Genomic DNA, 112,910 nt, shown 5'->3' on the forward strand with positions numbered 1-112,910 from the left:
TGGCGACCGTCCTCGGCCTCGGTGGTGGCCTGGCGCGAAGCCTCCGAGGTCGATACGGCGTTGCTCGCCACTTCGTCCACCGCAGCGGTCATCTGGTTCACCGCCGTAGCGGCCTGTTGGATTTCATCATTCTGACGGGTCAGACCACGGCTGCTTTCATCGGTGACCGCACTCAATTCTTCGGCGGCTGAAGCGAGCTGGTCGGAAGCGTTGGCGATTTCCACCAGGGTGCTCTTCAAACCGCCCTGCATATCCGCCAGTGCCATCAGCAATTGCCCGGCTTCGTCGGTGCGTTCGGTGAGGATGGCCTGGGTCAGGTCGCCCTTGGCAATGCGTTGTGCGCTTTCCACAGCCTGGGCGATAGGGCGGGTGATCAGGCGGGTGATCAACACGCCAATGGTGAGGGCAATGATGAAGGCCAGGACAATGCCACTGATCATCCACGCCAACGCACTGCCGCGCAGCTCATCGGCGGCGACGGCGCCTTCCTTGATCTGGCGGCTATTGGATTCGATCATCACGCGGATCAACTCGCGCGCCTGACGGAAGAGTTCGTTGTTGGCGGTGTTGAGCTGGGTGCGGGCCTGTTCGACCTGGCCGCTGTCGAGCAGCGCCATGATGCGTTCGGAGCTGCTGGTATAAGCGGGCCAAATCTGGTCGAGTTTGTCTCCCGCCGCCCGTTCGTCATCTTCCAGCGGTGTTGCGCGGTAGGTAGCGTAAGCCGCCTGGCTGCGCTTAAGTTCGTTGGCGATGTCCTGGCGCACGCGATCGCGGTCCTGGGCGGAGACGTCGCCTTTGCTTGCATCCATCAATCGGTACAGGCCCCGGTTATGCGCGACCAAGCCATTGAGGGTGGCCGCCGTGTTGCTGACGGACACCAGATTGTTGGAGAACGTCTGCTCCAATGCCGTGGCGAGGCGCACCACCCCTTTGATCCCCAGCAGGCCGACCCCGAGGGTGACCAGCGCACATAGAAGGAATGAAAGCAGCAGTTTGGTAGATATTTTCATGAGTCGAGTCCGGCCATAGTCGCGAAGGGCGCACGGTAGAGCCTGTCTGGTCTCGTGCGATGCCATAGTGACATCATCGCAATTGGCAAAGTTTCGGGCTAGCTAAATTTACTGAAACGTTAAAGTGCGCGCAGATGTATCAAGCTATTGCGGAAACGCACCAGATTCGGTTTTTGATGTCAGATATTTCGTCATTCAGTGAAAGCTGAATGCCGCCCTTCAGCGTCGCTGGAGGTGCTCTTCCGCGGTCCAGGAGGCCGCCATGTATCGACGACTGCTGCTCAGTGCTTTACTCGGTCTGACCCTTTCTGCCTGTGTGCCCTATTACGATGGAGGCCAGAGCTACTACCGATCCGAGGTCTACACCTCACCGGCGCCGGTGTACTACTACGGCGGTGGCGCGGCGTACCCTTACCGCCGTGACTACTACCCTTCGCCGCGTTATTACGCGCCACAACCGCGTTATTACTCGGCACCGCGTTATTACCAGCCAGCGCCGCGCTACTACGGGCCGCGTGCTGGCTACCGGCCTTATCCGAACCAGGGGTGGGGCGGCGATCGGTGGGGCAATGGCGGGCATGGACGCGGCTCCGACCATGGAGGTGGCCGCGGCGGTCACCGTTGACAGGCCAGTATTGCAAGCGGCGCATGAAGCGCCGCTTTTTTTTGGGCGCCAATAATCAGTAATCAGACAAGTCCGCCAACGGATGGCGGCCGTCCCACGCCTTGTTGAAATGCGCCTGCACCACCTTTTCTGGGACGGTATTGATATCGGGCCAATGCCAATGGGGCGTCTGGTCCTTGTCGATCAACCGTGCGCGTACCCCTTCGCTGAATTCGGGGTGACGGCAGCAATTGAGGCTCATGGTGTATTCCATCTGGAACACCTGGGCCAGCGACAGATGCCGGGCGCGCTCGATCTGTTCCCACACCAGGTGCGCGGTCAGTGGGCAGCCCTCGCTTAGCGTCTTGCCGGCACGGCTGAACAGTGGATCGGCGTGCTCACGCAGTTGGCTCAAGGCACGCCAGGCACACCGCACATCGCCTACGTCCAACCATTCGTCGATCTGCGCCCGCCGTGGCAGCCATTGCGCTTCGGGTTGTTGATCGACGGCTTCCTGGGCGAGCGACTTGAGCAGGCTATTGAGCTGCATCGAGGTCTGTTCCTGCCAGTTCAGTTGCAGCAGGCCATCGAGCAGTTCGTCTTGTTGATCATCGCGCAGGAAACGGTCGGCCAGGCCAAGGTCCAGGGCGTCGCGACCGTTGATATGTGCGCCGGTAAGGCCCAGGAACACACCGAGCTTGCCCGGCAGGCGCGACAGGAACCCGCTGGCGCCTACGTCCGGATACAAGCCGATACTGATCTCCGGCATCGCCAACCGGCTGCTCGGGGTGACGATACGCACCGACGCGCTTTGCAGCAGGCCCATGCCGCCACCCAGCACATAGCCGTGGCCCCAGCAAATAAGCGGTTTGGGGTAGGTGTGCAGGCGGTAGTCGAGGCGGTATTCCGCGGCGAAAAACTGCGCAGCCAGTGGCGGCACCTCGCCGGGATGTTCACGGCAGGCCTGGGCCAGGCTGCGTACTTCGCCTCCAGCGCAAAAGGCTTTGGGCCCATTGCCGCGCAACAGTACGCAGACGATATTCGGATCCTTGGCCCAGGCATCCAGGCGTTCGCCCAAGGCCAAAATCATCGACAGGGAGAGGGCATTAAGGGACTTTTCAGCATCGAGGCTGGCGATGCCAATGCGGGCACCGTCGCTGCCGGTCAGCTCTTCGAAGTGCAGGTTCATCGTGACCTCAATCGAGAAGGTGAAGGATCAGTATGATCGCTTCGCAGGAAAGTGCCGGTGGTGTGTCAGATCAATTGACAAGCGGAGTCGGCTTTCCTAGGGTTCGCCTCATTCTTTTATACAAGACCATTCAACATGACCGAAGACGACCGTATCAAACTCGAACCCAGCTGGAAACACGCCCTGCGCGAGGAATTTGAGCAGCCGTATATGGCTCAGTTGCGTGAGTTCCTGCGTCAGGAACATGCCGCCGGCAAGGAGATCTACCCGCCCGGCCCGCTGATTTTCAACGCACTCAATTCCACGCCGCTGGACAAGGTAAAAGTGGTGATCCTCGGCCAGGACCCGTACCACGGCCCCGGCCAGGCTCATGGTTTGTGTTTCTCGGTGCAACCGGGCGTGCCGGCGCCGCCGTCGCTGGTGAATATCTATAAAGAGCTCAAGCGCGATCTGAACATCGACATCCCCAACCATGGCTACTTGCAAAGCTGGGCTGACCAGGGCGTGCTGATGCTCAACACCACCATGACCGTGGAGCGCGCCAACGCCAATGCGCATGCGGGCAAGGGCTGGCAGTTCTTTACTGACCGCATTATCGAAGTGGTCAGTGAGCATCAGCCGCACTTGGTGTTCCTGCTATGGGGGGCACATGCCCAGGGCAAGCAGAAGCTGATTGATGCCACCAAGCACCTGGTGCTGACCTCGGTGCACCCGTCGCCATTGTCGGCGTATCGCGGGTTTCTGGGTTGCGGGCATTTCAGCCGCACCAACAAGTTTCTTGAGCAGAATGGCGAGACGCCGATCAATTGGGTGTTGCCACCGCTCTGAGTCTCTTGGGGCGGCGGACTGCCGTTCATCGGTCACGGCTCGGACCTGTTATTTCTGACAGTATCCGGGCACTTTTTTTGCGCATTCAATAAGTATCCGGACCTGAGCGCGCTGATCGCCCGGGTCGATCCTCGATTGATTGCTCAAGGAGTGTGACCATGTCTGATTCGAACGAGCCCTCAGGCCGGCGGCGCCCTCATTGGCCACGACCGGCCCCGAAGTGCAGATGCCCCTCGGTGCGCGATGACCCTGTGATACTTGAGCTGGACGCGCCTAACCCTACCCAGGCACTGGATTTAGAGTGGGACGAAGCGGCTCGGACCTTGCCGCTTGTACTCCATGATCAGGATCTGGAAGTCACGATTGCACGGGTCTGGCCGTTCAACCTCCATGAGGAGGACATGGTGACAACGGTGGAGTACCGTTGGGATGACGTACCTGTGCTTTCCTATCCTATTCAAGGTCCGTACAACCCTGACGACTACTTTCCGTTAGTGCAGTATTTATCCAAGTCGATCTTGTCGCCCGAGGGCATCCACCGGCTGACTTACAATGTCAGCGCGAGGTTGATTGGGCCGACCGACTCATTTCCAACTTTCGTTAATGTCGACAAAACCGCTCCGAATGGCGGCAACCCTGGCCCGGATGTGCAGGTGGATGACGAGGCTCGCCACAAGGTGACAGATGAGTATCTAGTGACGCACGCTGGCATACCTTTTTGGCTCGCGCGTTGGTTTGATATGCGTATTGGCGATTTGATCCACGTCTATTACGGAACACTTCCCGATGTAAGCCAGGCTGCCACCTTTTGCATTACGAGAGCGCACGTGCAAGGCGCCCCCATCGCGTTCACCGTTCCCGAGGCGCACGTGCGTGCCAGCGGTCGCGGTGACAGGTTCGTGTCCTGCCGGCTTGAGGATCGAGGCGGCAATGTGGGGCAGTTTTCTGATGCACTCAAGCTCGAGGTCTTCCCGGTTGTATTGCCGGACCTGCCTCGTCCTTTCATTGAGTTGGCTGAGCTGACAGGTGTAGTCCTCTTTGAAGATACCTGGCCGCCGAAGGCGCTGGCGGTCACCATCCCTCGGGTAGATGACGCAGAAGCAGGGGACAAGATTTATACCTATTGGAACACTCATGCTCTTGAAGTCAAGACAGTTGGCGAAGTGCAGACATGGCCCATCCCCGTGCGTGTGCCGTGGGCCATTTTTGCTGCCGGTGGCTTCTTGGCGCGCTACCCAGTGCGTGTGCGTTATGTGTATGAGCGAGGTTCAGCCTCCAAGCCATCACCCGACAGCTTTTACGAAGTTGATGGAAGGGTAGCCGGTCCGGACCCCAGCGGGCCTGATCCAATCAATCGCAAGCTAGCCGTCCCCACTGTAAAGGGCAAGACCGGCGACAATGTGCTGACTTCCGTTGATAGCCCCGGGCCGGTGCCTGTTGAAGTGCGATTGTTTGAAAACCCGAAAGAAGGTGAAAGCCTTGAACTGTGTTGGAACAGCGACGACGTTATCGTCGCGGCCTATGACGTTCAGCCGGGTGACGTGGCCGGGAAGTTGATCACCCTTTGGGTGCTCTGGGCAGTGGCGTCGTCCGTCAACTTCGCTGAAGTCTATTACTGGACTGACAACGGCATAAACCGGCAGCGCAGCCCTTCGACACCTGTACGGGTGAACCTCGATACCCTGACCGGCCTGAAAAGTCCGGTATTATTGAATGACAGCGACGAGTTCTTTATTGCGTGCGGGACCAAGCCGGCACCTTATGAGGGGGTATTCATTGGCGTAGGCTGGGATTTTAATCATTTCGCCATCGATGATTACCTACATTTATATTGGACAAGTTACCCGTCGAAAAATGGCAGTGGTGAGCCTTTCAGTGGCACCGATGTGTTTTTTGAGCACCGCCTGACATTGGATGATCGTGACAGAGGCCAAGTCGAGATCCGCATCCAGCCATTCAGCCTGATCACATTGCCGGGCTTGGTGACGGATTTCGGCTCGGCGGTTGTGCGGTATCGTTTGTTCAAGGCAACAGGGGAGACCGGGTTGTCCTCCAGGAAACTTATATACGTCAATTTGAAAATACCGGGTGGTGGAACGTGCCTGGGACCGCATAGTGACGGCAATTAAAACGTTGACTCAATAAAAGAGGGCGAAAGCCCTCTTGTTTTTTTTTGTGTGGAAACGGTGACACGATTTTTGCAGCGAAACGATTCTAAAATTTAAGGCGGTGTTTAGATTAACTGGCGTTAAAAGGATCTATTTTTCCACGGGTTTGCTATTAAGGAAGGTGTTTGTGCGCAGTGTTAGTTAGAAGCATACTTTGTGCGTTTGTGCAGCTGTCAAAGTTAACAGGCTGTGCATTCAGGGTGAACGAGGTCTAATTAAGCTGTCATTCGTCTCGCGTCTCGGGCGATGAACGCGAACAGTCCCTCATTCATTGGAGTATAAAAACATGGCTAAGTCGAACAACACGCAAAAAGCCTCAGCCGAGAAAACAAAGAAGTCAAAAGCCGAGGGCGGTACCAAAGCGTACGTCGACCCCTTGGTGAGTCCTGTTCCCCATGGTCTTGCGCCCCCCGGACCTCGGGCTTTGGATGATCCGGAAGTTATCAATGCCCTTCCTCCAGTGGACGGTTTGCCGCCTAATCTGATGAAAACTATCGTTGCGCAAACGGAAGGCGTCAACCTTGAAGTTGGTATGTGGGAAGATGCCTTTCCGCTTCCTCAAAGCATTCCTGATGTGTTTCGGATGTATGTGAATGATGTCCCTTATGGCAAGCCTATTGAGCGAGCCAAGCCATTGGCGGATCTGGAGTGGCCATTGAAATTAACCATCAATGCCGTCGATGTTTCGAGTCATGGAGAGTATCGTGTACGTTCTGAGGTTGCTTTGGGGTCGGGTGGTAATGAGCAATCCGGTACTACCCTGGTGAACGTCGATACTATTGGCCCTGCCGGTGGGATTTTATTGGATGCTGTGACCCTGAAGGGCGGTGCGGTGGGTGGGAAAGTCACGCTGGAGTCGTTGGCCGCGAATGGGGACAAACTTGATGTTTCTGTTCCAGGGCGTTTGATTGCACGTCTTAAGGATGAACTGTGGTTGTATGCGGATTTAACCGATGAGCAACCAATAAAAGTTGTTACCGATCTGCCAGTTAATAATTTGCCTGTCGTTATTTCTCTCAGTAAGGATGAGATTATCGGTAAAGGCTCACGTGTAGAACACATGTCGTTTCGCTACTTTGACTACTCCGAGAACTCAACGATTTATCCGACAAAGTTGAGAGAGGTTGAGTATGTGTTAACGCCCCAGCCGATGAACTTGACTGACCCCGCGGCACCGGCGGCACCGTGGGACCTTCGAGAAGCGCAGTTGAAATTGGTGGAAGTGCATATTTTTGGTTGGGACAATTATAGACCTGGCCAAACCCTGAACATCGACCTGGGTGGTCACGTGTTCTCGGTTGCATTGTCATCCGAGCCGACGCTTGCAAACCCCGAAAAAATTGAAATTCCATGGCTCATTCTCTTCATGGCCTATGGAATCACCGCTGCAGGTACAGCCAACCTTCGTTACCAAGTGGTGGATGGCGGCACTCCTTCAGCATGGTCCAACGCTATTTCGGTGGCTGCAGACTTCAGTTCAGCCGCTGGAGAACCTGGAGGTCCCGGCCCCATCCGGGATTACCTACCGCTGATTACGGTAACTTCTTCCGAAGGACTCACCAACGAAATTGGACCGGGTGATGACGGCGACGCTACTGCAGAATTTGATGTATATACGGGAGCGGTGGCGGGGCACGAGCTTCAGCTCTACTGGGCCGGAATACCGATTTTCACCCCCACTCCTCATATCGTGACACAGGCGGAGATTGACTCAGGGACGTTTACGTTCCCTATTGCTGCGGCAATCATCGCCGCAGGCCTTAACGGAGTGGACAAGCCCGTCTGGTACAGCCTGACGAACGGTGTGAACCCCAACATGGACACCTCCCTGTCTACGCTGGTTGATGTGTTTGCCAGTGAACTGAAAAACCTGGCACTGGCGGAATTCCCTAAATCCGTAAGTGCGGGCGGCACCTTGCGCTCGATCAGTTGCAAGCAGTTTGTTGAGCTTGGCATCGACACCAGAATCAAGGATGTGGTGAATCTGAAAACAGGCGACACGATCAGGCGTTTCTGGACCCTGTATGGAGAGGGCTTGACGTCCACCAACAAATTGGTCGAAGCAGAAATTCTGCCTCCGATTGTGGTCGCAAATGATCACAGCCTACCGGGCCACGATGGCGAAGAATTCGTCGCGGATTTCGCCACGTATGTCCAGCCAGCGGTTTTGGGGCGAGTTGAGTTCTATTACACCGTACTCAAAGCCGATGGGGTGACGATGGGCCAAGCCCTACCGACGATTCTTTATGTCAGCCGTCGTAACGCCGATAACACCGTTTGCGGTGCTCTGCCTACGCCTTGAAAGCGTCGCCAGGTATGAACCGTCATGGGTAGCCGTGACGGTTTGTACCGTTCTTTTTTCGCGAGCCATTGCCGGCTCAAACATCACGACCTGCCGTGATTAAGGAAAGTCCTACTCCGCCCCTGGACTATCCCTACATGGGCTTCCCTGCCTGATACGTACCCTTGCCGCTTCTGAAAGCCAGAGTCGATGGTCCTTTAAATCGCTTGGCTTGTTCAGTCACCGACTAGAGGTACTAAACATGTCTACTGAAAAAACATTTTGTCTTTCTCGTTTATCACGTGCTATCAAATTACTGGCCGTCATGCCTGTGGCCTTGGCGGCGACACAGGCCCATGCGTTGAACATCTACCCTGGGCAGAACGTGGTCATTGACGCTGACACGTTGGTTGACCGCTACGACGTGAACGAGGCCACCCTGACCTCGAATGGGGCCAGGATGCTGGGCGTTAAAGCCTATGATTCGACCTTTACGATGAACGGTGGCACGGTCAAGAACACCGCCGGTACTGAAGTGGGCGTGGCGCTTTATGGCAGTAAAGCCACCCTGCGCGATGCTTCGATCTACAGCGGCGGTGCCGAAGGCATGATTGTCGGCACCAATTCGGACCGCGGCTCTGCCGTCGAAGTGTTCGATAGCGAGGTGACGGGCGCCACAGATGGCATCGTGCTTAGCGGCTCTAGCACCTTGGCCTTGCACAACACCCAGGTCAGCGGTGCAAACGCTGGTTTGCGAGCGTACGACGGACAGTTGACCACCCAGGGCGGCCGAATTTACGGCGGCACCAACGGCATTGTGGCGTATCGCCTGCCTACGGTGGATAACCCCTCCGTGCTTAACCTCAACCAGACTGAAGTGGTGGGCGGAACAGGGGCTGCCATCCTGGTGGACTACCCCGGTGGCACCGAGATCAACATCAACAATGGCACGACCTTGGTCGGCGGCAACGGCAACATGCTTGAGCTCGCCCACGGCGGCGCGGCCGATGTCAATGTCTACAACAGTTCCTTGAACGGCAATATCCAAGTCGGCAAAGACAGCGCCCTGGATCTGAACATGGATTTCGCCTTCATGAACGGCGATATCATCAACAGCGGCGGCATCGCCAACGTTGGTCTGAACAACGGTTCAGTGCTGACCGGGCGCCTGGACAATGTCGACAAACTGTCGGTCAACAGCGACGCCACCTGGGTAATGGTGGACGGTCAACAGGCACTCAATGAGTTGTCGATGAATGGCGGTAACGTGAAGTTTGGCGACTCGGCCGCCTTTTATAAGTTGGACGTGGCCAACCTGTCCGGCACCGGCGGTACGTTCATCATGAAGGCAGATTTCGGCTCGCTGACCGGCGACTTCCTGAACGTGACGGGCACCTCAGCAGGTAACCATCAGTTGCTGCTCGCCGCCACGGGTGCCGACCCGTTGAACGAGCGCCTGCACATGGTGCACACCGCCGATGGTGTGGCGAATTTCAGCCTGGTGGGCGGTCGTGTCGATCGCGGCACCTATTCTTACGACCTGGCAGCGGATAACCAGAACCACGATTGGTACCTGGACCCGGACAGCAAGGTCATCAGTCCGAGCACCAACTCGGTGTTGGCGTTGTTCAATGCGGCGCCGAGTGTGTTGTTGGGGGAAATGACCAACCTGCGTACGCGCATGGGCGAACTGCGTTTCAATGGCGGCCAGACCGCCGGCTTGTGGACCCGCGCCTATGGCAATAAGTATGAAGTGTCCAACAACAAGACGGGCTTGGATTATAACCAGAGTCAACGCGGTTTCACCCTGGGTGCCGATGCGCCGCTGGAAGCCGGTGACGGGCAGTGGCTGATCGGCGCGATGGCCGGCCACAGCCAATCGGACCTGGACCTGAACCTGGGCAGCAAAGCCACCATCAACAGTTACTACATGGGCGGCTATGCAACGTGGCTGGACAGCGAAAGCGGCTTCTACTTCGACGGTGTGCTCAAGTTCAACCGCTTGCACAATGAGTCCAACGTGGCCATGAGCGACGGCAAGAAGAGTAAAGGCAACTACACGCAAAACGCCATGGGCGCCTCGGCGGAGTTCGGCCGCCATATTACGCTGGATGACGGTTACTTCGTCGAACCCTATGGCCAGTTGGCGGCGGTGATTACTCAAGCCCAAAGCTATACGCTGGACAATGGCCTGCAAGCCAAAGGTGATCGTTCGAGTTCGGTCATTGGTGAGCTGGGTGTGACTGCCGGTAATAATATCCAGCTCGACAACGGCGGCGTGCTGCAGCCTTACTTGAAAGCCGCGGTCGCCCATGAGTTTGATCAGAGCAACAAAGTGTTCGTCAACGATAACTCGTTCAACAACGACCTGTCGGGTTCACGATTGAAACTGGGGGCGGGTGTGGCGATGTCGGTGTCGCAGGCGTTGAGCCTGCATGCAGACGTGGAGCGCAGCGTGGGCAAGAATATCAAGCAACCCATGGGAGTGAATGTGGGGCTTCGCTACGCGTTCTAAGTGTCGTCGGGGCTGATTTCCGTTCGTCAGGCAAACCGCTAACCTGTCAAATCTGACAGTAGGCGGTTTGTGTTTTTGGGGGCTAACTGGATGGGCATTCCTTATCAGGAGATTCCCATGCCTCATTTTATTAGTAAAAAAACTATGCGTACCGTCCCCAAGGTCTTACTGGCAGCAGGCATGGCTGTACTGCTTGCCGCTTGTTCCAGTGGACCTTCCGAGACGGTCTCAAGTGAGTACCCCGGACTTGATCCTGCCTGCACTAGCGCAGGTTATTTCAAAAGCATATCGCCCGGTTGGTATTATCGGTGTGTGTGGAACGGCAGTATCAATCGATGGATAAAATACCCAAACCAATGCCCGGCTGGGCAAGAGTTTGATGAGGCTCTTAAACGTTGTAGATAAGAAGTAATACATTAATAGGCCTCTCTACCTGACGGTAAAGAGGCCTTTTTAATGCCTGGAGAATTGCGGCGTGGGGTGGCAATATCACCACCCTGCGTCGGTGTTCAGGAATGAGTCTATGGCCGCTCCACAACCAAAATATCATCCAGTGAAAATTCTGCCCCTGAGTAGGTACTCTTGAAGTAGATGCGCATAGGCAAGAACTGAGAGGGAACTCCGGCAGGCAATGAAAAGGTCCTCGAATGTGAGGTCCACACACCTGGGTTAACATGGACGAACGTCTGTGACTGAGTGCCGAACTCTATGAAAACCTGGGGTTGATAGGGGCTCAGGTCCACCTTCATCTTGAAGCTCAAGTCGTAGGCTTTACCGCTCTCGATATAGAAAGTTTTAATGACGCCGGGAGCGACAGGGCTGCCGTTATTCAGTTTTACATACCAGAAGTTATTGTTATTTACATTTCTGATTACGCCCGTGCCGTTGATGATATTGACCCATCCGTTCCAGGACAATAATTCAAAGTCTGTCAAATCATGGAGCCGAAGCGCTCTTATGATGTAAGTGCTCAACGGAAAGGACGTGGCGTTCAGTTCATTTGAACTACCATCGAAAGTGACGGCTGCCTTTGCCGTAACCTGGCTGTCATTTGCGAGTGGGGTAAACCAACTGCGTATTGCCTTTTCATTCACTATCCCGTTGTCGGCTTGGGTTTGGTCGATCGGATGGCCGTCCAACAGTGTTAAGGGTATTGCACCAACACTATGGAGCCTGAGCCAGATCCGTTGGCCTTTTCTGCTCAACAGCCACCGCGCCAAGTCCACCCAGCAGTCGGTGTTGAATGTGTTCAAGTCCACGATTGAGCCGGGTTTCAGGCCATTGAGTCTTGGCCGCGGCAGTGGATTGCCGCCGGGTAGTTCATCGAAGTCCAGTACGCGCAGATTCAGCACCCTTGAGTCATCGGTGGCGCCGTTGGTGGTGACGTGATACTGAAGACGCAGGACGCTCCCAACGTAGTCGCCGATCACACTGTTGGAGAACTTGAAATCGACGAAACCTGTGGTTGGGTTGCCGTATTGGGGCGTTATGGACGGCAGCGTCGCACCGGGTTTGCCCAGCAGTTCGAGTTTAATGAGATCGTTCGAAGACACCGGTGCAAACTGCACGCGCACCGTCACCTCGGGAGTGTTGTCAGCAATGACCGGGTTGATGGTCGCGTTTTCGTCGTCCACCGGCGTGCTGTTGTAAACGAAAGGCGTAGGTAGATGGCGCCCTGCGAGGATTTTCATGGGCACGCTGTTCGAAAAGCGCGTTACAACGCCTGGGCGGGACCGGTCGTAGAAAATATTCATGAAGTGATTGAGCAGGATGTACTTGCGCTCGAGCGTGAAAGGCAGCGGCCTGTCTTCCCAAGTGTCTGAGACAAAGAAGGGTTGCGGCGGAGCGCTTCCTCCATTGCCTTCAGCATGCAGGGTGACCGTATCCCCCACTTTGATATCGTTGTTGGGGTCGACCTCAATGGTGGCATCGCCGGGGGATTGGCTCGTATCAAACACGTAATCAGGCGGCGGCGCATCATACACCCTCGGTTCGGGCAGTGCGGCCGCAGAGGCACCGACATAAACTGTTGTTTCCGGGGATGGCCGTGTTCCCTCGCTATTCTCACTGGTATAAGAGGCTGTCAGGCTGCCCCCTGCCAATTTGGCAATATCACCCTCGGGGCCATTGATAATCGAGAACACCACATTGCCTGCGCCTGCATTTTTGGATTCTTCGTGGTAGTAATACTTGCCGTTAGGGTAGCGGCCCAGCAGCTTCAGCGTGATGCGGTCAAAGAAATCCTGTCCGTGAGATTTACGGATGTCAATGTTAACGATGGGGGTATCAGCAGGCAGTGTTTCACCGACAGCCTCCCGAAATATCGGGGCGTAGAGCCCGACGGGAAGGGCGGTGCCGATCACTCTGACCTGGGTAAGCTGTGAGCCTCTATTCGGCGCGCCAAAGCGAATGCGCTCATAGCGAAGTCGAGCCTGCCCTCTGATCAACGGGACCAGGTCGCTTACCGGGCATGGAATTCTAAGCTGGCGCGTCGTGGTGGATGTCAGGGGGGCGGAACTGTAGGTTTTCTTCACCGTTTGCCCATCCACCGTCCTGCCAGTGAGGGTCACCTTGATCACGTCGCCCAACAGGTAGGCGTTACCCGCGATTGGAATGATGATCGTCACGAAGGCACCAACGACCTCGTCGAGGTTGAGGATGTCTTCCGGAGCCTCATCGAAGAAGCAGTGGGGCAACAATGGCTCTGAACCATCGTTCAGGAACACCTGGATGAATTCGGGGAGCGACCAGCCTTCCGAATAGTTTCCGCATTCATCAATCACGTTGTACTCGGCGAGGTGAGAGCCGCTGCCGATCTGGCGCCACTGTTCAATGCACAGCCTGAATACAATGTCCTCAAAACCATCCGCTTCTGGCTCAGATACCTTATGTTCGAATAATGCGTCGCCGATTTTCAGGCGAACAACATCACGCTCCGCCCGGTAGGTGCGTGGTGACAATGAGGTATCGGCGGGGTAGAAGGGGACGCGAATCTCTATGCAGTTTTGGGCGTCGTCTTCTGAAACGCCAAAGTCGAGAAATTCTTGGGGAATGATTGGCTTGAGCATATTCGTATTTACAAAACTGTGGCCGTTCGGGTTTTGTCCGGCGGGTACCACCTTATCGACCTTCAGCGTGAATTTTCTGGTTTCTCCTACGGCCTGGCCGAGGCTTGTGACCCTGATGTACGCGATTGCAAAGCCATCGGTGATCGTATCCGAGGGTACGAACAGCACAATCAACTCTGCGTTATCCACTTCATGCTGGTGGATGGTGGTGGACGCGACGGGCTTGGTCAGGTCGCCAAAGAACAGTTCCACGAGCTGCAGCGCTGCCATTTCCAGAAATGGCAGCAAGGCGATCAGTAGCCCCTCCTCGTGGGTCGTTATCGCGACGAGATTGATACCTGCATCGACGCCTTGCACCGGCTGGGTATTTGCGGGGATATACAGTACCAAGTCTTCGAGGCGAACCTTTTTGAAGGCTTGCGTCGAGTTGAGAGATACGTCGGAGGGGCGTGGCACCAGGTAACGAGGATCAATGAACGTACGCCGTGCAGCCTGTTTCTTTTTTTGTTGTTGCTTGGCGGCGTACGGCGCAAGCAGTGATCGCCCCTGTGCAAGCTTGATCAAGCGTTGGCCGGGTGGCGTGGAAGATTCTTCTGCGTTATCCATGGTGGAACCCTCTGCAGTCAGTGAGGAACTCAATGTCTACGGCCCATTTACTGAGTGGGAGTAGCTGCGAGAGGTGTAACGCGGAACTCGGGGGGCAACCAGCTGTGAGAATTGACAGTGCCGACAAACGGTAACGGTTGTCAGGGTTGACGATTCCAATACCGGAACAATGGCTCCGCCAGAAACAGTACAAATAACAATCGCATCACCTGCATGGCCGTGACCAGTGGCACCGACAATTGCAGGGTTTCGGCGGTGAGGCTCATCTCGGCAATGCCGCCGGGCATCATGCCAAGCGTCAGCGAGCGCAGGTCCAGGTGAGTCAGGGCACTCAAGCCAACGGCTGCCAATGTCGCCAGCGCCATGGTCAAGGCGGTGCCAATCAAGGTGCGCCCCATGAACGAAGGTGCCCGGCGGAAGAACTGGCGATTGAAGTGGCAGCCCAAGCCGCTGCCGATCAGCCATTGGCCAATCTGGCTACCGCCATTAGGCAGGCCGATATGCAGGTCCCAGACAACACTGGCCGTGGCGCTCACCAGCAAGGGACCGAACAACCACGGGTTTGGCTGACGCAAACGCTGCCATCCCCAGGCCGCCAGCGCACCCATCGGAAACAGGGCTAACAACCAAGGCCAACTCACCGGCGCCGGATGAAACTGCGGCGTACCGCCTTCCAGCAGATATTTGAAGATCGCCGGCACACACAGCACGACTACCAGCACCCGCAGACTTTGCCCCGCCGCGACCCGGCTGAGCACCGCGCCGTTACGTGCACCGAGGTTGACCATCTCACCGGAGCCGCCCGGCATGCTGGAGAAAAACGCCGTCGCGCGGTCTTCACCGCTACGGCGCATCAGCCACACGCCGACCACGCTCGACAGGCTGGTGACCAGTGCGCCAAAAAAAATCAGCCCGAAGTGGCTCATCACCTGCTCGATCACCACCGGGGTGAAGTGCAGGCCAATGCCGATGCCCACCACCCATTGGCCGCATTTGCGCCCGCCGGGAATCTCGCCCAACTGCCAAGGCGTGAGGCAACGCACCAGGATGATCGCCAGCAACGAGCCGACCATGTACGGCAAAGGCCAGCCGACCAGGCTGGCCAGGTAACCGCCGGCCAGGCCGACCAGCGGTGTTCCCCACCATTGTCTAAAGGTGACTTCAGACATCGGCCACGGCACGACGCTGCAGGGCACGTTTGCGGTAGATGCGCACCAGCGGGAAGGCCAGCATCAGAGCAGTCAGCACCCACACACCAAAGGTGATCGGGCTCGACCAGAGGATTTGCAGGTCACCGTTGGAGATCGACAGCGCACGGCGCAGGTTCTGCTCCATCAAACCGCCAAGGATAAAGCCCAGCAGTACCGGCGACAGCGGGAAGTCGAGCTTGCGCAGGATGTAACCGAAGATGCCGATACCGACCATCAGGAACAGGTCGAAGGTGGTGGCGTGAACGGCGTAGACACCAATCGCCGTGATGATGGCGATCACCGGCACCAGCGCCCAGTTCGGCACGGCGAGGATACGGGTGAAGATGCGGATCATCGGGATGTTGAGGATCACCAGCATGATGTTGGCGATAAACAGCGAGGCGATCAGGCCCCAGACGATATCCGGTTGCTGTTGAAACAGCAGCGGGCCAGGGGTGATGTTGTACAGCGACAACGCGCCGATCATCACCGCCGTGGTGCCCGAGCCGGGTACGCCAAGCGTCAGCATCGGCACCAGCGCACCGCAGGCGGACGCGCCGATCGCGGTTTCCGGAGCGGCGAGGCCACGCATGTCGCCTTGGCCGAATTTACCGCTGGCACCGGCCAGGCGTTTTTCGGTCATGTAGGCAACCGCCGAGGCCAGGGTTGCACCGGCACCCGGCAAAACGCCCATGATGAAACCCAGCAGGCCGCAACGGATGTTTACTACAAAGACAGAAGACGCTTCCTTCAGGTTGAACATCATCCGTCCGGTGGCTTTCACGGCTTCCTGGCCACGATGGGTTTTTTCCAGCAGCAACAGGATCTCGCTGATGGAGAACAGGCCCAGCACCAACACCACAAACTGGATGCCGTCGGTGAGGTGAATGTTATCGCCGGTAAAACGGTACACACCGCTGTTGGCGTCGATGCCTACCGCCGAGAGGAACAGGCCGATCAGTGCCGCCACAAACGTCTTCAGGGGTTTATCACCCGCCATGCCGCCGAGACAGACAATCGCGAATACCATCAGTACGAAGTATTCCGCCGGGCCGAAGGCAATCGCCCATTTGGCCAGCAGCGGCGCAAACAGCACCATGCCGCAGGTAGCGATAAACGCACCGATAAATGAGCTCCAGGCCGACAACGACAGCGCTACACCCGCCAGGCCTTTGCGGGCCATCGGGTAGCCGTCGAGGGTGGTCATCACGGTGGACGCTTCGCCCGGAATGTTGAGCAGGATCGAGCTGATCCGGCCGCCGTACTCGCAGCCCAGGTACACGGCGGCCAGCAGGATCAACGCCGATTCCGGCGGCAGGCCGAGGGCGAAGGCGATGGGGATCAACAGCGCCACACCATTGATGGGGCCCAGGCCCGGCAACAGGCCGACCACAGTGCCGATCAGGGTGCCGCACAGCGCGGTTATCAGGTTGTAGGGGGACAGTGCAACGCCGAAGCCCTGGCCCAAGTAGCCGAAAGTATCCATATCAGTTCTCCAGAACGGCGAGCAGGCCAAGGGGCAGCGGCACATCCATGACTTTATCGAACAGCAGGTAAAGACCAATCGCCATCAGGCTGACGATCACCACACTGGGCAACCAGCGGCCGCCGTACAGGCGTGCCATCGGGATGCCGATCAGCATGCTGCTGAGGATGAAGCCCAGGGGTTCGAAGGTGCCGGCGAACACGATCAACAGCGCGACGCATACGCCGATCTTGATCAAGGTGTCGCGGTCCAGAGCCGGTTCTTCTTCGGTGTGTTTGGTTGGCTGCGGGCGAATCAGCATATAGACCAGCGCCAGGCTCATCAGCCCGAGCATCAGCAGCGGGAAGGCGCGAGGCCCGACTGGCTCGTAGGAAAATGCTGCTTGATACGGCCAGGCCATCAGCGCGAGGCCAGCGCAGACCAGCAGCAACACGGCGGCGAAAATGCGTTGTAAGAGCATAGGAAACTCCAGAGCCACCTTTTGCAGGAGCGAGCTTGCTCGCGAAGAACGTCAACGATAACGCGTGCTGTCTGGATGCACGGGGTGTCTTTGAGTTCTTCGCGAGCGAGCTCGCTCCTACAGTTACAGTGGCATTGTGTGGCGGGGCGATTACTGGATCAGGCCAAACTCTTTGGCCAGCACTTTGTAGTCAGCCACCTGTTTCTTCACGTAGGTGTCCAGTTCCGGGCCGGTCATGGCAAACGGGAACAGCTCGCGCTGGTCACGCAGCTTGGCGAACTCGTCGGAGGCCAGCAGCTTGTCGAAGGCGTCTTTCCACCAGGCGTAGTCGGCATCGCTGACTTTTGGCCCCAGGTAGAAACCGCGAACCACCGGCCAGACGATGTCGTAGCCTTGCTCTTTGGCGGTCGGAATATTCTTCATTTCCGGCTCATCCAGGCGCTGTTCGGAGAACACCGCCAGCAGGCGCATGTCGCCGCTCAAGATGTGCGGCATGGAGTCGGAGATGTCGGTACTGCCCACTTGGATGTGGCCGCCGAGCAGGGCGGTGGCGATTTCACCGCCGCCTTCCAAGGCCACATACCGCAGTTCGCGCGGGTTGATTCCGGCGGCTTTGGCGATCAGCGCGGTTTGCATCCAGTCCTGGCTGCCCACGGTACCGCCGGAACCGATCACTACGCTGCCTGGATCTTTCTTCAAGGCTTTGACGAGATCGTCGAGGTTCTTGTAGGGCGAATCGGCTTTCACCGCGATGGCGCCGTAGCTGGTGCCGACCGCTGCCAACCAACGCACGGCGCTTTCATCGAAGCGACCGAACTTGCCTTGGGCCAGGTTCAACAGCGAACCGCTGGACCACGCAACCAGGGTGCCGCCGTCCGCAGGGCGTTGGGCGACCACCGCGTTATAGGCCACGGCACCCACGCCGCCAGGCATGTAGGTGACGCGCATCGGCTTGCTCAGCAGCTTCTGGTTGACCAGCGCGCTTTGCGCCAGTTTGCAAGTAAGGTCAAAGCCGCCGCCAGGCGATGCTGGGGCGATACATTCCGGGCGCTTGGGTTCATCAGCGGCTAACAGTTGGCCGGCAAACAGCATGCAGCCAGCGGCGAGCGCGAATTTACGAAGGGAAGGGGTCATGCCTGTCTCCATTATTGTTCTTATTGGGACGAAAACGCTTCGAGGCGTTTTTCGGCTGCTATCACTCAAATAGCTTGGCAGGCGTAACCTGCCGTAGCCGAATGCTAAAGCGCGAAGCTTTCACTAACCTTTCAGTCACCTTTCAATGTCTTCGGGCTTCACAGGGCAGGCGGCGCCTGTAAACTGCCCGGCAATGCGTGGTGCCGACCACGCCTGAATGAGGTAGAAATCCATGCGTGTCTTGCTGGTTGAAGACCATCTGCAACTCGCCGAAAGTGTTGCGCAAGCGCTCAAGAGCACGGGTTTGACCGTTGACGTGCTGCACGACGGCGTGGCGGCGGACCTGGCCCTGAGCAGCGAGGAATACGCGGCGGCGATACTCGATGTGGGGCTGCCACGCATGGATGGTTTCGAGGTGCTCGCGCGTTTGCGCGCCCGTGGAAAAAACCTGCCGGTGCTGATGTTGACGGCACGCAGTGATGTGAAGGACCGCGTACATGGCCTGAACCTGGGGGCTGACGACTACCTCGCCAAACCTTTCGAATTGACGGAGCTGGAGGCGCGGGTCAAGGCGTTGCTGCGGCGCAGCGTGTTGGGTGGCGAGCGTCAGCAGGCCTGCGGTGTGCTGGTCTACGACCTCGACACCCGGCGTTTCACCGCGGGTGGCGAGCTGATGACGCTCACGTCCCGTGAGCAAGCAGTGCTCGAAGCGCTGATCGCTCGCCCGGGTCGGGTGATGAGCAAGGAGCAGTTAGCCTCCCAGGTGTTCGGCCTAGATGAGGAGGCTAGCCCGGATGCCATCGAAATCTACGTGCACCGCCTGCGCAAGAAACTCGACGGCCAGCCCATCGCTATCGTGACCTTTCGTGGCCTTGGGTACTTGCTGGAAGCTCGCGATGCATAAGCCCAGCAGCCTGCGCTGGCGCCTGCTGTGGAACCTGGCGCTGCTGCTGGTGTTGTTGATGTTCGCCAGCGGCATGAGCGCCTACTGGAATGGCCGCGAGGCCGCTGATACCGCCTACGACCGCACACTGCTGGCGTCGGCGCGCACTATCGCCGCTGGCTTGACCCAAGTGGATGGCACCTTGAGCGCCAATGTGCCCTACGTCGCCCTGGACACTTTTGCCTACGACAGTGCCGGGCGGATTTATTACCAGGTCAATGACATCCACCAGCAGTTGATCTCCGGCTACGAAAACCTTCCCGGCCCGCCGCCGGGCACGCCGCGCACCGATGACTATCCGGCACTGGCACGTTTCTATGACGCCGTGTATCAGGGCCAGGAAGTGCGTGTGGTGAGCCTGCTAAAGGCTGTCTCTGAACCCAACATGAATGGCATGGCGGAAATCCGCGTCGCCGAAACCGATGAAGCGCGCGTAAGCATGGCTCGCAGCCTGATGGCCGACACCTTGCTGCGCCTGGGCATGCTCGGCATCGGCGCGTTGTTGCTGGTGTGGTTTGCCGTGAGTGCGGCGTTGCGCCCATTGGAGCGTTTGCGCACGGCGGTGGAGGAGCGCCAGCCCGACGACTTGCGGCCTTTGCCGTTGGTGGAGGTGCAGCACGAGTTCGGCCCGTTAGTGCGCTCCCTCAACCACTTCACCGAGCGCCTGCGTGGCCAGTTCGAGCGCCAGGCGCAGTTTATTGCCGATGCGGCCCATGAGTTGCGCACGCCGCTGGCAGCGCTGAAGGCCCGCTTGGAACTGGGCTTGCGCGCCGAAGATCCCGCCACCTGGCGCAGTACTCTGGAAACCGCAGCCCAGGGCACTGACCGTCTGACTCATCTGGCCAATCAACTGTTGTCTCTGGCACGCATCGAAAACGGTGCCCGGGCGATTGCCGAAGGCGGCGCGCAGCTGCTTGACCTCAGCCAATTGGCTCGGGAGCTGGGCATGGCCATGGCGCCGTTGGCCCACGCACGCGGCGTGGCGCTGGCGTTGGAAGCCGACGAGCCGGTGTGGCTGCGCGGTGAGCCAACGCTGTTGAATGAGCTGCTGAGCAATCTAGTGGACAATGCCTTGGCTCACACGCCGCCGGGTGGCAACGTGATCCTGCGCGTAACGGCACCAGCGGTGCTGGAAGTGGAGGATGACGGCCCCGGTATTCCGCAGGATGAGCGGGACCGGGTGTTCGAACGTTTCTACCGCCGCAGCCAACAAGGCATGGGGTCAGGCCTTGGGTTGGCGATTGTCGGTGAAATCTGCCGGGCGCATCTGGCGCAGATCAGCCTGCATGATGGCGAGCAGGCCGGGTTGAAGGTGCGGGTGAGTTTTATCGCGGGCTGATCAGTAGAACATCGAGCGGGCTTCATCCAGCTCGGCGCGCAAGGATTCGCTGTAGGGGTCGATGCGCAGTTTCTTGGTCGCCGGCAGGGTAGAGGCCGATACGCTTGCCAGGGGGTGATCGGTGCCGCGATGGCAATACAGTACGGCGACTTGCACCACATCGATGTAGTCGAGGTTGGCCGAATCGCGTTCCAGGTCCAGGTACTGGCCGGGCAGTTTCGCCAGCATTTCCGGAAAGTCCCAGCCGCTTAGCAGTTTGTCGCCCAGTAACGGGTGGATGCTCTCGATTACATGGTTGAGGCTGACCGAGTCCGACAGCAGCTCATAGTGGTCTTCTGCGTACGTCAGGATCGGCAGCACGCCGATCTGGTGCACCAGGCCGCCGAGGGCCGCCTGATCGGGCTTGAGCTGGCTGTGACGGCGGCATAAGGCATAGCTGACGCCCGCCACTTCGAGGCTGCGACGCCACACATCACGCATTTTCTGATCAACCACATCGGAGCGGGCGTGAAAAATCTGCTCCATCACCAGGCCGATTGCGAGGTTGCTGCTGTAGTTGGTGCCCAGCCGGGTGATGGCGGTGTGCAGGTCGGTGACTTCCTGGGTCGCACGCAACAACGGGCTGTTGACCACTTTTATCAGGCGAGCCGACAGCGCGGTATCGCGAGCGATCACTTTGCTCAAGTGGCTGATGCTGATTTCCGGGTCTTCAGCGGCCTGACGAATATTCAGGGCCACTTCCGGCAATGTCGGCAGAACCAGGTCATCGTTGTCGATGGCCGTCACTAAAGCCTGTTGGACTTTTTCCGCCAGCTCGTTCATTCATGCTCTCTAGGGTGTTGCAAAAAGGTATGGCGACTAACGCTGGATCTCTCGATCACGGTCGAGTGTGTAAGGCAGGTCAAGCAGCTGTAAGGCGGGACCTTCTAGCGTGCCTAAATGCACATCGCCACTATCGGCAGCTTCGGCTTGCAATACGGCCAGAAGTTCAACGCTTTGGTCAGCTTTTGCTGCAATGACCACTTCGCCGATCGAGCTGTTATGGCTGGGAGAGAACAGCGGGGTGCCTGGCTCGGGCATTTCAACGGTCTTGAGGCTCAAGCGGTACAGCCGGCGTTTGAGTTTTCCCAGGTACTGCATGCGCGCGACGATTTCCTGGCCGGTGTAGCAGCCCTTCTTGAAGCTGACGGCGCCCACGGCTTGCAGGTTGAGCATCTGCGGGATGAACAGTTCGCGCGTCTGCGGCATGACCTGGCCAATGCCTGCGCGGATTTGACCCAGAAGCCAATCATTCAAATCTGTTTCTTTTAATTGCTTGACTAGTTGCTCGTGCACGGCCTCGGCTTGTTCGGTGGGTACCCAGAGTTCGGCGCGCTCAGGGGACACGCGGATGGCAATCAATGCATCGCTGCGGGCGACGCTATCGGTCTCGGCCGGCAGTTCCAGGCCAAGGCTGGCCAGCGCCTGATTCGCGTTCACGAGGCCGAAACGCACCCAGGCGGCAGTTTCGTCGGTGAGCTTGGATTTGGAGAACACGGCGTACTTTTTCAGGTCTGCCAGTTGCGGTTCCAGCAGCTCAGTGGCCATTGCCAGTAATACGCCGTCACCTTGCAGCAGGATGCGAAAGCTCGACTGCATACGCCCTTTTTGTGTGCAGCGCGCGCCGAGGCTGGCCTGGGTCTCGCTCAGGTAATTGAGGTTGCAGGTCAGTTGGCCCTGAAGGAATTTGGCAGCGTCGGCGCCGCGGACGGCGAGAACGCCTTCGTGGGACAAGGGGCAGAAGAAAGCAAAGTCGGCCATGGGTCATCGCAGGTCAAAAAGTCATAGGTGCATCATAGAGGGGCGCCCGGCAAATGGATAGTTTCCGTATGGGGCGACCAAAGCCGACTGTTCCGGTGCCGTCGGGCCTGTATACTTGCGCTCTATTTGAGGAGCGCTCCATGGTCGAAGATGTAGAAATCAATCGTCTCTACTGGCACAGCCGTCGTGGCATGCTGGAGTTGGACGTGTTGCTGGTGCCTTTCACCAAGGAAGTGTATGCGACGCTCAATAAGGTGGATCGCGACCTCTACGTCAGGCTGCTGGAATGCGAAGACCAGGACATGTTCGGCTGGTTCATGGAGCGTGCCGAATCGGAAGACCCGGAACTGCAGCGTATGGTCCGGATGATTCTGGACCGTGTTCAGCCCAAGTAATACGTTTGAATGCCGCTGGCAGGCCTCACGGCTGATGCTGGCGGCGTATCTCCTCGCCCAGCTGTTCGCGTTGGGTGCGCTTTTGTTTCTTGATCTGTCTTGTTCAAGCCTGGGCATGTTGCTGTGCCTGGCGCATGCCGCCTGGGTTTTACCGCGTCATATCCTGCTCACACACCGCTCGTCGATTCGTGGCCTGCGCCGCGACGCCGATGGCTGGCAGTTGCTCAGTGCTGAGCGCGGTTGGCATAGCGTGCAGTTGCGTCCCGACAGCTTGGCGCTGCCGCTGATCGTGGTGCTGCGCTATCGGGTGCCTGGGACGTGGTGGGTGCGTTCTATCTGTGTGCCGGCGGATGCGCAGGTCGCCGATGTGCATCGGCGCCTGCGGGTGCGCTTGAAGTTCAGCCGCCGTAGGTGGTTGGCACCAGAATAGTGTCCCGGGCTTCGGGCAGCATCTGCGGGTAGTCCAGGGTGTAATGCAGGCCGCGGCTTTCTTTGCGCTCCATGGCCGAGCGGATCATCAACTCTGCTACCTGGGCCAGGTTGCGCAGCTCGATTAGGTCGCGGCTGACTTTGTAGTTGCTGTAGAACTCGTCAATTTCATCCAGCAGCAAGCGCACCCGGTGCTGCGCGCGTTGCAGGCGTTTGTTGGTGCGCACGATTCCCACGTAGTCCCACATGAAGCGGCGCAGTTCGTCCCAGTTGTGCGCGATGATTACGTCTTCGTCCGAGTCGGTGACCTGGCTGGCGTCCCAGCGGGGCAGGGCGGCAGGCACCGGGATGCGTGGCAGCTGTTCGAGGATGTCCGCCGCCGCAGAGCGCGCATAGACAAAACATTCGAGCAACGAATTGCTGGCCATGCGGTTGGCGCCATGCAGGCCGGTGAAGCTGGTTTCGCCAATCGCATACAGGCCGGGTACGTCAGTGCGGCCGTGCTTGTCGACCATCACGCCGCCGCAGGTGTAGTGGGCGGCCGGCACCACAGGGATCGGGCCCTTGGTGATGTCGATGTTGAACGCCAGGCAGCGCTCATAAACCGTGGGGAAGTGGGTCTTGATGAAGGCTTCGGGCTTGTGGCTGATATCCAGGTAGACGCAGTCGATGCCCAGGCGCTTCATTTCATGGTCGATGGCACGGGCGACGATATCGCGCGGGGCCAGCTCGGCGCGTGGGTCGAAGCGCTGCATGAAGCGTTCGCCGTTAGGCAGTTTCAAGTGTGCGCCTTCCCCGCGCAGGGCTTCGGTAATCAGGAAGCTCTTGGCCTGTGGGTGATACAGGCAGGTGGGGTGGAACTGGTTGAATTCCAGGTTGGCCACCCGGCAGCCCGAGCGCCAGGCCATGGCAATACCGTCGCCGCACGCGCCGTCCGGGTTACTGGTATAGAGGTAGACCTTGGCTGCGCCGCCTGAGGCCAGGATGGTGAAGCGCGCGCCGTAAGTGTCGACTTCACCACTGCCACGGTTGAGCACGTAGGCGCCGAGGCAGCGTTCGCCGTCCAGGCCCAAGCGTTTCTCTGTGATCAGATCGACGGCGACGCGTTGCTCAAGCAGCTCGATATTGGGGCGCTGGCGTGCCTGGTCGAGCAGCGTCCTGAAAATGGCTGCGCCGGTGGCGTCGGCAGCGTGGATGATTCGGCGATGGCTGTGGCCGCCTTCGCGGGTCAAGTGGAATTCAAAGCCGCCGTCGTCGCTGCCAGCGTGTTCGTCACGGGTGAACGGCACGCCTTGGTCAATCAGCCATTGGATCGCCTCACGGCTGTGCTCGACGGTGAAGCGCACCGCCTCTTCATTGCACAGGCCGCCGCCGGCATTGAGGGTGTCTTCGACGTGGGATTGCACGGTGTCGGTGTCGTCCAACACGGCGGCAACACCGCCCTGGGCCCAGAACGTCGAGCCGTTTGCCAGGTCGCCTTTGCTCAGTACCGCAATACGCAGGTGGCTGGGGAGGGTCAGCGCAAGGCTCAAGCCGGCCGCGCCGCTACCGATCACCAAGACATCGTGTTGAAACTGTTGGCTCATTTAAAGGATTCCGCAAAAAGCGATCCGGGGTGGCGCAAACAGGACGCCTGGATCGGCGAATCAAAGGGTCACACGGACTACTAGTATATAGAGGGGTGGAGCGGCACAATAGTCGGGCATTCGTGGCAATATGAGATTACGGTGCACGGCTTCGGTAAAATCGGCTGGTTATTGAGACGGGAACTTTTTGCATAAGCCTCGACTCAATAGCAGGTTGCCCGGAAGCTGGGAAACGTTGAGTTTATTGGCCCGTCGGGAGCATTGGACGCGTCATAAAACCGGCGACAAGATTATTCGCGCAGCCGGCGTTGCCCGTGCTGCGTTTTTCGTGTGTGCCAAATCAGTGCATGCCGGAAACTTGCTTTGAGGGGGAGAACTTTTGCGAAAAGTCCGAGTCTATGTTTGCAAGCCTGATCGTTTAGTTATGCAAGCCTCCTTCAAGTACAACGAGGAGTGTTCATGCTAACCCAGGAAGAGGATCAGCAGCTGGTCGAGCGCGTTCAACGCGGTGACAAGCGGGCTTTTGATCTGCTAGTGCTGAAATACCAGCACAAAATTCTCGGGTTGATCGTGCGGTTTGTGCACGACACCCATGAAGCGCAGGACGTTGCACAGGAGGCCTTTATCAAGGCTTACCGTGCACTTGGTAATTTTCGCGGTGATAGTGCGTTTTACACGTGGCTATACCGAATCGCCATTAACACGGCGAAGAACTATCTGGTGTCTCGCGGACGCCGCCCACCGGATAGCGATGTAAGTTCAGAAGATGCAGAATTTTACGACGGTGATCACGGCCTCAAAGATCTCGAGTCGCCGGAGCGTGCGTTGCTGCGCGACGAGATCGAAGGCACCGTTCATCGCACAATTCAGCAACTGCCAGAAGATTTGCGTACGGCGTTAACTTTACGTGAATTCGATGGTCTGAGTTACGAAGACATTGCGAGCGTCATGCAGTGTCCGGTGGGGACTGTAAGGTCACGGATTTTCCGGGCCCGGGAAGCCATCGATAAAGCCTTGCAACCGCTGTTGCAAGAGAACTAAAGACAGCGGCTACAGCCAAGAGAGGAACCGCCATGAGTCGTGATGCCCTGCAGGAATCGCTGTCCGCAGTGATGGATAACGAAGCGGATGAACTGGAACTTCGTCGAGTGCTCAATGCATTTGATGATGCCGAAACCCGTGATACCTGGTCTCGTTACCAAGTCGCTCGGGCGGTAATGCACAAGGATCTTCTAATCCCTCGTCTGGATATTGCTGCGGCGGTTTCTGCTGCGCTTGCTGATGAAGCCGTTCCGGCAAAGGCTGCTCGTGGTCCATGGCGTAGCCTGGGTCGCCTCGCAGTGGCTGCCTCGGTGACTGTCGCAGTGTTGGCCGGTGTTCGCCTGTATAATCAGGACGAAATCGCCGGTGCCGAACTGGCCCAGCAGACTCAGCAACCGGTCATGGCCGGTCCGCAAGTCAAAGGCCCAGCGGTGCTGGCTGGCTACAAGGAAAGCTCTGACTCAACCGGCCCTATGGCCAACGGTGTGTTGCAAGGGCAATCCGGCTGGCAAGATCAGCGTCTTCCTGGTTACCTGCGCCAACACGCACAGGAATCCGCTTTGAAAGGCACTGAAAGCGCTCTGCCATACGCTCGCGCAGCAAGCCTGGAAAACCGCTAATCCGTAAGGAGCTCTATGCGAGCCATACCGCTCCTTACGCTTTTGCTCAGTGGTTGTTTTGCACTCCCCGCCCATGCCGATGAAGCCGAAGACTGGTTGACTCGACTTGGGCGTGCAGAACAGCAGCAGAGCTTTCAAGGTACGTTTGTCTACGAACGTAACGGCAGTTTTTCTACTCATGACATCTGGCATCGCGTCCAGAATGGTCAGGTCCGTGAGCGGCTCTTGCAGCTTGATGGTTCTGCCCAGGAAGTCGTGCGGTTGGATGGTCGAACGCAATGTGTCAGCGGCACTCTTGTCGCAGGCCTTGGCAATTCGCGTGATGCACCATCACGTGCACTTGATCCGCAAAAACTCAATCAATTCTACGAACTCGCCGTTATTGGCAAGTCCCGCGTGGCCGGTCGCAATGCGGTGATCGTGTCAATCACTCCCCGTGACCAATACCGCTACGGTTTTGAGCTGCACTTGGACCGTGAAACCGCGCTGCCACTCAAATCACTGTTACTGAATGATCAGGGGCAGTTGCTCGAGCGTTTCCAGTTCACGCGGTTGAATACTTCGGTCGTCCCTGAAGACCGCGATCTGCAGCCTAGCAGTGAATGCACACCTATCACGGTCGCCAAAGATAAAGCCCCAGAGGTGCAGTCTACCGAGATCTGGCATCTGGAATGGTTGCCGCCGGGGTTTCAGCTGACCAATAGCGGTGCTCGCAAAGACACCCAGACGAAAGCGACCGTCGACAGCCTGATGTATGAGGACGGGCTGGCGCGTTTCTCGGTGTTCCTCGAGCCAATCAGCGATGTGAGCGTCACGGAAACCCGCACTCAACTGGGCCCCACCGTTGCAGTGTCGCGCCGCCTGAATACGGTGGACGGCGAAATGATGGTGACAGTGGTGGGTGAGATTCCAATCGGCACCGCAGAACGTATCGCGTTGTCGGTACGCGGTGAAAAAAAGCCAGTCGCTCAGCCGTGAGTCGTTAATCCTATGTTCATCCTGACGTTTCACTGTATTTGCATGCCAGGTTGGCTGCCGAGAGCATGAAATGTCTGGATCAGCATTTTCACTTGCAAAAATCCCTCATGTTTTTTATAGGTCAGGGCTTGTCGGCTCTGGCCTTGTCTTGTTCGCGGAACAAAGATGTCGGTCGCAGTTTTCGGCGTTTCTTGAACCCTGTCGCTCAACCCTGCTCGTCGTAACGGGAGCTGTATGTCGATACCACGTTTGAAATCTTACCTATCCATAGTCGCCACGGTATTGGTGCTGGGTCAGGCCTTACCTGCGCAAGCGGTCGAGTTGCCTGACTTCACCCAATTGGTTGAGCAGGCATCGCCTGCCGTGGTGAACATCAGTACCACGCAAAAACTGCCTGATCGCAAAGTCTCCAATCAGCAGATGCCGGACCTGGAAGGCCTGCCGCCGATGCTGCGCGAGTTCTTCGAGCGCGGCATGCCGCAACAGCGCGCGCCCCGTGGTGGCGGTGGCGGCCAGCGTGAGGCTCAGTCCCTGGGCTCGGGCTTTATCATCTCGCCGGATGGCTACATCCTCACTAACAACCACGTGATTGCCGATGCCGACGAGATTCTCGTGCGCCTGGCTGATCGTAGTGAGCTGAAAGCCAAGCTGGTAGGCACCGATCCAAGATCCGATGTGGCCTTGCTGAAGATTGAAGGCAAAGACTTGCCAGTGCTGAAACTGGGTAAATCCCAGGACCTGAAAGCCGGGCAGTGGGTAGTCGCTATCGGTTCGCCGTTTGGCTTTGACCATACCGTGACTCAAGGCATTGTCAGCGCCATTGGCCGCAGCCTGCCGAACGAAAACTACGTGCCGTTCATCCAGACCGACGTGCCGATCAACCCGGGCAACTCCGGTGGCCCGCTGTTCAACCTGGCCGGTGAAGTAGTGGGGATCAACTCGCAGATCTACACCCGTTCCGGTGGCTTCATGGGGGTGTCGTTCGCCATTCCGATCGATGTAGCCATGGACGTTTCCAACCAACTGAAAAGCGGTGGCAAGGTCAGCCGTGGCTGGTTGGGCGTGGTGATTCAGGAAGTGAACAAAGACCTGGCTGAATCCTTCGGCCTCGACAAGCCGGCCGGTGCACTGGTCGCGCAGATCCAGGACGATGGTCCGGCTGCCAAAGGTGGCCTGCAAGTCGGCGACGTGATCCTCAGCATGAACGGCCAGCCAATCGTCATGTCGGCCGACCTGCCGCATCTGGTAGGCGCGCTCAAGGCAGGCAGCAAGGCCAAGCTTGAAGTGATCCGCGAGGGCAAGCGCCAGAACGTTGAGCTGACTGTTGGTGCAATCCCTGAAGAAGGGGCAACACTGGATGCCTTGGGCAACGCTAAGCCGGGTGCCGAACGCAGCAGCAATCGTCTGGGCATTGCTGTCGCCGAACTGACCGCTGAGCAGAAGAAGACATACGACCTCAAGAGCGGCGTCGTGATCAAGGAAGTGCAGGATGGCCCTGCGTCCCTGATTGGCCTGCAGCCAGGTGACGTGATCACCCACCTGAACAATCAGGCAATCGACAACACCAAGCAGTTCACTGACATCGCCAAGGCGCTGCCGAAGAACCGCTCGGTATCGATGCGAGTGCTGCGTCAGGGGCGTGCCAGCTTCATAACCTTCAAGTTGGCCGAGTAACCCGGTAAAAAGAAAAAGCCCCGCCTTCGTTTAACGAGGGCGGGGCTTTTTTGTGGCCGCTGGATCTAGCTCATCATCCCTTTGACCAGGCGCTCCTGTTCGATCAGTTCACGCTGACGCGCGTCGATACGCGACGACAGCGGGAAATTGCTGCCAGCGCGACGCTTTGCAAAATCCAACTGTTGGATGGCCTGCTGGAAGTCACCTACCAATGCGAAGTATTCGGCGCGGGCCTGGTGCAGGCCAATGATGTTACCGGACAAGCCGCGGGTCTCGGCGACCTGATACCAAACGTCCGGGTCATCCGGACGAGACTTGAGCAAACTATCCAAGGCCTTTTCCGCATCAGCAGTGCGGTTCTGTTTGAGCAGCAGGTCGACCCGGATCTGATTCAGCGGATAGTTGCCGGGGTACTGGGTCAGCATTCGATCAGTACGTTGCTGGGCATCAGGCAGATGATTGTTGTCGATCTCAAGCTGGATCAATGCCAGGTTATAGGTAATGTCATTCGGTGCCTTGGCCAATAACATCGTCAGGTTTTCCCGCGCTTGCTTGAACTGAGAACCTTTGATCTGGGCAATGGCCAATCCGTAGCGCGCCACATCATTCTTCGGGTTCTCGTCCAGTTGTGCCTGGAAGCGTTTGGCGGCGAGTCCTGAGGTGTCTTCGTATTGCAATTGCACCCGTGCGCGGATCAGTTGATAGCGCAAGCTGTCTTCCTTGCCGCCAGGCTTGGACTGCTCGGCACGGTTGCGGGTGTCGGCGATTCGCGATTCGGTGACCGGGTGTGTCAGCAGGAATTCCGGAGGCTTGGCATCGAAGCGGTACTGGCGCATCAAACGCTCGAACATGGTTGGCATGGAGCGCGGGTCGTAACCGGCTTTTTCCAGGTTGAGGATGCCGATACGGTCCGCCTCTTGTTCGTTTTGCCGCGAGAACCGGCGCTGCTCCTGGATTGCAGCAGCCTGGGTGCCGGCAATCGCAGCAATACCGGCGTCACCCGCACCAGCGGCTGCGGCAATGATGCCGCCAAGCAACGCGGCCATCATCGGAAGCTGCATGCGCTGTTGCGCTTCCACGCCACGGGCGAAGTGGCGTTGGGACAAGTGCGCCAACTCATGCGCCAGCACCGAAGCGTATTCCCCTTCGGTCTGAGCGTTGAGGAACAGGCCGCCGTTGACCCCCACAATACCGCCGGGTGCGGCAAAGGCGTTCAGTTGCGGGCTGTTGATCAGGATGAACTCCAGCCGACGGTCGTTGACCTGGCTGGTCTCCACCAGTTTGTAAACGCTGGTTTCGACGTAATCCTTGAGCTGCGGATCGTTGAGTTGCGAGACCTGGCCTCGCAGATAGGCCAGCCAGGCGCGGCCCAGCTGGTATTCCTGTTGTGGCGAGACAATGGCAGAACTGGCGTCGCCAAGTGACGGCAGGTCGTCAGCGAAGCCTGGGGAGGCCAGCAGGCAAGCCAGCGTCAGCAGGGTAGGGCGCAAAAAAGTCATGCACAGAGCCTTTCGACAAAGAGCTTACTGTAGCCGGACACTGAGCTTCGGACCAGATATTCTAAGCAGCCCAAACGCGTGCCCGGAGTAAAACCATGACCGACGCTGTAGCTTTTGATGCCGAACTTGATGCCAGCGGCCTCAATTGCCCGTTGCCCTTGCTCAAGGCCAAGCTGGAACTCAATCGTCTGGCCAGTGGCGCCGTACTTAAGGTGATCGCCACGGACGCAGGCTCCCAGCGTGATTTTCGTACGTTTGCCAAGCTGGCCGGCCACACCCTGTTGCACGAAGAAGACGCCGCCGGTGTTTACCGTTACTGGTTGCGCAAGGCCTGAACTGTTTGCCCCCACCACCGAGGTTGATTGATGTTCAAAGTGTTACGAGACTGGATCCAGCGCTACTTCTCCGATGAGGAGGCCGTGGTGCTGGCGGTCCTATTGTTTCTGGCGTTTACGGCTGTGCTCACCTTGGGTGGCATGTTGGCACCGGTGTTGGCGGGGATGGTGCTGGCCTACCTGATGCAAGGCCTGGTCACCGCGCTGGAACGGTTGCGCCTGCCGGGCGGGGTGGCGGTGGGGCTGGTGTTCGCCTTGTTCATGGGCGTGTTGGTGCTGTTTATCGTGGTCGTGCTGCCGTTGCTATGGCATCAACTCATCACCCTGTTCAATGAACTGCCGGGCATGCTTGCCAAATGGCAGTCGTTGTTGCTGCTGTTACCGGAACGCTACCCGCACCTGGTGTCGGACGAGCAGGTGTTGCAGGCTATAGAAGTGGCCCGCGGCGAGATCGGAAAGTTCGGCCAATGGGCGCTGACCTTTTCCCTGTCCAGCTTGCCGCTGCTGGTCAACATCATGATCTACCTGGTGCTGGTGCCGATCCTGGTGTTCTTCTTCCTCAAGGACCGCGCCATGATCGGCCGTTGGGTAAGTGGCTACCTGCCGCGCGAGCGAGCGCTGATTACCCGTGTTGCCGAAGAAATGAACCGGCAGATTGCCAACTACATACGCGGCAAGGTGATCGAAATCATTATCTGCGGGGGCGTGACCTACATTGCCTTTATTGCCCTGGACCTGAACTACGCGGCCTTGCTGGCATTGCTGGTCGGGATTTCAGTGGTGGTGCCTTACGTAGGCGCGGTGGTGGTGACAGTGCCGGTTACATTGATTGCCTTGTTCCAGTGGGGCTGGAGCGACCAATTCATCTACTTGATGGCGGTGTATGGGATTATCCAAACCTTGGACGGCAACGTGCTGGTGCCACTGCTGTTCTCGGAGGCTGTCAACCTGCACCCGGTAGCGATCATCTGCGCAGTGTTGTTGTTTGGTGGGCTGTGGGGTTTCTGGGGCGTCTTCTTTGCGATCCCCCTGGCGACGCTGTTCAAGGCCGTTCTGGATGCATGGCCGCGTCAAGAACCGGTGGTTGCGCCGCTATTGTAACGGCGTAACAACTTGTAGTGAGCGGGCTTGCCCCGCGCTTGGGTGCGAAGCAGCCCTAAAACCTGCAACCGCGTTTCATCTGAAAGAACGCGGAGACTGTACTGTATTGGGGTCGCTTCGCAACCCTGCGCGGGACAAGTCCGCTCACTACAGACTCACGCCTTGTTCAGTGCCTGCGCCGCCGCCAAAACCGCATCCACATGCCCCGGCACCTTCACACCACGCCATTCCTGACGCAACACACCGTTCTTGTCGATGAGGAACGTGCTGCGATCCACGCCGAGGTATTCCTTGCCGTACAGTTTCTTCAGCTTGATCACGTCAAACAGCTGGCAAACCGCTTCGTCCTTGTCGCTGATCAGCTCGAAGGGGAATTCCTGCTTGCCTTTGAAGTTTTCGTGAGACTTCACGCTGTCGCGCGAAACGCCAAACACTTCAGTGTTGGCCGCCTTGAACGCTGCGTACTGGTCACGAAAACCCTGGCCTTCAGTGGTGCAGCCCGGCGTACTGTCCTTCGGGTAGAAGTAGAGCACCACTTGCTTGCCCTTGAGGGCTGCGAGGCTGAAGGTCTGACCGCTGGTGGCCTGGGCTTCGAAATCGGCTATGGGTTGGTCGATGACTACGGCCATGAAAACTTCCTTACATTGGGTTCTGTGGGCGCCACGGTTCGATCAGTGCGTCGAGGTTCAGGGCATCGGCGAAATCCAGGAACTGATCGCGCAGCCAACTGATCTGCACGCCCGCCGGCAGGGTCACGGTAAACGTGGCGTTCAACATGGTGCCGCCGGTTTGCGGGGCCTGATAGGTGTCGCAGGTCAGGTTCTCCAGCTCGACATTGTGGTCGATGAAGAACTGGCACAGCTCGTTGACGATGTCCGAGCGATAGGCCGAACTGACATACGCCACATAAGGCAGAGCCTGCGGACGATTTTCCAGGGCGGCGCTGCGTACCACATTGACAGTGAAGTCGTGCTTCTTTGCCAGGCCCGGCAGGCCAGTTTCGAGGCGAGCCAGAGCATCCCAGGTGCCGGAGATCTGCAGGACCAGCGCACTGCACTCGCCATGACGGGTCAGGCGGGATGTCACGACGGCGCAGCGGTTTTCATGGCTGGCGCGGCACAGGACGTTAGTCAGCTCCATGGGGTTGGCGCCGAGGGCACTGATAACAAGGAATTGTTCGCGAACTGTGGGGGTGGACATGCAGCCTTCCTAAAACGATGAGCGGTCAATACTGTAAGGGCGGTATCGATCAAAGGATGAAGGGTAGCGAAAAGCATCGCCAAGGGATAGGAGGTGGCGTTTTCATTGCGTGATCGGTCCTATTTCATCGTGCTTCAGGGGGGGGCTTTGGCCCGATGATGGCATTGTCCGTCGTTTAGTTACGTCAGAACGCATCCTCAGGCAGTACTTTGCTTGTGCAAGCATCTTGGCGCCAGTACCATTACGGCTCTCTTTTTCCGGCAGGAGCGGTTGCATGATTGCGGGCAGTATGGTGGCACTGGTCACACCCATGGATGCACAAGGTCGTCTCGACTGGGACAGCCTGGGCAAACTGGTGGACTTCCACCTGCAAGAAGGCACCAACGCCATCGTGGCGGTCGGCACCACCGGTGAATCGGCCACTCTCGATGTGGAAGAACACATCCAGGTGATCGAGTTCGTGGTCAAGCGTGTTGCGGGCCGTATTACCGTGATCGCCGGCACGGGCGCCAACTCGACACGCGAAGCAATCGAGCTGACCAAAAACGCCAAGAAGGCCGGCGCCAATGCGTGCCTGCTGGTGACCCCGTACTACAACAAGCCGACCCAGGAAGGCCTGTACCAGCACTTCCGCGCCATTGCCGAAGCGGTCGATATCCCGCAGATCCTCTATAACGTACCGGGTCGTACCGCGTGCGATATGAAGGCCGAGACCGTAATCCGCCTGTCCGCCGTGCCGAACATCATCGGTATCAAGGAAGCCACGGGCGACCTGCAGCGCGCCAAGGATATCCTGGCCGGCGTGAGCGGCGATTTCCTGGTGTATTCCGGTGACGACGCCACGGCGGTCGAGCTGATCCTGCTCGGCGGCAAAGGCAACATCTCTGTGACCGCCAACGTGGCCCCGCGTGCCATGAGCGAAATGTGCGCTGCCGCCATCGCCGGCGACGCCGTGACCGCCCGCGCGATCCACGAGAAGCTGATGCCGCTCAACAAGACACTGTTTATCGAATCCAACCCTATTCCCGTGAAATGGGCGCTGACTGAAATGGGCATGATGCCGGACGGTATCCGTCTGCCGCTCACTCGTCTTAGTGAAGCCTGTCACGAACCGCTGCGACAGGCCCTGCGCCAGTCCGGCGTCCTGGTTTAATTGAGGAAGCATTACGCATGAAGCGATTGGCCGGACTTTCCGCACTTGCCTTGATTATCTCCAGCACCAGTGGCTGCGGTTGGATCTGGGGCCCGGAAGGCTACTTCCGTGACCGCGGTAGCGATTACCTGGAAGCCCAACCCACCAAGCCGATGGAATTGCCGCCGGGCGTCAACGTCGCCAAGCGCCTTGACCCCTTGCTGCCGATCCCGCGCAACGTTGCCGACGACACCACTAAGGGTGAGTACGTAGTGCCGCGTCCACAGCCCATATCGGCCGTGGCGGATGCCAGCGACTACAGCCTGCAGAAAAGCGGTGACTCCCGCTGGATCGTGGCTCAGCGCCCGCCCGCCGAAGTCTGGCCGGTGGCGGTGCAGTTCTTCCAGGACAACGGTTTCCGCATTGATGAGCAACGCCCGCAGACCGGTGAATTCACCACTGCATGGCAGCAGGGCAGCGAGCTCTCCGCCACCATGGCCAAGCGCCTGCAGGCCGGTGGTGTAGCCGCCGACAGCGAAGCCCGAGTGCGCGTGCGCATCGAGCCAGGTGTGCAACGCAATACCAGTGAAGTCTACGTGGTCAGCGCTGAGCGTCCTGCCGGCAGCACCGCCAACGTTGATTTCACCAATCGCTCAGTTAACTCCGGTGTCGACTCGGCACTGGTCGACGAGATGTTGGCCAGCATGAGCCGTATCTCCGAGAAGGGCGGTTCCGTTTCGCTGCTCGCCGCACGTGATTACGACACCCCGAGCCGCGTCAGCCTCACTGAAGACGGCAGCGGCAACGTGGTGCTGAACCTGGGTGAAGACCTCGACCGTGCCTGGGCCAGTGTTGGCCGCGCGTTGGAGCAAGGTCCTTGGCGTGTTGAAGACATCAACCGCAGCCTGGGCCTGTACTACATCAACGTGGCTGAAAAGGCCGAGCGTAAAGACGACGAGCCAGGTTTCTTCGGCAAGCTGTTCGGCAGCAAGCCGACCAAGGAAGAAGTCGAAACCCGCGCCGAGCGTTACCAGGTTCGTTTGAGCAAGGTGGGCGAAAGCGTGCAAGTCACCGTCGAGAAAAACATCAATACCGTTGCGCCCGCTGAAACAGCGCGCAAAGTGTTGGGCGTGATTCAGGACAACCTGGGCTGATCCGATGCGTTTTGCCGTTCTCGGCAGCGGTAGCCAAGGGAACGGCACGCTGGTCGCCCACGACGACACGTACGTGCTGGTGGATTGTGGTTTCTCGTTACGGGAAACCGAGCGACGCCTGCTGCGCCTGGGGGTTCACCCCGCGCAGCTGAGCGCGATTCTGGTGACCCACGAACATGCCGACCATGTGCATGGCGTGGGTTTACTGTCTCGGCGCTACAATCTTCCGGTGTACCTCAGTCGCGGTACCTTGCGCGGGATGCGCAAACCCATTGAACCCGCGGGTTTCCTGGCCGGTGGCGAGCAACTGCAAATCGGTGCCCTGAGCATTGATGTGATTGCCGTGGCGCACGACGCCCAGGAACCGACGCAGTATGTGTTCAGCGATGGTGAGCGGCGCTTCGGCGTGCTCACCGACCTGGGTTCCTACTGCGCCAAGGTGCTGGACGGTTACCGGAACCTCGATGCGTTGATGATCGAGTCCAACCACTGCAGAGACCTGCTGGCTCGCGGTCACTACCCCTACTTTCTCAAACAGCGGGTGGGCGGCGAACTGGGACATTTGAACAACCACCAGGCCGCGTACCTGGTGTATGAGTTGGGCTGGCAAGACCTGCAACACTTGGTCCTGGCCCACTTGAGCAGCAAGAACAACCTGCCGACGCTTGCCCGGCAATGTTTTGTCGACACCCTTGGGTGCGACCCGGACTGGCTGCAACTGGCCGATCAAGATTCAGGGCTCGACTGGCGCCACATCGCCTAGCCCACCTCACTCAAAGCGGAGCCCATCATGGAAAAACGTGAAGAACTCTACCGCGGCAAAGCCAAGTCGGTGTACAAGACCGACGACGCCAACCGCCTGATCCTGCTGTTTCGCAACGACACCTCGGCGTTCGACGGCAAGCGCATCGAACAGCTTGATCGCAAAGGCATGGTGAACAACAAGTTCAACGCCTTCATCATGCAGAAACTCGAAGAGGCCGGCATTCCGACCCAATTCGACAAACTGCTGGGCGACAACGAGTGCCTGGTCAAGAAGCTCGACATGATCCCGGTCGAATGCGTCGTGCGTAACTACGCCGCCGGCAGCCTGGTCAAGCGCCTGGGCGTGGAAGAGGGCCTCAAGCTCAATCCATACACCTTCGAACTGTTCCTGAAGGACGACGCCAAGGGCGACCCGTTCATCAACGAATCCCACGTCGTGGCGTTCGGCTGGGGCACCGCTGAGCAACTGGCGCGCATGAAGGAGTTGTCCCTCAAGGTCAACGACGTGCTGAGCAAGCTGTTCGACGACGCCGGGCTGCTGCTGGTCGACTTCAAGCTCGAATTCGGTGTGTTCCACGACGGCTCCATCGTCCTGGGCGACGAATTCAGCCCGGACGGCTGCCGCTTGTGGGACAAGGACACCAAGAAGAAGATGGACAAAGACCGCTTTCGCCAGGGCCTCGGTGACGTGATCGAAGCCTACGAAGAAGTCGCCAATCGTCTCGGCGTACCGCTTTAATTGACGCAAGCATCTGATAGCACGGAAAAAAATCGCTTCGGCGCTTTGCTTTCCTGATTCACGCTGTTATGATGCGCGCCGTTGGAGAGATGCCAGAGTGGCCGAATGGGACGGATTCGAAATCCGTTGTACCTTCACCGGTACCTAGGGTTCGAATCCCTATCTCTCCGCCATTATTCAGAAAGCCTCGTAAATCTATGATTTACGGGGCTTTTTTGTGTCTGAGTGTTTTTCGATTCTACTACTCAGTTCTACTAGTCAATCGCCGCCAAAATACATTGGCAATCGGTGGTTCACTGCCCACTGAATCGCCCCGGATTCTCTAGACACCTTGCAAGCTCAAATGCCTGAAACGTGACCTGTCAGGCCAATACGAAAGCCGGTCATCAAAAGGAACCGGGCATTCATACGCGTCAGGTGGATTATCTGATTGTCGACCTCTACGTTTAGACCGCTCACATGCGGATTTAGGTACGAATCGAGGTCGTCCATCATCGTGAGAAGCGGAGAGCCCGCCCCTAGGATCTCATCTAGGTTCTCTGTCCCAGCAGCAAGGTAAGCACGGAAGGAATCATCAACATTGTTTCTGAACATCCAATCCAACTCTTCTGTCTTGGAACCACACAGTTCGGATTGGTATTTTTGCGCTTCTGCCTCGATTCGTTCAATCGTCCAACCGTTCTCGAACCCTGCTGACGTTCCTAACTAATCCCGGCAGTGACACATTGGTTACTTTGGACTGGTCAGACCGTCGAAAGAGCAATCGCTTTTTCTAAGACTGCCTGCAACATATGCTCCGGTGATTGTTCCTTGTTGAAGAAGCTCGTTGACAATTTCTCAGAGTCGTTTTCAGTCGATTGCCTGAGAAGGGCGAGCGGCCCCGATTGTCCTAACTGCTCTTGGTAAAGACTTTTTATACTGTCCCTAAAGCCATCAGGGTATGCCGCTTTCTCGACCCCTGGAAGATCATCGAAATAGTCCATGATGCCTTTGAAGATTTCACTGTTGTCACCGCCGTTCGTTATAGTGGCGTACAACTTGGAAAAATATGTTTCATCCTGCTTACTAAGTTCCCCATAAGCGGCATATCGTTCTGCAACCGTATAGGTTCCTGAATCATCATAAACAATATTGCTTAGCCCGTTTCGGGCCATGCCTTCAAATGGGTTTGGAAGTTTTTCGGGGGGGCGCTTAGAAAGCCCAACTGCGTAATCCAGTGACTGCTGACCTAACGCCAAACGGGCAGGGTTATCTGTTTTGGGAAGTAGATCCTCATTATTAAGATTTCCGCCAGCAATCCGCTGCCCGAAATTGTACATATCGCTCTGACCTTTTGCATATTGTCCTTTTAAATCCCTATTGGACATAGAGGCTTGTTTATCATCAGCGCTACTTAATGCGTACAGTGCCCGTGCGGAATCGGAGATTGTGACGGTCTCCGTCGTCTTGATTGCGGCATTCCCTGAAGGCAAATTTACAGGGTTGGACGAAGGAAGCTTCTCTTGTGTAGAAACCTTTGCCTGTGTACTTGCTTGATACGATTTAATCGAAAAATCCATGGTGATACTCCAGATGCTGAAGATAGCTCGAGCGCTATCTACTCCCTGAAAAGTACTCGAAAGTGTACGCGGCTGGACCGGTCGTAGAGTTCTTCACCTTCACGGTGACGATTGTGCCAGCTTGGGCAGATGCAATCATAGAGGCGAGTAGAGTGGCTGCCCCGAACAGTTTAGCGAATCTCATAAATATCCCTTTATTTTGATAATCACTATAACGCTTGTCCTTCCGCGTTTCGGTAAGCACCTTAACTACACGTACCTTTTTGATGAAGAAGGATAGTAGCTTTAGGTCATATATCCATGACGCGAAAGCATTTTTCCTCTTCTTGTATAGAAAAGACAGCAAGACTCAACCTCTATAGCGGCAGGTAACCAAAATTCTTTAAGCCAAGGGTTATTTCCAACTTAAACCCAAGCCAATTCGCGGCAGTTCTCTACACCTCCAGCCAACCCTTCGAACGAACCGAGCGCCTTCGTACGGCGTCGTCGCGTCCGGAATTCGCGCGTCCGCTCGTCAGCGCATCAGCCCAGCTTTTTCGCATTCACAAAAAATAGGTTGAATAGTCACAGAAAATGTTATTTAAATAACAAAAATAATAACGCTGTGGTGCCTGCCACATCGTGCACAAGGTAAAGATATCCATGAATAAGATCGCGGTCATCGGTAGCAACATGGTGGATTTGGTCACCTATATCGACCGAATGCCCCGGCAGGGCGAGACCCTTGAGGCTCCGGGCTTTGCCATGGGGTGCGGCGGCAAGGGGGCGAACCAGGCAGTGGCGGCGGCCAAGCTTGGCAGCGAAGTGTTGATGCTGACCAAGTTGGGCGATGACATGTTTGCCGATAACACCCTGGCCAATTTTCAACGCCATGCCATCGACTCGCGCTACGTCACGCGGGTGCCGGGGGTGTCCAGCGGCGTGGCGCCAATCTTTGTGCAGAGCGATTCCCACAACAGCATCCTGATCGTCAAAGGCGCCAACGCGCATTTGAAGCCGGCTGATATCGACGCCGCGGACGCGGCTTTACGCGAATGCAGCCTGATCGTCCTGCAGTTGGAAATCGACTTGGCAACCGTCTACTACGCCATCGAGTTTGCCAAACGCCACGGCATTCCGGTGTTGCTCAATCCGGCCCCTGCGGTCGCTGGTTTGAGCCGCGAGCATCTGGCGCAGCTGGATTTTTTCATTCCCAATGAAAGCGAACTGTCACTGATCACCGGCAAGTCGGTCGAGGGGCCTGAGAGTGCGTTGCTCGCCGCGCGGGTGTTGGTCGCCCAGGGTATTCGCCACGTGATCGTCACCCTCGGCGAGCAAGGCGCGCTGTATGTGGGCGAGGAGGGTGAGTTTCATGTGCCTGGGCGCGAGGTCGAGGCCCGGGACACCACCGGCGCCGGTGATGCCTTTATCGGTTGCTTCGCCCATTACTGGACCCAGCAGGGCGATATGCGTGCGGCCATGACCCGGGCGGTGGCGTATTCCGCCTGTTCGGTCACCGGCCTCGGCACCCAGAGCTCCTACCCCGATGCTGCCCGGTTCGCCGAGTTTTTTGACCCGTCCTGAGTCGTCTATCACCGATGTCGGCCATCCCTGTATGGCTGACGCGCCGTATACCCCACGGAGAATAACAATGACAAAAGTCCCGCTCCAACAAACTGCCGATGGTTTTTACCTGAATCGCACGCCCTGGTTCGCGTTTTTGCTGCTGTGCAGTATTTTCGCCCTGTGGGCGGCGGCGGCCAGCATGAATGACGTGCTGATCGCGCATTTCAAGAAGGCCTTTTTGCTCAGCGATTTCCAAACCGCATTTGTGCAGTCGGCGTTTTACCTGGGCTACTTTTTCGTCGCGATTCCGGCGGCCTTGGTGGTCCGTCGCTTCGGCTATAAAAGCACGATACTCGTGGGTTTGATGCTCTACATGGCAGGCTGCGCGCTGTTCTTTCCTGCGGCATCCAGCGCCACCTACGGCATGTTCCTGATGGCGCTGTTTGTGATCGCGTGCGGGCTTTCGTTTCTCGAAACCGCCTGCAACACCTACTCGACCTTGATGGGCCCGCGGGAGACCGGCACCCGCCGCCTGAACATCTCGCAGACCTTCCACCCGTTCGGCGCCATGGCCGGCGTGTATGTCGGCAGCTTCGTGATGTTCAAGGACACCGACGCCACCCACGAACAACTGACCCAAATGAGCGCCTCTGAGGCGGCTATCCAACAGTTGGAAATGATCCAGTCGACCCTGCTGCCGTACAAATGGATGATCGCGGTGCTGGTGCTGATGTTTATCCTCATTGCCATCACCCGCTTCCCCGCGTGCCGGGGCAACGTCAAGGCTGAGGTGAAAAAGCCCAGCCTTGGCCAGAGCCTGGCGCGCCTGTCGCGTAATCCGCGCTTTACCTTCGGCGTGCTGGCGCAGTTTCTGTATGTGGGGGCCCAGGTCGGTGTTTGGAGCTTCACCATTCGCCTGGCGATGCAGATGGGCGGGATGAACGAGCGCAGCGCGTCATGGTTCCTGCTGACGACCTTTGCCGCTTATTTCGTCGGCAAGATGATCGCCAATCTGTTGATGCGCAAGCTGCACCCTGCCAAGGTCCTGGCCATCTACGGCGTGCTGACCATTGCCTTGCTCGCCTACACCATCCTGGTACCGAATATCAGCGCGGTGTACGCAGCGGTCGCGGTGAGCATTTTCCTCGGGCCGTGCTGGCCGACCATTTATGGCCTGACGATTGAAGGGCTGGGCGAAGACACCAGTGTCGGCGGTTCTCTGCTGGTGATGAGCATCGTCGGCGGCGGGGTGATTCCAGTGTTCCAAGGCCTGCTGTCAGATGCCACTCACGGCAATATGCAGCTGGCGTACAGCGTGCCCCTGCTGTGTTTTGTGGTGATTGTGGCCTACGCCTATTCCTGCATGCGTCACAGCCGTGCCGCGCAGCCTGGGGCTGACGCTGTGGTGGCCTCATGAAAACCTTCACGCTGGCCTTGTCTCCCGAGCAGTTCAGCGGCGTCGAAAAGACCCTGCTGCAATCGGACGATTTTCGCGTGCTGGCCTGGACCTACCCCAGTGGGGTCAAGGCGCTGGCGTTGGAAAATGCCCGCGGCCGCGTGGTGGCCTTGCCTTACCAGGGGCAGATGATCTGGTCCGCGACCTTCGACGGTTGCGAGCTGACGATGCGCAACATGTTTCGCCAGCCCAAGCCCAGTTCGACGGTGATCGGCACCTACGGCTGTTTTATGTTCCACGCCGGGCTGCTGCGCAACGGTTGCCCGGCCCCGGCCGACGACCACCCGCTGCACGGCGAAATGCCCTGCGCGCCGATGGACGCCGCCTGGCTGGAAGTGGGGGAAGACGCCGCTGGCCTGTATCTGCGCCTGGGTGGGGACTACGAGTATGTGCAGGGGTTTGGTGACCACTATCGGGCCACACCCACGCTGACCCTGCGTGTCGGCTCGGGGGTATTTGATATCGGCATGGCGGTCACCAATCTTGCGGGCAAGGCCATGGAGCTGATGTATATGGCCCACATGAACTACGCCTACATTCCCGGCGCCAGCCTGGTCGAGCCCTTGGCCGGCGCCCGGGTCCGGGTTCGCAGCAGCGTGCCGGCCCACGTCAAGCCAACTCCCGAGTGGTCGGCCTATATGGCTGAGTTGGGCCAGGACCCCTCGCGCTTGAGCACCCTGGACAGCCCCGCGCTGCATGATCCGGAAATCGTCTGTTTCTTCGAAGAGGTGCCCGCCGATGCTGCAGGCCATGCGCATTTTCTACTGGACCATCTCGAAGGTTCGGCGTTTTACACCCGCTATCGGCCCGATCAGTTCTCCCATGCCACCCGCTGGATCCTGCATAACGCCGACCAAGGTGTCGCCGCATTCGTCTTGCCTTCTACCTGCGAACCCGAGGGCTACCTGGCGGAAAAAGCCAAAGGCAATGTGCGCTCGTTGGCCGGCGGGCAACGTGCACTGTTCAGCGTGAGCACCGGTTATTTGTCGGCCGAAGAGCGTTGCCGCCTACGGGATGAGTTGGGCGGCTGATGAGGCGTGGCGAGGGAGGTTCACACCACCCATTGCGCGCCGTATTGCGTGATCAGCTCACGGTAAGGTTTGGGCAGCTTCTTATCGGAGACCACCACGTTGAATTGTTCCAGGGTGGCAAAATGCGCGGTGCGCACGACGTCGAACTTGCTGTGGTCGGCCAGCAGCATGCGGTGCTGGGCCTGGCGCAAGACCTTCTGTTTGACCGCCACTTCATTGAAGTTGAAGCAGGTCACGCCGAAGGTTTCGCTGACGCCTGCGGCCGAGATGAATGCCCAGGTCAAGCGCACGTTGTCGAGGATGCTGCTCTCGTCGGCATGGTCGAACACCTGGTTCTTGCGATGGAAGGTGCCGCCACACAGGACGATCGTGCAGTTGGGTTTTTGCTGCAGTTTGAGCAACACGTTGAGCGAGTTGCAGACCGCGGTGAACTCCAGTTCATCGGGGATGAAATCAATCACAAAGGGCACCGTGGTACCGCAGTCGAAGAAGACCGTGTCGCCGCGCTTGATAACCGCGGCCGCGAGCTTGCCGATGCGGCGTTTCTCTTCCACATGCCGAGTGCCTTGCTCCGTGACTTTGTAGTCGGGCGCACCTTCTGGGTCGAATGCGAGCGTGATATGCCCGCCAAGTAGATGGAACTTGTCCGGGTAGCGGTTGAGATCCCGGCGCAGGGTCATTTCCGAGACTTCCAGCAACGCGGCCATCTCCCGCAGATGGATCGCCTTTTGGTCCTGCAGGGCTTGCTGGATCAGTTTGATGCGTTCTGATTGTTTGCTTTCCACAGGTATTCCGATCGGCCAGTTATGTTGTAATTACATCATTTATTGGTATTATATTAACATCTGTTGGGCGCGCTTTCTAATACGTTACGTCCATCGTGCTCCTTCATCAGGAACGGATTTCATGACCTCAATCACACCCGCAGCACTTGCACAATTTATCGATCACACCTTACTGGCGCCCGACGCGACGCGGGAGCAAATCGCAGAGTTATGCAAAGAAGCGCAGGAATATGGGTTCTATTCCGTGTGCGTGAACTCGGGCCAGGTGCCTTTTGCCGCTCAATTGCTTGCAGGGCAGAAGGTCAAAGTCTGCGCAGTGATCGGGTTCCCACTGGGTGCGGGGCTGAGCGAGAGTAAAGCCTTCGAAGCCCAACAGGCAATCGCCGTGGGCGCGGGAGAGATCGACATGGTGCTCAATATCGGCGCCCTGCGCGAAGGGCGGCTGGATACAGTGCGCGACGATATCGCCGCAGTGCATCAAGCCTGTGGCGCGGTGCCGCTGAAAGTGATTCTCGAAACCTGCCTGTTGGACGAGGCGCAAAAGATCCGGGCCTGCGAAATCTGCCGTGAACTGGGCGTGGCTTTCGTCAAGACTTCGACGGGCTTCAGCCGCAGTGGTGCCACCGCGGAAGACATCGCTCTGATGCGCCGCGTCGTCGGCCCGCAGATGGGGGTCAAGGCGTCGGGTGGGGTGCGCGACTATGCGACTGCAGTGCGAATGATCGAAGCCGGCGCTACCCGCCTGGGCACAAGCTCGGGGGTGAGCATTGTCAGTGGCAAGCTGGAGGATGCGGCGGGGTACTGAATTCGCTTTGTACCCGGCCATTGAAAAAGCCTGCTGAACTCAAGGCTCAGCAGGCTTTTTAGTGGGTACTGGTCTGATCAGGCAGGTTGGGCCGCCAGGCTGTTACTCACATTACGCCCCAGCACCAACACCGTGACAAACCCACACCCCACCAACGCCGTGGCCAGGCTCAGCAATACCGAACTGCCCATCTGGTCGACGATCCGCCCGCCAAAGAACGAGCCCAACGCAATGATCACCTGGAACAAGGCGACGAACAGTGGCATGCCGCGTTCCACATCCTTGGGCGCGACCACAAACATCCAGATACTGGCGCAGGCCGGGAAGGCGCCAAAGGCGAAACCCCAGAGCGCAATGAGCATGGCTGCGCCGGTCAAACCGGTGGCGAAGTGGGGGAACAGAGCGGTGCTGGTGCCGATCATCAGCGCGACCAGCAGAAGGGTGTAGCGCACGCTGCGGTTGGCGGCGAAGCCGGCGAAAATGTTACCCGCTACCCCGGCCACGCCAAACATCAGCAGCAACGAGCCAATCGTCGGGCCATCGAAGCCGGAGCTGTTTTTGAAGAACGGTGCGACATAGGTATACGCGGCAAAGTGCGCCAGGCCGATCAGCAATACGGCGATCAGTCCGACCCGCGCCCGTGGGTTGATAAACAACGCCGGCAGGTCACTGACGTGAATGGCTTTTTCCGGGTTGAGCCGGGGCAGCAGGAAGACCTGCGCGAGGACTACCGGTATGCCCAACAGCGCGGTGACCAGGAAGGTCATGCGCCAGCCCATCAGGCCGCTGAGCCAGGTCCCTACGGGCACGCCCAGTACGGTGGCCAGGGTCACCCCCATCATGATGATCGATGTGGCCTTCGCTACGCCCACGCCCTTGGGGGCCAGGCGGCCGCTGAGGGCAATGGCCGTCGCCCAGAAACCACCGATGCTGATACCCAGCAAGACGCGGCCGAACAGCAGCAGGCTGAAGTCACTGGCGAAGGCCACGACTGAGTTGGCGATAATCATGACCAGCGTCAGGCCGACCAGCAGATAGCGCCGGTCCATGGTGCCAATGATCACCGACAGCAGGGGGGCGGCGAGGGCGGCCATGATGCCAGGCAGGGTGACCATCAGGCCTGCGTGGCCGGCGGTGATGCCGAGGTCGCTGGCGACGTCGTTGAGCACGCCCACGGGCAGAAACTCACTGGTGACCAAGGCAAACGCGCCCACGGCAACCGAGAGAATGGCCAACCACTGCTGTTTGACACTTTGTTGATTATGTTCGGGAAGGCCGCGAGGGGCCTGGCTGGCACTTGGCATGGTTGGGTTCCAGGATGAGCGTCGCCTGAAGCCAGGCGAGGGGGAGGGAATTTGGAGGCGATTATAGGAAACAGTGTTGAAAATCGGGCAGGCGCTCGTTTCGATAGTAATCATCAGTGCAATCGATGCGACGCTCTAGCACGCACTACATGTTCAATGCACCTTTCGTACAGGCTTTCAAAACGCTGCCTACGAGCAGCGCATTGCGGTACACCTGGCACCTTATTACTTTGTGGTAGCGCTCGACATTGGGCGCCTCCAACCGCAAAGGAACTGCATCATGAGCAAAAATACCAAAGAAACCTCCGGCAAGATCGCGACGTTGGCGGCGGAAACGCTCAACAGCCAAAGCGCCTCACCCATTGCCAAAAGCCTCGCCGCTTCAGCTTTAGCCCAGAAAGGCACCGACAAGCAGACGAGTGCAGAGATGGAGCAGAAAGCTGGAAAGGTGCTGGGCAGCGATAAATACAGCGAAGATACCAAGGCGCTTGCCGCCTCGGTTCTGTCTCAAGCCAATAAGGAGCGCGGAAGCTAAGTCACCTCCGCTGGATAGAAAAGGCCTTGTAGTCGAACCGACTACAAGGCCTGCGTCATCGCCCAAGCCGTTCTGACAGGCTCTCGATAAACACCGTTTCCGCCCGACTCATCTTCTGTTCCCGATTCCACAGCAAATGAATATCCACGTCCGCGATCCCCTCATCCGGCGGCAGCCGCCACAGCAGCCCGTTCTTCACATCCTCCGCCACCACATGAATCGGCAAACAGCCCAAGCCAAACCCGGCAATCACCAACCGACGCACTTCTTCAAGGCTTGAGGAGGACGCCACGATCCGTCCGCTAAACCCTTGTTGATCACGGAAAATCGTCAACGGCGACAGCATCCCGCCAATCTGGTCGCTGGTAAAACTCACGAAGTTCTCCGACTGCAAATCCCCCTCCGCCAAACCGGTGCGCCCGAAAAGCGGGTGGTGCCGGCCGCAGAAAAATGCATAGCGCTGGCGCAGGAACAGATGCTGCTCCAGGCGTGGCTGCGGCCGACGGTTGAGGCTCAAACCCAGGGTTGCAGTTTTTTCCAGAAGTGCGGCGACGATGTCCGAGCTGCGCATCACCTCGACCTCCAGGTCTACCCGAGGGTGTTCGCGGTGAAAGCCCGCGAGAAATTCATCGAAGGTGTCCGAGTTGATCCGGCTGATCATCAGCAAACGCACCTTGCCGATCACTTCATCGCCGGGTTTTTGCAGGGCGTTGCTCATCTGCGACACCTGGCCGTACATCTCGCCGGCAATGGCGAAGATCTGTTCACCGGCCTCGGTCAACACAAAACGTGGACCACGGCGAACGATGAGTTGGCAGTCGAGTTGTTCTTCCAGGCGCTTGAGGGCTTGGCTGATCGCCGGCTGGGTCAGGTGCAGGCGTGCGGCGGCGCGGCTGATGCTCAGCTCCTGGCCGATCACGCGAAAAGTGCGCAGCAGGTTCCAGTCCAGGCGGTCGTTGAGCAGGGGGTGAATGTCGCGGCGGGTTTCGGACATGGTGCGGCTCAATAATAAGCAGGATTTATAATTGGAATAATAAATAGAAAATTGACTAATCATAGCCTCGAGACGAAAACTCACGCTCAACAAGCGCCATCAGAGCGCATGTGTTCGACCTTTCTCCTGCCAAAAAAATAACCAAAGGAGCCAGCCCCATGAAGCCTTCCGCTTCGCCTCAGCCTCGCCGTGCTGCGGCCGCCGCTTTTATCGGCACCATGATCGAGTGGTACGACTTTTACATCTACGCCACTGCCGCCGCGCTGGTGTTCGGCCAATTGTTTTTCCCCTCCGAAGACAAACTGTTCAGCACCATGGCCGCCTTCGGCACCTTCGCCGTGGGCTTCTTTGCACGGCCATTGGGCGGCATTGTGTTTGGCCATATCGGCGACCGGATCGGGCGCAAGAAGTCCCTCGTCATCACGTTGGTGATGATGGGCGTGGTCACCGTATGTATCGGCCTGTTGCCTACTTACGCCCAGATCGGCGCCGCTGCACCGGTGATGCTGGTTCTGCTGCGCGTTGTGCAAGGTATTGCCGTCGGCGGTGAGTGGGGCGGGGCGGTGTTGATGGCGGGCGAGCATGCGCCGAAAGGTCGGCGTAACTTCTTTGCTTCCTTCGCGCAGTTGGGCAGCCCGGCGGGATTGATCCTGTCGTTGCTGGCGTTCAGCGCGGTCACCCGTTTGCCGGAAGAAGACTTGCTCAGTTGGGGCTGGCGCGTGCCGTTTCTCGCCAGCGCGTTGCTGCTGGTTGTCGGCCTGGCGATTCGCCTGGGCGTGAATGAGTCGCCTGAATTCCTCGAAGACAAAGCCTTGGCCGAAAAAGCGCGAGCCATCAAGAAAGACCAGGCGCCTGTCGTTGAAGTGCTGCGAACCGCCTGGCGCCCGCTGCTGCTGTGCATCGGCGCCAACACCCTGGGTATTGCCGGGGTGTATTTCACCAACACCTTCATGATTGCCTACAGCACTCAGCAACTGGGCCTGCCGCGCTCGCTGATTCTGGAGTGCCTGTTCTTCGTTGCCATCATTCAGTTCTGCGTCCAGCCCCTGGCCGCCTGGGTGGCGGAGAAGGTTGGCGCTACGCGCTTCCTGTGCGCGATGAGCGTATTGGCAATGGCTTCGCCCTACCCGATGTTCGTACTGGTGAGCAGCGGTCAGGCACCGTTGATCATCCTCGGCATCGCCCTGGCGGTGGTGTGCATGGCTTCGTTTTATGCGGTGATCGCAGGCTTTGTCAGCGGCCTGTTTGAAACCCGCGTGCGCTACACCGCGATCTCCCTGGCATACCAGGTGTGCGGTGCGCTGGCCGGTGGGCTCACCCCGTTGATTGGCACTTGGCTGGCCCATCAATACCAAGGCCAATGGTGGCCCATGGCTGTGTTTTATAGCCTGATCGCGGCGGTGTCGCTGGTGTGTGTACTGGCGTTGTCGCGCCGCCATGCCACCGCTCACCGTCATGAAATGGCTCATAGCGTTTGAGGGAGAATGTGTCATGTTGAAGATTAATGGCGAGCGTCTGTGGGCCAGCCTGATGGCCATGGCCGAGATCGGCGCCACAGCCCGCGGCGGCAGTTGCAGATTGGCCTTGAGTGCCGAAGACAAAGCCGGTCGTGAGTTGTTCAGCCACTGGTGCACAGCCGCCGGGTTGACCCTGAGCGTGGATGCCATCGGCAATCTGTTCGCCCGTCGTGCCGGTACGGATAAGGAGGCGGCACCGGTCATGATGGGAAGCCACCTCGACACCCAGCCGGAAGGCGGGCGCTTTGATGGCGTCTATGGTGTATTGGCGGGCCTGGAGGTGATCCGCAGCCTTGATGATCACGCTATCCAGACGCGCAAACCGTTGGAAATCGCCGTGTGGACCAACGAAGAGGGCGCCCGTTTTACGCCGGCCATGCTCGGCTCGGCGGTGTTCACCGGCACCCTGGCGCTGGATAAGGCGCGGGCCACCGCAGACGTTGATGGTATTAGCGTGGCCGAGGCCCTGTGTGCCACCGGCTACAGCGGTTCACGCCCATTGGGTGGCGCGGTGGATGCGTATTTCGAGGCGCATATCGAGCAGGGCCCGATCCTTGAAGACAACGCCAAGAGCATCGGCGTGGTCACCGGTGGCCAGGCGATTCGCTGGCTGGATGTGCGGGTCGAAGGCATGGCCGCCCATGCCGGCACTACACCGATGCCGCTGCGTAAAGATGCGTTGTACGGCGCTGCGCAAATGATCCAGGCGTTGGAGCAACTGGCGGCCGATTTCGCCCCGGAAGGCCTGACCACCGTGGGCGAATTGAGCCTCGCTAAATCGTCACGCAATACCATCCCTGGCCTGCTGAATTTCACCGTCGACCTGCGCCATCACCGCGACAGCGAGATAGACGCCATGGAGCAACAGGTGCGCCAACAGTTGCAGGCCATTGCCGCGCAACGCGGCCTGACCGTCACCGTGAGCCCCCACTGGATCAGCCCGGCCACGCCTTTCGATGCCGAGTGCGTCGCCTGCGTACAAACCTCGGTGGACGCCTTGGGCTACAGCCAGCAACGTATCGTCAGCGGCGCCGGACATGATGCCATCCACCTGGCACGCTATTGCCCGACCGCGATGATCTTCATCCCGTGTATCGGCGGCCTCAGCCATAACGAAGCCGAAGATGTGCTGCCCGATGACGTGCGCCAGGGCACCGACGTATTGCTCAACGCCGTGTTGAAACGCGCCGGCCAAGCCAACTGATCACTCATATTTCAAGGCTGACCGGATTCACCTGTGGGCGCCAGCTCCCACAGGTTCCGTGTTCACCCAGGAGCATCTGATGCGTACATTTTTCCATCCTGAACAACTTCTGCACTCACCGCGCAGCTACTACTCCCGCGGCCAGATGCGCACGCCGCAGGAAGTCCCCGAGCGTGCCCGCAACCTGTTGCAGGCTGCGCAAACCTTGGGTTTCGACATCCAGCAGCCGCAGGATTACGGCCTCGATCCATTGCTGGCCGTGCACGGTGCTCCTTACCTGGCGTTCCTTCAGGAAGCCCACCAACGCTGGAAGGAAGTCCCCGAAGACTGGGGCGACGAAGTCATGTCCAACATCTTCGTACGCGAGCCCAACGCCTTGCGCGGCATCCTTGCCCAGGCTGCGCGCTACCTGGCGGATGGCAGTTGCCCCATCGGTGAACTCACCTGGCGTTCGGCCTACTGGTCGGCCCAGAGCGCCGTTGCAGCGGCCAAGGCTATTCTCGATGGTGCGCCTGCTACCTACGCGTTATGCCGGCCACCGGGCCATCACGCGCGCTTCGATGCGGCGGGTGGTTTTTGCTACATCAACAATGCGGCAGTCGCTGCGCAAGCCCTGCGCCAAGGTTTCCAGCGTGTCGCCGTGCTCGACACCGACATGCATCACGGGCAGGGCATTCAGGAGATTTTCTACGAACGCGACGACGTGCTGTACGTCTCGATCCATGGCGATCCCACCAACTTCTACCCTGGCGTTGCTGGCTTCGCCGAAGAACGCGGCAGCGCACAGGGCGAAGGCTTCAACCTCAACCTGCCAATGCCTCACGGTGCCAGCGAGGCGGTGTTCTTCGAGAAACTGGAACGTGCGTTGGCAGCAGTGAAAGACTTCTCGGCAGATGTGCTGGTGCTGTCGCTGGGTTTTGATATCTACGAGCTGGACCCGCAGAGCAAAGTCGCGGTGACGCGCGAAGGGTTTGCGCGGTTGGGGGAGCGCATTCGAGGGCTGGGATTGCCGTGTGTAATTGTGCAGGAAGGCGGGTATCACTTGGAGACGCTGAACAGTAATGCGCGGGCATTTTTCAGCGAGCCAGAAGTGTGGGGGAAGTAATCAGGCAGGTGTTAACGGGCGTCTGACACCGAAAAAGCCTGCTGACCTCAAGGGTGGGCAGGCTTTTTAGTCACCCGTGCGTTCATCCTTTTCGAAAAGTGGCTGAAATATTCAGTAGTACTTTCGTGGACATCCCTAAAGTCCCGCCATTGCGAGCCGAAACTCTCTCATACGACATCGTATCCCTCAAAAGAGAGCTTCCCGAAAATGTCCCTTCGCAGCCTGTCCATCGCCCGCCGTGCGGGTCTGGGTTTTGTCCTGATTGCCTTGCTCGTGGCCCTGCTGGGTTTTTTTGCGCTGTCGAACATGGCAAGCATCCGTGCCAGTGCGGTGCAGGTTGAGAGCGGGCTGGTGCCCAAGATGCGGCTGGTGGCGGACATTCGCGAAATCATGCTGCGCATTCGTACGATCTCTTTGCGCATGGCGTTGGATCCGAATCCCGCAAGCCTTCCACAATACCGCAGCCAGATGGACACCCGCAGCCAGGACCTGGTCAAAAGGCTGGCTGACCTCGATGCGGTGATCGACACCCCAGAAGTACGCTCGCTTTATGACCAGTTCCAGGTTTCGCTGCGCCAGTACCAGCAAGGCCTGGCCCAATCTTTCGTCCTTGCCGACAAGCAGCAAGGCGCCGAACTCAACAAGCTGCTGCTGGTGGACATGAAAACGGTGATTGATGGCTCCGGTGCGCAGCTCAATGCCCTGGCCGACTACTACAACGCGCAGATCAACCAGCAGGGGCAGGTGGCCGAGGCGCAATACAGCCGTTCGCGCACGATGGTGTTCGGCTTCGTGCTCCTGGCGGCGTTGAGCACAGTGGCGCTGGCGTGGTTGCTGACGCGCAGTATTGTCGGCCCGCTGAGCCATGCGGTGCGCGCTGCAGAAAACGTGGCCCATGGCGACCTGACCCAAACGGTGGCTGTTACCGGTGACGACGAAGTGACCCGCCTGCTTGTAGCACTCAAGACCATGCAAGCCAACCTGCGCGGGACCTTACAACTGATCCGCCAGTCGGCGGGGCAGATGGCATCGTCCGCCACCGACCTGAATGGCATCACTGATCAAAGCAGCCGCAGCCTGCAAAAGCAGACCGCTGAAATAGAGCAAGCCGCCACCGCCGTCAACGAGATGACCTCGGCGGCGGATGAAGTAGCGCGCAATGCGGTTTCCACCTCAGAGTCCACCCGCCTCTCCAATGAAACGGCGCGCGAAGGCCAACACCGTGTCGGCGAAACCGTCAGCGCCATTCAGGCCCTGAGCACAAACATTGGTGAAACCTCGACGCTGGTGCAGACCCTCGCCGAACAATCGCGTGATATCGGCAAAGTGCTCGACGTGATTCGCTCCATTGCCGAACAGACCAACCTATTGGCCCTCAATGCCGCCATCGAGGCTGCGCGGGCCGGTGAGTCCGGACGTGGCTTTGCGGTCGTGGCGGACGAAGTGCGCGCACTGGCACACCGTACGCAGCAATCGACGCTGGAAATCGATCAGATGGTGACCGCGATGCGCACGGGGTCTGACCACGCGTTGACATCAATGCAGTCCAGTACCCAGCGCGCTACCGCTACCTTGACCTTGGCTGAAGGTGCGGGAGGCGCGTTGAGTCAGATCACCGACTCCATCGACCAGATTCACCAACGTAACCTAGTCATTGCCAGCGCCGCAGAAGAGCAGGCTCAGGTTGCCAAGGAAGTCGACCGCAACATCGTCAACATTCGCGACTTGTCTGCGCAGTCCTCATCCGGCGCCGGGCAGATCAATGGGGCGAGTCGCGAGCTGGCGCAGTTGGCGGTCTCGCTGAGCGAGGCGGTGGCGCGGTTCCAGCTATAGCGCTAGCAAGGTGATGACGGCAACGTGGTCCCGCCACCCATGGCGCCCATCGGTGCCCCTGCAACGTCGCGCCCACGCGCCCACGATGGTCGGGCTGGTATTGCCGCAGGTGATGCGTAATGTGGGCTTGGTAAAACGCCGCGGGCGGACATTGCCGCCAGCGGCGCTGGAGTTGGAGCGGTGGGTGCGGGAAATGCCGTTTCGGTCAGCGTGACACTGAGTCCAGTCCGGTCGATTGCACCACGGGTTGCGCCTGAGGCGATGACAAAAATTGCAGCAACGCCTTGGCCTGGGCCGGGTGTTCGGCGTTCACCGGGATGCCGGCGGCAAAACGCGTCACCGATTGCACATCTTCCGGGATCTTGCCGACGTACGTCACGCCCGGTACTGGCAACAATTCCGCGACCTGTTGCAAGCCTACTTCGTAGTCACCTTTGGCAACCTGCTCGGCTACCGGGATGCGTTCGATCATGGTGCCCTTGGCGGGCATGCCGAGTTTTTTGAACAGCTCTTTCTCGACATACACACCGCTGGCGCTGTCCGAATACGCCACGGACTTGGCTTTACTCAGCACGGCTTTCAGTTCGGCATCAGTACCGATTGCAGGTTTTGCTGCGCCTTCCTTCACCACCAGGCCGATGCGCGAGTCTGCCAGTTCTACGCGGGAGGCCTTGTCGACCTTGCCTTGCTTGATCAAATCATCCAGGGCATAGCCGACCATGATCACCACGTCGGCGTGTTCGCCGCGGGCCAAGCGGTTGGGAATGGCTTCCGGCGCTTTGCCCATCGATGGGCCAAGGAGGGTGTCGAGGGTGTCGCCGCTCTGCTCGGCGTATTGCGGGCCGAGCAATTTATAGGCGGCGGTGAAGCCGCCAGACGTCATCACCTTAAGCGCTTCGGCCTGGGCCGTCAGCGCCATTGTGCCGAGAGCCACCGCCGCCAAGGTGTTGAGCAGTGGCTTCATTGTGCAGCCTCTTGCATCACCTGCCCACGGGCGTTGGCATGGCGATACAGCGCCAGGGTCGAGCACAGCGCACACGCCGCAGCAAACATCATCCAGTAGGCGGGCGAGGCTTTATCACCAGTGATGTGAATGAACCACGTGGAGATCGCCGGGGTGAACCCACCAAAAATCGCCGTCGCCAGGCTATAGGCCAGGGAGAAACCCGCCACGCGCACTTCCACCGGCATGATTTCAGTGAGGGCCGGGATCATGGCGCCGTTGTACATGCCGTAGAGGAAGGAGAACCACAGCAGGGTTTCCAGCATGTGCGCGAAGCTGGGTGCGTTCACGACGTAGGACAATGCTGGATATGCCGTCAGAACGGTCAATACAGTCATGGCGATCAGCACCGGCTTGCGGCCGAAACGGTCGCTCAAGGTGCCGCCGATCGGCAGCCAGATAAAGTTCGACACCGCCACCAACAGGGTCACCAGCAGGGCGTCGGAGGTGCTCAGTTGCAGCACTGTCTTGCCGAACGTCGGCGCGTACACGGTGATCAGGTAGAACGCCGTCGTGGTCATGGCCACCATCAACATGCCACCGATCACCACGGTCCAGTTCTTCACCAGGGTCGCCAGTACTTCGCGCATGGTTGGACGGTGCTTGCGATTGGCGAACTCTTCAGTTTCCTGCAGGTTGCGACGCAGGATGAAGATGAACGGGATGATCACGCAGCCGATGGCGAACGGAATACGCCAGCCCCAATCGGCGACCACAGCGGGTTCCATCCACACGTTCAGGCCATAACCCAATGCGGCGGCGACCACGATGGAGATCTGTTGGCTGCCCGACTGCCAGCTGGTGTAGAACCCCTTGCGTCCTGGCGTTGCCATTTCGGACAGGTACACCGACACGCCGCCCAGTTCCGCACCGGCCGAGAAGCCTTGCAGCAAACGGCCCAGCAATACCAGCAAAGGTGCCCACAGGCCAATGGTGTGATAACCGGGCACCAACACGATCAGCAGCGTGCCGCTGGCCATGATCGACAGGGTCACGATCAGTCCTTTGCGGCGACCGACGTCATCGATGTAGGCGCCCAGGATGATTGCGCCCAACGGACGCATCAGGAAGCCTGCGCCGAATACGGCGAAGGTCATCATCAATGACGCAAACTCATTAGCGGCAGGGAAGAACGCGGCAGCAATGTAAGTGGCGTAGAAACCGAACAGAAAGAAGTCGAACTGTTCGAGGAAGTTACCCGAAGTAACGCGGAAAACCGCGCCAATTTTAGATTGGGCAGATTCGGGCCGGTTAGGGCTAGTCATGGTTTTGTGTCTCCAGCGTTCTTTTTAAAGTGCTTGATTCGCCTATGACCGAGAATAGTGGCTGACACATTTAGAAATGAAAAGTGACAAATTTGGATGGATTGATGTTTGTTGGCTATCAATCCGCAGCGCAGTCCAAATGTCGCGGCGCACCTATCAACGGGAAACTATTTGACATATTTGATTTGTGATCACATATTGAGGCCATAAGAACGACAACACAGGTTTTGCCTCATGACAGATGGTCCGCTCCTCCTGCCCACCCTGCGCCAGGTATCCCGCGATACCTTGCAAGACCAGGTCTATCGCCAGATCCGCGAAGCGCTGATGAGTGGCCGTTTCCAGCCTGGCCAGAAACTCACCATCCGCGGCCTCGCCGAAGCCCTCGGTTCCAGCCCGATGCCGGTGCGCGAAGCCCTGCAACGCCTCAGCGCCGAAAACGCCTTTGAAGTCACCGAAACCTCCCGTTTGCGCGTCCGCCTGATGACGGTGGAACGTCTGCGTGAAATTCGTGATGCACGGGTCGCCCTTGAAGGTTTACTGGCCGAAAAGGCCGTGCTGCTCCTGCAAAAAGCCGACCTCGACGAAATCACCGACCTCTGCCAACAGATGCAGCACGCCGCCGACGAAGTCGATGTGTCCCGCTACCTGTGGACCAACTTCGCTTTTCACCGGCGTATCTATGCCGTGGCCCAGGCCGAGTTGACCATGGCCGCCGTGGAAAACTTCTGGCTGCACATGGGCCCGTGCTTTGCGTTGGTCGCCCCGGATAAAGCTCACCTGCAACGCTCGATGGAGGCGCACACGCGCATCGTTGAAGCTCTGGCTGCCCGGGATGGCGCCGGCGCGCGCGCGGCGGTGACCGATGACATCATGCAGGCCGCCGATTCCCTGGCGCGCCTGCTCGTCAAGAACGACCGTTCGCGGTCGTCTGTTTCAGGAGGTAAACGTGCATGAGTGTCCTACAACGGCTGCAGCCCTATCCTGGGTTACGTGTGTTGATTTCCGGCGGGGCTGCCGGCATTGGTGAAGTGCTGGCGGCGGCTTATCTCGAAGCCGGTGCCCAGGTGCATGTGTGTGATGTGAGCGAGCCCGCCCTGGCAGCGTTTCGCGACAAATACCCTGGCACGGTCGCCACCCGTGCCGACGTCAGCGATGCCGCGCAGATCGAGGCGGTGTTCAAGGTGCAGCACGAGCATTTCGGCGGCCTCGATGTGCTGGTCAACAACGCCGGGATCGCCGGGCCTACTGGCGGGATCGATGCGATCAGCGACGCCGAGTGGCAAGCCACCATCAACATCAACCTCACCGCGCAATACCGTTTTGCCCACCACGCGGTACCGATGCTCAAGGAATCGTCCCACGGCCATCTGCTGCATATCGCCTCGGTGGCAGGGCGCTTGGGCTACGCGTGGCGCACGCCGTATGCGGCGACTAAATGGGCCATCGTCGGCTTGATGAAATCCCTGGCCTCGGAGTTGGGCGAGAGTGACATCCGCGTCAACGCCTTGCTGCCCGGCATCGTCGAAGGCCCGCGCATGGACGGCGTGATCCGCGCCCGTGCCGAGCAGGTCGGCGTGCCCGAAGCCGAGATGCGTCAGGAATACCTCAACAAGATTTCCCTCAAGCGCATGGTCACCGCCGAAGACGTGGCCGCCATGGCGTTGTTTCTCTGTTCGCCCGCCGCGCGCAACGTGACCGGCCAGGCGATCAGCGTCGACGGTAACGTCGAATACCTGTAAGTCACGGAAGAACACCTCGCGCTGTACCCAGGATTTTTTTCATAAGAATAAAAGTCGGAGAATCGTCATGTCCAAAAAACGTCCTGTCATCATTACCTGCGCCGTCACCGGCGCGATTCATACGCCGTCGATGTCACCGCATTTGCCGATTACTGCGCAGGAAATTGCCGATGCCGCCATCGGCGCCGCTGAAGCCGGTGCTGCGATTGTTCATCTGCATGCCCGTGATCCCAACGACGGCCGCCCGAGCCAGGACCCCGCACTGTTCGCCGAATTCCTGCCGCACATCAAGGCCGCCAGCGACGTGGTGATCAACATCACCACCGGTGGCGCTCCAACCATGGGCGTAGAAGAACGACTACAGCCGGTGATGCAGTTCAAGCCGGAACTGGCCTCGCTGAACATGGGCTCGATGAACTTCGGGCTGTACGAAATGCTCAACCGCTTTACCGAGTTCAAGCACGATTGGGAACGGCCATACCTGGAAGAAAGTGACGACCGGATATTCCGCAATACCTTCCGCGACATCACCCACATCCTCAATTCGTGCGCCGAGAACCGCACGCGGTTTGAGATCGAGTGCTACGACATCGGTCACCTCTACACCGCTGCACACTTCCTGGAGCGCGGCCTGCTCAAGCCGCCGCTGTTTATCCAGTCGGTGTTCGGTCTGCGCGGTGGCATCGGTGGGCACCCGGAAGATTTGGCGCACATGCGGCGCACCGCCGACCGGCTGTTTGGTGACGACTACGTGTGGTCAATCCTCGGCGCCGGGCGTGGGCAAATTCCGTTGGCGACCATGGGCTTGTCCATGGGCAGCAATGCGCGGGTCGGCCTGGAAGATTCGCTGTGGGATGGCCCGGGAAAACTGGCGGCGTCGAATGCCGACCAGGTACGGCGCATTCGTACGGTGATCGAAGCCCTGGGGCATCGCGTCGCCACGCCGGACGAAGCGCGGGAAATCCTCGGGCTCAAAGGGCGTGACCAGGTCAACTTCTAAACACACAGGGCCGCGGCAAAGCGCGGCCTGTATCCCGCACAACAACAATAAGGGGATCACACCATGCGTATCGAAGTGCTTGTCGACGTCAAGACCACCCTGGGCGAAGGCCCGGTGTGGGACGTCGAGCAACAACGCTTGTATTGGATCGACAGCGCCGACGGCCGCATCCTGCGCTGCACCGATGACGGCCGCGAACTACGCGCCTGGGAGGTGGGCCAGAAGATTGGCTCCATGGCCCTGCGCCACAACGGTGAGAGTGCAATCGTCGCCCTGCAAAACGGCGTGCACACCCTCGACCTCAACAGCGGCGAGCTCAACCTGGTCATCGACCCGGAGCCGCAGCTGCCCAACAACCGCCTCAACGACGGCAAGGTCGACCGCCAGGGCCGCTTCATCTTCGGTTCGATGGACACGCTGGAAGACAGCGCCAGCGCCAAACTCTACCGCCTGGACGCCGACCTGAGCCTGCACACCCTGGACGAAGGCATCATCGTGTCCAACGGCCCGTGCTGGAGCCCGTCGGGTGAAACCTTCTACTTCTGTGATACGTGGTCCGGCGAGATCTGGGCCTACGACTGTGACCTCGCGACGGGCAACGTGAGCAACCGCCGCACCTTCGCAAAGGTCGACACCTCCGGCGGTGGCGCCGCTGACGGCTGCACCGTGGACGCCGAAGGGTGCCTGTGGCAAGCCCTGGTCTACGCCGGAAAACTGGTGCGCTACACCCCCGATGGCCAGGTCGACCGCATCATCCAGATGCCAGTGAAGAAGGTCACCAGCCTGACCTTCGGCGGGCCGAATCTCGACACCCTGTTTGTGACCTCCATGGCCAAGCCGCCGCTGCCGCGTTTCCCGGCAGACGGCCAGCAGCGCGGCGCGCTGTTCGCCATTACTGGGTTGGGCGTGCAAGGAATAGCCGAGCGACGGTTCGCCAGCTAGCGCGTTTTTTCAATAAGGCATATTCCTTCGCAACCTTGTGTCAGTGCGCGCCTTCGCGCGCCTGGAGAGGCCCATGGCAACTATAAAAAAAGCGTCGCTGCGCAGCATTCACCGGCACTCCTGGGTGTCGCTGCTGGTCTGTTGGATGATCTGGATCCTCAACGCTTACGACCGTGAGATCGTGTTGCGCCTGGGGCCGACCATCTCCAAGCATTTCGACTTGTCCGCCGACCAGTGGGGCACCGTGGCCACGGTGGTCATGCTCGCGCTGGCACTGTTGGATATCCCCGGCTCCATGTGGAGCGACCGTTATGGCGGCGGCTGGAAACGTGCGCGCTTCCAAGTGCCGTTGGTGCTGGGTTACACCGCGATTTCGTTTCTGTCCGGCTTCAAAGCCTTGAGCGGCAACCTCGCGACCTTTATTGCCCTGCGTGTCGGCGTCAACCTCGGCGCCGGTTGGGGCGAGCCGGTGGGCGTGAGCAACACCGCTGAATGGTGGCCGGTAGAGCGTCGCGGGTTTGCCCTGGGCGCGCACCACACCGGCTATCCGATTGGCGCGATGCTCAGCGGCATTGTCGCGAGTTTTGTCATCACCGTGTTTGGTGAGGAGAACTGGCGCTATGTGTTCTTCTTTGCCTTCGTGGTGGCGCTGCCGCTGATGATCTTCTGGGCGCGTTATTCGACGGCAGAGCGCATCACCGCGCTGTACGTCGACATCGCCGCCAAAGGCATGACCCCGCCGGACAACGCCCCCGCCAGCCAAGTCAAAGGCGAGGCCTGGCGTACGTTTATCGCCACCTTGCGCAACCGCAATATCGCCCTGACCGCCGGTAATACGATGCTCACGCAAGTGGTGTACATGGGCGTGAACATTGTGCTGCCGGCCTACCTTTACAACATCGCCGGGCTGTCGCTGGCGGAGTCGGCGGGGATGAGCGTGGTGTTCACCCTCACCGGGATTCTCGGGCAATTGGTGTGGCCGTCGCTGTCGGACATCATCGGCCGGCGCACCACTCTGATCATCTGCGGGCTGTGGATGGCGGCAAGTGTCGGCGCGTTCTACTTCGCCAATACGCTGACCTTGATCATCGTGGTGCAACTGCTGTTCGGCCTGGTAGCGAATGCGGTGTGGCCGATCTACTACGCCGTGGCCTGCGACTCTGCCGAGCCGTCGGCGACCTCCACCGCCAACGGCATCATCACCACCGCGATGTTTATCGGTGGCGGCCTGGCGCCGGTGCTGATGGGCAGCCTGATTGCCATGGGCGGCGGCTGGACCACGCTGCATGGCTACACCGTGTGCTTCTTCGTAATGGCCGGCTGCGCCCTCGGCGGTGCGCTGCTGCAGCTGTTTTCCCATCGCCCGCCGGCGTTGGCTGTGCAACTCGACTCCTAGAACAACACCGATGCGCCCCCCAGCCCGGCTGGCGGGGCGCCAAGAGGAATTGCCGATGACTATCGCCACCCCCGCCCGCGAGCCGCAGGCGTTGAACAAACTGATGTTCGTCAAGCTGATGCCCTTGCTGATCATCGCCTACATCCTGAGCTTTTTGGACCGCACTAACATCGCCCTGGCCAAGCATCACCTGGATGTCGACCTGGGTATTTCTGCCGCTGCATACGGATTGGGCGCGGGGCTGTTTTTCCTGACGTATGCGCTGTCGGAAATCCCCAGCAACCTGATCATGCACAAGGTCGGCGCGCGGTTCTGGATTGCCCGGATCATGGTGACCTGGGGCCTGATCTCGGCGGCCATGGCCTTTGTACAGGGCGAGACCTCGTTCTACGTGCTGCGCCTGTTGCTGGGCATTGCCGAAGCCGGTCTGTTTCCCGGTGTCATGCTCTACCTCACCTACTGGTTCAACCGTGAACAACGGGCGCGGGCCACCGGTTACTTCCTGCTCGGCGTGTGTTTTGCCAACATCATCGGCGGCCCGGTGGGCGCGGCGTTGATGCGCATGGACGGTCTGCTCGGCTGGCACGGCTGGCAGTGGATGTTCCTGCTCGAAGGTTTGCCGGCGGTGGCGTTTGCCTGGGTGGTCTGGCGCAAACTGCCGGATCGTCCGAGCAAGGCGCCGTGGCTGTCGGCCGAGGAAGCGCGCGGGATCGAACAGCGCATCGCCCTGGAAACCGAAGAAGGCGCGGGCGAGGGTGGTCACTCGTTGAAAAACTGGCTGACCCCGCAAATCCTGCTGGCGATCTTTGTGTACTTTTGCCATCAGATCACCATCTATACGGTGATCTTTTTCCTGCCGAGCATCATCAGCAAATACGGCGAACTGAGCACCATGAGCGTCGGCCTGTTGACCTCATTGCCCTGGATCGCGGCGGCGCTCGGCGCGGTATTGATTCCGCGTTTTGCCACCACGCCGGGGCGTTGCCGTCGCTTGTTGGTCACGGGGTTGCTGACCATGGCGTTGGGTCTGGGTATTGCTTCGATATCGGGGCCGGTGTTCAGTTTGCTGGGCTTTTGCCTGTCGGCGGTGATGTTCTTTGTGGTGCAGTCGATCATCTTTTTGTACCCAGCCTCGCGCCTCAAGGGTGTGGCGCTGGCGGGCGGGCTGGGTTTCGTCAACGCCTGTGGGCTGTTGGGCGGGTTTGTCGGGCCGTCGGTGATGGGGGCGATCGAGATGAGCACCGGCAATGCGATGAACGGCTTGAAAGTGATTGCGGTCGTGTTGGTGATCGCGGCATTGGCAGCCTTGCGTTTACGTCAGGGCCAGGAGCAGGCGCCCGCGCCACAGGCAATCATGAAACCAGCAACGAAATAGGAAAGCCCGACGCCAGCACCACATACGCCACCATCGCCGCCAGGCACAGACCGACAAACACTCGCAACAGTGTGCGGGCGGTGGGGTTGGCAATCAGCTGGATGACCCAGATACAAAACCCGGCCAATACAATGGCCGAGGCGAGAATGACCAGCACGGGCGTGTTCCTGCGACCTTGGAGAGCTGTTTTATAGCTGCAAAGCGGCTGGATGAACAGTGTGCACATAGACGCAGGCCCCCGCGCTTTCTAAACTGCGGCTTGTCTTGGGGAAAGGGGCAGGCGCCGATGAATCGCAATGAATTACGCAAGGCCGACATCAACCTGATGGTGGTGTTCGAAGCGCTGATGCTCGAGCGCAATGTCACGCGGGTGGCAGAGAAGCTGTTTCTCGGCCAACCGACCATCAGTTCGGCCCTCAACCGCTTGCGCACCTTGTTCAACGACCCGCTGTTCATTCGTGTCGGCCATCGCATGGAGCCCACCGCGCGCGCCGAGGAAATCATCCAGCACCTGTCGCCGGCCCTGGACTCATTGTCATCGGCCCTGAGCCTGACCCACGATTTCGACCCGTCCATCAGCACCATGACCTTTCGCATCGGCCTGTCCGACGATGTCGAGTTCGGCCTACTGCCACCGTTGCTGCGCGCCTTGCGCCAGGAAGCGCCGCAAGTGGTGTTTGTGGTGCAGCATGTGGACTACTGGCGCATTCCGGACCTGCTGGCCTCCGGTGATATCACCGTCGGCATCACCCAGACCCGTGGCTTGCCGGCGAATGCCAAGCGCAAGCTGCTGCGCCATATCCGCCCGCGTTTGCTGCGCGCCGATGCCTCCGACACACCGCTGACCCTCGATGAATATTGCTCACGGCCCCACGTGTTGGTGTCCCACACCGCCAACGTGTCGGGGTTTGCCGATGAGTGGCTGGCGGAAATCGGCCGCAAACGCCACGTGGTGTTGTCGGTGCCGCAATACAGCGCGCTGCCGGCGTTGCTCGCCGGCACCGACCTGATCGCCAGCCTGCCGGACTACACCGCCGAGGCCATGGCGGTGTCGGGCCACCTGTTCTGTGAGCCGTTCCCATTCGAGACGCCGACCCTGGATTTGTCCATGGTCTGGCTCAGTCATGTGGACACTGACCCGGCTGAGCGCTGGGTGCGTTCACGGCTTGAGGCCTTCATGAGTGATCGAGGGTTGGCGACCCAGGCCTGACTCGCGTGGTATACCTGCGAAACTTCCTACAAAAAATTTGGAGCCCTTCATGCCACACCTGCACCTGGAATACACCGCCAACTTGACAGGCCTGGCCGTCGAGAAAGTCCTGTTGCGGCTCAACAACGTGCTGATGGTGTCCGGCCAGTTCGGTTCCGAGTTCGATATCAAGAGCCGTGCGCTCAAGGTCGAGAGTTTCCAGGTCGGCACCTCTCTCGACCCCCGTGGGTTTGTCGCGTTGAAGCTTTCGCTGCTCAGCGGGCGGTCACCACAGGTCAAGAAGCAGTTGTCGGAAAGCTTGCTGGCGGCGTTGCAGGACGCGGGCGACTGGCCGGCGGATATACAGGTTCAACTGAGTGTCCTGTTGGTGGACATGGACCGCGATTCCTACAGCAAAGCCGTCATCGGCTGACACCGCAACGATGCCATCGGCGTAGGGGCGATCACAGCAATCCCTGGTCCGCGCAGACTTTTACAACCTGCTCACGAAACCAGGTATTGGCACTGTCCTGTCCACTGGTTTCATTCCACTGCATCTCCAGCGTGAACCCCGGCAAACCGTTGGGCGCCTCGCAATGGCCGAACACCGTCACAGGCGCTAGCAGCTTTTGCACGCGGCGCGGCAGGGTGACGATAAAGTCGGTGCCGGTGATCATCTTCAGCGCCGCGCTGTAGCTGTTGGCGCGGGCGATCACTTGGCGCTTGTGCGCCTGGCGCGCCAGCCAGCCGTCGATCATGTTGGTGTCGGAGGTCCAGGGCGTGGGGAACACGTGGCGCCGCTCAACGAACGATTGCAGGCTGAAGGCCGGCTCGCGCGGTGCCGAGCGTTTGTCGAACACGCACACAAGGTCGTCTTCGAGCAGCATCTGGGTGCGGAAGTCTTTATGGGCGCGGTGGAAGTTGGGGCCGAAACAGATCACCAGATCGAGACGGCCATCGCGTAGGTCGTCGGCGGGGATGTCGGTTTCCAGCTTTTGCACATTGACGATCACCGGCAGGTCGGCGCGGTCAAAGTGCTTCAACAGGCGCGGCAGGATCAACTGTTCGAAATATTCCGGCGCGCACACGTTGAAGGTCACGGCCTGCTGCGTCGGGTCGAAGGCCTGGCCACCGGCGTGGCACAGGTTGATGCTCTCGAGGATTTTCTGCACATGGCCGTACATGGTTGTGGCCTTGTACGTCGGCCGCATGCCCGCCCGTGTGTTGATAAACAGCTCGTCTTCGAAACTGGTGCGCAGCTTCTTCAGGCTGTAGCTCACGGTGGACTGGCTGACAAACAGCGTTTCGGACACCTCGGTAACGCTGCTCTGGTCATAGACGGCGATAAACACCATCAAGTCCTGCATATCGAGCTTTCTGAGCAAGTTACTGTTTAGCATCGGTTTCGTCCGTAAACCCGTTGTACCGAACTCAGTACAAGACAGCGCAAAAGCTTAACGGAACGGACGTGCCAATAGAAAGCGCTGTAGGGCGTTTCTATGTTTGGCGTGAGACAAATACTGTTTGCAACACGACCTCAGCGGATATGCCGCGCGTAATGCTTTGGGTTGAAGCGCGTGACGATCAGCAGCATCACTACAATGACCGCCGTCAACGACCACCAGGCCCATTCGAAGCTGCCCAGTTGATCGCGGATCATCCCCGCGATCAGCGGCGACAGCCCGGCAATCAAGTAGCCGATACCTTGCACAAACGCGGTGAGGCCACCGGCGCGGCGGGGGTTGTCCAGGTGGTCGAGGGACAGGATCAAGCTCATCGGGAACAGACCGCCAATGCCCAGGCCGAGCAGGCAGGGCCACAGCAGGCTCAGGTATTGCGGGCTGAGAATCAAACCGCAGAAACCGAGGATGATCAGCACCAGCAGCACCGCAACCACACCGCGTTTATCCCGGCGACGGTTGGCGATGGCGGGGGTGATCAAGCCGGACACCACTTCCATTGCCGTCAAAAAGCCCAGCAGCAAACCAGCGTTCTGTTCGCTCCAGCCTTGCTCCACGTAGTACGGCGCGAGCCAGGCGAGTACGCAGGTGTAGGCCGCAGTACCAAGGCCGAAAAAGACGGCCAGCAACCAGGCCCGGCCGTTACCGAAAAATGATTCCTGCGGGCCGGCGGACGCTTGCGGCAACGGCGGCAGCACCGAGCGCTGTGCAAACCAGAATGCCAGCGCCAGTACTGCGAGCACTGCCCAGATTGCCAGGCCGATGCGCCAACTGCCGGTCTGCACTTGCACGAACGGCGCAAACGATGCCGCCAGCGCGGCACCCCCCATGATCGCGGTGACGTACAGGCCCATGAACAGCGAGACGTTATCGCTGAATCGCGACTTGATCAGCGCTGGCATCAACGCTTGGATCATCGCAATGCCCACTCCGGCTGCGATGGCGCTGATGATCAACTCCAGCGCCGAATCCAGGAACAACCGCGACAGCGTGGCCACGCCAATCACCAGCAGCGACAGCACAATGCTGCGGTGCTCGCCAAAACGCTTGGCCACGGCCATGCCAAAGAACATCGCCAAACCCATGGCCATCACCGGCAACATGGTCAGCAACGCCGCGCTGCTGAAACTCAACGGCACGTCGCCGCGAATCGATGACAACAATGGGCCCACGGCGGCCATTGATGGCCGCAGGTTAAGGGCGACCAGCACGACACTGATCATCAGCCAGAGGGCGGTGGTGGGTTTTGTTTGAACGGTTTCCATGGGAGGGCCTTGAGTGAGCAAGGGCGAATCAGGCCATGGGTGGGAGAAGGGCGGCAAATGAGAAAGTCGCAGGGGCTATCTAAAAATTGCATTCAACTGACACACCAAAAATCAAAAATGTGGGATCTTCGGTGTTAGTTGGACCGGATCACATGCTTGATCTCCTGAAACGCCGCCAACCCCCACGGCCCTAGCTCGCGGCCGATGCTGCTCTGCTTGTAACCGCCCCACGCCGCTTGCGCAAAGATCACTTGCGGCGCGTTGATCCACACCAGCCCGGCCTGCAAGGCATTCGCCACGCGCTCGGCGGTTTCGTTGTCACGGCTGACCACGCTTGCCACCAAGCCGAAATCGCTGTCGTTGGCCAGGGCAATTGCCTCGTCCTCAGTTGCGAACCGTCGTACACACAGCACCGGGCCGAAGATCTCTTCATTCCACAACGCGCTGTCCAGTGGCACATCGGTGAACACAGTCGGGCGAATGAAAAAGCCCTTCGGCAAATCCGCCGGCCGTGCACCGCCACACAGCAATCGCGCGCCATCCTCAACGCCACGCTGTATGTGCCCCAGCACACGTTGATACTGCACACGGTTGATCAGCGCGCCCATTTCCACCTCATCGGAAAAAGGGTCAGCCACACGGATTCCTTCAACACGTTTGTGCAACCGCTGCAGGAATGCATCCGCCAGGCTGTCAGCGACCAGCACACGACTGGTGGCGGAACACATCTGCCCGGCGTTGAAAAATCCACCGCCACAGGCCAGCTCCACCGCCAGGTCCAGGTCGGCGTCCGCCAGTACCACCAGTGAAGATTTACCGCCCAATTCCAGGCTCACACCCTTGATGGTTTCAGCCGCGCGCTGCATCACCTGCACGCCGACTGCGTTGCTGCCGGTGAAGGAAATCTTCGCCACCCGTGGATCCGCCGCCAACGGCGCCCCGACCGCCAAGCCCGTGCCACACACCAGGTTAAATACCCCGGCCGGGAGCCCCGATTCAGCGATAATTCGCGCCAGTTGCAGCTCGGCCAATGGCGTCACTTCTGACGGCTTGAGCACCACGCAGCAACCCGCCGCCAGTGCCGGGGCGAGTTTCCAGGCGGTGGTGACCATCGGGAAATTCCACGGCACGATCAGTCCCACCACCCCACACGGCTCACGACGCAGGCGTGCGCTGAAGTCAGCGCTGGGCAGGTCCACCGGGCAATCCTGGCCGGCGTCCATCGCTTCGGCCACGCCGGCGTAGTACTCGAACGTGGCGATGACATCGTCCACATCAATCGCGGCTTCAAACAGCGGTTTGCCGTTGTTGCTCGACTGCAGGTGCATCAGCGGTTCGCGCTGCTCGCTTACGCCCTGGGCGATCTTGCGCAGCAGGGCGGCGCGATCACGGCCAGTGCTTTTCGACCACTCACTGAAGGCCGCGCTGGCCGCGTCGACCGCCTGCGTTACGGCCAGCGCATCGCCCACGCTCACCTGGGCCAACATCGCTTCGGTGGCTGGGTTGATCACTTCCAGCACGGTATGGCCGGCACGCCACGCACCACCGATATACACACCGTTCAATACCGTGCTCATAGCGCCAACTCCGTCACCCAAAGGCCCTGGTCGATTTCAATTAGCGTCGGCCCCGGGCAATCAACTGCGGCGCGCAGTGCCACGCGCAACGACTCAACGCCCTGAATGCTCTCGGCAGCACAACCCAACGCCTTGGCCACACCGATAAAGTCCGGCGTGTAGATATCCACGCCGACCGGTTCGATCGCCCGGTTGACCATGTATTTCTTGATCTCTTCATAGCCGTGGTTATTCCACAGCAGCACGATGATCGGCACGCGTGCTTCCACCGCGCTGGCGAGTTCCGGCAGGGTGAATTGCAGGCCGCCGTCGCCGATCAGGCAAACCACCGGCTGCCCGTCGCCACGCCCCAGCCAGGCGCCGATGGCGGCGGGCAGGGCGTAGCCCAAGGTGCCGTAGCCAGTCGACGAGTTGAACCAGCGGCGCGGGTGGTCGAGGTTCAAGGTGAGGTTGCCGCTGTACACTGGTTGGGTGGAGTCGCCCACTATGACGGCGTTGGGCAATGCCGCCAGGACGGTGTTGAGGAACAGGGTTTGCGCGCGGGTGGCGGCGTCCCAAGTGGCGGTCAGTTCGGCCCACAAGCGGGCGACGCGGTGAGCGCCCCACGTGCTGTTGCGTGGCGGCAATGGCTGGCGGTCCAGCTCGGCCAACAAGGCTTCGGCGGCGATTTGTGCATCGGCGACCAGCGCCACTTGCGGGGGGTAGTTGCGCACGGTCTGGTCCGGGTCGATGTCGACGCGCAGCAAAGCGCCCGGAATCTCGAAGCCGCCGGCGAAAGTGACGTCGTAGTCGGTCTCCGCCAGCTCTGTTCCGATAGCCAGCACCACGTCCGCTTCGGCCACCAACGCACGGGTGGCGACCAGCGTCTGGGTCGAGCCGATCAGCAGCGGGTGGCGGGCGGGCAGCATGCCTTTGGCGTTGATGGTCAGGGCCACCGGCGCGCCGAGAAGCTCCGCCAGTCGAGTCAATTCCGGCGCCGCATCGATGGCGCCGCCACCGGCCAGGATCAAGGGTTGCGTGGCTGCCGCGAGCAACTGGCTCATCTGCTTCACCGCCGACGGCGCCGCGCCGGCACGGGCCACGCTGACTGGCTCAGTGCCCAGCAGCGCGGCGGCATTTTCCACCAGCACATCCAGCGGGATTTCGATATGCACCGGGCGCGGTCGCCCGGCCTGGAACACCGCAAAGGCCCGCGCCAACACGCCGGGCAACTCCGCCGCGGACATCAAGGTGTGCGAGAACGCCGCCACGCCGGCCATCATTGCTGCTTGGTTCGGCAGCTCATGCAGCTTGCCGCGCCCGCCGCCCAATTGGCTGCGCGACTGCACGCTGGAGATCACCAGCATGGGGATCGAGTCAGCATAGGCCTGGCCCATGGCGGTGGTGATATTGGTCATGCCGGGGCCGGTGATGATGAAGCACACGCCGGGCTTGCCGCGGGTGCGCGCATAACCGTCGGCCATGAACCCGGCGCCCTGTTCGTGGCGCGGGGTGACGTGGCGGATGCTGGAACGGGCCAGGCCGCGATACAACTCCACCGTGTGTACGCCGGGGATGCCAAATACCTGGTCCACGCCGTAGCCTTCCAGGAGGTTGACCAATACTTCGCCGCAGGTGGCCATAAATGTCGCTCTTATTGTTGAGATAAGGCGGTATTGGACCGGCTGGCCGGTAGCGGCAACAATCGATAAAAAGTCATACTAGCCATGTTCTCACGTCATGGCTCAGCCCTTATGAAGCGCCTTCCGCCGCTGCCCGCGCTGCACACCTTCTGGGTCACGGCCCAGTGCTGCAACTTCACCCGTGCTGCCGAGCAATTGCACATCACCCAGGGCGCGGTGAGCCGGCAGGTCGCCGGGCTGGAAAGCCATTTGGGCTACGCGCTGTTCCGACGCCAGGCGCGCGGCTTGAGCCTGACCGAAGAAGGCCGTGAATGGTCACTGCGCGCCCAGCAAGTGTTTGGCCTGATCGGCGAGGCGGTGGAGCAGATCGGCAACCGCCGCCAGACCCTGCAGCTCAAAGCGTCCACCTGCGTGATGCGCTGGCTGCTGCCGCGCCTGATGCAGTGGCAAAAGGAGCGCCCGGACGTGCCGGTGGAACTCACCACCACCGTGGCCTACACCGTGGACTTTCGTCGCGAGCAATTCGATGCGGCTGTGATCTATGCGCCCACCGCCGAGCAGTCGGCCGAGGCGCGGCATTTATTCGATGAACAGCTCACGCCCGTCTGTGCGCCAGCGTTGCTGGATGTTTTGCACACGCCCGCAGATTTGCAGCAACAGGTACTGCTGCACCCCACGCGGGACGAGCGGGATTGGGCGTTGTGGCTTTCGGCTGCGAACACGCAGTTGAGCAATTTGAGCCAGGGGCATCATTTTGAAACGCTGGACTTGGCGATGACGGTGGCGTCCCAAGGTTCCGGCGTGGCGATTGGCGACAGTGCGTTGATTGGCGAGGATGTGAAGGCAGGACGGTTGGTGATGCCGTTTGAACTGCAGGTGCCGACGGGGATGGGGTATTACCTGGTGTATCCGCCGGGGACGGCGCCGTCGGCCGGGCTTGAAGCCCTGATGAACTGGTTAGTGAGCCAGGCGCAATATCCGGAACACTGAAGATCACAACGTGGGAGCTGGCTTGCCTGCGATAGCGGTCGATCAGTCAGTACATCATTGACTGACACACCGCTATCGCAGGCAAGCCAGCTCCCACAGTTTTAAACCGCGTTGGGTCAGTAGCCCACGGTGAAGCGCTGGCGGGAGTGCTTTGGTGCTTCGACTTCGTCGATCAAGGCGATGGCATAGTCGGCGAAACTGATCCAACTACGCCCCTCACTGCTCACCAGCAAATCATCCTGGCCTACACGGAATTTACCGGTGCGTTCGGTCTCAACGAACTCCGCCGATGGCGACAGGAAGGTCCAATCCAGTTCCTTCTCCTGACGCAGCGCATCGAGAAACGCGGCCCCCGCACTGGCCTCGGCTTTGTACTCTGCCGGGAAGCCTTCGCTGTCGATCACCCGACCGCCACCCGGCAGTAACAGCGAACCGGCACCGCCCACCACCAGCAGGCGTTGCACCCCGGCTTTTTTCACCGGCCCGATCACGGCGCTGGCGGGCAGGGTGGCGAAGTGTGCGGCGCTGATTACCACATCGCTGCCGCTGACGGCGTGTTGCAGGGCGTCTGCGTCCAGCGCATCAACCTGTTTGACGGTGACGCCAGGGCGAACGGCCAGCTTGTCGGTATTACGTGCGATGGCTACAACGCTATGCCCACGGCGCAGTGCTTCTTCCAGCAGTTGGCTACCGGCACGGCCAGTGGCCCCAATGATTGCAATCTTGCTCATGACGTTCTCCAGTACGGTTAAGGTTTGAAACGCTTCACCACTTCATTTCGCCCTTGGCGACTTTGGCGCTCAGTTCCAGCGAGCTTTCGTCGGCGAGGGTCGGGTAACGTTTTTTCATGGCCGCGATCAGGGCAGCGGAATCCTTGGCCTTGGCGGTCTCGGCGTCAAAGGCCTTGATGTAGTTGGCGGTAAAGGCCACCGATTTCAGCGACGGTGTGCCCAGGTAGTGGCCTGGAACCACGGTGCGAGGTTTGAGCTGTTCGATGCGTTGCAAAGTGGCGAGCCAATCTTTGTGGGATTGCGCGCTCTGGGTGTCGGCTATCCACAGGTGGATGTTTTCAGCGACGACCACACCACCGACCACGGCCTTGATCGACGGGATCCACACAAAGCTGCGATCCGGCTGCGGGCCATCCAGGCCGATGACATCCAGTTGTTGGCCTTCGAGGCTCAAGCTGTGGCCTTCAAGCACCTGCGGCACGATGGTTTTGGCCGGCTTGTCGGCGCCCATTTTCGGGCCCCAGAACTCAAGTTTGCCGGCAACAGTCGCCTTGATATGGTCGACCACCGGTTGCGCTGCCAGCACCTTGGCGTCGGGGAACGCGGCGGTGAGGGTATCGAGGCCGAAGTAGTAGTCCGGGTCGCCATGGCTGATGTAGATGGTGGTGAGGTGTTTGCCGCTGGCGCGGATCTTTTGCACCAGTTGCTCGGCCTGGCCCTTGCCGAATTGAGCGTCCACCAGGATGGCGTCCTTGGCGCCGCTGACCAGCACCGAGCTGACCGGGAAGATCGCGGCTTCGCCAGGGTTGTACACGTCCAACGTCAGGTCGGCGGCAGCCGCATGTGCGGCGAAGGCCAGGGCGGCGGTGGCCAGGGTCAGGCGCTTGAAGGTTGAGAACATCGGGCAGCTCCAGCATGGGTAGGGGATGCACAGAGCTTAGTTGCACAAAACCAGACTAAAAATGCGATGCTGGGACATAGTTTGTTTCTAAAATCGGGCAAATCATGGATCGTCTTCAAGCAATGCGCGTGTTTGTCACGGTGGTGGACCTGGGTAGCCAGTCTGCCGCCGCCGACCATCTGGACCTGTCGCGGCCGGTGGTGTCACGCTACCTGGCCGAGCTGGAAGACTGGGTCGGCGCACGTTTGCTGCACCGCACCACGCGCAAGCTCAGCCTTACGGCGGCCGGCAGTGAAACCCTGCCGCGCTGTCGGCAAATGCTGGAACTGTGCGGCGATATGCAGGCCGCCGTCAGCGAGCCCGACGACGCGCCCCGTGGCCTGCTGCGCCTGAGTGTCAGTACGTCTTTCGGCCAGGCGCAATTGGCGCAGGCCATCGCCGAGTACGTCAAGCGCTACCCGCTGGTGACGGTTGACCTGCAGATGCTCGACCGCACGGTGAACCTGGTGGATGAGCGTATCGACCTGGCCATCCGCACCAGCAATGACCTGGACCCCAACCTTATCGCCCGGCGGCTGACGGTGTGTCGCTCAGTGGTCTGCGCCACGCCGGCTTATCTGCTGGAGCATCCGGCCCCGCAGAAAGTCGAAGACCTGGCCGGGCACAACTGCCTCACCCACTCTTATTTCGGTAAAAGCCTGTGGCATTTCGAAGAGCGTGGCGAGCACGTCTCGGTGCCCATCAACGGCAATATCACTTCCAACGAGGCCAGCACTTTGTTGCGCGTGACGCTGGCCGGGGCAGGGGTGTCGATGCTGCCCAGTTACCAGGCCGGCGACTACATCCGTCGCGGTGAACTGGTGCGCCTGCTGCCCGATGCCGAACCTCGCCGGATGAACATTTACGCGGTATACGCCTCGCGCAAGCACATGCCATCGGCGCTGCGCAGCCTGTTGGATTTCCTGGTGCTGCGGTTCCCGGAAGAGCCCGCATGGGATGCGGGTCTCTAGGTCGACATAAACGTGTTGAATGTCGCCTGATAATGGCAACTCGCGCGCGTTGACCTATGCTTTGGAGAGCACCGTGTAGATCCGCTCAGAGGTCTGTGCCATGAGTATTAAAACCAGAAAGTACTTGATGATTTTCAGCCTGTGCGCACTCGCCAGCGCGCTGTACGGGACTGCCGCCTACCGTGTGGAGCAAACGCGTATGCAGCCGACCTTTGCGATCAGTTGCCATCAGGACCAATGTGTTCCGCGTACCGGCAGTTTCAGTGCCTTGCGATAAGGATGACGCGCTGAATATCCAAATGTGGGAGCGGGCTTGCTCGCGAATGCGGTGGATCAGTTTGCAGATATGTAGCTGACCCAGCGCATTCGCGAGCAAGCCCGCTCCCACAAAAGCCCGCTCCTACATTCAGCTATGTGGTGCCTCGGCTTTAAGTTGTTCACGAAACGCCTTGGGCGAAAACCCGACCCGTCGGCGAAACAGCCGTGAGAAGTTGGTCGGGTCGGAAAAACCCAACACCTCCGACATTTCATTAATGGTCATGCTGGTGTAAGTCAGCAAACGCTTGGCTTCCAGTAATTGCCGGTCATGCATGATCTGCAGCGCAGGCTGCCCGCCCAACTCTCGACATGTTCCGTTCAAGTGTGAGACCGAGATCCCGAGCTTGTGGGCCAGGTCCTCGATCTTCGGGTGTTCGCGGTAATGCTGCTCGACCAGCTGGGTAAAGCGCCGGAAGTATTCACGCCCCCTGGGCGCCCGAGGGTGGCGATGCTGGATGGCCTGGCGGCTGATCCACACCAGCAGCACGCTGACCAGCGCATGCAGCATCATGTCCCGCGCCGGTTGATCGTCGGCGTATTCAACCTGCAGGCGGGCGAACTGACTGTTCAGATAATCACTGTCTTTGCCTGCCGGGTAACTGCCCAATGCCTGCAATCCGTCTACCGTTGCGCCCAGCTGTGCTTGCAGATGGCTGACCAGTGGCGCTGCCAGCGTCACGACATAGCCTTCAACATCCTTGGGAAAGCGAAACCCGTGCACACACAACGGCGGCAATACCTGCAGGGTCGCTTCGTTCAGCGTGGTGCGCTCGCCTTCGATTTCCAATTGTGCCTGGCCTTTGTGCACGTAGAGCAACTGGCACAGATCCGCGTGCCGGTGGGGCTGGATTTCCCACTGGTATTCCCGACTGCGCCGGGAAATGGTTTCACAGTGCAACAAATCGGGGGTCGGCCATTGCTGGTCTTCCCCGTAAAGCTTGAAGACCGGAATCGCGGTTTTGGTCATGGTTTCAATCCGATACTCAGGACAGTGGTGCGGTAATCGCCCCAATTGGCAAAAAGCGCAGGCTTTGGCTCAGTTTTCACCTTCTTATGCTGCTCGCTCAAGTGAAAAATGTCAGCAACAAGACCAATGACAACTCTTTCACCCTGTCTGTTCGGGTGGAATTTGCGGGCCATAAAAATAATGAAAACGCTGAAAACCCAAGTCGCCATCATCGGCGCCGGTCCCTCTGGACTGCTGCTCGGTCAACTGCTGCACAATGCGGGTATCGAGACCCTTATCCTAGAGCGCCAGAGCGCCGATTACGTGCAAGGGCGCATTCGTGCCGGGGTGCTGGAGCAAGGCATGGTCGACCTGTTGAGGCAGGCCGGCGTCAGCCAGCGAATGGACAGCGAAGGCCTGGTGCATGACGGATTCGAGCTGGCGCTGAACGGCCAGCTCACCCATATCGACCTCAAGGGCTTGACCGGCGGCCAGTCGGTGATGATCTACGGCCAGACCGAAGTCACCCGCGACCTGATGGCCGCGCGTGCCGCCGCTGGCGCCACCACGTTTTATGAAGCCCATAACGTGCAGCCCCACGGCCTTAAAAGTGATCGACCCTGGCTGACGTTTGAGCACCAGGGTGAGGCGTTTCGCCTGGAGTGTGACTACATTGCCGGTTGCGACGGCTACCACGGCGTTGCGCGCCAATCGATCCCGGCCGAATCGATCAAGGTCTTCGAACGGGTCTACCCCTTCGGCTGGTTGGGTATCCTGGCCGACACGCCGCCCGTGCACGCTGAGCTGGTCTACGCCAAGCACGCGCGCGGCTTTGCCTTGTGCAGCATGCGTTCGTCGACCCGAAGCCGCTATTACCTGCAAGTGCCGCTGGAAGAACCTATTGATGAATGGCCTGACGCACGTTTCTGGGACGAGCTGAAAACCCGCCTGCCCAGCCACCTCGCCGAGAACCTGGTGACCGGTCCGTCGATCGAAAAAAGCATCGCGCCGCTGCGCAGTTTCGTGGTGGAACCGATGCAGTACGGCCGCCTGTTCCTGCTGGGCGACGCGGCGCATATCGTGCCGCCCACCGGCGCCAAGGGCTTGAACCTGGCGGCGAGTGACGTGAGCACCCTGTATCGGATTCTGCTCAAGGTCTACGGCGAGGGGCGCGTGGATTTGCTGGAACGCTATTCCGCCATCTGCCTGCGGCGGGTGTGGAAGGCTGAGCGGTTTTCCTGGTGGATGACCTCGATGTTGCATCAATTTCCCGAGGCGGACGGTTTCAGCCAGCGCATTGCTGAGAGTGAACTTGAGTACTTCATCCACTCCGAGGCGGGGCGCAAAACCATCGCAGAAAATTACGTCGGACTTCCTTACGAAGCTATCGAATAGCCTGCTATCGTATCGAGCATTCCCGCGGGCCGACTTTCTCGCGGGCTCTGCTCGAAGGTCTTGCCGTGACGCACCTCAATCAGCCCGCTCCGCCGCTTCCCGCTGTGCGCAGTATCCTCGCCTCACTGATGATGGCGATCTTCCTGGGTGCACTGGACCAGACCATTGTCGCCGTGTCGATGCCCGCCATCTCCGCGCAGTTCCACGACGTCAACCTGCTGGCTTGGGTGATTTCCGGCTACATGGTGGCGATGACTGTGGCCGTGCCGATCTACGGCAAGCTCGGCGACCTGTATGGGCGCCGGCCGATGATGCTGATCGGCATGGGCCTGTTCACCCTGGCCTCGCTGTTCTGCGGCATGGCGCAAAGCATGGAGCAACTGGTGCTGGCGCGGATCCTCCAGGGCATCGGCGCCGGCGGCATGATTTCGGTGAGCCAGGCGATCATTGGCGACATCATCCCGCCCCGTGAACGCGGACGCTACCAAGGCTATTTCAGCAGTATGTACGCGGTGGCCAGCGTGGCCGGGCCGGTGCTCGGCGGCTACATGACCGAGTACTTGTCGTGGCGCTGGGTATTTTTGATCAACCTGCCATTGGGCGCCGGCGCCTGGTACGTGGCCCACCGCACCCTGGTGGGGCTGCCGGTGCCACAGCGCAAGCCGATCATCGATTACCTCGGCACCGTGCTGATGATCGTCGGCCTGACGGCGTTGCTGCTGGGCATCACCGAAATCGGCCAGGGCCATCATTGGCGTGACAATGAAGTGCTGGGCCTGCTGGCGTGTGCGCTGCTGGCGTTGAGCCTGTTTGTCTGGCACGAACGCCGTGCGCGGGAGCCGTTGTTGCCGATGCATTTGTTCGCCAACCGCAGCGCGGTGTTGTGCTGGTGCACGATTTTCTTCACCAGCTTCCAGGCGATTTCCCTGACGGTGCTGATGCCGCTGCGTTATCAGACGGTGACCGGCTCGGGTGCCGACAGCGCGGCCTTGCACCTGCTGCCGCTGGCAATGGGTTTGCCGATGGGCGCCTATTTTGCCGGGCGCATGACCTCGGTGACCGGGCGTTATAAACCGATGATCCTCAGCGGCGCGCTGTTGAGCCCCTTTGCGATTTTCGGCATGGCCTTGAGCGCGCCTCAGGCGGTATGGCTGACAGCCGTGTTTATGCTGCTGTGCGGGATCGCGGCCGGCATGCAATTTCCCACCTCGCTGGTGGGCACGCAGAACTCGGTGGAACAACGCGATATCGGCGTCGCCACCAGCACCACCAACCTGTTCCGTTCCCTCGGCGGGGCAGTGGGGGTGGCGTGTATGTCGGCGCTGTTGCTGGCGCTGTTGCAGGATTCCAGCTTCGCCCACCTGGCCAGCGGCGCGCTGGCCGTTGAAGGCAGCTCCGGTAACGTGTTGCTTGACGGCCTCAACGCCGCACCCGGCCCGGCGCAGGACGCCTTGCGCGGGGCATTGGCGGTGACGTTCCGGCATTTGCTGATGGTGAGTGCGGCGGTGTCGTTGTTGGGCTTGGCGGCGGCGATTGCGATGCCCAACCGGGTGCTGCGCGGCCGCGAAGACAAAGCGCGCTAACTGACCCTGTGAAGATCAAACTGTGGGAGCGGGCTTGCTCGCGAATGCGGTGGTTCAGTTGAAGCATCTGTAACTGACACACCGCATTCGCGAGCAAGCCCGCTCCCACAGTTTTGACCGCGCTCCAGCTTCAGGGGCTGTAGTAACCCACCGCCACCATGAAATGCCCGGCCTTGCGCACATACGCATGCTTGTTCTCGACCTTGCCGGTCACCGGGTTTTTCCAGCGGTATTTGTATTCGCCCTGGTCCTGCTCGGCCATCAGCTTGAGGATCGGTTCGCCCACCGGCTTGCCGTCGGGGTCCTTGATCTTGCCGAAGTCGGTGTTGATCAGCCGCAGGGTGGTGCCGTGGGCCACGTAGCGTCGGGTATTGAGGTCGACGACAAACACGTAGAGGTCATCCTGCAAGAAGCCGCCTTGCAAGGAGTTGATCGCCTTGAGCGTGCCCGACTCATCCTTGAGCAATGCGTTCACCGCCTTGTTGCGCAGGGCCCGCGCCTGTTCCGGTGTGGCCCGTGGCAAGTAATAACCCACCGCCAGGATGCGTTCGCCCACGCGCTGGTAGAACACGTGCTTGTGCTCGACCTTGCCATCGTTCCAGTTCTGCCAGCGGTAATCGGCCTGCTGGATGCCCTGGCCTTCCGGCACCTTCAGCGCGTCTTTAAATGACTGGCGCAGATCCGGTCCCAGTACTTCGGATACATCGCGGCCGATCAAGGCGGAGGAGGGCCCGCCACTGGCCAGCAGCACGCCCTGGGTATCGACCACGAACACATAGCGATCCTGCTCAATAAACTCCCCCTGGCGACTGAACGCGGCAAAGGCCTTGTCGCCGTTGCTCTGGTAGTAGGCCACGGCTTTCTCCAGCAGCGCCTTGGCCGCCTGCGCATCCTCATCCTGAGCCGTCGCGGCATGCACCTGGCTGAAACACAACAGCAGCAGCCAGGTGATTCGAAGCAATCGCGTCATAACCCATCCCTCGTTCTTATTGATGTGACAAGAGCGTAGCTCAGGGCGCCGCCAGCCATTGACTGACGATGCCGTCATACACCCCGGTGGCCACGCTCAGGTGCAACCATTGGTCGACATAGCTTTTCCACGCCACATCATCGCGGGGCAGCATGAAGGCTTTTTCGCTGTACTGCATCTGCCGCTCAGGGTTGACCGCGCACAGCCCTGGCTTGAGCTTTTGCTGGTAACGCGCTTCGCTGGCGTCGGTGATCATCACGTCGGCCTTGCCCGCCAGCAGTTCGTCGAAGATGGTCACGTTGTCATGCAAGCGGATTTGCGCCTGGCCCAAGTGGGCGCGGGCGAATACTTCGTTGGTGCCGCCGGCGGGCTCGATCACGCGGACCTGCGGTTGGTTGATCTGCTCGACGGTCTGGTAACGCTGCACATCGGCGCAGCGCACCAGCGGGATCTTTCCGTCGACGCCGAGGGCCTGGCTGAAGAAGGCTTTTTTCTGGCGCTCCAGCGACACTGAAATGCCGCCCACGGCAATGTCGCAGCGTTGGGCGAGGAAGTCCGGCATCAGGGTTTTCCAAGTGGTGGGCACCCACTGGATGTTGGCGTTGAGGCTCTTGGCCAGGGACTCGGCCATGGCGATGTCGATGCCTTCGTAGCTGCCATCGGCGCGCAGGGAGGTGTAGGGCTTGTAGTCGCCGGTGGTGCAGACGCTGAGCGTGCCGCGTTGGAGCACCTGGTCCAGGCGCGAAGGGGCGGCGTCGGCCAGGACGCTGGTGGCCACGCTTAATACACACAGGGCAAAAAGAGCTTTCATGCGGTCGAGTCCTTGGGGCATGGTCTTGGGCGGTCATTATTTCCAGCGTTGGGCGGGGTGGCAAGGCGCTGCGAATGTTTAGCCAAGTCGCAACCAAACTCCATCAACCCTGGATTTACCCACCTATGCAGGCGTGTGAGGCTGGCCGCTATCTTCAGCACTGTGATCCCTGCATGGACGGCTCTCTCGACACCCACCCCGCGACACTGCCGTCCGATCTCGCGTTCTGGGCCCTGTTCCACTGCCGTCACGCACGCCCACCAGATACTTCATTCCTACGTTGATCCATCCCTTGGATGGCGTGCACCTGCGCGTCTGCTTTACACATACGTATGAGAATGCCCATGAGTGTTTTTGCCTGCCTGAACGAAGCCCAGTCTTACCTCGAACACAACCCGGACATCGAACTGTTCGAGCTGTTTATCCTCGACAACAATGGGGTGCCACGCGGCAAGTTGCTGCACCGCGATGAACTGCTGGCGGTGTACGAGAGTGGCCGGCCCTTGCCCAGCACTATCCTGGGCCTGACCATCAATGGCGACGACGTGGAAAACTCCGGGCTGGTATGGGAGGTGGGCGATATCGACTGCCGCGCCTACCCGATCAGCGGCAGTTTGCAGCGCATGCCGTGGCGGCTGATCCCGACGGCGGCGGTGCAGGTCAGCATGCACCCCACCGAAGGTCTGCCCGCCACCGTGGCTGATCCCCGGCATTTGCTGGCCAAAGTGATCGACGGGCTCAAGGCCGATGGTTATTACCCCGTGATGGCGGCGGAGTTGGAGTTTTACCTGCTCGACCAGAAACCCGACAGCCATGGCCGGCCACAACCGGCGCGGGATGTGGATGGCGGGCGCCCGCGTTCGACCCAGGTCTACGGCCTGCGCGAGCTGGAACAGATCGAGCCGTTCCTCGCCGACCTCTACAGCGCCTGCAAGCTGCAAGGCATCCCGGCGCGCACGGCGATTTCCGAATACGCCCCCGGCCAAGTGGAAATCACCCTGGAACACCGTACCGACGCCCTGCAAGCCATGGATGAAGCGGTGCGCTATAAACGCCTGGTGAAGGGCGTGGCGCACAAACACGGGATGACCGCCTGCTTTATGGCCAAGCCGTTCGATGACTTGGCCGGCACCGGCATGCACATGCACGTGAGCCTGGCGGACGCCGAGGGCAACAACCTGTTCGCCAGCGAAGCCACTGACGGCACGCCGCTGCTGCGCCAAGCGGTGGGTGGCATGCTCAGCACCTTGCTCGATTCGCTGTTGCTGTTCTGCCCCAATGCCAACTCTTACCGTCGCTTCCAAACCAACAGCTACGCGCCACTGGCCGCCACCTGGGGCGTGGACAACCGCACCGTCAGCCTGCGCGTGCCCGGCGGGCCGGCCAACTCCCGGCATATCGAGCACCGCATCTGCGGCGCCGACGCCAACCCCTACTTGGCGGCTGCCGCCATCCTGGCCGGCATCCACCGTGGCATCCGTGAACAGCGCGACCCCGGCGCTCCGGTTGAAGGCAATGGTTATGCCCAGGCCAAGGAACTGCTGCCGACCGACTGGCTTACCACGCTGCGCGCACTGGAAGGTTCACGCTGGGCGCGGGAGGCATTTGGCAGTGAATTCCTCGGTGTGTACCTGGCGGTAAAACGCGCTGAGTATCGCCAGTTCATGGGCGAGGTAGGGGAGCAGGATTGGCGCTGGTATTTGCATCAGGCGTGAGCCGGTGACAGGGCAGTGGTGGCTTCGACCTTTTTTTCACGTTCTGCTGTTTAAGCTGCCAATCAAGGTCGTTCACTACCGTTCTACTGACATGAGCCCGCGATGCCGTCACCACCATCCTCCATCGAGATCGAATACGCCGAGCGCTGTGACCGTGAGCACGCTCGGGTCTGCGGCGATACGCGCCCGCCGGGACTGCGGCGGCGCCTGGCGTCGTGGCGCGACGAGTGGCTGGTGCGCCAGGCGTTGAAAGTCGCCGGTGAACCGGGGCTGGTGCTCGATCTGGCCTGCGGTTCCGGGCGTTTCTGGCCAGTGTTGGCCGAACACGTCAACCGAGTGATCCTGGCATCGGACAATTCCCAGGACATGCTCGACCACGCACGCAGTCACCACCCGGCGTCCTTGCTCAAGCGAGTCAAGACGTTTCAGGGCTCGGCTTTTTCCATCGGTTTGTCGGCGAATGCAGTGGATTGCATTTTCTGCCTGGAGTTGTTTCGCCATGTCCCCAGCAGCGAAGGGCGCTTGGCGTTATTGCGCGAGTTTCACCGGGTCAGCCGCGACACCGTGATCGTTTCTGTCAATTCTCGTACCGCCGTAGAGGACGAGTTTCGGCAGGCCGGCTTCAAGGTCCTGAATCATCAGGAATTCATGCCAGGCTCAAGCCTGTGGCGGGTCTACGTACTGCGTAAGAGAGGATAAGTCCCGCCTGTCGGACTATTCTTCAAGTCTTGTCTGAGTTTTCATGGTCGCCTCTGCACTGCGGATGCTCGCAAGTCCCTTTCGCGATATATACTGCGCGCCATTCTTCAAGGGAGAGCCGTGTGGCCATCGATATTCACTGGATCTGCGACAACGATAGCCTCGGCCAGCATTGCGCCGAATGGCAGCAGTTGCCATTCGTCGCCCTCGACACCGAATTCATGCGGGTCGACACCTTTTATCCCATTGCCGGGCTGATCCAGATCGGTGATGGCGTGCGCGCTTACCTGATCGACCCCCTGACCATCGACAACTGGCAACCGTTGGCCGCCCTGCTGGAAAACCCGGCGGTGATCAAGGTGGTGCATGCTTGCAGCGAAGACCTGGAAGTGTTGCTGCGCCTGACCGGCAGCCTGCCGGTGCCGTTGTTCGATACCCAATTGGCTGCCGCTTATCTGAATCTTGGCTTCTCCATGGGCTATTCGCGCCTGGTGCAAGCCGTGCTGGATATCGAACTGCCCAAGGGCGAGACCCGTTCGGACTGGCTGCAGCGGCCGTTGTCCGAGACGCAGATCAGCTACGCCGCCGAAGACGCGCTGCACTTGGCCGAGGTGTACATCCGCCTGCGTCCGCAGCTGTCCGACGATAAATACGCCTGGGTGTTGGACGATGGTGCCGAATTGGTCGCCAACCTGCGCCGCGAAGTCGACCCGTACGAGGTGTACCGCGACGCCAAGCTGGCGTGGAAACTCTCACGTGCCCAACTCGCCGTGCTGCGTGAGCTGTGTGCCTGGCGCGAGCAGCAAGCCCGCGCCCGTGACCTGCCGCGCAACCGCGTCATCCGCGAACACTCGTTGTGGCCCCTGGCCAAATCCCAGCCGGATAACCTCGCCGCCCTGGGCAAGATCGAAGACATGCACCCGCGCACCGTACGTCAGGACGGCCAGTTCCTGCTCGACCTGATCAAACGTGCCGGCAGCGTGCCGATGGACCAATGGCCACCCGCCGTTGCCGAGCCTTTGCCGGTGGATGCCGCTGCGTTGATCAAGCAACTGCGCGCCTTGGGCCAAACGTTCGCCGAGCGCCTGGACATGGCACCGGAACTGATGCTGCGCAAGAAAACTCTTGAGGCCTTGGTCAAAAGTGGCTACCCCAATGGGCCTTATAAATTGCCAGACTCGCTGCGTGGCTGGCGCCGCGAGTTGATGGGCCAGGCGCTGCTCGACAGCCTGGCCACTGCCGGAGAACAGCCTTGAAACGTATTTGCTCCATCTATCGCAGCAAGAAAAAAGACGGGATGTACCTCTACGTGCTGAAAAGTGATGCCTTGGAGCGCGTGCCTGAACCGTTGATGGAAGCCTTCGGCAAGGCGCATCACGCGTTTGACATGGTGCTGACGCCGGAGCGCAAACTGTCCCGTGAGGACATCGCCGTGGTCCTGGAAAACCTCGACAAGCAGGGTTACCACCTGCAAATGCCGCCAGCCGAGGACGAGTACATCGAACACTTGCCCGAAGAGCTGTTGCGCCGTAACGACCCGATGTGATCGGTGAGTGCCCTGTTCAGGGCACAGTCTTCAATGGAATCGTATAAGTGGGCGGTGGCCGTAAGGATGCGGGCGGCCGTCCGTATTGTTTTTGAAAGGTTTGAACCATGCGTGTTCTGATTGCTGAACAGGATCACCCGCTCTACGCCCGATTGCTGGGTGACCTGGCCCCGGACCTTGAGGTGCTGACCAGCGGCGACTCCGCCGAACTGTCGCGCCTGGCCGCCGATTGCCCGGTATGGCTGGGCCAGCCCGACCTGCTGGCGACGTTGTTGCGCCAGGGCCATCACCCGCAATGGCTGCAGTCGACCTGGGCCGGCATTACGCCGCTGCTGGCTGAAGGCTTGCCGCGCGACTACCGCCTGACCCGCGCGGTCGGCATCTTTGGCCAGGTCATGGCTGAATTTATCCTCACCTATATGCTCGGCCACGAGCGCGAAGTGTTGGCGCGCCTGGTCAGCCAGGTCGAGCGCAAGTGGGACAACCGCTTGGGCCAGAGCCTGGCGGGGCGCAAGGCGTTGATCGTCGGCACCGGCGATATCGGCCAGAGCGTTGCCGGGTTCCTCGTGCCGTTTGGCGTGAAGCTGTATGGCATCGCAAGCGAAGCGCGTGAGCAGGCACCGTTTCTCGAAGTGGCTGGGCTCGACCAACTGGGCCGGCTGGTGGGGGAGGTGGACTACGTGATCAACCTGCTGCCCAACACGCCGAACACCCATGATGTGTACGACGCAGCGCTGTTCAAGCAATTCAAGCCGACGGGGTTGTTTATCAACGTCGGGCGCGGTGTGGCGGTGGTGGATGCTGACTTGGTCGAGGCCTTGAAGGAAGGGCATTTGGCGGGCGCAGTCATCGATGTCTGCCGTCAGGAGCCGCTGCCGCAGCGTCATCCGTTCTGGACCGCCTGGGGGTTGTTGTTGACGGGTCACAGCTCGGCGCCGACTTCGCCGCAATTGATGGTGGAGTTGTTCCTACAGAACCTGCGCGCGTACCAGGCCAAGGAAGCGCTGCGCGGCGAAGTGGATTTCGACCGCGGTTACTGACACAACGCTCCCACAGGGGATCTCGGCCAGGTTTAGAGGCTGAAATCACCTTCCGACACCAGCTCGCTCAACGGCCGGCGCGGGCTTGGCACTTCACGGCCTTGCAGGTATTCCGGCAAGGTCGACTTGTCACCCAGCTTGCCAATCGCCACGGCGGCATGCAGCGCATAACCGTCTGGAATCTTCAGCTCTTTGCGGGTCAGCTCCTGATCGAAGCCGGCCATGCCGTGGGTGTGCCAGCCGCTGAGGCTGGCTTGCAACGCCAGGTGGCCCCAGGCCGAACCCGTGTCGAAGGTGTGCCACAGCGCCGGGGTTTCTTCGGTGGCGCCCGGGGCGGTGAATTCGGTTTTCGACGCGATGATCACCAGGGCCGACGCGTGTTGCGCCCAGCCACGGTTGAATTCATTCAGCAAACCCAGGAAACGCTCCCAGTCCGGCGTGTCGCGGCGCGCGTAAAGAAAACGCCATGGCTGTGAGTTGTAGGCGGACGGCGCCCAGCGTGCGGCTTCAAAGAAACTCAGCAGGGTTTCCTGGGAGATGGTTTCGCCGGTGAAGGCGCGGGGTGACCAGCGGTCGGTGAACTGGTTATGGATCGGATAGTCGGCAACACGTGTCATGGAGCAGTTCCTGATCGTCAATTCGGCGTTCAAAGTTACTGCGCGCCCACTAGACTGACAAGTGGTGTTACACCGCCAGTCGTAAGCGCTTGGCCCCAGGGGCCGTGGGCACTAGACTGGCGGCCTTTTCACCTACCGATACTGATGTAGAGCCATGGCCGCCAAAGTCGAACCTTTCTGGATACGCAAAACCCTTGAACACCTCGACCAGGAGGAGTGGGAGTCGTTGTGCGACGGCTGTGGCCTGTGCTGCCTGCAGAAGCTCGAGGACGAAGACGACAACAGCGTCTATTACACGCGTATCGCCTGTAAACTGCTGGACCTGAACACCTGCCAGTGCACCGACTACCCCAACCGCCGTGCGTCGGTGCCGGACTGCATCCAGCTCACCCCCGGCCAGGCGGATCAGTTCAAATGGCTGCCGCCGACCTGCGGCTATCGTCTGGTCAGCGAACGCAAGGACCTGCCACTGTGGCACCACTTGGTCTGCGGCGACCGTGATGCTGTGCACCAAGAACGCATTTCCCAGTCCGGGCGCATGCTCAGCGAAGGCAGCGTGCCCGAGGACGACTGGGAGGATTACCTGATTTTCCGTGCGGGCTAAAAAGGAGTGTGTATGAAGGGGGGGCGGCTGGGGGTGAGCCTGGTACTGCTGGCACTGAGCATGCCAGCGTGGAGCGCGAAGAAAATCGACTTGGATTATCACGTCAAACTCCTGCCCCAGAGCGATCAGGCCGAGGTGCGCGTAAACCTGTCACAGGGCTCGGCGGTGCGCAGCCTGAACTTTGACCTCGGCCACGACGGTGACTACAGCGACTTCAAGGCCGATGGCCAGTGGAGCATCACTGAGCACCGTGGCCTGTGGCAACCCAGCGCCAACAAGGCCAGCCTGACCTACCGCGTGCGCCTCACCCACGCGCGCAAGCCCGGCATCTATGAAGCGCGCATGACGCCGAGCTGGGCGCTGTTTCGCGGCGAAGACCTAGTGCCCCCGGCGCGGCTCGACCAGCAAGACGGTGTCGAGTTGGTCTCCCGGCTGGTGTTCGAACTGCCGGCAGGCTGGAAAAGCGTCGAGACCGTATGGCCGCGTATCGGCAAGAACAAATTCCGCATTGATAACGTCTCCCGCCTGTTCGACCGGCCCACCGGCTGGATGCTCGCCGGTACCCTCGGCAGCCGTCGCGTACGCCTGGGCGAGACGGAAGTCACCGTGGCCTCGCCCAAGGGCCAGGCCATGCGGCGCATGGATGTGCTGACGTTGCTGACTTTTGTCTGGCCGCAGGTGGAAGCAGCGTTCCCGCGTCATCCGGCCAAGCTGCTGGTGGTGGGCGCCAGTGACCCGATGCGCCGTGGTGCGTTTGCGGCACGCGACTCGATCTACCTCAATAGCCGCACGCCGCTGGTCGGCGAAAACGGCAGCAGCGCGTTGATCCGTGAAGTGGTGCAGGCGATTGGGCGCTTCAACGATCACGACACCAGTGACTGGGTCAGCGAGGGTTTGGGCGAGTATTACGCAATTGAACTGCTGCGCCGAGCCGGAGGCATTACTGATGAGCGGTATGAGGCCATCCAGGCGCGCCTGGCGAAGGAAGGCAAGGACGTGACCAGCCTGCGCGGCGAGCACGCCAGCGGCGCGACGGTGGCACGGGCGGTGGTAGTGTTGCAGGAGTTGGATCGCGAGATTCGGGTGAAGACCCACAACAAACGGTCGCTGGATGACCTGGCTCAGGCGGTGATGCGGGCAGACAGCATCACCACGGCGGAGTTTGTAAAGCTGGCTGAGAGCATTATTGGCGAGCCCTCAGTGGTGCTCGACAGCAAATTATTGCGTTGACGCAAATCATTGTGGGAGCTGGCTTGCCTGCGATAGCGGTCTATCAGCTACTGAACCAGCAACCTGACACACTGCTATCGCGGGCAAGCCCGCTCCCACATTTAACCGAGTTCGGCTGGACTACTTGGTTGCTTTTTCAGCCGCCACTTCCGCCTTGGTCTTCAAGTTCTGCAACTCTTCCCCGGCCCGCTCGATCTTCGCACGTACCGTGTTCATTTCCTGGCGGCCCTGTGCAAGTTTGTCCTTGAGCGAACTGTGCCCGGTGAACCCACGCGCCAGCGCCACACCGCCGATCGCCACTTGGATCAAGCCGAAAATCCCGCCACGGCGCAGGCCTTTGCCCACCATCATCACGCCACCCGCCACTGAGCCGATGCGTTCCCAACCGTGCACGTTTTGCTGCGGCTGCGTTTCAAACGGGGTGTGTTCGATGATAGGGCGCAAGGTTTTGCTGTCGCTCATGATCTGTCTCCAACGTTGGCTAGTGATATGTAGCTGACTGCTGGCACTTGCCGGATGTTCCGAAAAAATCAGTACTTGGGGCCCGAACGGGTGTTGTTGCCCTTGGCCAGTCGATCGTAGAGCACCACGTTGACGGTGGCGGCGAGGTTCATGCAGCCGGTGGTCGGGATGTAGACCACGTCTTCGCACCAGTCGCGGATCTCTTTGTCGAGGGAGCCGTCTTCAGGTCCGAAGATGTACAACGCGCGGTCGGGGTGGGTGTATTCAGGCAACGGGCGAGCGCCTTCCACCAGCTCCACGGCGACGGGGATGCAGCCCAGGGGCAGGATCTTTTTCAGGTCATCAATGCCGATCAGCGGAATGTCATGGTGGACTTTCTTGGTGTCGGTAATGAAATCCCGGGCGCGCTCGTAGCGCACGCCGGTGTAGAACACCGAGGCCACGCCGTAGCAGCCGGCGGCACGCATGACCGAGCCGACGTTTTCGGGGGATTTGGGGTTATACAGACCGATGCAGCTGTAGCGTTTATTGCCCACGGGGAAGGGTGCCTTGGAGGAAAACGGCGATTATACGGCCTGGAAGTGATGCATTGCTTGGGCGATCGCCTTCGCGAGCAAGCCCGCTCCCACATTTTGATTTGTGAACACCTTCAAAATGTGGGAGCGGGCTTGCTCGCGAAGAGGCCAGACCAGGCAAAGAAGATCTTCAGTCGTCTTTCTTCATAAGGCCAGCCAACGCCGCAAACGGGTTATGCGTCGCCTTGGCAATCGTCGGGCTGCTGGTGGAGCCTTCGCCGAAGTACTGCTGGTCGGTGTAGCGCGAGTGTTCGTTGTCGTGGCAATACAGGCAGAGCAACTCCCAGTTGGAACCGTCCTGGGGATTGTCATCATGATTGTGGTTGCGGTGGTGTACGGTCAGCTCACTCAGGCGTTTGCCGGCGAACTCACGGGCGCAGCGGCCGCACACGTGGGGGTACATCTTCAAGGCTTTGTCGCGATAGCCCATTTCCCGGTCGCGCTGGGCATCGGCGAGGATACGATCCAGCTTGGCGGTGTGGGAGGGCGGGTTGGTCGAGCTCATCATGGCTCCTGGCTATTGGGTGGTTCACGGATAAGGTTGATTCTAGCCGCTTGCGTTGTAAATGACCGCTTCACTTTATCGATAAGGAGCTGAACATCATGCGTCTGCAATCATGGACTGTTGCGTTGTTGCTGTGTGGGGTGGTTGCCCAGGCCCAAGCGTTCTCCACGCCAAAGCCCGGCCAAGTGATCGAGGTTGCACTCGAACAATTGCACCCGACCCAGGCCGTGGTGGGCTTCGACCAGATCTATTACAGCCTTGGGCTGTTCGCCGACAAACCCGCCAAGGCCTTCGATGAGTACTGCGAAACCAACGGCCAAGGCGAAGCTGACAAAGTGCCCAAGGACGCAGACCTGCACAAACCCTCCAGTTTCACCTGCAAGGACCCGGTGGGCACTCATCCCGAGGTCATGAAAACCGTGGTGGTCGGCCCCGCTGGCCAGCTGTACCTGACCGACGGTCACCACAGCTTCACCACTTTATGGGAAGTGCCCGGCGGTGGCCCTCGGTTGAAGATGTGGGTCAAGGTGACCGACGACTTTAGCAACAGCCCGACTTTGACGAGCTTCTGGCAGCGTATGGAGTCAGCGCGCAAAGTCTGGCTCAAGGACAACAGGGGCCAGACGCTGCCGCCCGAGCAGTTGCCCGCGCACCTGGGCTTCAAAAACCTGCAGGACGACACCTTCCGCAGCCTGGTGTATTTCACCCGCAAGGCGGCCTATGGCAAGCCGGAGGCTGGGGAGATCGCGCCGGAGTTCCTGGAGTTTTACTGGGGCAACTGGTTACGTACGCAGATTGACTTGAGTGCCTTCAATCTGAACAAGAAGGGCGGCTACAAGGACGCCATTGAGGCCGTTGCTAAGCGGATGGTCAGCCTGGCGCCGGGGTCGCAGGTCGGGGATAGCGGTTTTACCGCCCATCAGCTGGGTGGCATGCCGAAACTGGATCGGGATGAGCTGGAAAAAACCGTCGACAAAAAAGTGCCGTACGTGATCGATTACCGCAATTCCCAAAACTGACGCCGATCAAAAATGTGGGATCTTTGGTGTCCTGACAATCGCGGCTCAACTCTTGAGCTTCTCCGCAATCCAGATGGTGTGCCGCGTGCCCTTGTTGCCATGGGCAAACACCTGCACTTCCTCGGCCTTGAAACCGGCCTTGCGCAGTTTGTCGCTGAACAGCTTGTCAGCGCTGGCCGACCATACGGCCAGCACGCCTTTGGGGCGCAGGGCCTTGGCGCAGGCGGCCAGGCCACCGGCGGAGTACAGCCAGCTGTTGGCTTTTTGCGTGAGGCCTTCGGGGCCGTTGTCGACGTCCAGCATGATCGCGTCAAAGCCCTGGGGCTCGGCTTGCAGCACCTTGGCCACATCTTCCATACGGATCACTGTGCGCGGGTCCAGTAGCGGGCGGCCGGATTTTTCTCCCAGCGGCCCACGGTTCCATTCCACGACGCCCGGCACCAACTCTGCAACCACCACTTCGGCGGTCTTGCCCAGGTGCTTCAGGGCTGAAGCCAGGGTAAACCCCATGCCCAACCCGCCGATCAACACCCGCGAATCCGGGCGCCCGGCGACCTTGCGGCAGGGAATTTCCGCCAGGGCATCTTCGGAACCGTGCATACGTGTGTTCATCAACTGGCCGCCGTCACCGCCCTGGATCTTGATGACAAAATCTTCACCGTATTCGAACAGGCACAAGGCACCGCCGTTGTCGGGGATCGGGGTGGTGTCGAGCAGAACGAAACGTTTCATGGAAATCTCATTGGGAAGGGCATTCTTGCGCGGTTGGGAGTAGCCTTGTGACATTCCGGTCAGGCCATGGAGCCATCGATGAAGTGCAGCATTCTAACGGTCATTGTGTTGAGCGCGCTCGCATCCGGTACAGCGCAGGCTCAAGAGTTGCAAACCGTACCGATCGCGCCGGCCCCTACGCCAGGTGCGCCGGGCACCCCGACGCCGACGCTGTACCCGCAAGTCACCCCGCCGGCCGTGCCCAAGACCAACGGCTCGCCGCCCTTGGCGCCTATCGTGCTGCCGACGCCGCCGAAGGACCAGACGGTGCCTGGCCTGCAGCAAAACGACAGCAAACCGAAGACGCCCGGCGGTTAAAACTGCTGCGATAACAATTGCCCATCGGCCATGCGCAGGCGCTTGGACAGGGCGATGGCAATCGCGCGGATGATCTTGGCGGCAACCCTGGGGGTTTCGTTGAGCATCTTTTCCAGGGCGTCCTTGCCCAGGTTGAGCAGCACGCAGTCACTGGCCGCCACGCAACTGGCGGAGCGCCGCTCGCCATCAAGCACCGCCATTTCACCAAAGGCCCGGCCACTGCGCAGGGTCGCGATGGTCAGGCGTTGGCCGTCGCTGTTGGTTTTTTGCACCGCCACCTGGCCGCTGTGGATGATGCACATGAAAGTGCCGGCGTCGCCCTCTAGGAAAATCGCTTCGTCACGGGCAATGCTGCTGATATTGAAGTAGCCGGCGGCGACATGAAAATCTTCCGGCAATAGCGGGTCGAACAGGCCGCAGTCCATGAGCATGTCGCGGATTTCGTCGTTGAGAAGCGTGGGTAGTGTCATGGCTGCAGTATTGATCCATCAATCATGTAGGGCGGTCCTGTGTTCAGACAGAACCGCCGCCCTAAGTTCCTTAAACCAGCCCCAGTGCCTTGAACACAAAGCCATATTCGAGTGCTACGTCACGTAATCCCTGGTAACGACCGCTCATGCCACCATGGCCGGCGCCCAATTCGGTCTTGAGCAGCAACAGGTTGTCGTCCGTCTTGGTGTCGCGCAGCTTGGCCACCCACTTGGCCGCTTCCCAATACTGCACGCGACTGTCGTTGTAGCCGGCGATCACCAGCATGGCCGGGTAGGCTTGGGCGCTGACGTTTTCGTACGGCGCATAGGCCTTGATGCGCGCATACACCTCGGGCTCTTGCGGGTTGCCCCACTCGTCGTACTCGGTGATGGTCAACGGCAATTCCGGGTCGAGCATGGTGTTAAGCACGTCGACGAAAGGCACTTCGGCAATCGCCGCCTGGAACAGCGCCGGACGCTGGTTAAGCACGGCGCCGATCAACAGGCCGCCGGCACTGCCGCCGCTGATTGCCAGTTGTTTGGAGGTGGTCACGCCCTTGGCGATCAAGTGTTCGGCGCAGGCGATAAAGTCGCTGAAGGTGTTCTGCTTGTGCTCCTGCTTGCCATTGCGGTACCAGGCCTCGCCCAGCTCACCGCCGCCGCGCACATGCGCAATGGCGAAGGCCACGCCACGGTCGAGCAGGCTCAGGCGTGCGTGGGAAAACCACGGGTCGAGGCTCGAACCGTAGGCGCCATAGCCGTACAGGTACAGCGGCACCGGCTTGCCCAACTGGTCGCGCTTGACCACCAGGCTGATCGGCACCTGTGTGCCGTCCGCCGAAGTCGCCCACAGGCGCTGGCTGACGTAATCGTCGGCATTGAACACGCCAAGCACCGGGGTTTCCTTGAGCACCTGCTGTGCGCCGTTAGCCAGTTCCAGCTGGCGAACCTGGGCCGGGCGGTTAAGCGCCTCATAGCGCAGGCTTATCTTATCGCTGACAAATTCCAGGCTGTTTTGAACGTAGAGGCTGTAGGCGGCGTCGGGCAATTCCACTCGATAAGCTGGCACGCCTTGCGGGTGAACTTCGATCACGGGCAGCCCACCTATGCGCAGGCTCAGGGTCATGGCGCGGGCATTCAGGCTCACGCCGTCGAGCATGACGTCATCGCTGTGGGGGATCAGGTTTTGCCACTCTGCCTCGGTCGGGACGTCGCCAATGTCGGTCGCCACGAACAATGCGTAGTTGATGCCATCACGGTTGCTGCGGATAAACCAGGTCCACGCGCCATTCAACTGACCGTGGTCGACATCGTATTCATGGTCTTCGACCCGTGGCGCCAGGCAGGTAAAGTCCAGTTGCGGCTGGTCGGCGTCCAGCGCCCAGATTTCGCTGGTGGTCTTGCTGCCCAGCGCCAGCAGCAACTGGCGCTCGGAGCTGGAACGGTAGCAATGCAGGAAGAAACGCCCGTCCGGCTCATGGAACACTTCCTGCGCCGCCGTGCCATCCAGGCGATAGCGGTAGAGCTTGTGCGGACGGTGGGTGTCGTCCAATTCGCCGAAGAACAGGGTCAGGCTGTCATTGGCCCAGGTCATGCTGCCGTCGCAGTCCTGGAACTCCAGTTCACTGACCTTGCCACTGGCCAATTCCTTCACGTACAGGGTGTAGACCTCTTCACCGCTGGTATCGAGACTGTAGGCCAGGCGCTGGTGGTCGGGGCTGATGCTGAACGCGCCAAGGGAGAAGAAGCCGCCATTGGCCAGTACGTTCGGGTCGAGCAGCAATTCTTCGCTGCTGTCATCCACTTGGTTGCTGTCGTCGTCCGGGCGGCGGCAGCGGTAGTGGCGGGCGTATTCGTCACCGGCGGTGGTGCGGGTGTAGTACAGATACGGTCCCCAGGGCGAGGGCAGCGACAGGTCAGTCTCAAGAATGCGCCCCTTGATCTCCTCGAACAGGCTCTCGCGCAGCGCCTGCTGGTCGGCGAGCTGGGCTTCCTGCCAGGCGTTTTCGGCCTTGAGGTAATCGAGCACCTCAGCGCTGTCACGCGTTTGCAGCCAGGCGTACGGATCTGGGCCTTGGGCCTTGCGGGCAATCGGGGGTGTCGACATAGGCATGGATTATTCTCTATCTGGCAGACGGTGGCAGGCATTGCAGCCGCGACACGCAAAAGCCGTTATCATAGCCGCCTGTTTGCCAACCTTGCCATGGACACCATGACCGAGAACGACTATCTGACCGCTTGGGGCCTTTACGCCTTCGCTGCCTTGGGCTGCCTGTTGGTGTGGTGGCGCATGACCCGCTGGATCTGGCGCTGGCTGCGCGAGCCGTTGCAACTGCTGATGGCGGTGCTGCTGTTCAGCCCGACCATCGTCGATCCGGTCAAGACCCAGTTCGCGCCGGCCGTGGCCATTACCGCCCTGGACCTGGTGCTCAAGGTCGGCAACAACGCCTGGCGGGCCATTTCCGATTTGTTCATGTACACCATGATCGCCTTTGGCGTGTACCTCGTGATCGTATTGATCCGCTGGCCCATCGAGCGCGCCGCCAACGCCCGCCGTGAGCGCAAGGCCGCCGCCGATGCGGCACTGGCCGCTGAACCTGAAAGCGGTGACGATGACGTGCCTTTCCGCCGTCCTGCGCCTGTGAGCGGTATGCGGGTCGAACCGCGCCTTTAACGTTGTAGCGAGAGCCCTGGCATGTGTGAATTATTGGGCATGAGTGCCAACGTCCCCACCGACATCGTGTTCAGCTTTACCGGGCTGATGCAGCGCGGTGGGCGCACCGGCCCGCACCGCGACGGTTGGGGCATTGCGTTTTATGAAGGGCGTGGCCTGCGCTTGTTCCAGGACCCGGCCGCGAGCAGTGAGTCGGAAGTCGCGTTGCTGGTGCAGCGTTACCCGATCAAAAGTGAAGTGGTGATTGGCCATATTCGCCAGGCCAACGTCGGCAAGGTCAGCCTGGCCAATACCCATCCGTTCGTGCGCGAACTGTGGGGGCGCAACTGGTGCTTCGCGCATAACGGCCAGCTGGCAGACTTCAATCCCCGCGCCACGTTCTACCGCCCGGTGGGCGATACCGACAGCGAAGCGGCGTTCTGCGATTTGCTCAATCGCGTGCGCGAAGCCTTTCCTGAGCCGGTGGAGATTGAGAAAGTCTTGCCGGACCTGATTGCCGCCTGTTCCGAGTACCGCAGCAAAGGTGTGTTCAACTGCCTGCTCAGCGATGGCGACTGGCTGTTTTGCTACTGCTCGACCAAATTGGCGCAGATTACCCGCCGCGCACCTTTTGGGCCGGCGCGCTTGAAAGATGTCGACGTGATCGTCGATTTTCAGGCCGAAACCACACCCAATGATGTCGTCACCGTGATCGCCACCGAGCCTTTGACCGACAACGAAAACTGGACCCGTTACGAACCGGGCCAATGGAGCCTGTGGCGACGCGGTGAATGCGTCAGCCAGGGCATCACCGAGTAAGGATATCGACCATGTTGCTCAGTTATCTGCGGTTGGTGCTGTTTGCCATCGGCCTGTTGGTCGGCGTGCAAGTGCCCGGGTTTATCAACGACTACGCCAAGCGCGTCGAGGCTCACCTGATCGAGGCCCAGACGGGCCTGAGCGGGTTCGAAACCACCGCGCGGCAGTTCTTCAACGGTGACTTGCAGGCGTTGGTGGCGCATTACCGCGCCAGCGATGATCCTGTGTTCCAGAGCGACGCCAACAGCCTGGGCGCCATGCTTGACCGCCAAGTGGCGTTGGATAAGCAGTTCCAGGCGATGCAAGGGCCTTGGTACATCCGCGCCCTGCAAGTGGCGGTGGCGGCGGACCCGGATATTCGCCAGGAAACCTGGAATGGCTACAGCTACCAGATCCTGCTGACTCCCGAAGCCATGGGCTGGGGGTTGGGCGGGGCGATGCTGTTGTCGTTTGGCATCGAATGCCTGTTCCGCCTGATCGACTGGGTGGTGTTGGGCGGCAAGCGCCTGCGCCAGAGCCGGCCGATTGAAGAGCGTGACCTCAAAGGCCTCTAAAGACCGACGCGGTCAAATGTGGGAGCTGGCCGCAGAGGTATAGCGAGTCTCTGCGTAGCAGCTGTCGAGCTTGGCGAGGCTGCGTCAGCGGTGTATCAGACAGACCGCAAACGCAGCCTCGCCAAGGCTCGACAGCTGCTACGCGATATCACATTTAGAATGTGTAGATACCGATGGCTATCGCAGGCAAGCCAGCTCCCACAGTTTTAATCGAGTTGAGCCAGCACCATCCGCTCCTCGCCGACTACCCCGGCATAGCGGGCAACGACTTTCTGACACAACCCCACAATCTCCTCCACCAACTCCACCCCCACGCGCCACGACACCACCACCTGCAAGTTCGGCAAGCGCTGCGCCATCGGCAACATCACCAATTCCCCGCGCGCCAGCTCTTCGCTGACCAGCACCGGCGGCAACGCGCCAATCCCAAAGCCATCGCGCAGCAAGCGGGTAATCGCCGACACCGAGTTCACGCAGTTCATCCGCGGCGCGGCCACGCCGTTGGCCTGCATCAGGCTGATGACGTCCTGGTGCGGGTGGGAATTTTTCGAGTAGGTGATGATGCGCTCCTGGGCCAGTTCGGCGAGGGAGGCGTAATCCCGGTTGTAGATCGACTGGCTGGCGACGATCCAGGCCATGGGGTGGCTGGCAAGCTCCAGGCTGCGTACGGTTTCGAGGCGCAGCAGGTCGGTTTGCAGGATCAGGTCGAGAAAGCCTTTTTGCAGCTGATCGCTGAGGTTCAGCGCGGTATCGGCGACCAATTCGATTTCTACCAATGGGAAATGGTCCATCAGTTCCGCCACCAGCGGGCTGAGCCACGTGTGGATCACCGTGTCCATGGCGCCGATGCGGATGCGCCCGACCTTGCTGCTGGTGGTCTCCAGGGATTGCTTCAACCCCTGCATCGTCACCATCATCTGCTCGGCATAATCGAGTACCTTCAAGCCTTCCGGGGTCAGGCTCACGCCGCGAGAGTCGCGCAGAAACAACTTCACCCCCAGCTCGCTTTCCAGCACGGCAATGCGGCTTGAGATCGAGGCCTGGGTGGTGAACAACTTCTCGGCGGTCAGGCGGAAGCTCTTGAGCTTGGCCACCCAGACGAAGGTTTCGAGGAACTTCAAATTCATGGGATCAACTTTTTCTTATGCATGGATCGGTTTTTATTAGTTGGACGCCGCACCGGGCCAGCGCCAAAAATCGAGCTATTCCACGATAAGCGCCGTTGGGGTGTCAGGACAAGTTGCGAGTTCTGCGTAAAAAATCCCACACTACAAAAAAACAAAGCCTACAGGAGCACCTACCGTGAGCCGCTTGCTACTGAATTGCGATATTGGCGAAAGCTTCGGCAACTGGACCATGGGTCTGGACGCCGAGGTCATGCCGTTCATTGATTGCGCCAACGTGGCGTGCGGCTTTCATGCCGGCGACCCGAGCATCATGCGCAAAACCGTCAGCCTGGCGCTCAAGCACGGCGTGCAAATCGGCGCGCACCCGGCCTACCAGGACCTGCAAGGCTTCGGCCGTCGCTCCATGGCTTACACGCCGCAGGAAATCCAGGACCTGTTGCATTATCAGATCGGCGCCCTTGAAGGTATCTGCCGGGCGCAAGGCGGGCGGGTCAGCTACGTCAAACCCCACGGCGCGATGTACAACGACATGATGGCCAACCCTGTGCAGTTGCGCGCCGTGATCCAGGCCGTCGCCGCTTATGGCGAGCTGCCGCTGATGCTGCTGGCCACTCGCGACAACAGCGTGGCCCAGGCGTTGGGTAACGAATATGGGGTGACCCTGTGGTTCGAAGCCTTCGCCGACCGGGCCTACGACAACAATGGCCATCTGGTGTCCCGCCAGTTGCCCGGCGCGGTGCACCACGATTCCGAGACCATCGTGCAGCAGGCCCTGACCATTTCCCGTGGCGAAGCACTCACCGCCAGCGACGGCAGCCCGCTGGTCTTACAGGCCAATACCCTGTGCGTGCACGGCGACAACGCCAGTTCGGTCGCGGCGGTACAGCGCATCCGCGAGGCGTTGAAACCAGCATGAAGCCACGGATTGAAGTGGTGGCCATTGACGGCCTGATGGTGCGTCTGTTCGATGTGATCGCCGAAGCCAATATGCCGTGGATGCTCGCGGCTACGCAGCGCCTGCGCAGCGCTTTTGGCGCGGCACTGGTGGACCTGGTGCCGTCCTACACCACCTTGATGGTGCATTACGACCTCTGCGCATTGAGCCCAGCCCAGGCACGGGAGCTGATCACTCACGCCCTCACCGACCTGCAAACGCAAGCCCAGGGCGGCGGCCAGCGCCACGTGCTGCCGGTGTGGTACGACCTGAGCGTCGGCCCGGAATTGACCTTGCTCAGCCAGCGCAGCGGGCTGGCCATCGACGACGTGATCCGCCGCCACAGTGCCCACGAATATCAGGTGTTCGCCCTTGGCTTCGCGCCTGGCTTTGCCTTTATGGGGCTGGTGGATGAAATCCTCGCCACGCCACGCCTCAGCACCCCGCGCAAGCGCGTGGCAGCCGGCAGCGTGGGCATCGCCGAACGGCAAACTGCCGCCTACCCGGTGGTATCCCCGGGCGGCTGGAACCTGATCGGCCGCACCCCGGCCAAGCTGTTCGACCGCGATCGCGACGGCTACAGCCTGATGCAGCCGGGCGACACCGTACGTTTTGAACCGGTCGATCACGCCCAATTCATCAAATTAGGTGGCGATGACACGCCGTTGGAGGCGCAGGCATGAGTCGCTTGATCATCGAGGCCAGCACGCCGCTGTGCCTGCTGCAGGACGCCGGTCGCTTTGGCGTGCGCCACTTGGGCGTGACCCAGGGCGGCGCGCTGGATTGGGTGTCGATGTCCTGGGCCAACTGGCTGCTGGGCAACGCACTGGACGCGCCAGTGGTGGAAATCACCCTCGGCGGCCTTACCGTGCAAGCCGAGGATTATTGCCTGCTGGCTCTGGCCGGTGCGGACCTGGGCGCGTATGTCGACGAGCGCGCTATCAGCCCCGGCCGCAGTTTTATCCTGCAAAAGGGCCAGCGTTTGCGCTTCACCCAGCCCTTCAGTGGGGCGCGGGCGTACTTGGCAGCACCGGGCGGGTTTGATGCGCCGGATGTGCTCGGCAGCTGCGCCACCGTTGTGCGCGAGGAATTGGGCGGGGTAGACGGTTTTGGCAAGGCGCTGGCCGAAGGCGGGCGCTTGGCCTATTCCGGTACAGGCGGTGCAATGAAGGTGCTGAGTGCCCCGGAGGGGCCATCCGGTAAACCGCTGGACGTGATTGTCGGCGCGCAGATCGGCCAGTTCAGCGGCCAAAGCCTGTTCGACGCGTTCAACACCGAATGGGCCCTCGACAGTCGTGCTGACCGCATGGGCATGCGCTTGCTGGGCACGCCGTTGCAGTATCAAGGGCCGTCGCTGATTTCCGAGGGGATTCCGCTGGGGGCGATCCAGGTGCCGCCGGATGGGCAGCCGATTGTGTTGCTTAATGATCGGCAGACGATTGGGGGGTATCCGCGCCTGGGGGCGTTGACGCCGCTGTCGCTGGCGCGGCTGGCGCAGTGTTTGCCGGGGGAGAAGGTGAGGTTGGCGCCGGTCGTGCAGGAGACGGCGCATCGGCAGCACATCGACTTTTTGCAGCGTTTTGCAGAGTGCTAACAGCATCGCAGGCAAGCCAGCTCCCACATTTGAATGCATTTCAACGTTGGAATGCATTCTCCTGTGGGAGCTGGCTTGCCTGCGATGGCGTCGGTGAATACGCCGCCTATTTGGAGAGAAACCGCATCCCTTCTTCCAACCCCCGCAGGGTCAACGGATACATCTGATCCTCGACCAACTCCCGCACAATCCCCGTCGACGCCGTATACCCCCAGGTGTCCTTCGGATACGGGTTAATCCAGATCAGCTTCTTGTACTTGGCCATGAAACGCTGCATCCACACATACCCCGGCTCTTCATTCCAGTGCTCAACGCTGCCACCCGCCTGGGTAATCTCATACGGCGCCATCGACGCGTCGCCGATAAAGATCACTTTGTAATCAGCGCCATACTTGTGCAGCAGGTCCTGGGTTGACGTGCGTTCGGACGTGCGGCGCAGGTTGTTCTTCCACACCGATTCGTACACAAAGTTGTGGAAGTAGAAGTACTCCAGGTGTTTGAACTCGGTCTTGCACGCGGAGAACAGCTCTTCGCAGATTTTCACATGGGCATCCATCGAGCCGCCGATATCGAACAGCAGCAACAGCTTGATGGTGTTACGCCGCTCCGGGCGCATCTGGATATTCAACAGCCCGGCATCGCGGGCGGTGTGGTCGATGGTGCCGTCGATGTCCAACTCTTCCGCCGCACCCTGGCGCGCGAATTTGCGCAGGCGGCGCAGGGCGATCTTGATATTGCGCGTGCCCAGTTCGACCTGGTCGTCGAGGTTCTTGTATTCGCGCTGGTCCCAGACTTTCACCGCCTTGCCCTGGCGCTTGCCGGCATCGCCGACACGAATACCCTCGGGGTTGTAGCCGCCGGAACCGAACGGGCTGGTGCCGCCGGTACCAATCCACTTGTTGCCGCCGGCGTGGCGTTCCTTCTGTTCTTCCAGGCGTTTCTTGAATTCTTCGATCAGCTTGTCGAGGCCGCCGAGGGACTGGATTTGCGCGCGCTCTTCATCGCTCAGCGAGCGTTCGAACTCCTTGCGCAACCAGTCTTCGGGGATCAGTGCCTGCAGGTGGTCGTCGAGTTTTTCCAGGCCGTTGAAATACGCACCGAAGGCGCGGTCAAACTTGTCGAAATGCCGCTCGTCCTTCACCAATATCGCCCGGGCCAAGTAGTAAAACTCGTCCATGTCGGCGAAGGTCACGCGCTGTTTCAGCGCGTTGATCAGGTCGAGCAGCTCGCGCACCGACACCGGCACCTTGGCGGCGCGCATCTCGTTGAACAGGTTGAGCAGCATCAGCGATTACCGCGACGGCTCATGAACGCCAGACGCTCCAGCAACTGCACGTCTTGCTCGTTCTTCACCAGCGCACCGGCCAGCGGCGGGATGGCCTTGGTCGGGTCGCGCTCGCGCAGCACGGCTTCGCCGATGTTGTCGGCCATCAGCAGTTTGAGCCAGTCGACCAGTTCGGAGGTGGACGGTTTTTTCTTCAGACCGGGTACTTTGCGCACGTCGAAGAACACGTCCAGCGCTTCGCTGACCAGGTCTTTTTTGATGTCGGGGTAGTGCACATCGACGATTTTTTGCAGGGTGGTGCGGTCGGGGAAGGCAATGTAATGGAAGAAGCAGCGGCGCAGGAACGCGTCCGGCAGCTCTTTTTCGTTGTTGGAGGTAATGATGATGATCGGGCGCTTCTTCGCCTTGATGGTCTCGTCGATTTCGTAGACGTAGAACTCCATCTTGTCGAGTTCTTGCAGCAGGTCGTTGGGGAACTCGATGTCGGCCTTGTCGATTTCATCGATCAGCAGGATTACCCGCTCTTCGGACTCGAAGGCTTCCCAGAGCTTGCCCTTCTTCAAGTAGTTGCGCACGTCGTGCACCTTGTCCACGCCCAGTTGCGAGTCGCGCAGGCGGCTGACCGCGTCGTACTCGTAGAGGCCCTGATGGGCCTTGGTGGTGGACTTGATGTGCCAGGTGATCAGCTTGGCACCGAAGGATTCGGCCAGTTGCTCGGCAAGCATGGTCTTGCCCGTGCCAGGCTCGCCCTTGACCAGCAGCGGCCGCTCCAGGGTGATGGCGGCGTTGACGGCCAGTTTCAGGTCGTCGGTGGCAACGTAGGCCTGGGTGCCTTCGAACTTCATCGGTATTTCCTCGAATTCATCAATGGCCGGACTATACCGCGCAGCCCCGGCGACTGTGAACGCAGACGGGCTATTCAGTCTCTGAATGGTCAGTCAGGCCTAATCCGCTGAGGGCTTGGGCTGTTCATATCGCGCATTGAATGCCTGGATGAATCCATTACGCAAAATCGAGATAAAGGCCGAGAACGCGCTGACATCCTGCTGGTGCACGCTGCCACTGAGCTCGACGCGGGTGGCGAACTGGTTTTTGCTCTGGTTTTTCAGCACCGTCTCACTGGCGCCGACCACGGCTTCCCAGATCGAGCGGAAGATGTTCTTGTCCTTGTTCTCCACGTCCTGCTTCCAGTCGAACACTTCCACGTTGCGCAGCAGCGGTTTGATGTAACCCGTGAGTTGGCCTTTTTCGGCCTGGGCTTCGATCACCACGTCGCCAGTGCCGGCCTTGAAGTCGAACTTGCCGTAGGCCGAGGCGAAGTCATTCATGCGCTTGAGCTGCAGGTCGCGGGCGCGGAAGCGAAACTCGAATTCTTCAAAGTCGCTCAGCGGATCAAACGTCGCCGTGGCCTCCAGTGGCGCCTGGCCTTGCAGCAAGGCCTTGCCTTCGAAGCGTGCGTCGCGCTTGCCTTTGACGTCCACCACGTTGGTGAGGTTGTAGAAACTGGCGTTGACCGAGGTGGCGTTGATGTTCACCGGCGGTTTGGAATTGAAGTTGTGGAACGAAATCTTGCCGTCTTCAATGCGCATTTCATTCAGGGTGATCGGCAGCAGTTTGCTCAACTGTTCCTGCCAGTCGGTGCCTTTACCCGTCTGTGACGCCTGCTTGTTGGCGCCGCCGTCGACGAAGTTGACCTCCGGCTTGACGAAATGCCCCTCGGCGACCACCGCATGGTCGTACCACAACGAGTGCCAGCTCACGGCAAATTCGATCAACGGCGCGTTGACGAACGGTACGGGCACCTTGCCGTCGACCTTGACGATCTTCAGGCCATTGATGCGATAGGCTCCGCGCCACAACGCCAAGTCCACATCGGTGACTTCGCCACGGTAGTCACCCATGTCGGCGAGCTTTTCATTCAAATAGTTGCGCACCAGATAGGGCAGCGCGATGTTCAAGGCAACCAGTACCACCACCAGCCCGGCGACGGTCCATAGCGGCCAACTGTAACGACGTTTCATGGTGCAGATCTCCTGACAGTTAGGAGATTGACTGTTTTGAATGCGCCAACGTTCCTCCGACTGGACGCTTCGAGAGGTGAGGCATACCCTTGGTCCTTTCTGGAAACTGCCAAATAGGACCCGTCATGAGCCGTATCTTTGCAGACAACGCGCACTCCATCGGTAACACGCCCCTGGTTCAGATCAACCGGATCGCACCGCGTGGCGTGACCATTCTGGCCAAGATCGAGGGGCGTAACCCGGGTTACTCGGTGAAATGCCGCATTGGCGCAAACATGATCTGGGACGCTGAAAGCAACGGCAAACTCAAGCCGGGCATGACCATTGTCGAACCCACCTCCGGCAACACCGGCATCGGCCTGGCGTTTGTCGCCGCTGCCCGTGGCTATAAATTGCTGTTGACCATGCCGGCGTCCATGAGTATCGAGCGGCGCAAAGTGCTTAAGGCCTTGGGGGCCGAATTGGTGCTGACCGAACCGGCCAAGGGCATGAAGGGCGCTATCGAAAAGGCTGGCGAAATCGTCGCCAACGATCCGGCCACTTATTTCATGCCGGCTCAATTCGAAAACCCGGCGAACCCGGCGATCCACGAAAAAACCACCGGCCCGGAAATCTGGAATGACACCGATGGCGCCGTGGACGTGCTGGTCGCGGGCGTGGGGACCGGCGGCACCATCACCGGCGTGTCGCGCTATATCAAGAACATTCAGGGCAAGCCGATTCTGTCGGTGGCCGTCGAGCCGATCGTGTCGCCGGTGATCACCCAGGCGCTGGCCGGTGAAGAGATCAAGCCGAGCCCGCACAAGATCCAGGGCATCGGCGCCGGTTTCGTGCCGAAAAACCTCGACCTGTCGATGGTCGACCGCGTGGAACTGGTCACCGACGACGAATCCAAAGCCATGGCCCTGCGCTTGATGCAGGAAGAAGGGATTCTGTGCGGCATCTCCTGCGGCGCCGCGATGGCCGTGGCGGTGCGCCTGGCCGAGAAGCCGGAAATGCAAGGCAAGACGATCGTGGTGATTCTGCCGGACTCCGGTGAGCGTTACCTGTCGAGCATGCTGTTCAGCGATTTGTTTACCGAACAGGAAAACCAGGCTTGATGTGAATCAGCGCAGGTAAGCTAGGCCTTCTGCATACTGGCCCAAATGTTTATCATGGCCGGCTGCTACGTCTGCTGTTGGCCAGGCGCTTATTTCCAGGAGTTGCTGCATGACCTTTTCTTTGGCCGCCAAACTGTCGGTGTTGCTGTTGTTTATTGGCAGCACGCTGTATGTGCACCTGCGCGGTAAGGCCCGTTTGCCGATGTTGCGCCAATTTGTCAACCATTCGGCGCTGTTCGCCCCATATAACGCCTTGATGTACCTGTTCTCGGCGGTGCCGTCCAAACCTTACCTGGACCGCAGCAAGTTCCCGGAACTGGACGTGCTCAAGGACAACTGGGAAGTGATCCGCGAAGAGGCCATGCACCTGTTCGACGAGGGTTACATCCGCGCTGCCGAAAAGAACAACGACGCCGGCTTCGGTTCGTTCTTCAAGAAGGGCTGGAAGCGTTTCTACCTCAAGTGGTACGACAAACCCCTGCCGTCGGCCGAGGCACTGTGCCCGAAAACCGTGGCACTGGTGAGCAGCATTCCTAACGTGAAGGGCGCGATGTTTGCGCTGTTGCCGGGCGGCAGCCACCTCAACCCGCATCGCGACCCGTTTGCCGGCTCGCTGCGTTACCACCTGGGGTTGTCCACGCCGAATTCCGACGCCTGCCGGATCTTTGTTGATGGCGAGGAATACGCTTGGCGCGACGGTGACGACGTAATGTTCGACGAAACCTACGTGCACTGGGTCAAGAACGAAACCGAGCAGACCCGTGTGATTCTGTTTTGCGACATTGAGCGGCCGCTGAGCAACCGCGTGATGACCCGCGTCAATCGCTGGGTCAGCAAGCAGTTGGGCCGCGCGACGGCGCCGCAGAACCTGGATGACGAGCGGGTTGGCGGGATCAACCAGGCGTATGCCTGGAGCAAGACCTTCAGCGACACGTTCAGTGGTGTGGTCAAGCAGTGGAAGCGCAAGCATCCCAAGGCCTACCGGATTGCCCGGCCGGTGCTGGCGGTAGTCGTGCTGGTGCTGTTGTGGCGCTGGTTGTTCTGATCGGAGTGCGGTCAAAAATGTGGGAGCGGGCTTGCTCGCGAATGCACAGTGTCAGTCGATACATACTTGACTGATACACCGCATTCGCGAGCAACCCCGCTCCCACATTTGATTTGCAGTGTTGCTTAGGACGCGATCAGTTGGCGCAGTACATAGTGCAGGATGCCCCCCGCCTTGAAGTACTCCACTTCATTCAACGTATCGATCCGGCACAGCACCTCTAGCTTCTCTGTACTGCCGTCCTCCCGCGTAATCACCAGCGTCAGGTTCATGCGCGGCACGATCTCTGCGTCCGTCAGCCCAAGAATGTCGACCTTCTCCTTGCCCGTCAGCTTGAGCGACTTGCGGTTCTGGTCCAGCTTGAACTGTAGCGGCAACACGCCCATGCCCACCAGGTTGGAGCGGTGAATCCGTTCGAAACTCTCGGCAATCACCGCCTTCACACCCAGCAGGTTGGTGCCTTTGGCCGCCCAGTCACGGCTTGAGCCTGTGCCGTACTCGTGGCCGGCAATCACCACCAGCGGCGTGCCCGAAGCCTGGTATTTCATCGCGGCGTCGTAGATCGGCATTTTCTCGCCGGTAGGGATATACAGCGTATTACCGCCTTCCTCGCCGCCGAGCATTTCATTGCGGATGCGGATGTTGGCAAAGGTGCCGCGCATCATCACTTCATGGTTGCCTCGGCGTGAGCCATAGGAGTTGAAGTCGCGTGGCTCCACGCCTTGTTCGCGCAGGTAACGGCCTGCAGGGCTGTCGGTTTTGATGTTGCCGGCGGGGGAGATGTGGTCGGTGGTGACCGAATCGCCCAGCAGGGCCAGCACGTTGGCGCCTTGGACGTCCTTGATGACCGGCAAGGGACCTGCGATGTCATCGAAGAATGGCGGGTGCTGGATGTAGGTGGAGTCCTTCTGCCACACGTACGTCGCGGCTTGCGGCACTTCAATCGCTTGCCACTGTTCGTCACCGGCAAACACCTCGGCGTATTCCTTGTGGAACATGCCGGTGCTGACTTGGGCCACCGCGTCGGCGATTTCCTTGCTGCTCGGCCAGATGTCCTTGAGGTACACCGGGTTGCCGTCCTGATCGTTACCCAGCGGCTCGCTGCTGATATCGATGCGTACGGTGCCGGCCAGGGCATAAGCCACGACCAGGGGCGGTGACGCCAGCCAGTTGGTCTTGACCAGCGGATGCACGCGGCCTTCGAAGTTGCGGTTGCCGGAGAGCACCGACGCTACGGCGAGGTCAGCCTTCTGGATGGCTTTCTCGATCGGCTCTGGCAACGGCCCGGAGTTGCCGATGCAGGTGGTGCAGCCGTAACCCACCAAGTCGAAGCCGAGTTTATCCAGGTATTGGGTGAGGCCTGCTGCCTTGTAGTAATCAGTGACCACCTTGGAGCCCGGGGCCAGCGAGGTTTTTACCCATGGCTTGCGGGTGAGGCCCTTTTCCACGGCCTTTTTCGCCACCAGCCCGGCCGCCATCATTACGCTGGGGTTGGAGGTGTTGGTGCAGGAGGTGATCGCGGCGATCACCACGGCACCGTTTTTCAGGCGGTAAGTGCGGCCGTCGTATTCGTAGTCGGTTTCGCCCACCAGGTCAGCATTGCCCACGGCAACCCCGCCGCCACCTTCGCTTTCCAGGCGGCCCTCTTCCTTGTTGGTGGGTTTGAATTGCAGGTCGAGGAAGTCGCTGAATGCTTGGCCGACATTTGGCAGCGACACGCGGTCCTGTGGGCGTTTTGGCCCGGCCAGGCTGGCTTCGACGCTGCCCATGTCCAGCGCCAGGCTGTCGGTGAATACCGGCTCCTGGCCAGCGTTGCGCCACAGGCCCTGCGCCTTGGTGTAGGCCTCGACCAGTTTTACGGTTTCCGTAGGTCGGCCGGACAAACGCAGGTAGTCCAGCGTTACCTCATCCACCGGGAAAAAGCCGCAGGTGGCGCCGTATTCCGGGGCCATGTTGGCAATGGTCGCGCGGTCGGCCAGGGGCAGGTCGGCCAAGCCATCGCCGTAGAACTCGACGAATTTACCCACCACGCCTTTTTTGCGCAGCATCTGGGTCACGGTCAGTACCAAGTCGGTGGCGGTGATGCCTTCCTTCAATTTGCCGGTGAGCTTGAAGCCGATCACTTCGGGGATCAGCATCGACACCGGCTGGCCAAGCATCGCCGCTTCCGCTTCGATCCCGCCCACGCCCCAGCCGAGTACACCAAGGCCGTTGATCATGGTGGTGTGGGAGTCAGTGCCGACCAAGGTGTCGGGGAAGGCGTAGGTGCGGCCGTCTTCGTCTTTGGTCCACACGGTGCGGCCGAGGTATTCGAGGTTGACCTGGTGGCAGATGCCAGTGCCCGGTGGCACCACGCTGAAGTTATCGAAGGCGCTCTGGCCCCAACGCAGGAAGGCGTAGCGTTCGCCGTTGCGCTGCATCTCGATGTCGACGTTTTGCTCGAAGGCGTCGGCGTTACCGAACTTGTCGACCATCACCGAGTGGTCGATCACCAAGTCCACCGGCGACAGCGGGTTGATACGCTGCGGGTCGCCACCGGCCTTGGCCACGGCGGCGCGCATAGCGGCCAGGTCGACCACGGCGGGCACACCGGTAAAGTCTTGCATCAATACCCGCGCCGGGCGGTACTGGATCTCGCGGTCGGACTGGCGCTCTTTGAGCCAGGCGGCGATGGCCTTGAGGTCGGCGCCGGTGACGGTCTTGTCGTCTTCCCAGCGCAGCAGGTTTTCCAGCAGCACCTTGAGGGACATGGGCAATTTATCCAGGTCACCCAGGCTCTTGGCGGCTTCGGGCAAGCTGAAGTAGTGATAGGTTTTGTCGTCGATCTGTAGGATTTTAAGGGTTCTCAGGCTATCAAGGGATGACATTACATGACTCCTTATGGTCCGCACGGCTACGGACCTGACGGGACGAACAGAGCTTTCAACTTAGCCCTGTTTTCATTAGCAGGCTAATAACTGGACTCTATCGTTAAGTCCAAGGTTCCGAACTCGGCTATCATGCGCGCGTTTTCATGACAGGACTTGCGCTACAGCAAGCCCAGTTGCCAGGAGATTCAATGAACACCCTTTTTATGCACTGCCGTCCGGGTTTTGAAGGCGAAGTCTGTTCCGAGATCGCGGAGCACGCTGCGCGCCTGAACGTTTCCGGCTACGCCAAGGCCAAGACCGGCAGCGCTTGCGCCGAATTTGTCTGCACCGAAGAAGACGGCGCCCAGCGCCTGATGCACGGCCAGCGCTTTGCCGAGCTGATCTTCCCAAGGCAGTGGGCGCGCGGGGTATTCATCGACCTGCCGGAAACTGACCGCATCAGCGTGATCCTCGCTCACTTGCAGGGTTTCCCGGTGTGCGGCAGCCTGTGGCTGGAAATGGTCGACACCAACGACGGCAAGGAGCTCTCGAACTTTTGCAAAAAATTCGAAGTGCACCTGCGCAAAGCTTTATTGAACGCCGGCAAGCTGGTGGATGACCCGAGCAAGCCGCGCTTGCTGTTGACCTTCAAAAGCGGCCGTGAAGTGTTCATGGGCCTGGCCGAGCCGAACAACTCGGCCATGTGGCCGATGGGCATCCCGCGCCTCAAGTTCCCGCGTGACGCGCCCAGCCGCTCGACCCTCAAGCTGGAAGAGGCCTGGCACCACTTTATCCCCCGCGACCAATGGGACGAGCGCCTGCACGGCGACATGACCGGCGTCGACCTCGGCGCAGCGCCGGGCGGCTGGACCTGGCAACTGGTCAACCGCGGCATGCTGGTGACTGCCATCGACAACGGCCCCATGGCTGAAAGCCTGATGGACACAGGCCTGGTGCAGCATTTGATGGCAGACGGCTTCACCTTCGTGCCCAAGCAGCCGGTGGACTGGATGGTCTGCGATATCGTCGAGAAGCCTGCGCGTAACGCCGCGCTGCTGGAAACCTGGATCGGCGAGGGGCATTGCCGCGAGGCGGTGGTGAACTTGAAGCTGCCGATGAAGCAGCGTTACGCCGAAGTGAAGCGCTTGTTGGAGCGCATCGAAGACGGTTTCAAGGCGCGCGGCATTCGCGTGGAGATCGGCTGCAAGCAGCTGTACCACGACCGTGAGGAAGTGACCTGCCATTTGCGTCGGTTGGAAACTGCCAAGAAACCCAAAACCCGCTGACGGCGCAGTTCAAAATGTGGGAGCGGGCTTGCCCGCGATAGCGGTATAACAGTCGAAATTTATAGTGAATGTGCCCCTTATCGCGGGCAAGCCCGCTCCCACAGGAGAGCGGGTCTGTTTCAGGAGTGATGTATGAATCAGCCCCTCGATTTGCCCGTAGACGCTGTGCTGGACGCCACCGGCCTCAACTGCCCGGAACCGGTCATGATGCTGCACCAGCACATCCGCGACCTGCCGCCTGGCGGCTTGCTCAAGGTGATCGCGACCGACCCGTCCACGCGCCGCGATATCCCCAAGTTCTGCGTGTTTCTTGACCACGAACTGGTGGATCAGCAGGAGCAGGCCGGTACGTACCTGTACTGGATCCGCAAGAAGTCCGCTTAACCCCGCGCCTTGTCTGCGCGAATGCGCCGGCGTGCACTGCGCGCCAGGCGCACCAGCAACATCCCCGCCGCGCAGCTCAGGCCCACGATCAGCCCTTGCCATAAGCCGCTTGGGCCGCTCGGCTCGCCCAGCCAGTCGGTCAGGCCCAGGGCGTAACCCACCGGTAGCCCCACGCCCCAATACGCGAACAAGGTCAGCACCATGGTCACGCGGGTGTCCTGATAGCCACGCAGTGCGCCTGCCGCCGTGACCTGGATCGAGTCGGAGAACTGGAACAGCGCGGAGAACACGATCAACATCGACGCTAAGTGAATCACCACCGGGTCCGGGGTGTAGATCGCCGCAATCTGCTCGCGAAACACCAGCATCAGGCTGCAAGACACGCAGGCATACGCCAACGCAGTGCCCATGCCGACACCGGCGGCGAAGCGCGCTTCACGCGGTTCGCCACGGCCCAGGGCTTGGCCGACGCGCACGGTGACGGCCATGCTCAAGGAGTAGGGGATCATGAACACCAGCGAGCTGACGTTCAGGGCGATCTGATGGCCGGATACCACCGTGGCCCCCAGGCTGCCGAGCAGCAATGCAATGACCGCGAAAATGCTCGATTCGGCAAAAATCGCGATGCCAATCGGTAGGCCAATCCCCAGTACACGCTTGATCACCGCCCATTGCGGCCAGTCGAAGCGCTTGAACAATTCGCTGCTCTGGTAGGCCGGCCCCCAGCGGGTCCAGCCGGCCAGGCCGAGCATCATCACCCACATCGCAATGGCTGTGGCCCAGCCACACCCTACGCCACCCATGGCCGGCAGGCCGAGGTGACCGTAGATGAAGATGTAGTTCAGCGGAATGTTCAGCGCCAGGCCACACAGGCCCATCACCATGCTCGGTCGTGTGCGGCCCAGGCCATCGCTGAAACAGCGCAGCACGTAATACAGCGCAATGGCCGGCATACCGGCGGCAATGCCATGCAGGTAGCCCATGGACGGCGCGATCAGGTCGGGCTCGACCTTCATCGCACGCAGGATCGGTTCGGCGCAGAGCAACAGCAGCGCTCCCGTGATACCGACCACCACCGCCAGCCACAAGGACTGTCGCACCAGCGGTCCGATCTCGCTGAACTGGCCCGCACCGTAGCGCTGGGCGACTTTCGGCGTGGTGGCCAGCAGGGTGCCGGTCATCAGCAGGTACACCGGGATCCAGATCGAATTGCCCAGGCCTACGGCCGCCAAGTCCTGGGGGCTGACGCGTCCGGCCATCACCGCATCGACAAAGCTCATCGCCGTGGTGGCCAGTTGGCCGATGATGATCGGCAAGGCGAGCGTCAACAGGCCGCGCACTTCCCGGCTGATGCGGGCGGGGCGGGTGAGGGTGGCGGTGGCAGTGTTCACGTACAGGTGTCCAGTAGAAGGCAGCGCAAGGACGGCGGATTCTACGCCTTGACGCATCAGTCAGGAAAAAACCTGTGTTAGCGATTTGTAAGCGCGGGCTGCGATCCCTGTACACTGCCGGTCCGCCAAAGGAGCCTGCCATGCTGATTGTTGCCGACGAAAATATTCCGCTGCTCGATGCATTCTTCCAAGGGATTGGCGAGATTCGCCGCGTGCCCGGCCGATCCATCGACCGCGCTACAGTCGAGCAGGCCGATGTGTTGCTGGTGCGCTCGGTGACCAACGTCAACCGGGCCCTGTTGGAGGGCAGCGCGGTGCGCTTTGTCGGTACCTGCACCATCGGCACCGATCACCTGGACCTCGACTACTTCAAGCAGGCCGGCATCCAATGGGCCAGCGCCCCCGGCTGCAATGCCCGTGGCGTTGTGGATTATGTGTTGGGCAGCCTGATGACCCTGGCTGAAATCGAAGGCGCCGACCTCAATCAGCGCACTTACGGCGTGGTCGGTGCCGGTGAAGTCGGTGGGCGGTTGGTGAAGGTGCTCAAGGGCCTGGGCTGGAACGTACTGGTCTGCGACCCGCCACGGCAGATCGCCGAAGACGGGGATTACGTCAGCCTGGCGCAGATCATTGAGCAATGCGATGTGATCAGCCTGCACACGCCGCTGACCAAATCCGGCAATGGCTCTACCTGGCACCTGCTCGACCGCCAGCGTCTTGAGCAACTCAAGCCTGGCACCTGGCTGATCAACGCCAGCCGTGGCGCAGTGGTGGACAACGCCGCCCTGCGCGAGGTACTGCTGGAGCGCGAAGACCTGCAAGCGGTGCTGGATGTATGGGAGGGCGAGCCGCAAGTGGACGTCGACCTGGCGGACCTGTGCGTGCTGGCCACGCCGCATATTGCTGGTTATAGCCTGGAAGGCCGGCAGCGCGGCACGGCGCAGATTTACCAGGCGTTCTGCGCGCACCTGGGCCAGGCGCCGAGCATCCAATTAAGTGATCTGCTGCCCGCGCCGTGGCTGGCCGAGGTGCATTTGAACGCGTCGACCGAACCGGCTTGGGCGCTGGCAACCCTGTGCCGCAGCGTGTACGACCCGCGCCGCGATGATGCGGATTTCCGCCGCAGCCTTGTTGGAACCGTGGACGAACAGCGTAAGGCCTTCGACCTGCTGCGCAAGCATTACCCCGCACGCCGAGAGATCGACGGTTTGAAAGTGCGAATCAACGGAGAGTCGACGGCGCTGGCCAATATCGTTTCCGCATTGGGCGCGCAGACGATTTAAACGCCACTAAAAAACCCGGCCACCAGGGCCGGGTTTGCAAGAGCGTGGCGCGTTAGCCTTACTGGGCAGGCTTGACCAATTTTTCTTCCAGTTCGCTGCACGCTTGCTGGATCATCTCTTCGGTGATCTGCACTTCACGGCCCTGAGCGTCGATGTACGAGCAAGGCAGCTGCTGCGGTTGGCGGATCACTTCAATCTTGGCATCGCTGCTGTTTTGCAAGGTCATGGCCTGTCTCCTCATCAGGTTGTGTACCTACTGTAAAACCCTCCCGTGACCGGGCTGTTACAACTCCCTACCCGTTCAGCGGTTCTGACACCCAGTCGACCAGAAACCGATACAAATTTCCAGCCAGGCGTTAGACCGATAGCCTCTAGGGGCCAGCATCGGGGGGCATAAATAACCTGACTCATTGTTATTTACGCAAGTTCCCCCAATGTTGATGTACAGGTTCCTCATTGGTGATGCCCTCCATGTTCTCAGTCCGTCAACGCCGCGCGATTCGCCTGGCCAGCCGTTTCATTGCGCCCTACCGCTGGCAGGCGCTCGGCGCCCTGTTGGCGCTTATCGTCACGGCCGGTATTACCTTGTCCATGGGGCAGGGCATTCGCCTGCTGGTGGACCAGGGCTTCATGACCCAGTCACCGCACCTGCTCAACCAGTCCATCGGTCTGTTCATGATCCTGGTACTGGGATTGGCGGTGGGCACGTTTGCGCGGTTTTACCTGGTGTCGTGGATTGGCGAGCGGGTGGTGGCGGATATCCGTCGGCAGGTGTTCAACCACCTGATCTACCTGCATCCGGGCTTCTATGAGAACAACCGCAGTTCGGAGATCCAGTCGCGGCTGACCACCGACACCATCTTGCTGCAATCGGTGATCGGCTCGTCGCTGTCACTGTTCCTGCGCAACGCCTTGATGGTCATCGGTGGCATCGTGCTGTTGTTTGTCACCAACCCCAAGCTCACCAGTATCGTGGTGGTGGCGCTGCCGCTGGTGCTGGCGCCGATCCTGATCTTTGGCCGGCGCGTGCGCAGCCTGTCGCGACAAAGCCAGGACCGCATCGCTGATGTGGGCAGCTATGTGTCCGAGACCCTCGGTCAGATCAAGACCGTGCAGGCGTACAACCACCAGGTACAGGACGAACAGCGCTTCGCCGTGACCGTGGAAGACGCATTTACCACCGCGCGTAAACGCATCACCCAGCGCGCCTGGCTGATTACCCTGGTGATCATGCTGGTGCTCGGCGCCGTGGGCGTGATGTTGTGGGTCGGCGGCATGGACGTCATCAGCGGGCGCATTTCCGGTGGCGAGCTGGCGGCCTTTGTGTTCTACAGCCTGATCGTCGGCAGCGCCGTCGGCACCCTCAGCGAAGTACTCGGCGAGCTGCAACGTGCCGCCGGTGCGGCCGAACGCATCGGCGAACTGTTGCAGTCCACCAATGAAATCCAGGCGCCGGCCGCTGGCATTGTGCAATTGCCCGAGCGGGTCAGTGGCCGCCTGGAGTTGCAGGACCTGCGCTTCTCCTACCCTTCACGGCCGGACAGCTACGCCATCGACGGCTTGAACCTGACCATCAACCCAGGCGAAACCCTGGCGCTGGTCGGCCCGTCCGGCGCGGGTAAATCGACGATTTTCGACCTGTTGCTACGTTTCTACGATCCCCAGCAAGGCCGCATCCTGCTCGAAGGCCACGCGCTGACCGATCTCGATCCCATGGACCTGCGCCGTCACTTCGCCCTGGTGTCCCAGAGCCCGGCGCTGTTCTACGGCAGCGTCGAAGAAAACATCCGCTATGGCAACCCGACAGCCACTTCGGAACACGTCGAAGCCGCCGCGCGCATCGCCCATGCCCACGACTTCATTCTGCAAATGCCCGACGGCTACCAGACCCATCTCGGCGACGGCGGCATGGGCCTCTCCGGCGGCCAACGCCAACGCCTGGCCATTGCCCGCGCGTTGCTGGTGGACGCGCCGATCCTGTTGCTGGACGAAGCCACCAGCGCGCTTGATGCCCAGAGTGAGCACCTGATCCAGCAAGCGCTGCCGCAATTGATGCAGGGGCGTACCACGCTGGTGATCGCGCATCGACTGGCGACCGTGAAGAATGCGGATCGGATTGCGGTGATGGACCAAGGCAAGCTGGTGGCAGTGGGCACGCATCAGCAGTTGATTGCGAGCAATCCGCTGTATGCGCGGTTGGCGGCGTTGCAGTTCAGTGATGGGGTGGAGGTTGATTGAAGCTGCGAAGTATCAGGGCCTTGAGGCATCATGTGGTCTTTCGCTATGGAACTGGATGAGGACATGAGCCGTTATCAACCTCCGCTGACCCTGACCACAAAGATGCTGGCCCTGGTGGCCGATATCAGTGAGCAGATTGGTCAACTCTCAGTCGGCGACGATAGCCGTCAGACGCCTCAGTTAAGGCGTGGTAATCGGATTCGCACCATTCAGGCTTCGCTGGCGATCGAGAACAACACGCTCAGCGTCGAACAAGTAACCGCAGTTCTGGAAGGTAAGCGAGTGCTGGGCTTACCGCGAGAAATCCAGGAAGTACGTAATGCATTTGCTGCTTACGAGGCCA

106 protein-coding genes, 1 tRNA gene and 3 pseudogenes (2 of these 110 only partly in view) are annotated in these 112,910 nt (G+C 59.9%); 67 read left to right on the forward strand and 43 right to left on the reverse strand.

Annotated elements, in window-relative coordinates; genetic code table 11:
* Positions 1 to 1,010, reverse strand: the 5' portion of a protein-coding gene (locus tag HU722_RS08200) for a methyl-accepting chemotaxis protein (protein WP_065874742.1). 613 nt of this gene lie to the left of the window's left edge; the window shows 1,010 of its 1,623 coding nt (coding positions 1–1,010); its start codon is at positions 1,008 to 1,010; the stop codon falls past the left edge of the window.
* Positions 1,011 to 1,272: 262 nt separating this feature from the next.
* On the opposite strand from HU722_RS08200, the gene HU722_RS08205 reads away from it, so the two are divergent.
* The gene (locus HU722_RS08205; RefSeq protein WP_065882083.1) at positions 1,273 to 1,635 is read left to right on the forward strand and encodes a hypothetical protein; all 363 of its coding nucleotides are present in this window, start codon (positions 1,273 to 1,275) and stop codon (positions 1,633 to 1,635) included.
* 55 nt (positions 1,636 to 1,690) lie between these two features.
* On the opposite strand, the gene dspII is transcribed toward HU722_RS08205, so the two are convergent.
* Entirely contained in the window at positions 1,691 to 2,803 is a 1,113-nt protein-coding gene (dspII, locus tag HU722_RS08210; protein ID WP_065882085.1) for an enoyl-CoA hydratase/isomerase DspII, read from the reverse strand.
* A 135-nt stretch (positions 2,804 to 2,938) separates the two neighbouring features.
* Here dspII and ung point away from each other — a divergent pair, with 135 nt between their 5' ends.
* From ung to HU722_RS29070, 5 genes are all read left to right on the forward strand, one after another.
* Positions 2,939 to 3,631 carry a uracil-DNA glycosylase gene (ung, locus tag HU722_RS08215; RefSeq protein ID WP_065874744.1) on the forward strand — a complete coding sequence of 231 codons (693 nt, stop codon included), beginning with the start codon at positions 2,939 to 2,941 and terminating at the stop codon, positions 3,629 to 3,631.
* Between the two features lie 236 nt (positions 3,632 to 3,867).
* Complete coding sequence (locus HU722_RS08220; RefSeq protein WP_139114537.1) at positions 3,868 to 5,760, forward strand: hypothetical protein; 1,893 nt, start codon at positions 3,868 to 3,870, stop codon at positions 5,758 to 5,760.
* A 325-nt stretch (positions 5,761 to 6,085) separates the two neighbouring features.
* The gene (locus HU722_RS08225) at positions 6,086 to 8,101 is read left to right on the forward strand and encodes a hypothetical protein (RefSeq protein WP_186754367.1); all 2,016 of its coding nucleotides are present in this window, start codon (positions 6,086 to 6,088) and stop codon (positions 8,099 to 8,101) included.
* 304 nt (positions 8,102 to 8,405) lie between these two features.
* The gene (locus tag HU722_RS08230; protein ID WP_437182533.1) at positions 8,406 to 10,595 is read left to right on the forward strand and encodes an autotransporter outer membrane beta-barrel domain-containing protein; all 2,190 of its coding nucleotides are present in this window, start codon (positions 8,406 to 8,408) and stop codon (positions 10,593 to 10,595) included.
* Positions 10,596 to 10,775: 180 nt separating this feature from the next.
* A complete protein-coding gene (locus HU722_RS29070) occupies positions 10,776 to 11,000 on the forward strand; it encodes a chitin-binding domain-containing protein (RefSeq protein ID WP_367617457.1) in 225 nt (74 codons plus the stop codon).
* Positions 11,001 to 11,116: 116 nt separating this feature from the next.
* Here HU722_RS29070 and HU722_RS08235 read toward each other — a convergent pair whose 3' ends face one another.
* The 5 genes from HU722_RS08235 to HU722_RS08255 form a co-directional block, all read right to left on the reverse strand.
* Positions 11,117 to 14,269: a carbohydrate binding domain-containing protein gene (locus tag HU722_RS08235; RefSeq protein WP_186754369.1), complete on the reverse strand. Its 3,153-nt coding sequence runs from the start codon at positions 14,267 to 14,269 to the stop codon at positions 11,117 to 11,119.
* Between the two features lie 140 nt (positions 14,270 to 14,409).
* A complete protein-coding gene (locus HU722_RS08240; protein ID WP_186754370.1) occupies positions 14,410 to 15,438 on the reverse strand; it encodes an AbrB family transcriptional regulator in 1,029 nt (342 codons plus the stop codon).
* The gene (locus HU722_RS08245; RefSeq protein ID WP_065874749.1) at positions 15,431 to 16,945 is read right to left on the reverse strand and encodes a tripartite tricarboxylate transporter permease; all 1,515 of its coding nucleotides are present in this window, start codon (positions 16,943 to 16,945) and stop codon (positions 15,431 to 15,433) included. Before HU722_RS08245 ends, HU722_RS08240 begins: the two co-directional genes overlap by 8 nt.
* A 1-nt stretch (position 16,946) precedes the next feature.
* Positions 16,947 to 17,405, reverse strand: a complete 459-nt coding sequence (locus tag HU722_RS08250) for a tripartite tricarboxylate transporter TctB family protein (protein WP_065874750.1) — start codon at positions 17,403 to 17,405, stop codon at positions 16,947 to 16,949.
* A gap of 150 nt (positions 17,406 to 17,555) precedes the next feature.
* A complete protein-coding gene (locus tag HU722_RS08255) occupies positions 17,556 to 18,539 on the reverse strand; it encodes a Bug family tripartite tricarboxylate transporter substrate binding protein (RefSeq protein ID WP_065874751.1) in 984 nt (327 codons plus the stop codon).
* Between the two features lie 232 nt (positions 18,540 to 18,771).
* On the opposite strand from HU722_RS08255, the gene HU722_RS08260 reads away from it, so the two are divergent.
* Together HU722_RS08260 and HU722_RS08265 are read left to right on the forward strand one after the other, a co-directional pair.
* Complete coding sequence (locus HU722_RS08260; protein WP_065874752.1) at positions 18,772 to 19,443, forward strand: response regulator; 672 nt, start codon at positions 18,772 to 18,774, stop codon at positions 19,441 to 19,443.
* Positions 19,436 to 20,821: a sensor histidine kinase gene (locus HU722_RS08265; RefSeq protein ID WP_065874753.1), complete on the forward strand. Its 1,386-nt coding sequence runs from the start codon at positions 19,436 to 19,438 to the stop codon at positions 20,819 to 20,821. The genes HU722_RS08260 and HU722_RS08265 overlap by 8 nt, the downstream gene beginning before the upstream one ends.
* On the opposite strand, the gene HU722_RS08270 is transcribed toward HU722_RS08265, so the two are convergent.
* Both HU722_RS08270 and ygfZ read right to left on the reverse strand, forming a co-directional pair.
* Positions 20,822 to 21,643: an HDOD domain-containing protein gene (locus tag HU722_RS08270; RefSeq protein ID WP_065874754.1), complete on the reverse strand. Its 822-nt coding sequence runs from the start codon at positions 21,641 to 21,643 to the stop codon at positions 20,822 to 20,824.
* A 36-nt stretch (positions 21,644 to 21,679) separates the two neighbouring features.
* A complete protein-coding gene (gene ygfZ / locus HU722_RS08275; RefSeq protein ID WP_065874755.1) occupies positions 21,680 to 22,621 on the reverse strand; it encodes a CAF17-like 4Fe-4S cluster assembly/insertion protein YgfZ in 942 nt (313 codons plus the stop codon).
* Between the two features lie 140 nt (positions 22,622 to 22,761).
* On the opposite strand from ygfZ, the gene HU722_RS08280 reads away from it, so the two are divergent.
* Both HU722_RS08280 and HU722_RS08285 read left to right on the forward strand, forming a co-directional pair.
* Positions 22,762 to 23,016, forward strand: a complete 255-nt coding sequence (locus tag HU722_RS08280; protein ID WP_049709510.1) for an FAD assembly factor SdhE — start codon at positions 22,762 to 22,764, stop codon at positions 23,014 to 23,016.
* Complete coding sequence (locus tag HU722_RS08285; protein WP_065874756.1) at positions 23,000 to 23,446, forward strand: hypothetical protein; 447 nt, start codon at positions 23,000 to 23,002, stop codon at positions 23,444 to 23,446. Before HU722_RS08280 ends, HU722_RS08285 begins: the two co-directional genes overlap by 17 nt.
* Here the strand turns inward: HU722_RS08285 and nadB are convergent.
* On the reverse strand, positions 23,415 to 25,031 hold the full coding sequence (gene nadB, locus HU722_RS08290) for an L-aspartate oxidase (RefSeq protein ID WP_065874757.1): 1,617 nt from the start codon (positions 25,029 to 25,031) through the stop codon (positions 23,415 to 23,417). The genes HU722_RS08285 and nadB overlap by 32 nt on opposite strands.
* 459 nt (positions 25,032 to 25,490) lie before the next feature.
* On the opposite strand from nadB, the gene rpoE reads away from it, so the two are divergent.
* From rpoE to HU722_RS08310, 4 genes are all read left to right on the forward strand, one after another.
* Positions 25,491 to 26,072, forward strand: a complete 582-nt coding sequence (gene rpoE / locus HU722_RS08295; RefSeq protein ID WP_003172477.1) for an RNA polymerase sigma factor RpoE/AlgU — start codon at positions 25,491 to 25,493, stop codon at positions 26,070 to 26,072.
* Between the two features lie 32 nt (positions 26,073 to 26,104).
* Complete coding sequence (locus tag HU722_RS08300; RefSeq protein WP_065882095.1) at positions 26,105 to 26,692, forward strand: sigma-E factor negative regulatory protein; 588 nt, start codon at positions 26,105 to 26,107, stop codon at positions 26,690 to 26,692.
* A gap of 15 nt (positions 26,693 to 26,707) precedes the next feature.
* Positions 26,708 to 27,670, forward strand: a complete 963-nt coding sequence (locus HU722_RS08305) for a MucB/RseB C-terminal domain-containing protein (RefSeq protein ID WP_065882097.1) — start codon at positions 26,708 to 26,710, stop codon at positions 27,668 to 27,670.
* A 234-nt stretch (positions 27,671 to 27,904) separates the two neighbouring features.
* On the forward strand, positions 27,905 to 29,344 hold the full coding sequence (locus HU722_RS08310; protein WP_065874760.1) for a DegQ family serine endoprotease: 1,440 nt from the start codon (positions 27,905 to 27,907) through the stop codon (positions 29,342 to 29,344).
* Positions 29,345 to 29,409: 65 nt separating this feature from the next.
* Here HU722_RS08310 and HU722_RS08315 read toward each other — a convergent pair whose 3' ends face one another.
* Entirely contained in the window at positions 29,410 to 30,843 is a 1,434-nt protein-coding gene (locus HU722_RS08315) for a M48 family metalloprotease (protein ID WP_065874761.1), read from the reverse strand.
* Between the two features lie 95 nt (positions 30,844 to 30,938).
* On the opposite strand from HU722_RS08315, the gene HU722_RS08320 reads away from it, so the two are divergent.
* Both HU722_RS08320 and HU722_RS08325 read left to right on the forward strand, forming a co-directional pair.
* Positions 30,939 to 31,178, forward strand: coding sequence for a sulfurtransferase TusA family protein (locus HU722_RS08320; protein WP_010212198.1), 240 nt, complete (start codon positions 30,939 to 30,941; stop codon positions 31,176 to 31,178).
* Between the two features lie 30 nt (positions 31,179 to 31,208).
* Complete coding sequence (locus HU722_RS08325; protein ID WP_065882099.1) at positions 31,209 to 32,279, forward strand: AI-2E family transporter; 1,071 nt, start codon at positions 31,209 to 31,211, stop codon at positions 32,277 to 32,279.
* A 155-nt stretch (positions 32,280 to 32,434) separates the two neighbouring features.
* Here the strand turns inward: HU722_RS08325 and HU722_RS08330 are convergent, their stop codons facing one another.
* Positions 32,435 to 32,908: a peroxiredoxin gene (locus tag HU722_RS08330; RefSeq protein ID WP_065874763.1), complete on the reverse strand. Its 474-nt coding sequence runs from the start codon at positions 32,906 to 32,908 to the stop codon at positions 32,435 to 32,437.
* Positions 32,909 to 32,918: 10 nt separating this feature from the next.
* Complete coding sequence (locus HU722_RS08335; protein ID WP_003172487.1) at positions 32,919 to 33,479, reverse strand: glycine cleavage system transcriptional repressor; 561 nt, start codon at positions 33,477 to 33,479, stop codon at positions 32,919 to 32,921.
* A gap of 274 nt (positions 33,480 to 33,753) precedes the next feature.
* Here HU722_RS08335 and dapA point away from each other — a divergent pair, with 274 nt between their 5' ends.
* The 5 genes from dapA to HU722_RS08360 all read left to right on the forward strand — a co-directional run bounded on the left by dapA (position 33,754) and on the right by HU722_RS08360 (position 37,442).
* Positions 33,754 to 34,632, forward strand: coding sequence for a 4-hydroxy-tetrahydrodipicolinate synthase (gene dapA, locus HU722_RS08340; RefSeq protein ID WP_065882101.1), 879 nt, complete (start codon positions 33,754 to 33,756; stop codon positions 34,630 to 34,632).
* A 17-nt stretch (positions 34,633 to 34,649) separates the two neighbouring features.
* Positions 34,650 to 35,765: an NlpB/DapX family lipoprotein gene (gene bamC / locus HU722_RS08345; RefSeq protein ID WP_065874765.1), complete on the forward strand. Its 1,116-nt coding sequence runs from the start codon at positions 34,650 to 34,652 to the stop codon at positions 35,763 to 35,765.
* 4 nt (positions 35,766 to 35,769) lie between these two features.
* Entirely contained in the window at positions 35,770 to 36,528 is a 759-nt protein-coding gene (locus tag HU722_RS08350; protein ID WP_065874766.1) for an MBL fold metallo-hydrolase, read from the forward strand.
* A gap of 27 nt (positions 36,529 to 36,555) precedes the next feature.
* Positions 36,556 to 37,269 carry a phosphoribosylaminoimidazolesuccinocarboxamide synthase gene (gene purC, locus HU722_RS08355; RefSeq protein ID WP_003172493.1) on the forward strand — a complete coding sequence of 238 codons (714 nt, stop codon included), beginning with the start codon at positions 36,556 to 36,558 and terminating at the stop codon, positions 37,267 to 37,269.
* 83 nt (positions 37,270 to 37,352) lie between these two features.
* Positions 37,353 to 37,442, forward strand: a tRNA-Ser gene (locus HU722_RS08360).
* A 570-nt stretch (positions 37,443 to 38,012) separates the two neighbouring features.
* Here HU722_RS08360 and HU722_RS08365 read toward each other — a convergent pair.
* On the reverse strand, positions 38,013 to 38,828 hold the full coding sequence (locus HU722_RS08365) for a hypothetical protein (protein WP_065874768.1): 816 nt from the start codon (positions 38,826 to 38,828) through the stop codon (positions 38,013 to 38,015).
* Between the two features lie 642 nt (positions 38,829 to 39,470).
* On the opposite strand from HU722_RS08365, the gene rbsK reads away from it, so the two are divergent.
* The 3 genes from rbsK to HU722_RS08380 all read left to right on the forward strand — a co-directional run bounded on the left by rbsK (position 39,471) and on the right by HU722_RS08380 (position 42,860).
* Positions 39,471 to 40,391, forward strand: a complete 921-nt coding sequence (rbsK, locus tag HU722_RS08370; RefSeq protein WP_065890358.1) for a ribokinase — start codon at positions 39,471 to 39,473, stop codon at positions 40,389 to 40,391.
* Positions 40,392 to 40,458: 67 nt separating this feature from the next.
* Positions 40,459 to 41,790: an L-fucose:H+ symporter permease gene (fucP, locus tag HU722_RS08375; protein WP_065874771.1), complete on the forward strand. Its 1,332-nt coding sequence runs from the start codon at positions 40,459 to 40,461 to the stop codon at positions 41,788 to 41,790.
* Positions 41,787 to 42,860 carry an aldose 1-epimerase family protein gene (locus HU722_RS08380; protein WP_186754371.1) on the forward strand — a complete coding sequence of 358 codons (1,074 nt, stop codon included), beginning with the start codon at positions 41,787 to 41,789 and terminating at the stop codon, positions 42,858 to 42,860. The genes fucP and HU722_RS08380 overlap by 4 nt, the downstream gene beginning before the upstream one ends.
* A 20-nt stretch (positions 42,861 to 42,880) precedes the next feature.
* Here the strand turns inward: HU722_RS08380 and deoR are convergent, their stop codons facing one another.
* The gene (gene deoR / locus HU722_RS08385) at positions 42,881 to 43,645 is read right to left on the reverse strand and encodes a DNA-binding transcriptional repressor DeoR (RefSeq protein WP_371905599.1); all 765 of its coding nucleotides are present in this window, start codon (positions 43,643 to 43,645) and stop codon (positions 42,881 to 42,883) included.
* A gap of 121 nt (positions 43,646 to 43,766) precedes the next feature.
* On the opposite strand from deoR, the gene deoC reads away from it, so the two are divergent.
* On the forward strand, positions 43,767 to 44,450 hold the full coding sequence (deoC, locus tag HU722_RS08390; RefSeq protein WP_065890362.1) for a deoxyribose-phosphate aldolase: 684 nt from the start codon (positions 43,767 to 43,769) through the stop codon (positions 44,448 to 44,450).
* A gap of 77 nt (positions 44,451 to 44,527) precedes the next feature.
* Here deoC and HU722_RS08395 read toward each other — a convergent pair whose 3' ends face one another.
* Complete coding sequence (locus tag HU722_RS08395; RefSeq protein ID WP_065890364.1) at positions 44,528 to 45,754, reverse strand: MFS transporter; 1,227 nt, start codon at positions 45,752 to 45,754, stop codon at positions 44,528 to 44,530.
* A gap of 280 nt (positions 45,755 to 46,034) precedes the next feature.
* Between HU722_RS08395 and HU722_RS08400 the strand changes: the two genes are divergently transcribed.
* Positions 46,035 to 46,289 (forward strand): hypothetical protein, encoded by a 255-nt coding sequence (locus HU722_RS08400; protein ID WP_065882106.1) that lies wholly within the window; start codon positions 46,035 to 46,037, stop codon positions 46,287 to 46,289.
* A 55-nt stretch (positions 46,290 to 46,344) separates the two neighbouring features.
* On the opposite strand, the gene HU722_RS08405 is transcribed toward HU722_RS08400, so the two are convergent.
* Entirely contained in the window at positions 46,345 to 47,283 is a 939-nt protein-coding gene (locus HU722_RS08405) for a LysR family transcriptional regulator (protein WP_065874777.1), read from the reverse strand.
* A gap of 158 nt (positions 47,284 to 47,441) precedes the next feature.
* Between HU722_RS08405 and HU722_RS08410 the strand changes: the two genes are divergently transcribed.
* From HU722_RS08410 to HU722_RS08430, 6 genes and pseudogenes are all read left to right on the forward strand, one after another.
* The gene (locus tag HU722_RS08410; RefSeq protein ID WP_065874778.1) at positions 47,442 to 48,761 is read left to right on the forward strand and encodes an MFS transporter; all 1,320 of its coding nucleotides are present in this window, start codon (positions 47,442 to 47,444) and stop codon (positions 48,759 to 48,761) included.
* A 13-nt stretch (positions 48,762 to 48,774) separates the two neighbouring features.
* Positions 48,775 to 50,004 (forward strand): Zn-dependent hydrolase, encoded by a 1,230-nt coding sequence (locus HU722_RS08415; protein ID WP_065890368.1) that lies wholly within the window; start codon positions 48,775 to 48,777, stop codon positions 50,002 to 50,004.
* A gap of 79 nt (positions 50,005 to 50,083) precedes the next feature.
* On the forward strand, positions 50,084 to 51,109 hold the full coding sequence (locus tag HU722_RS08420) for a histone deacetylase family protein (protein ID WP_065890370.1): 1,026 nt from the start codon (positions 50,084 to 50,086) through the stop codon (positions 51,107 to 51,109).
* Between the two features lie 207 nt (positions 51,110 to 51,316).
* Positions 51,317 to 52,084: pseudogene (locus tag HU722_RS29195) on the forward strand (MCP four helix bundle domain-containing protein); the annotation flags it as partial.
* A 48-nt stretch (positions 52,085 to 52,132) separates the two neighbouring features.
* The gene (locus HU722_RS29200) at positions 52,133 to 52,942 is read left to right on the forward strand and encodes a methyl-accepting chemotaxis protein (RefSeq protein WP_371905661.1); all 810 of its coding nucleotides are present in this window, start codon (positions 52,133 to 52,135) and stop codon (positions 52,940 to 52,942) included.
* Positions 52,943 to 53,036: 94 nt separating this feature from the next.
* Positions 53,037 to 53,156, forward strand: a pseudogene (locus HU722_RS08430) (LysR family transcriptional regulator); the annotation flags it as partial.
* Here the strand turns inward: HU722_RS08430 and HU722_RS08435 are convergent.
* Complete coding sequence (locus tag HU722_RS08435; RefSeq protein WP_065882113.1) at positions 53,148 to 53,906, reverse strand: substrate-binding domain-containing protein; 759 nt, start codon at positions 53,904 to 53,906, stop codon at positions 53,148 to 53,150. The pseudogene HU722_RS08430 and the gene HU722_RS08435 overlap by 9 nt on opposite strands.
* On the reverse strand, positions 53,903 to 55,210 hold the full coding sequence (locus HU722_RS08440) for an MFS transporter (RefSeq protein ID WP_065874783.1): 1,308 nt from the start codon (positions 55,208 to 55,210) through the stop codon (positions 53,903 to 53,905). Before HU722_RS08440 ends, HU722_RS08435 begins: the two co-directional genes overlap by 4 nt.
* A 234-nt stretch (positions 55,211 to 55,444) precedes the next feature.
* On the opposite strand from HU722_RS08440, the gene HU722_RS08445 reads away from it, so the two are divergent.
* From HU722_RS08445 to HU722_RS08470, 6 genes are all read left to right on the forward strand, one after another.
* Positions 55,445 to 56,167, forward strand: a complete 723-nt coding sequence (locus HU722_RS08445; RefSeq protein WP_065874784.1) for a GntR family transcriptional regulator — start codon at positions 55,445 to 55,447, stop codon at positions 56,165 to 56,167.
* Positions 56,164 to 56,952 carry an SDR family oxidoreductase gene (locus HU722_RS08450; RefSeq protein ID WP_065874785.1) on the forward strand — a complete coding sequence of 263 codons (789 nt, stop codon included), beginning with the start codon at positions 56,164 to 56,166 and terminating at the stop codon, positions 56,950 to 56,952. Before HU722_RS08445 ends, HU722_RS08450 begins: the two co-directional genes overlap by 4 nt.
* Before the next feature lie 67 nt (positions 56,953 to 57,019).
* Complete coding sequence (gene kce, locus HU722_RS08455; protein WP_065882115.1) at positions 57,020 to 57,952, forward strand: 3,5-dioxohexanoate:acetyl-CoA acetone transferase; 933 nt, start codon at positions 57,020 to 57,022, stop codon at positions 57,950 to 57,952.
* Between the two features lie 63 nt (positions 57,953 to 58,015).
* On the forward strand, positions 58,016 to 58,894 hold the full coding sequence (locus HU722_RS08460) for an SMP-30/gluconolactonase/LRE family protein (protein WP_065946166.1): 879 nt from the start codon (positions 58,016 to 58,018) through the stop codon (positions 58,892 to 58,894).
* Between the two features lie 73 nt (positions 58,895 to 58,967).
* Positions 58,968 to 60,290 (forward strand): MFS transporter, encoded by a 1,323-nt coding sequence (locus tag HU722_RS08465; RefSeq protein WP_065882120.1) that lies wholly within the window; start codon positions 58,968 to 58,970, stop codon positions 60,288 to 60,290.
* 55 nt (positions 60,291 to 60,345) lie between these two features.
* On the forward strand, positions 60,346 to 61,665 hold the full coding sequence (locus tag HU722_RS08470) for an MFS transporter (RefSeq protein WP_175405784.1): 1,320 nt from the start codon (positions 60,346 to 60,348) through the stop codon (positions 61,663 to 61,665).
* Here HU722_RS08470 and HU722_RS08475 read toward each other — a convergent pair.
* Entirely contained in the window at positions 61,643 to 61,822 is a 180-nt protein-coding gene (locus HU722_RS08475) for a hypothetical protein (RefSeq protein ID WP_049709480.1), read from the reverse strand. The two genes, HU722_RS08470 and HU722_RS08475, sit on opposite strands and share 23 nt — an antisense overlap.
* A gap of 129 nt (positions 61,823 to 61,951) precedes the next feature.
* Between HU722_RS08475 and HU722_RS08480 the strand changes: the two genes are divergently transcribed.
* Positions 61,952 to 62,875, forward strand: coding sequence for a LysR substrate-binding domain-containing protein (locus HU722_RS08480; RefSeq protein WP_065874789.1), 924 nt, complete (start codon positions 61,952 to 61,954; stop codon positions 62,873 to 62,875).
* A 49-nt stretch (positions 62,876 to 62,924) separates the two neighbouring features.
* Positions 62,925 to 63,287, forward strand: a complete 363-nt coding sequence (locus HU722_RS08485; protein WP_065874790.1) for a 5-carboxymethyl-2-hydroxymuconate Delta-isomerase — start codon at positions 62,925 to 62,927, stop codon at positions 63,285 to 63,287.
* A 31-nt stretch (positions 63,288 to 63,318) separates the two neighbouring features.
* Here HU722_RS08485 and HU722_RS08490 read toward each other — a convergent pair whose 3' ends face one another.
* The 4 genes from HU722_RS08490 to HU722_RS08505 all read right to left on the reverse strand — a co-directional run bounded on the left by HU722_RS08490 (position 63,319) and on the right by HU722_RS08505 (position 68,778).
* Positions 63,319 to 64,254, reverse strand: a complete 936-nt coding sequence (locus HU722_RS08490; RefSeq protein ID WP_065874791.1) for a LysR family transcriptional regulator — start codon at positions 64,252 to 64,254, stop codon at positions 63,319 to 63,321.
* Between the two features lie 137 nt (positions 64,255 to 64,391).
* Positions 64,392 to 65,579, reverse strand: coding sequence for a cyanate transporter (locus HU722_RS08495; protein ID WP_186754372.1), 1,188 nt, complete (start codon positions 65,577 to 65,579; stop codon positions 64,392 to 64,394).
* Between the two features lie 134 nt (positions 65,580 to 65,713).
* Entirely contained in the window at positions 65,714 to 67,156 is a 1,443-nt protein-coding gene (locus tag HU722_RS08500) for an aldehyde dehydrogenase family protein (RefSeq protein ID WP_186754374.1), read from the reverse strand.
* Positions 67,153 to 68,778 (reverse strand): 5-guanidino-2-oxopentanoate decarboxylase, encoded by a 1,626-nt coding sequence (locus HU722_RS08505; protein WP_186754376.1) that lies wholly within the window; start codon positions 68,776 to 68,778, stop codon positions 67,153 to 67,155. Before HU722_RS08505 ends, HU722_RS08500 begins: the two co-directional genes overlap by 4 nt.
* 111 nt (positions 68,779 to 68,889) lie before the next feature.
* On the opposite strand from HU722_RS08505, the gene HU722_RS08510 reads away from it, so the two are divergent.
* Entirely contained in the window at positions 68,890 to 69,768 is an 879-nt protein-coding gene (locus HU722_RS08510) for a LysR substrate-binding domain-containing protein (protein WP_186754378.1), read from the forward strand.
* 116 nt (positions 69,769 to 69,884) lie between these two features.
* On the opposite strand, the gene HU722_RS08515 is transcribed toward HU722_RS08510, so the two are convergent.
* Positions 69,885 to 70,499 (reverse strand): NAD(P)-dependent oxidoreductase, encoded by a 615-nt coding sequence (locus tag HU722_RS08515; protein ID WP_065874796.1) that lies wholly within the window; start codon positions 70,497 to 70,499, stop codon positions 69,885 to 69,887.
* A gap of 34 nt (positions 70,500 to 70,533) precedes the next feature.
* Complete coding sequence (locus HU722_RS08520; RefSeq protein WP_065946162.1) at positions 70,534 to 71,400, reverse strand: MBL fold metallo-hydrolase; 867 nt, start codon at positions 71,398 to 71,400, stop codon at positions 70,534 to 70,536.
* Positions 71,401 to 71,504: 104 nt separating this feature from the next.
* Here HU722_RS08520 and HU722_RS08525 point away from each other — a divergent pair, with 104 nt between their 5' ends.
* A complete protein-coding gene (locus HU722_RS08525; protein WP_065874798.1) occupies positions 71,505 to 72,410 on the forward strand; it encodes a LysR family transcriptional regulator in 906 nt (301 codons plus the stop codon).
* A gap of 100 nt (positions 72,411 to 72,510) precedes the next feature.
* The gene (locus HU722_RS08530; protein WP_165448105.1) at positions 72,511 to 72,687 is read left to right on the forward strand and encodes a hypothetical protein; all 177 of its coding nucleotides are present in this window, start codon (positions 72,511 to 72,513) and stop codon (positions 72,685 to 72,687) included.
* Positions 72,688 to 72,816: 129 nt separating this feature from the next.
* Here the strand turns inward: HU722_RS08530 and HU722_RS08535 are convergent, their stop codons facing one another.
* Positions 72,817 to 73,695, reverse strand: coding sequence for a helix-turn-helix domain-containing protein (locus HU722_RS08535; protein WP_186754380.1), 879 nt, complete (start codon positions 73,693 to 73,695; stop codon positions 72,817 to 72,819).
* Positions 73,696 to 73,884: 189 nt separating this feature from the next.
* Between HU722_RS08535 and pobA the strand changes: the two genes are divergently transcribed.
* Both pobA and HU722_RS08545 read left to right on the forward strand, forming a co-directional pair.
* Positions 73,885 to 75,069, forward strand: coding sequence for a 4-hydroxybenzoate 3-monooxygenase (pobA, locus tag HU722_RS08540; protein ID WP_175403049.1), 1,185 nt, complete (start codon positions 73,885 to 73,887; stop codon positions 75,067 to 75,069).
* A gap of 65 nt (positions 75,070 to 75,134) precedes the next feature.
* Entirely contained in the window at positions 75,135 to 76,652 is a 1,518-nt protein-coding gene (locus HU722_RS08545) for an MDR family MFS transporter (protein ID WP_186754382.1), read from the forward strand.
* Positions 76,653 to 76,782: 130 nt separating this feature from the next.
* On the opposite strand, the gene HU722_RS08550 is transcribed toward HU722_RS08545, so the two are convergent.
* Positions 76,783 to 77,622 carry a cache domain-containing protein gene (locus HU722_RS08550; RefSeq protein WP_065882132.1) on the reverse strand — a complete coding sequence of 280 codons (840 nt, stop codon included), beginning with the start codon at positions 77,620 to 77,622 and terminating at the stop codon, positions 76,783 to 76,785.
* A 40-nt stretch (positions 77,623 to 77,662) separates the two neighbouring features.
* The gene (locus tag HU722_RS08555; RefSeq protein WP_065874803.1) at positions 77,663 to 78,433 is read right to left on the reverse strand and encodes a transporter substrate-binding domain-containing protein; all 771 of its coding nucleotides are present in this window, start codon (positions 78,431 to 78,433) and stop codon (positions 77,663 to 77,665) included.
* Between the two features lie 344 nt (positions 78,434 to 78,777).
* Here HU722_RS08555 and HU722_RS08560 point away from each other — a divergent pair, with 344 nt between their 5' ends.
* The 5 genes from HU722_RS08560 to HU722_RS08580 all read left to right on the forward strand — a co-directional run bounded on the left by HU722_RS08560 (position 78,778) and on the right by HU722_RS08580 (position 83,433).
* A complete protein-coding gene (locus HU722_RS08560) occupies positions 78,778 to 80,148 on the forward strand; it encodes a glutamine synthetase family protein (RefSeq protein ID WP_186754384.1) in 1,371 nt (456 codons plus the stop codon).
* A gap of 102 nt (positions 80,149 to 80,250) precedes the next feature.
* Positions 80,251 to 80,847 carry a class I SAM-dependent methyltransferase gene (locus tag HU722_RS08565; protein ID WP_065882137.1) on the forward strand — a complete coding sequence of 199 codons (597 nt, stop codon included), beginning with the start codon at positions 80,251 to 80,253 and terminating at the stop codon, positions 80,845 to 80,847.
* Positions 80,848 to 80,969: 122 nt separating this feature from the next.
* A complete protein-coding gene (gene rnd, locus HU722_RS08570; RefSeq protein ID WP_186754386.1) occupies positions 80,970 to 82,103 on the forward strand; it encodes a ribonuclease D in 1,134 nt (377 codons plus the stop codon).
* Entirely contained in the window at positions 82,100 to 82,393 is a 294-nt protein-coding gene (locus HU722_RS08575; protein WP_003189597.1) for a YcgL domain-containing protein, read from the forward strand. Before rnd ends, HU722_RS08575 begins: the two co-directional genes overlap by 4 nt.
* A gap of 107 nt (positions 82,394 to 82,500) precedes the next feature.
* Positions 82,501 to 83,433: a D-2-hydroxyacid dehydrogenase gene (locus HU722_RS08580; RefSeq protein WP_065874807.1), complete on the forward strand. Its 933-nt coding sequence runs from the start codon at positions 82,501 to 82,503 to the stop codon at positions 83,431 to 83,433.
* 32 nt (positions 83,434 to 83,465) lie between these two features.
* Here the strand turns inward: HU722_RS08580 and HU722_RS08585 are convergent, their stop codons facing one another.
* On the reverse strand, positions 83,466 to 84,050 hold the full coding sequence (locus HU722_RS08585) for a nitroreductase family protein (protein WP_065882139.1): 585 nt from the start codon (positions 84,048 to 84,050) through the stop codon (positions 83,466 to 83,468).
* 154 nt (positions 84,051 to 84,204) lie between these two features.
* On the opposite strand from HU722_RS08585, the gene HU722_RS08590 reads away from it, so the two are divergent.
* On the forward strand, positions 84,205 to 84,654 hold the full coding sequence (locus tag HU722_RS08590) for a YcgN family cysteine cluster protein (RefSeq protein ID WP_065874809.1): 450 nt from the start codon (positions 84,205 to 84,207) through the stop codon (positions 84,652 to 84,654).
* A 12-nt stretch (positions 84,655 to 84,666) separates the two neighbouring features.
* Positions 84,667 to 85,884: a hypothetical protein gene (locus tag HU722_RS08595; RefSeq protein ID WP_065874810.1), complete on the forward strand. Its 1,218-nt coding sequence runs from the start codon at positions 84,667 to 84,669 to the stop codon at positions 85,882 to 85,884.
* Positions 85,885 to 86,004: 120 nt separating this feature from the next.
* On the opposite strand, the gene HU722_RS08600 is transcribed toward HU722_RS08595, so the two are convergent.
* The 3 genes from HU722_RS08600 to HU722_RS08610 all read right to left on the reverse strand — a co-directional run bounded on the left by HU722_RS08600 (position 86,005) and on the right by HU722_RS08610 (position 87,426).
* Complete coding sequence (locus HU722_RS08600; RefSeq protein ID WP_065882142.1) at positions 86,005 to 86,346, reverse strand: YgaP family membrane protein; 342 nt, start codon at positions 86,344 to 86,346, stop codon at positions 86,005 to 86,007.
* A gap of 68 nt (positions 86,347 to 86,414) precedes the next feature.
* Complete coding sequence (locus tag HU722_RS08605; RefSeq protein ID WP_003189607.1) at positions 86,415 to 86,882, reverse strand: RNA methyltransferase; 468 nt, start codon at positions 86,880 to 86,882, stop codon at positions 86,415 to 86,417.
* Between the two features lie 169 nt (positions 86,883 to 87,051).
* A complete protein-coding gene (locus HU722_RS08610; RefSeq protein ID WP_003210675.1) occupies positions 87,052 to 87,426 on the reverse strand; it encodes a YajD family HNH nuclease in 375 nt (124 codons plus the stop codon).
* A 98-nt stretch (positions 87,427 to 87,524) separates the two neighbouring features.
* Here HU722_RS08610 and HU722_RS08615 point away from each other — a divergent pair, with 98 nt between their 5' ends.
* Entirely contained in the window at positions 87,525 to 88,445 is a 921-nt protein-coding gene (locus tag HU722_RS08615; RefSeq protein ID WP_065882143.1) for a ParB/Srx family N-terminal domain-containing protein, read from the forward strand.
* Between the two features lie 45 nt (positions 88,446 to 88,490).
* Here HU722_RS08615 and HU722_RS08620 read toward each other — a convergent pair whose 3' ends face one another.
* Positions 88,491 to 89,177, reverse strand: coding sequence for a spermidine synthase (locus HU722_RS08620; RefSeq protein ID WP_065882144.1), 687 nt, complete (start codon positions 89,175 to 89,177; stop codon positions 88,491 to 88,493).
* Between the two features lie 78 nt (positions 89,178 to 89,255).
* Between HU722_RS08620 and HU722_RS08625 the strand changes: the two genes are divergently transcribed.
* Positions 89,256 to 89,534, forward strand: a complete 279-nt coding sequence (locus HU722_RS08625) for a hypothetical protein (protein WP_065874814.1) — start codon at positions 89,256 to 89,258, stop codon at positions 89,532 to 89,534.
* Here HU722_RS08625 and HU722_RS08630 read toward each other — a convergent pair.
* Positions 89,531 to 90,004: a cyclic nucleotide-binding domain-containing protein gene (locus tag HU722_RS08630; RefSeq protein WP_049709454.1), complete on the reverse strand. Its 474-nt coding sequence runs from the start codon at positions 90,002 to 90,004 to the stop codon at positions 89,531 to 89,533. The genes HU722_RS08625 and HU722_RS08630 overlap by 4 nt on opposite strands.
* Positions 90,005 to 90,074: 70 nt before the next feature.
* Positions 90,075 to 92,117, reverse strand: coding sequence for a S9 family peptidase (locus HU722_RS08635; RefSeq protein WP_186754388.1), 2,043 nt, complete (start codon positions 92,115 to 92,117; stop codon positions 90,075 to 90,077).
* 24 nt (positions 92,118 to 92,141) lie between these two features.
* Between HU722_RS08635 and HU722_RS08640 the strand changes: the two genes are divergently transcribed.
* Genes HU722_RS08640 through HU722_RS08650 form a run of 3 tightly spaced genes read left to right on the forward strand, consistent with a single transcriptional unit; the run spans position 92,142 to position 94,030 of the window.
* The gene (locus tag HU722_RS08640) at positions 92,142 to 92,678 is read left to right on the forward strand and encodes an MFS transporter (RefSeq protein WP_065874816.1); all 537 of its coding nucleotides are present in this window, start codon (positions 92,142 to 92,144) and stop codon (positions 92,676 to 92,678) included.
* 21 nt (positions 92,679 to 92,699) lie between these two features.
* Positions 92,700 to 93,476, forward strand: coding sequence for a class II glutamine amidotransferase (locus tag HU722_RS08645; protein WP_065874817.1), 777 nt, complete (start codon positions 92,700 to 92,702; stop codon positions 93,474 to 93,476).
* Between the two features lie 11 nt (positions 93,477 to 93,487).
* Positions 93,488 to 94,030 (forward strand): DUF2937 family protein, encoded by a 543-nt coding sequence (locus HU722_RS08650; RefSeq protein ID WP_049709451.1) that lies wholly within the window; start codon positions 93,488 to 93,490, stop codon positions 94,028 to 94,030.
* A gap of 206 nt (positions 94,031 to 94,236) precedes the next feature.
* On the opposite strand, the gene HU722_RS08655 is transcribed toward HU722_RS08650, so the two are convergent.
* On the reverse strand, positions 94,237 to 95,157 hold the full coding sequence (locus HU722_RS08655; protein WP_065874818.1) for a LysR family transcriptional regulator: 921 nt from the start codon (positions 95,155 to 95,157) through the stop codon (positions 94,237 to 94,239).
* A 175-nt stretch (positions 95,158 to 95,332) separates the two neighbouring features.
* Between HU722_RS08655 and HU722_RS08660 the strand changes: the two genes are divergently transcribed.
* From HU722_RS08660 to HU722_RS08670, 3 genes are read left to right on the forward strand one after another with little or no spacing between them, the layout of a single operon-like run.
* Positions 95,333 to 96,073, forward strand: a complete 741-nt coding sequence (locus HU722_RS08660; RefSeq protein ID WP_065874819.1) for a 5-oxoprolinase subunit PxpA — start codon at positions 95,333 to 95,335, stop codon at positions 96,071 to 96,073.
* Entirely contained in the window at positions 96,070 to 96,774 is a 705-nt protein-coding gene (locus tag HU722_RS08665; RefSeq protein WP_186754389.1) for a 5-oxoprolinase subunit B family protein, read from the forward strand. Before HU722_RS08660 ends, HU722_RS08665 begins: the two co-directional genes overlap by 4 nt.
* Positions 96,771 to 97,685 carry a 5-oxoprolinase subunit C family protein gene (locus HU722_RS08670; protein WP_065910453.1) on the forward strand — a complete coding sequence of 305 codons (915 nt, stop codon included), beginning with the start codon at positions 96,771 to 96,773 and terminating at the stop codon, positions 97,683 to 97,685. Before HU722_RS08665 ends, HU722_RS08670 begins: the two co-directional genes overlap by 4 nt.
* A 106-nt stretch (positions 97,686 to 97,791) precedes the next feature.
* Here HU722_RS08670 and HU722_RS08675 read toward each other — a convergent pair whose 3' ends face one another.
* From HU722_RS08675 to HU722_RS08685, 3 genes are all read right to left on the reverse strand, one after another.
* Positions 97,792 to 98,970 (reverse strand): vWA domain-containing protein, encoded by a 1,179-nt coding sequence (locus HU722_RS08675; protein WP_049709446.1) that lies wholly within the window; start codon positions 98,968 to 98,970, stop codon positions 97,792 to 97,794.
* Complete coding sequence (locus tag HU722_RS08680) at positions 98,970 to 99,815, reverse strand: AAA family ATPase (RefSeq protein WP_003210690.1); 846 nt, start codon at positions 99,813 to 99,815, stop codon at positions 98,970 to 98,972. Before HU722_RS08680 ends, HU722_RS08675 begins: the two co-directional genes overlap by 1 nt.
* Before the next feature lie 99 nt (positions 99,816 to 99,914).
* A complete protein-coding gene (locus HU722_RS08685; RefSeq protein WP_049709445.1) occupies positions 99,915 to 100,991 on the reverse strand; it encodes a DUF748 domain-containing protein in 1,077 nt (358 codons plus the stop codon).
* Between the two features lie 125 nt (positions 100,992 to 101,116).
* Here HU722_RS08685 and cysK point away from each other — a divergent pair, with 125 nt between their 5' ends.
* Positions 101,117 to 102,091, forward strand: a complete 975-nt coding sequence (gene cysK / locus HU722_RS08690; protein WP_065874822.1) for a cysteine synthase A — start codon at positions 101,117 to 101,119, stop codon at positions 102,089 to 102,091.
* Between the two features lie 109 nt (positions 102,092 to 102,200).
* Positions 102,201 to 103,136, forward strand: coding sequence for an aspartyl/asparaginyl beta-hydroxylase domain-containing protein (locus HU722_RS08695; protein ID WP_065874823.1), 936 nt, complete (start codon positions 102,201 to 102,203; stop codon positions 103,134 to 103,136).
* Between the two features lie 125 nt (positions 103,137 to 103,261).
* Here the strand turns inward: HU722_RS08695 and acnA are convergent, their stop codons facing one another.
* Complete coding sequence (acnA, locus tag HU722_RS08700) at positions 103,262 to 106,003, reverse strand: aconitate hydratase AcnA (protein ID WP_186754390.1); 2,742 nt, start codon at positions 106,001 to 106,003, stop codon at positions 103,262 to 103,264.
* A gap of 191 nt (positions 106,004 to 106,194) precedes the next feature.
* Here acnA and rlmM point away from each other — a divergent pair, with 191 nt between their 5' ends.
* Together rlmM and tusA are read left to right on the forward strand one after the other, a co-directional pair.
* The gene (gene rlmM / locus HU722_RS08705; RefSeq protein WP_065874825.1) at positions 106,195 to 107,271 is read left to right on the forward strand and encodes a 23S rRNA (cytidine(2498)-2'-O)-methyltransferase RlmM; all 1,077 of its coding nucleotides are present in this window, start codon (positions 106,195 to 106,197) and stop codon (positions 107,269 to 107,271) included.
* Positions 107,272 to 107,403: 132 nt separating this feature from the next.
* Positions 107,404 to 107,655 (forward strand): sulfurtransferase TusA, encoded by a 252-nt coding sequence (tusA, locus tag HU722_RS08710; protein WP_065874826.1) that lies wholly within the window; start codon positions 107,404 to 107,406, stop codon positions 107,653 to 107,655.
* Here tusA and HU722_RS08715 read toward each other — a convergent pair.
* Complete coding sequence (locus HU722_RS08715) at positions 107,652 to 109,046, reverse strand: MATE family efflux transporter (protein ID WP_065874827.1); 1,395 nt, start codon at positions 109,044 to 109,046, stop codon at positions 107,652 to 107,654. The genes tusA and HU722_RS08715 overlap by 4 nt on opposite strands.
* A 140-nt stretch (positions 109,047 to 109,186) precedes the next feature.
* Here HU722_RS08715 and pdxB point away from each other — a divergent pair, with 140 nt between their 5' ends.
* On the forward strand, positions 109,187 to 110,329 hold the full coding sequence (gene pdxB, locus HU722_RS08720; RefSeq protein WP_065946149.1) for a 4-phosphoerythronate dehydrogenase PdxB: 1,143 nt from the start codon (positions 109,187 to 109,189) through the stop codon (positions 110,327 to 110,329).
* A 58-nt stretch (positions 110,330 to 110,387) separates the two neighbouring features.
* On the opposite strand, the gene HU722_RS08725 is transcribed toward pdxB, so the two are convergent.
* A complete protein-coding gene (locus HU722_RS08725) occupies positions 110,388 to 110,555 on the reverse strand; it encodes a PA1571 family protein (protein ID WP_175403047.1) in 168 nt (55 codons plus the stop codon).
* A 236-nt stretch (positions 110,556 to 110,791) separates the two neighbouring features.
* On the opposite strand from HU722_RS08725, the gene HU722_RS08730 reads away from it, so the two are divergent.
* Entirely contained in the window at positions 110,792 to 112,567 is a 1,776-nt protein-coding gene (locus HU722_RS08730; protein WP_186754391.1) for an ABC transporter transmembrane domain-containing protein, read from the forward strand.
* Positions 112,568 to 112,630: 63 nt separating this feature from the next.
* Positions 112,631 to 112,910, forward strand: a pseudogene (locus HU722_RS08735) (Fic family protein); its annotated part runs 485 nt beyond the window's last position; the annotation flags it as partial.

This window comes from Pseudomonas tritici, from assembly GCF_014268275.3.
In the GTDB taxonomy this organism is placed as follows: Bacteria; Pseudomonadota; Gammaproteobacteria; order Pseudomonadales; family Pseudomonadaceae; genus Aquipseudomonas; species Aquipseudomonas tritici.

Excerpts from the sequence above, each read along its gene's own strand:
- HU722_RS08205 (WP_065882083.1), top strand. The coding sequence starts at position 1,273 with ATGTATCGACGACTGCTGCTCAGTGCTTTACTCGGTCTGACCCTTTCT.
- dspII (WP_065882085.1), bottom strand. The coding sequence starts at position 2,803 with ATGAACCTGCACTTCGAAGAGCTGACCGGCAGCGACGGTGCCCGCATT.
- ung (WP_065874744.1), top strand. The coding sequence starts at position 2,939 with ATGACCGAAGACGACCGTATCAAACTCGAACCCAGCTGGAAACACGCC.
- HU722_RS08225 (WP_186754367.1), top strand. The coding sequence starts at position 6,086 with ATGGCTAAGTCGAACAACACGCAAAAAGCCTCAGCCGAGAAAACAAAG.
- HU722_RS08230 (WP_437182533.1), top strand. The coding sequence starts at position 8,406 with ATGCCTGTGGCCTTGGCGGCGACACAGGCCCATGCGTTGAACATCTAC.
- HU722_RS29070 (WP_367617457.1), top strand. The coding sequence starts at position 10,776 with ATGGCTGTACTGCTTGCCGCTTGTTCCAGTGGACCTTCCGAGACGGTC.
- HU722_RS08235 (WP_186754369.1), bottom strand. The coding sequence starts at position 14,269 with ATGGATAACGCAGAAGAATCTTCCACGCCACCCGGCCAACGCTTGATC.
- HU722_RS08240 (WP_186754370.1), bottom strand. The coding sequence starts at position 15,438 with ATGTCTGAAGTCACCTTTAGACAATGGTGGGGAACACCGCTGGTCGGC.
- HU722_RS08245 (WP_065874749.1), bottom strand. The coding sequence starts at position 16,945 with ATGGATACTTTCGGCTACTTGGGCCAGGGCTTCGGCGTTGCACTGTCC.
- HU722_RS08250 (WP_065874750.1), bottom strand. The coding sequence starts at position 17,405 with ATGCTCTTACAACGCATTTTCGCCGCCGTGTTGCTGCTGGTCTGCGCT.
- HU722_RS08255 (WP_065874751.1), bottom strand. The coding sequence starts at position 18,539 with ATGACCCCTTCCCTTCGTAAATTCGCGCTCGCCGCTGGCTGCATGCTG.
- HU722_RS08260 (WP_065874752.1), top strand. The coding sequence starts at position 18,772 with ATGCGTGTCTTGCTGGTTGAAGACCATCTGCAACTCGCCGAAAGTGTT.
- HU722_RS08265 (WP_065874753.1), top strand. The coding sequence starts at position 19,436 with ATGCATAAGCCCAGCAGCCTGCGCTGGCGCCTGCTGTGGAACCTGGCG.
- HU722_RS08270 (WP_065874754.1), bottom strand. The coding sequence starts at position 21,643 with ATGAACGAGCTGGCGGAAAAAGTCCAACAGGCTTTAGTGACGGCCATC.
- ygfZ (WP_065874755.1), bottom strand. The coding sequence starts at position 22,621 with ATGGCCGACTTTGCTTTCTTCTGCCCCTTGTCCCACGAAGGCGTTCTC.
- HU722_RS08280 (WP_049709510.1), top strand. The coding sequence starts at position 22,762 with ATGGTCGAAGATGTAGAAATCAATCGTCTCTACTGGCACAGCCGTCGT.
- nadB (WP_065874757.1), bottom strand. The coding sequence starts at position 25,031 with ATGAGCCAACAGTTTCAACACGATGTCTTGGTGATCGGTAGCGGCGCG.
- rpoE (WP_003172477.1), top strand. The coding sequence starts at position 25,491 with ATGCTAACCCAGGAAGAGGATCAGCAGCTGGTCGAGCGCGTTCAACGC.
- HU722_RS08300 (WP_065882095.1), top strand. The coding sequence starts at position 26,105 with ATGAGTCGTGATGCCCTGCAGGAATCGCTGTCCGCAGTGATGGATAAC.
- HU722_RS08305 (WP_065882097.1), top strand. The coding sequence starts at position 26,708 with ATGCGAGCCATACCGCTCCTTACGCTTTTGCTCAGTGGTTGTTTTGCA.
- HU722_RS08310 (WP_065874760.1), top strand. The coding sequence starts at position 27,905 with ATGTCGATACCACGTTTGAAATCTTACCTATCCATAGTCGCCACGGTA.
- HU722_RS08315 (WP_065874761.1), bottom strand. The coding sequence starts at position 30,843 with ATGACTTTTTTGCGCCCTACCCTGCTGACGCTGGCTTGCCTGCTGGCC.
- HU722_RS08320 (WP_010212198.1), top strand. The coding sequence starts at position 30,939 with ATGACCGACGCTGTAGCTTTTGATGCCGAACTTGATGCCAGCGGCCTC.
- HU722_RS08325 (WP_065882099.1), top strand. The coding sequence starts at position 31,209 with ATGTTCAAAGTGTTACGAGACTGGATCCAGCGCTACTTCTCCGATGAG.
- HU722_RS08330 (WP_065874763.1), bottom strand. The coding sequence starts at position 32,908 with ATGGCCGTAGTCATCGACCAACCCATAGCCGATTTCGAAGCCCAGGCC.
- HU722_RS08335 (WP_003172487.1), bottom strand. The coding sequence starts at position 33,479 with ATGTCCACCCCCACAGTTCGCGAACAATTCCTTGTTATCAGTGCCCTC.
- dapA (WP_065882101.1), top strand. The coding sequence starts at position 33,754 with ATGATTGCGGGCAGTATGGTGGCACTGGTCACACCCATGGATGCACAA.
- bamC (WP_065874765.1), top strand. The coding sequence starts at position 34,650 with ATGAAGCGATTGGCCGGACTTTCCGCACTTGCCTTGATTATCTCCAGC.
- HU722_RS08350 (WP_065874766.1), top strand. The coding sequence starts at position 35,770 with ATGCGTTTTGCCGTTCTCGGCAGCGGTAGCCAAGGGAACGGCACGCTG.
- purC (WP_003172493.1), top strand. The coding sequence starts at position 36,556 with ATGGAAAAACGTGAAGAACTCTACCGCGGCAAAGCCAAGTCGGTGTAC.
- HU722_RS08365 (WP_065874768.1), bottom strand. The coding sequence starts at position 38,828 with ATGGATTTTTCGATTAAATCGTATCAAGCAAGTACACAGGCAAAGGTT.
- rbsK (WP_065890358.1), top strand. The coding sequence starts at position 39,471 with ATGAATAAGATCGCGGTCATCGGTAGCAACATGGTGGATTTGGTCACC.
- fucP (WP_065874771.1), top strand. The coding sequence starts at position 40,459 with ATGACAAAAGTCCCGCTCCAACAAACTGCCGATGGTTTTTACCTGAAT.
- HU722_RS08380 (WP_186754371.1), top strand. The coding sequence starts at position 41,787 with ATGAAAACCTTCACGCTGGCCTTGTCTCCCGAGCAGTTCAGCGGCGTC.
- deoC (WP_065890362.1), top strand. The coding sequence starts at position 43,767 with ATGACCTCAATCACACCCGCAGCACTTGCACAATTTATCGATCACACC.
- HU722_RS08395 (WP_065890364.1), bottom strand. The coding sequence starts at position 45,754 with ATGCCAAGTGCCAGCCAGGCCCCTCGCGGCCTTCCCGAACATAATCAA.
- HU722_RS08400 (WP_065882106.1), top strand. The coding sequence starts at position 46,035 with ATGAGCAAAAATACCAAAGAAACCTCCGGCAAGATCGCGACGTTGGCG.
- HU722_RS08405 (WP_065874777.1), bottom strand. The coding sequence starts at position 47,283 with ATGTCCGAAACCCGCCGCGACATTCACCCCCTGCTCAACGACCGCCTG.
- HU722_RS08410 (WP_065874778.1), top strand. The coding sequence starts at position 47,442 with ATGAAGCCTTCCGCTTCGCCTCAGCCTCGCCGTGCTGCGGCCGCCGCT.
- HU722_RS08415 (WP_065890368.1), top strand. The coding sequence starts at position 48,775 with ATGTTGAAGATTAATGGCGAGCGTCTGTGGGCCAGCCTGATGGCCATG.
- HU722_RS08420 (WP_065890370.1), top strand. The coding sequence starts at position 50,084 with ATGCGTACATTTTTCCATCCTGAACAACTTCTGCACTCACCGCGCAGC.
- HU722_RS29200 (WP_371905661.1), top strand. The coding sequence starts at position 52,133 with ATGGCATCGTCCGCCACCGACCTGAATGGCATCACTGATCAAAGCAGC.
- HU722_RS08435 (WP_065882113.1), bottom strand. The coding sequence starts at position 53,906 with ATGAAGCCACTGCTCAACACCTTGGCGGCGGTGGCTCTCGGCACAATG.
- HU722_RS08440 (WP_065874783.1), bottom strand. The coding sequence starts at position 55,210 with ATGACTAGCCCTAACCGGCCCGAATCTGCCCAATCTAAAATTGGCGCG.
- HU722_RS08445 (WP_065874784.1), top strand. The coding sequence starts at position 55,445 with ATGACAGATGGTCCGCTCCTCCTGCCCACCCTGCGCCAGGTATCCCGC.
- HU722_RS08450 (WP_065874785.1), top strand. The coding sequence starts at position 56,164 with ATGAGTGTCCTACAACGGCTGCAGCCCTATCCTGGGTTACGTGTGTTG.
- kce (WP_065882115.1), top strand. The coding sequence starts at position 57,020 with ATGTCCAAAAAACGTCCTGTCATCATTACCTGCGCCGTCACCGGCGCG.
- HU722_RS08460 (WP_065946166.1), top strand. The coding sequence starts at position 58,016 with ATGCGTATCGAAGTGCTTGTCGACGTCAAGACCACCCTGGGCGAAGGC.
- HU722_RS08465 (WP_065882120.1), top strand. The coding sequence starts at position 58,968 with ATGGCAACTATAAAAAAAGCGTCGCTGCGCAGCATTCACCGGCACTCC.
- HU722_RS08470 (WP_175405784.1), top strand. The coding sequence starts at position 60,346 with ATGACTATCGCCACCCCCGCCCGCGAGCCGCAGGCGTTGAACAAACTG.
- HU722_RS08480 (WP_065874789.1), top strand. The coding sequence starts at position 61,952 with ATGAATCGCAATGAATTACGCAAGGCCGACATCAACCTGATGGTGGTG.
- HU722_RS08485 (WP_065874790.1), top strand. The coding sequence starts at position 62,925 with ATGCCACACCTGCACCTGGAATACACCGCCAACTTGACAGGCCTGGCC.
- HU722_RS08490 (WP_065874791.1), bottom strand. The coding sequence starts at position 64,254 with ATGCTAAACAGTAACTTGCTCAGAAAGCTCGATATGCAGGACTTGATG.
- HU722_RS08495 (WP_186754372.1), bottom strand. The coding sequence starts at position 65,579 with ATGGAAACCGTTCAAACAAAACCCACCACCGCCCTCTGGCTGATGATC.
- HU722_RS08500 (WP_186754374.1), bottom strand. The coding sequence starts at position 67,156 with ATGAGCACGGTATTGAACGGTGTGTATATCGGTGGTGCGTGGCGTGCC.
- HU722_RS08505 (WP_186754376.1), bottom strand. The coding sequence starts at position 68,778 with ATGGCCACCTGCGGCGAAGTATTGGTCAACCTCCTGGAAGGCTACGGC.
- HU722_RS08510 (WP_186754378.1), top strand. The coding sequence starts at position 68,890 with ATGAAGCGCCTTCCGCCGCTGCCCGCGCTGCACACCTTCTGGGTCACG.
- HU722_RS08515 (WP_065874796.1), bottom strand. The coding sequence starts at position 70,499 with ATGAGCAAGATTGCAATCATTGGGGCCACTGGCCGTGCCGGTAGCCAA.
- HU722_RS08520 (WP_065946162.1), bottom strand. The coding sequence starts at position 71,400 with ATGTTCTCAACCTTCAAGCGCCTGACCCTGGCCACCGCCGCCCTGGCC.
- HU722_RS08525 (WP_065874798.1), top strand. The coding sequence starts at position 71,505 with ATGGATCGTCTTCAAGCAATGCGCGTGTTTGTCACGGTGGTGGACCTG.
- HU722_RS08530 (WP_165448105.1), top strand. The coding sequence starts at position 72,511 with ATGAGTATTAAAACCAGAAAGTACTTGATGATTTTCAGCCTGTGCGCA.
- HU722_RS08535 (WP_186754380.1), bottom strand. The coding sequence starts at position 73,695 with ATGACCAAAACCGCGATTCCGGTCTTCAAGCTTTACGGGGAAGACCAG.
- HU722_RS08550 (WP_065882132.1), bottom strand. The coding sequence starts at position 77,622 with ATGACGCGATTGCTTCGAATCACCTGGCTGCTGCTGTTGTGTTTCAGC.
- HU722_RS08555 (WP_065874803.1), bottom strand. The coding sequence starts at position 78,433 with ATGAAAGCTCTTTTTGCCCTGTGTGTATTAAGCGTGGCCACCAGCGTC.
- HU722_RS08560 (WP_186754384.1), top strand. The coding sequence starts at position 78,778 with ATGAGTGTTTTTGCCTGCCTGAACGAAGCCCAGTCTTACCTCGAACAC.
- HU722_RS08565 (WP_065882137.1), top strand. The coding sequence starts at position 80,251 with ATGCCGTCACCACCATCCTCCATCGAGATCGAATACGCCGAGCGCTGT.
- HU722_RS08580 (WP_065874807.1), top strand. The coding sequence starts at position 82,501 with ATGCGTGTTCTGATTGCTGAACAGGATCACCCGCTCTACGCCCGATTG.
- HU722_RS08585 (WP_065882139.1), bottom strand. The coding sequence starts at position 84,050 with ATGACACGTGTTGCCGACTATCCGATCCATAACCAGTTCACCGACCGC.
- HU722_RS08590 (WP_065874809.1), top strand. The coding sequence starts at position 84,205 with ATGGCCGCCAAAGTCGAACCTTTCTGGATACGCAAAACCCTTGAACAC.
- HU722_RS08595 (WP_065874810.1), top strand. The coding sequence starts at position 84,667 with ATGAAGGGGGGGCGGCTGGGGGTGAGCCTGGTACTGCTGGCACTGAGC.
- HU722_RS08600 (WP_065882142.1), bottom strand. The coding sequence starts at position 86,346 with ATGAGCGACAGCAAAACCTTGCGCCCTATCATCGAACACACCCCGTTT.
- HU722_RS08610 (WP_003210675.1), bottom strand. The coding sequence starts at position 87,426 with ATGAGCTCGACCAACCCGCCCTCCCACACCGCCAAGCTGGATCGTATC.
- HU722_RS08615 (WP_065882143.1), top strand. The coding sequence starts at position 87,525 with ATGCGTCTGCAATCATGGACTGTTGCGTTGTTGCTGTGTGGGGTGGTT.
- HU722_RS08620 (WP_065882144.1), bottom strand. The coding sequence starts at position 89,177 with ATGAAACGTTTCGTTCTGCTCGACACCACCCCGATCCCCGACAACGGC.
- HU722_RS08625 (WP_065874814.1), top strand. The coding sequence starts at position 89,256 with ATGAAGTGCAGCATTCTAACGGTCATTGTGTTGAGCGCGCTCGCATCC.
- HU722_RS08630 (WP_049709454.1), bottom strand. The coding sequence starts at position 90,004 with ATGACACTACCCACGCTTCTCAACGACGAAATCCGCGACATGCTCATG.
- HU722_RS08635 (WP_186754388.1), bottom strand. The coding sequence starts at position 92,117 with ATGCCTATGTCGACACCCCCGATTGCCCGCAAGGCCCAAGGCCCAGAT.
- HU722_RS08645 (WP_065874817.1), top strand. The coding sequence starts at position 92,700 with ATGTGTGAATTATTGGGCATGAGTGCCAACGTCCCCACCGACATCGTG.
- HU722_RS08650 (WP_049709451.1), top strand. The coding sequence starts at position 93,488 with ATGTTGCTCAGTTATCTGCGGTTGGTGCTGTTTGCCATCGGCCTGTTG.
- HU722_RS08655 (WP_065874818.1), bottom strand. The coding sequence starts at position 95,157 with ATGAATTTGAAGTTCCTCGAAACCTTCGTCTGGGTGGCCAAGCTCAAG.
- HU722_RS08665 (WP_186754389.1), top strand. The coding sequence starts at position 96,070 with ATGAAGCCACGGATTGAAGTGGTGGCCATTGACGGCCTGATGGTGCGT.
- HU722_RS08670 (WP_065910453.1), top strand. The coding sequence starts at position 96,771 with ATGAGTCGCTTGATCATCGAGGCCAGCACGCCGCTGTGCCTGCTGCAG.
- HU722_RS08675 (WP_049709446.1), bottom strand. The coding sequence starts at position 98,970 with ATGCTGCTCAACCTGTTCAACGAGATGCGCGCCGCCAAGGTGCCGGTG.
- HU722_RS08680 (WP_003210690.1), bottom strand. The coding sequence starts at position 99,815 with ATGAAGTTCGAAGGCACCCAGGCCTACGTTGCCACCGACGACCTGAAA.
- HU722_RS08685 (WP_049709445.1), bottom strand. The coding sequence starts at position 100,991 with ATGAAACGTCGTTACAGTTGGCCGCTATGGACCGTCGCCGGGCTGGTG.
- cysK (WP_065874822.1), top strand. The coding sequence starts at position 101,117 with ATGAGCCGTATCTTTGCAGACAACGCGCACTCCATCGGTAACACGCCC.
- HU722_RS08695 (WP_065874823.1), top strand. The coding sequence starts at position 102,201 with ATGACCTTTTCTTTGGCCGCCAAACTGTCGGTGTTGCTGTTGTTTATT.
- acnA (WP_186754390.1), bottom strand. The coding sequence starts at position 106,003 with ATGTCATCCCTTGATAGCCTGAGAACCCTTAAAATCCTACAGATCGAC.
- rlmM (WP_065874825.1), top strand. The coding sequence starts at position 106,195 with ATGAACACCCTTTTTATGCACTGCCGTCCGGGTTTTGAAGGCGAAGTC.
- tusA (WP_065874826.1), top strand. The coding sequence starts at position 107,404 with ATGAATCAGCCCCTCGATTTGCCCGTAGACGCTGTGCTGGACGCCACC.
- pdxB (WP_065946149.1), top strand. The coding sequence starts at position 109,187 with ATGCTGATTGTTGCCGACGAAAATATTCCGCTGCTCGATGCATTCTTC.
- HU722_RS08725 (WP_175403047.1), bottom strand. The coding sequence starts at position 110,555 with ATGACCTTGCAAAACAGCAGCGATGCCAAGATTGAAGTGATCCGCCAA.
- HU722_RS08730 (WP_186754391.1), top strand. The coding sequence starts at position 110,792 with ATGCCCTCCATGTTCTCAGTCCGTCAACGCCGCGCGATTCGCCTGGCC.